Annotated in this window: 116 protein-coding genes, 1 tRNA gene, 1 other RNA gene, 2 pseudogenes and 1 other annotated feature (2 of these 121 cut by a window edge); of the genes and pseudogenes, 100 read left to right on the top strand and 20 right to left on the bottom strand. The window is 48.3% G+C overall.

The features are described from left to right. The 7 genes from ACN9MT_RS12885 to ACN9MT_RS12855 form a co-directional block, all read left to right on the top strand. Positions 1–213, top strand: partial view of a flagellar protein FlgN gene (locus ACN9MT_RS12885; protein WP_426272307.1) — the 3' portion only. It extends 195 nt beyond the left edge of the window; only the last 213 of its 408 coding nucleotides appear in the window; the start codon falls outside the window, past its left edge; the stop codon is at positions 211–213. 12 nt (positions 214–225) lie between these two features. Further along, positions 226–1752, top strand: a complete 1527-nt coding sequence (flgK, locus tag ACN9MT_RS12880; RefSeq protein WP_426272306.1) for a flagellar hook-associated protein FlgK — start codon at positions 226–228, stop codon at positions 1750–1752. Positions 1753–1759: 7 nt separating this feature from the next. Next, entirely contained in the window at positions 1760–2698 is a 939-nt protein-coding gene (gene flgL / locus ACN9MT_RS12875) for a flagellar hook-associated protein FlgL (protein ID WP_426272305.1), read from the top strand. Between the two features lie 13 nt (positions 2699–2711). Next, a complete protein-coding gene (locus tag ACN9MT_RS12870; protein WP_426272304.1) occupies positions 2712–3290 on the top strand; it encodes a DUF6470 family protein in 579 nt (192 codons plus the stop codon). Continuing rightward, the gene (fliW, locus tag ACN9MT_RS12865; RefSeq protein ID WP_426272303.1) at positions 3277–3735 is read left to right on the top strand and encodes a flagellar assembly protein FliW; all 459 of its coding nucleotides are present in this window, start codon (positions 3277–3279) and stop codon (positions 3733–3735) included. Before ACN9MT_RS12870 ends, fliW begins: the two co-directional genes overlap by 14 nt. Next, positions 3735–3959: a carbon storage regulator CsrA gene (gene csrA, locus ACN9MT_RS12860; protein ID WP_035410102.1), complete on the top strand. Its 225-nt coding sequence runs from the start codon at positions 3735–3737 to the stop codon at positions 3957–3959. Before fliW ends, csrA begins: the two co-directional genes overlap by 1 nt. 194 nt (positions 3960–4153) lie before the next feature. Next, entirely contained in the window at positions 4154–4978 is an 825-nt protein-coding gene (locus tag ACN9MT_RS12855) for a squalene/phytoene synthase family protein (protein ID WP_035410098.1), read from the top strand. Positions 4979–5029: 51 nt separating this feature from the next. On the opposite strand, the gene ACN9MT_RS12850 is transcribed toward ACN9MT_RS12855, so the two are convergent. The 5 genes from ACN9MT_RS12850 to ACN9MT_RS12830 form a co-directional block, all read right to left on the bottom strand. Further along, on the bottom strand, positions 5030–5197 hold the full coding sequence (locus ACN9MT_RS12850; protein WP_426272302.1) for a hypothetical protein: 168 nt from the start codon (positions 5195–5197) through the stop codon (positions 5030–5032). A 15-nt stretch (positions 5198–5212) separates the two neighbouring features. Next, positions 5213–6109 (bottom strand): alpha/beta hydrolase, encoded by an 897-nt coding sequence (locus tag ACN9MT_RS12845; protein WP_308101923.1) that lies wholly within the window; start codon positions 6107–6109, stop codon positions 5213–5215. 23 nt (positions 6110–6132) lie between these two features. Next, positions 6133–7014: a YitT family protein gene (locus ACN9MT_RS12840; protein ID WP_035410093.1), complete on the bottom strand. Its 882-nt coding sequence runs from the start codon at positions 7012–7014 to the stop codon at positions 6133–6135. Positions 7015–7100: 86 nt separating this feature from the next. Continuing rightward, on the bottom strand, positions 7101–9926 hold the full coding sequence (locus ACN9MT_RS12835) for a sensor domain-containing protein (RefSeq protein WP_426272301.1): 2826 nt from the start codon (positions 9924–9926) through the stop codon (positions 7101–7103). 197 nt (positions 9927–10123) lie between these two features. Next, positions 10124–11275: a hypothetical protein gene (locus ACN9MT_RS12830; RefSeq protein WP_426272300.1), complete on the bottom strand. Its 1152-nt coding sequence runs from the start codon at positions 11273–11275 to the stop codon at positions 10124–10126. Positions 11276–11405: 130 nt separating this feature from the next. Here ACN9MT_RS12830 and ACN9MT_RS12825 point away from each other — a divergent pair, with 130 nt between their 5' ends. Both ACN9MT_RS12825 and ACN9MT_RS12820 read left to right on the top strand, forming a co-directional pair. After that, positions 11406–12062, top strand: coding sequence for a response regulator transcription factor (locus ACN9MT_RS12825; RefSeq protein ID WP_426272299.1), 657 nt, complete (start codon positions 11406–11408; stop codon positions 12060–12062). Next, entirely contained in the window at positions 12059–13333 is a 1275-nt protein-coding gene (locus tag ACN9MT_RS12820; protein ID WP_426272298.1) for an ATP-binding protein, read from the top strand. The genes ACN9MT_RS12825 and ACN9MT_RS12820 overlap by 4 nt, the downstream gene beginning before the upstream one ends. 69 nt (positions 13334–13402) lie before the next feature. Here ACN9MT_RS12820 and ACN9MT_RS12815 read toward each other — a convergent pair whose 3' ends face one another. Beyond that, positions 13403–13906: a hypothetical protein gene (locus tag ACN9MT_RS12815; protein ID WP_035410079.1), complete on the bottom strand. Its 504-nt coding sequence runs from the start codon at positions 13904–13906 to the stop codon at positions 13403–13405. 137 nt (positions 13907–14043) lie between these two features. On the opposite strand from ACN9MT_RS12815, the gene ACN9MT_RS12810 reads away from it, so the two are divergent. The 11 genes from ACN9MT_RS12810 to ACN9MT_RS12760 all read left to right on the top strand — a co-directional run bounded on the left by ACN9MT_RS12810 (position 14044) and on the right by ACN9MT_RS12760 (position 24450). Then, positions 14044–14526, top strand: coding sequence for a hypothetical protein (locus ACN9MT_RS12810; protein ID WP_426272297.1), 483 nt, complete (start codon positions 14044–14046; stop codon positions 14524–14526). 63 nt (positions 14527–14589) lie between these two features. Next, positions 14590–15420 carry a GNAT family N-acetyltransferase gene (locus ACN9MT_RS12805; RefSeq protein WP_426272296.1) on the top strand — a complete coding sequence of 277 codons (831 nt, stop codon included), beginning with the start codon at positions 14590–14592 and terminating at the stop codon, positions 15418–15420. Positions 15421–15706: 286 nt separating this feature from the next. Beyond that, positions 15707–16099: a hypothetical protein gene (locus ACN9MT_RS12800; RefSeq protein WP_035410070.1), complete on the top strand. Its 393-nt coding sequence runs from the start codon at positions 15707–15709 to the stop codon at positions 16097–16099. Positions 16100–16161: 62 nt separating this feature from the next. Next, positions 16162–16399 (top strand) — a binding site (T-box leader). Between the two features lie 95 nt (positions 16400–16494). After that, positions 16495–18003: a peptide ABC transporter substrate-binding protein gene (locus ACN9MT_RS12795; protein WP_426272295.1), complete on the top strand. Its 1509-nt coding sequence runs from the start codon at positions 16495–16497 to the stop codon at positions 18001–18003. Between the two features lie 168 nt (positions 18004–18171). Next, positions 18172–19455: a methyl-accepting chemotaxis protein gene (locus tag ACN9MT_RS12790; protein WP_426272294.1), complete on the top strand. Its 1284-nt coding sequence runs from the start codon at positions 18172–18174 to the stop codon at positions 19453–19455. Between the two features lie 214 nt (positions 19456–19669). Beyond that, positions 19670–21061: a flagellin gene (locus ACN9MT_RS12785; RefSeq protein ID WP_426272293.1), complete on the top strand. Its 1392-nt coding sequence runs from the start codon at positions 19670–19672 to the stop codon at positions 21059–21061. 505 nt (positions 21062–21566) lie between these two features. Then, positions 21567–21923: a flagellar protein FlaG gene (locus ACN9MT_RS12780; RefSeq protein WP_426272292.1), complete on the top strand. Its 357-nt coding sequence runs from the start codon at positions 21567–21569 to the stop codon at positions 21921–21923. A gap of 17 nt (positions 21924–21940) precedes the next feature. Beyond that, a complete protein-coding gene (gene fliD / locus ACN9MT_RS12775) occupies positions 21941–23512 on the top strand; it encodes a flagellar filament capping protein FliD (protein ID WP_426272291.1) in 1572 nt (523 codons plus the stop codon). A gap of 15 nt (positions 23513–23527) precedes the next feature. Beyond that, positions 23528–23896 carry a flagellar export chaperone FliS gene (fliS, locus tag ACN9MT_RS12770; RefSeq protein ID WP_035410054.1) on the top strand — a complete coding sequence of 123 codons (369 nt, stop codon included), beginning with the start codon at positions 23528–23530 and terminating at the stop codon, positions 23894–23896. Then, positions 23860–24246, top strand: coding sequence for a hypothetical protein (locus tag ACN9MT_RS12765; RefSeq protein WP_426272290.1), 387 nt, complete (start codon positions 23860–23862; stop codon positions 24244–24246). The genes fliS (ACN9MT_RS12770) and ACN9MT_RS12765 overlap by 37 nt, the downstream gene beginning before the upstream one ends. A 27-nt stretch (positions 24247–24273) precedes the next feature. Further along, the gene (locus tag ACN9MT_RS12760) at positions 24274–24450 is read left to right on the top strand and encodes a hypothetical protein (protein WP_169738097.1); all 177 of its coding nucleotides are present in this window, start codon (positions 24274–24276) and stop codon (positions 24448–24450) included. A 78-nt stretch (positions 24451–24528) separates the two neighbouring features. Here ACN9MT_RS12760 and ACN9MT_RS12755 read toward each other — a convergent pair whose 3' ends face one another. The 7 genes from ACN9MT_RS12755 to ACN9MT_RS12725 all read right to left on the bottom strand — a co-directional run bounded on the left by ACN9MT_RS12755 (position 24529) and on the right by ACN9MT_RS12725 (position 29720). After that, positions 24529–25191, bottom strand: a complete 663-nt coding sequence (locus ACN9MT_RS12755; RefSeq protein WP_426272289.1) for a DUF2225 domain-containing protein — start codon at positions 25189–25191, stop codon at positions 24529–24531. Between the two features lie 25 nt (positions 25192–25216). Beyond that, positions 25217–25657: a YaaR family protein gene (locus ACN9MT_RS12750; RefSeq protein WP_290757444.1), complete on the bottom strand. Its 441-nt coding sequence runs from the start codon at positions 25655–25657 to the stop codon at positions 25217–25219. Positions 25658–25670: 13 nt separating this feature from the next. Then, the gene (locus tag ACN9MT_RS12745; protein WP_426272288.1) at positions 25671–26561 is read right to left on the bottom strand and encodes a flagellin; all 891 of its coding nucleotides are present in this window, start codon (positions 26559–26561) and stop codon (positions 25671–25673) included. Beyond that, positions 26558–26950: a flagellar export chaperone FliS gene (gene fliS, locus ACN9MT_RS12740; protein ID WP_426272287.1), complete on the bottom strand. Its 393-nt coding sequence runs from the start codon at positions 26948–26950 to the stop codon at positions 26558–26560. Before fliS (ACN9MT_RS12740) ends, ACN9MT_RS12745 begins: the two co-directional genes overlap by 4 nt. Further along, positions 26947–27237 carry an EscU/YscU/HrcU family type III secretion system export apparatus switch protein gene (locus ACN9MT_RS12735; RefSeq protein WP_290783356.1) on the bottom strand — a complete coding sequence of 97 codons (291 nt, stop codon included), beginning with the start codon at positions 27235–27237 and terminating at the stop codon, positions 26947–26949. Before ACN9MT_RS12735 ends, fliS (ACN9MT_RS12740) begins: the two co-directional genes overlap by 4 nt. 14 nt (positions 27238–27251) lie before the next feature. After that, positions 27252–29105 carry a hypothetical protein gene (locus ACN9MT_RS12730; RefSeq protein WP_426272286.1) on the bottom strand — a complete coding sequence of 618 codons (1854 nt, stop codon included), beginning with the start codon at positions 29103–29105 and terminating at the stop codon, positions 27252–27254. Between the two features lie 108 nt (positions 29106–29213). Beyond that, the gene (locus ACN9MT_RS12725) at positions 29214–29720 is read right to left on the bottom strand and encodes a competence protein ComK (protein WP_029342501.1); all 507 of its coding nucleotides are present in this window, start codon (positions 29718–29720) and stop codon (positions 29214–29216) included. Between the two features lie 251 nt (positions 29721–29971). Here ACN9MT_RS12725 and ACN9MT_RS12720 point away from each other — a divergent pair, with 251 nt between their 5' ends. The 16 genes from ACN9MT_RS12720 (at position 29972) to ACN9MT_RS12645 (ending at position 49214) form a co-directional block, all read left to right on the top strand. Beyond that, positions 29972–30172, top strand: coding sequence for a cold shock domain-containing protein (locus ACN9MT_RS12720; RefSeq protein WP_035410038.1), 201 nt, complete (start codon positions 29972–29974; stop codon positions 30170–30172). Positions 30173–30451: 279 nt separating this feature from the next. Continuing rightward, entirely contained in the window at positions 30452–31015 is a 564-nt protein-coding gene (hpf, locus tag ACN9MT_RS12715; protein ID WP_035410035.1) for a ribosome hibernation-promoting factor, HPF/YfiA family, read from the top strand. Positions 31016–31231: 216 nt separating this feature from the next. Then, positions 31232–33751, top strand: coding sequence for a preprotein translocase subunit SecA (secA, locus tag ACN9MT_RS12710; RefSeq protein ID WP_035410032.1), 2520 nt, complete (start codon positions 31232–31234; stop codon positions 33749–33751). A 68-nt stretch (positions 33752–33819) separates the two neighbouring features. Then, entirely contained in the window at positions 33820–34920 is a 1101-nt protein-coding gene (gene prfB, locus ACN9MT_RS12705; protein WP_023469245.1) for a peptide chain release factor 2, read from the top strand. 60 nt (positions 34921–34980) lie between these two features. Continuing rightward, positions 34981–35136, top strand: coding sequence for a hypothetical protein (locus tag ACN9MT_RS12700; RefSeq protein WP_290752403.1), 156 nt, complete (start codon positions 34981–34983; stop codon positions 35134–35136). Beyond that, a complete protein-coding gene (locus ACN9MT_RS12695; RefSeq protein ID WP_426272285.1) occupies positions 35123–35626 on the top strand; it encodes a GNAT family N-acetyltransferase in 504 nt (167 codons plus the stop codon). Before ACN9MT_RS12700 ends, ACN9MT_RS12695 begins: the two co-directional genes overlap by 14 nt. 97 nt (positions 35627–35723) lie before the next feature. After that, positions 35724–36593, top strand: a complete 870-nt coding sequence (locus tag ACN9MT_RS12690; RefSeq protein ID WP_023469242.1) for a YitT family protein — start codon at positions 35724–35726, stop codon at positions 36591–36593. A 115-nt stretch (positions 36594–36708) separates the two neighbouring features. Next, complete coding sequence (cccB, locus tag ACN9MT_RS12685; RefSeq protein WP_056062994.1) at positions 36709–37083, top strand: cytochrome c551; 375 nt, start codon at positions 36709–36711, stop codon at positions 37081–37083. Between the two features lie 194 nt (positions 37084–37277). Then, positions 37278–37964, top strand: a complete 687-nt coding sequence (ftsE, locus tag ACN9MT_RS12680) for a cell division ATP-binding protein FtsE (RefSeq protein WP_035410018.1) — start codon at positions 37278–37280, stop codon at positions 37962–37964. Continuing rightward, on the top strand, positions 37954–38853 hold the full coding sequence (gene ftsX, locus ACN9MT_RS12675; protein ID WP_426272284.1) for a permease-like cell division protein FtsX: 900 nt from the start codon (positions 37954–37956) through the stop codon (positions 38851–38853). The genes ftsE and ftsX overlap by 11 nt, the downstream gene beginning before the upstream one ends. A gap of 40 nt (positions 38854–38893) precedes the next feature. Continuing rightward, positions 38894–40270, top strand: coding sequence for a murein hydrolase activator EnvC family protein (locus tag ACN9MT_RS12670; protein ID WP_426272283.1), 1377 nt, complete (start codon positions 38894–38896; stop codon positions 40268–40270). Between the two features lie 93 nt (positions 40271–40363). After that, entirely contained in the window at positions 40364–41788 is a 1425-nt protein-coding gene (locus ACN9MT_RS12665; protein ID WP_426272282.1) for a S41 family peptidase, read from the top strand. Between the two features lie 22 nt (positions 41789–41810). Continuing rightward, positions 41811–42974 (top strand): PDZ domain-containing protein, encoded by a 1164-nt coding sequence (locus tag ACN9MT_RS12660; RefSeq protein ID WP_426272281.1) that lies wholly within the window; start codon positions 41811–41813, stop codon positions 42972–42974. A 205-nt stretch (positions 42975–43179) separates the two neighbouring features. Then, the gene (gene uvrB, locus ACN9MT_RS12655; RefSeq protein ID WP_023469235.1) at positions 43180–45147 is read left to right on the top strand and encodes an excinuclease ABC subunit UvrB; all 1968 of its coding nucleotides are present in this window, start codon (positions 43180–43182) and stop codon (positions 45145–45147) included. Between the two features lies 1 nt (position 45148). Next, entirely contained in the window at positions 45149–48004 is a 2856-nt protein-coding gene (gene uvrA / locus ACN9MT_RS12650) for an excinuclease ABC subunit UvrA (protein WP_426272280.1), read from the top strand. A 100-nt stretch (positions 48005–48104) separates the two neighbouring features. Continuing rightward, positions 48105–49214 carry a DUF4097 family beta strand repeat-containing protein gene (locus ACN9MT_RS12645; protein WP_056062976.1) on the top strand — a complete coding sequence of 370 codons (1110 nt, stop codon included), beginning with the start codon at positions 48105–48107 and terminating at the stop codon, positions 49212–49214. Between the two features lie 246 nt (positions 49215–49460). On the opposite strand, the gene ACN9MT_RS12640 is transcribed toward ACN9MT_RS12645, so the two are convergent. Then, positions 49461–49847, bottom strand: coding sequence for a hypothetical protein (locus ACN9MT_RS12640; RefSeq protein ID WP_290773001.1), 387 nt, complete (start codon positions 49845–49847; stop codon positions 49461–49463). A gap of 123 nt (positions 49848–49970) precedes the next feature. Here ACN9MT_RS12640 and hprK point away from each other — a divergent pair, with 123 nt between their 5' ends. From hprK to ACN9MT_RS12585, 11 genes are all read left to right on the top strand, one after another. Beyond that, positions 49971–50906: an HPr(Ser) kinase/phosphatase gene (hprK, locus tag ACN9MT_RS12635; protein ID WP_035396292.1), complete on the top strand. Its 936-nt coding sequence runs from the start codon at positions 49971–49973 to the stop codon at positions 50904–50906. Further along, on the top strand, positions 50906–51736 hold the full coding sequence (gene lgt, locus ACN9MT_RS12630) for a prolipoprotein diacylglyceryl transferase (protein WP_035409997.1): 831 nt from the start codon (positions 50906–50908) through the stop codon (positions 51734–51736). Before hprK ends, lgt begins: the two co-directional genes overlap by 1 nt. Positions 51737–51739: 3 nt before the next feature. Continuing rightward, on the top strand, positions 51740–52396 hold the full coding sequence (ppaX, locus tag ACN9MT_RS12625) for a pyrophosphatase PpaX (RefSeq protein ID WP_426272279.1): 657 nt from the start codon (positions 51740–51742) through the stop codon (positions 52394–52396). Next, positions 52380–52862, top strand: a complete 483-nt coding sequence (locus tag ACN9MT_RS12620; RefSeq protein ID WP_290752368.1) for an acyltransferase — start codon at positions 52380–52382, stop codon at positions 52860–52862. Before ppaX ends, ACN9MT_RS12620 begins: the two co-directional genes overlap by 17 nt. 30 nt (positions 52863–52892) lie before the next feature. After that, positions 52893–53273, top strand: a complete 381-nt coding sequence (gene kapB, locus ACN9MT_RS12615; protein ID WP_426272278.1) for a sporulation phosphorelay system protein KapB — start codon at positions 52893–52895, stop codon at positions 53271–53273. A gap of 96 nt (positions 53274–53369) precedes the next feature. Beyond that, a complete protein-coding gene (locus tag ACN9MT_RS12610) occupies positions 53370–54854 on the top strand; it encodes a tetratricopeptide repeat protein (RefSeq protein WP_426272277.1) in 1485 nt (494 codons plus the stop codon). 61 nt (positions 54855–54915) lie between these two features. Then, positions 54916–55878: a thioredoxin-disulfide reductase gene (trxB, locus tag ACN9MT_RS12605; protein ID WP_023469225.1), complete on the top strand. Its 963-nt coding sequence runs from the start codon at positions 54916–54918 to the stop codon at positions 55876–55878. A gap of 112 nt (positions 55879–55990) precedes the next feature. Then, entirely contained in the window at positions 55991–56860 is an 870-nt protein-coding gene (gene rapZ / locus ACN9MT_RS12600) for an RNase adapter RapZ (RefSeq protein ID WP_035409987.1), read from the top strand. Beyond that, the gene (locus ACN9MT_RS12595; protein ID WP_035409984.1) at positions 56860–57858 is read left to right on the top strand and encodes a gluconeogenesis factor YvcK family protein; all 999 of its coding nucleotides are present in this window, start codon (positions 56860–56862) and stop codon (positions 57856–57858) included. Before rapZ ends, ACN9MT_RS12595 begins: the two co-directional genes overlap by 1 nt. After that, the gene (whiA, locus tag ACN9MT_RS12590) at positions 57855–58811 is read left to right on the top strand and encodes a DNA-binding protein WhiA (protein WP_035409981.1); all 957 of its coding nucleotides are present in this window, start codon (positions 57855–57857) and stop codon (positions 58809–58811) included. The genes ACN9MT_RS12595 and whiA overlap by 4 nt, the downstream gene beginning before the upstream one ends. Positions 58812–58893: 82 nt before the next feature. Next, entirely contained in the window at positions 58894–59130 is a 237-nt protein-coding gene (locus ACN9MT_RS12585) for a hypothetical protein (protein ID WP_035409978.1), read from the top strand. A 120-nt stretch (positions 59131–59250) separates the two neighbouring features. Here ACN9MT_RS12585 and clpP read toward each other — a convergent pair. Further along, a pseudogene (gene clpP / locus ACN9MT_RS12580) lies at positions 59251–59835 on the bottom strand (ATP-dependent Clp endopeptidase proteolytic subunit ClpP); the annotation flags it as partial. A 182-nt stretch (positions 59836–60017) separates the two neighbouring features. Beyond that, positions 60018–60093: transfer RNA gene (locus ACN9MT_RS12575), tRNA-Arg, on the bottom strand. 153 nt (positions 60094–60246) lie between these two features. Between ACN9MT_RS12575 and ACN9MT_RS12570 the strand changes: the two genes are divergently transcribed. The 10 genes from ACN9MT_RS12570 (at position 60247) to ACN9MT_RS12525 (ending at position 70271) form a co-directional block, all read left to right on the top strand. Continuing rightward, the gene (locus tag ACN9MT_RS12570) at positions 60247–61389 is read left to right on the top strand and encodes an RNA polymerase subunit sigma-54 (protein WP_426272276.1); all 1143 of its coding nucleotides are present in this window, start codon (positions 60247–60249) and stop codon (positions 61387–61389) included. Then, positions 61380–61640, top strand: coding sequence for a glutaredoxin family protein (locus ACN9MT_RS12565; protein WP_035409973.1), 261 nt, complete (start codon positions 61380–61382; stop codon positions 61638–61640). The genes ACN9MT_RS12570 and ACN9MT_RS12565 overlap by 10 nt, the downstream gene beginning before the upstream one ends. A gap of 118 nt (positions 61641–61758) precedes the next feature. Next, positions 61759–62784, top strand: a complete 1026-nt coding sequence (locus tag ACN9MT_RS12560) for a sugar-binding transcriptional regulator (RefSeq protein WP_426273518.1) — start codon at positions 61759–61761, stop codon at positions 62782–62784. A 53-nt stretch (positions 62785–62837) separates the two neighbouring features. Further along, the gene (gene gap, locus ACN9MT_RS12555; protein WP_035409970.1) at positions 62838–63845 is read left to right on the top strand and encodes a type I glyceraldehyde-3-phosphate dehydrogenase; all 1008 of its coding nucleotides are present in this window, start codon (positions 62838–62840) and stop codon (positions 63843–63845) included. Between the two features lie 121 nt (positions 63846–63966). Next, positions 63967–65151 (top strand): phosphoglycerate kinase, encoded by a 1185-nt coding sequence (locus ACN9MT_RS12550; protein ID WP_035396304.1) that lies wholly within the window; start codon positions 63967–63969, stop codon positions 65149–65151. A 27-nt stretch (positions 65152–65178) separates the two neighbouring features. Then, positions 65179–65931 (top strand): triose-phosphate isomerase, encoded by a 753-nt coding sequence (gene tpiA / locus ACN9MT_RS12545; RefSeq protein WP_035409967.1) that lies wholly within the window; start codon positions 65179–65181, stop codon positions 65929–65931. Further along, a complete protein-coding gene (gene gpmI / locus ACN9MT_RS12540; RefSeq protein WP_195864534.1) occupies positions 65932–67479 on the top strand; it encodes a 2,3-bisphosphoglycerate-independent phosphoglycerate mutase in 1548 nt (515 codons plus the stop codon). It abuts the gene before it with no gap. A gap of 59 nt (positions 67480–67538) precedes the next feature. Further along, positions 67539–68831, top strand: coding sequence for a phosphopyruvate hydratase (gene eno / locus ACN9MT_RS12535; protein WP_035409961.1), 1293 nt, complete (start codon positions 67539–67541; stop codon positions 68829–68831). Between the two features lie 265 nt (positions 68832–69096). After that, positions 69097–70020 (top strand): acyl-ACP desaturase, encoded by a 924-nt coding sequence (locus ACN9MT_RS12530; RefSeq protein ID WP_426272275.1) that lies wholly within the window; start codon positions 69097–69099, stop codon positions 70018–70020. Positions 70021–70022: 2 nt separating this feature from the next. Beyond that, a complete protein-coding gene (locus ACN9MT_RS12525; protein WP_230088506.1) occupies positions 70023–70271 on the top strand; it encodes a hypothetical protein in 249 nt (82 codons plus the stop codon). Positions 70272–70407: 136 nt separating this feature from the next. Here the strand turns inward: ACN9MT_RS12525 and ACN9MT_RS12520 are convergent, their stop codons facing one another. After that, on the bottom strand, positions 70408–70728 hold the full coding sequence (locus ACN9MT_RS12520; RefSeq protein ID WP_035409954.1) for a hypothetical protein: 321 nt from the start codon (positions 70726–70728) through the stop codon (positions 70408–70410). A 135-nt stretch (positions 70729–70863) separates the two neighbouring features. On the opposite strand from ACN9MT_RS12520, the gene ACN9MT_RS12515 reads away from it, so the two are divergent. The 16 genes from ACN9MT_RS12515 (at position 70864) to ACN9MT_RS12440 (ending at position 89487) form a co-directional block, all read left to right on the top strand. Next, complete coding sequence (locus ACN9MT_RS12515) at positions 70864–71217, top strand: hypothetical protein (protein ID WP_426272274.1); 354 nt, start codon at positions 70864–70866, stop codon at positions 71215–71217. A 624-nt stretch (positions 71218–71841) separates the two neighbouring features. Further along, positions 71842–72822 (top strand): LacI family DNA-binding transcriptional regulator, encoded by a 981-nt coding sequence (locus ACN9MT_RS12510; protein WP_290721027.1) that lies wholly within the window; start codon positions 71842–71844, stop codon positions 72820–72822. Continuing rightward, positions 72819–73697 carry a ribokinase gene (rbsK, locus tag ACN9MT_RS12505; protein WP_426272273.1) on the top strand — a complete coding sequence of 293 codons (879 nt, stop codon included), beginning with the start codon at positions 72819–72821 and terminating at the stop codon, positions 73695–73697. The genes ACN9MT_RS12510 and rbsK overlap by 4 nt, the downstream gene beginning before the upstream one ends. After that, complete coding sequence (gene rbsD, locus ACN9MT_RS12500; RefSeq protein ID WP_087681324.1) at positions 73694–74083, top strand: D-ribose pyranase; 390 nt, start codon at positions 73694–73696, stop codon at positions 74081–74083. Before rbsK ends, rbsD begins: the two co-directional genes overlap by 4 nt. A gap of 12 nt (positions 74084–74095) precedes the next feature. Then, entirely contained in the window at positions 74096–75574 is a 1479-nt protein-coding gene (locus tag ACN9MT_RS12495; RefSeq protein WP_426272272.1) for a sugar ABC transporter ATP-binding protein, read from the top strand. A gap of 1 nt (position 75575) precedes the next feature. After that, positions 75576–76544 (top strand): ribose ABC transporter permease, encoded by a 969-nt coding sequence (rbsC, locus tag ACN9MT_RS12490; RefSeq protein ID WP_052019102.1) that lies wholly within the window; start codon positions 75576–75578, stop codon positions 76542–76544. Between the two features lie 27 nt (positions 76545–76571). Beyond that, positions 76572–77489 (top strand): ribose ABC transporter substrate-binding protein RbsB, encoded by a 918-nt coding sequence (rbsB, locus tag ACN9MT_RS12485; protein WP_133207679.1) that lies wholly within the window; start codon positions 76572–76574, stop codon positions 77487–77489. Positions 77490–77626: 137 nt separating this feature from the next. Next, positions 77627–77860, top strand: coding sequence for a preprotein translocase subunit SecG (gene secG / locus ACN9MT_RS12480; RefSeq protein ID WP_023469201.1), 234 nt, complete (start codon positions 77627–77629; stop codon positions 77858–77860). Between the two features lie 101 nt (positions 77861–77961). After that, positions 77962–78702, top strand: coding sequence for an alpha/beta hydrolase (locus tag ACN9MT_RS12475; RefSeq protein WP_023469200.1), 741 nt, complete (start codon positions 77962–77964; stop codon positions 78700–78702). A 14-nt stretch (positions 78703–78716) separates the two neighbouring features. Next, on the top strand, positions 78717–81071 hold the full coding sequence (gene rnr, locus ACN9MT_RS12470; RefSeq protein WP_426272271.1) for a ribonuclease R: 2355 nt from the start codon (positions 78717–78719) through the stop codon (positions 81069–81071). 32 nt (positions 81072–81103) lie between these two features. Beyond that, complete coding sequence (smpB, locus tag ACN9MT_RS12465; protein WP_023469198.1) at positions 81104–81574, top strand: SsrA-binding protein SmpB; 471 nt, start codon at positions 81104–81106, stop codon at positions 81572–81574. Between the two features lie 58 nt (positions 81575–81632). Further along, positions 81633–81991: a transfer-messenger RNA gene (gene ssrA / locus ACN9MT_RS12460) on the top strand. 315 nt (positions 81992–82306) lie between these two features. After that, positions 82307–84412, top strand: coding sequence for a type I restriction-modification system subunit M (locus tag ACN9MT_RS12455; RefSeq protein ID WP_426272270.1), 2106 nt, complete (start codon positions 82307–82309; stop codon positions 84410–84412). A gap of 10 nt (positions 84413–84422) precedes the next feature. Then, entirely contained in the window at positions 84423–85583 is a 1161-nt protein-coding gene (locus ACN9MT_RS12450) for a restriction endonuclease subunit S (protein WP_426272269.1), read from the top strand. 31 nt (positions 85584–85614) lie between these two features. Further along, a complete protein-coding gene (locus tag ACN9MT_RS12445; protein WP_426272268.1) occupies positions 85615–88599 on the top strand; it encodes a type I restriction endonuclease subunit R in 2985 nt (994 codons plus the stop codon). 378 nt (positions 88600–88977) lie between these two features. Continuing rightward, entirely contained in the window at positions 88978–89487 is a 510-nt protein-coding gene (locus ACN9MT_RS12440) for a GNAT family N-acetyltransferase (RefSeq protein WP_426272267.1), read from the top strand. 56 nt (positions 89488–89543) lie between these two features. On the opposite strand, the gene ACN9MT_RS12435 is transcribed toward ACN9MT_RS12440, so the two are convergent. Continuing rightward, the gene (locus tag ACN9MT_RS12435; RefSeq protein ID WP_426272266.1) at positions 89544–89909 is read right to left on the bottom strand and encodes a winged helix-turn-helix transcriptional regulator; all 366 of its coding nucleotides are present in this window, start codon (positions 89907–89909) and stop codon (positions 89544–89546) included. A gap of 205 nt (positions 89910–90114) precedes the next feature. Between ACN9MT_RS12435 and hxlA the strand changes: the two genes are divergently transcribed. The 3 genes from hxlA to ACN9MT_RS12420 all read left to right on the top strand — a co-directional run bounded on the left by hxlA (position 90115) and on the right by ACN9MT_RS12420 (position 92256). Next, entirely contained in the window at positions 90115–90750 is a 636-nt protein-coding gene (gene hxlA / locus ACN9MT_RS12430) for a 3-hexulose-6-phosphate synthase (protein WP_023469194.1), read from the top strand. After that, positions 90751–91299, top strand: coding sequence for a 6-phospho-3-hexuloisomerase (hxlB, locus tag ACN9MT_RS12425; RefSeq protein ID WP_426272265.1), 549 nt, complete (start codon positions 90751–90753; stop codon positions 91297–91299). Between the two features lie 186 nt (positions 91300–91485). Continuing rightward, a complete protein-coding gene (locus ACN9MT_RS12420; RefSeq protein WP_426272264.1) occupies positions 91486–92256 on the top strand; it encodes a hypothetical protein in 771 nt (256 codons plus the stop codon). 38 nt (positions 92257–92294) lie between these two features. Here the strand turns inward: ACN9MT_RS12420 and hisJ are convergent, their stop codons facing one another. Beyond that, positions 92295–93089, bottom strand: a complete 795-nt coding sequence (hisJ, locus tag ACN9MT_RS12415) for a histidinol-phosphatase HisJ (protein WP_426272263.1) — start codon at positions 93087–93089, stop codon at positions 92295–92297. Positions 93090–93211: 122 nt separating this feature from the next. Between hisJ and ACN9MT_RS12410 the strand changes: the two genes are divergently transcribed. The 13 genes and pseudogenes from ACN9MT_RS12410 (at position 93212) to ACN9MT_RS12350 (ending at position 103429) form a co-directional block, all read left to right on the top strand. Beyond that, positions 93212–94033: an ATP phosphoribosyltransferase regulatory subunit gene (locus tag ACN9MT_RS12410; protein WP_214805352.1), complete on the top strand. Its 822-nt coding sequence runs from the start codon at positions 93212–93214 to the stop codon at positions 94031–94033. After that, complete coding sequence (hisG, locus tag ACN9MT_RS12405; protein ID WP_023469189.1) at positions 94034–94645, top strand: ATP phosphoribosyltransferase; 612 nt, start codon at positions 94034–94036, stop codon at positions 94643–94645. Continuing rightward, on the top strand, positions 94642–95859 hold the full coding sequence (gene hisD / locus ACN9MT_RS12400; protein ID WP_426272262.1) for a histidinol dehydrogenase: 1218 nt from the start codon (positions 94642–94644) through the stop codon (positions 95857–95859). The genes hisG and hisD overlap by 4 nt, the downstream gene beginning before the upstream one ends. Then, complete coding sequence (locus tag ACN9MT_RS12395) at positions 95859–96830, top strand: pyridoxal phosphate-dependent aminotransferase (protein ID WP_426272261.1); 972 nt, start codon at positions 95859–95861, stop codon at positions 96828–96830. The genes hisD and ACN9MT_RS12395 overlap by 1 nt, the downstream gene beginning before the upstream one ends. Continuing rightward, positions 96803–97384 carry an imidazoleglycerol-phosphate dehydratase HisB gene (hisB, locus tag ACN9MT_RS12390; RefSeq protein WP_035396348.1) on the top strand — a complete coding sequence of 194 codons (582 nt, stop codon included), beginning with the start codon at positions 96803–96805 and terminating at the stop codon, positions 97382–97384. The genes ACN9MT_RS12395 and hisB overlap by 28 nt, the downstream gene beginning before the upstream one ends. Then, complete coding sequence (gene hisH, locus ACN9MT_RS12385) at positions 97381–97968, top strand: imidazole glycerol phosphate synthase subunit HisH (RefSeq protein ID WP_215147262.1); 588 nt, start codon at positions 97381–97383, stop codon at positions 97966–97968. The genes hisB and hisH overlap by 4 nt, the downstream gene beginning before the upstream one ends. Beyond that, positions 97941–98645 carry a 1-(5-phosphoribosyl)-5-[(5-phosphoribosylamino)methylideneamino]imidazole-4-carboxamide isomerase gene (gene hisA, locus ACN9MT_RS12380; RefSeq protein ID WP_035396350.1) on the top strand — a complete coding sequence of 235 codons (705 nt, stop codon included), beginning with the start codon at positions 97941–97943 and terminating at the stop codon, positions 98643–98645. Before hisH ends, hisA begins: the two co-directional genes overlap by 28 nt. After that, a complete protein-coding gene (gene hisF / locus ACN9MT_RS12375; protein WP_426272260.1) occupies positions 98639–99388 on the top strand; it encodes an imidazole glycerol phosphate synthase subunit HisF in 750 nt (249 codons plus the stop codon). Before hisA ends, hisF begins: the two co-directional genes overlap by 7 nt. Then, a pseudogene (gene hisIE / locus ACN9MT_RS12370) lies at positions 99385–100000 on the top strand (bifunctional phosphoribosyl-AMP cyclohydrolase/phosphoribosyl-ATP diphosphatase HisIE). The gene hisF and the pseudogene hisIE overlap by 4 nt, the downstream one beginning before the upstream one ends. Positions 100001–100218: 218 nt before the next feature. Beyond that, on the top strand, positions 100219–100878 hold the full coding sequence (gene trhA, locus ACN9MT_RS12365) for a PAQR family membrane homeostasis protein TrhA (protein WP_035396436.1): 660 nt from the start codon (positions 100219–100221) through the stop codon (positions 100876–100878). Next, entirely contained in the window at positions 100875–101549 is a 675-nt protein-coding gene (locus ACN9MT_RS12360; RefSeq protein WP_290779020.1) for a TVP38/TMEM64 family protein, read from the top strand. Before trhA ends, ACN9MT_RS12360 begins: the two co-directional genes overlap by 4 nt. An 84-nt stretch (positions 101550–101633) precedes the next feature. Further along, on the top strand, positions 101634–102551 hold the full coding sequence (locus ACN9MT_RS12355) for a proline dehydrogenase family protein (RefSeq protein ID WP_087681312.1): 918 nt from the start codon (positions 101634–101636) through the stop codon (positions 102549–102551). A 59-nt stretch (positions 102552–102610) separates the two neighbouring features. Next, positions 102611–103429, top strand: coding sequence for a DUF2785 domain-containing protein (locus ACN9MT_RS12350; RefSeq protein WP_426272259.1), 819 nt, complete (start codon positions 102611–102613; stop codon positions 103427–103429). 687 nt (positions 103430–104116) lie between these two features. On the opposite strand, the gene ACN9MT_RS12345 is transcribed toward ACN9MT_RS12350, so the two are convergent. Beyond that, the gene (locus ACN9MT_RS12345; RefSeq protein ID WP_426272258.1) at positions 104117–104764 is read right to left on the bottom strand and encodes a class I SAM-dependent methyltransferase; all 648 of its coding nucleotides are present in this window, start codon (positions 104762–104764) and stop codon (positions 104117–104119) included. A 183-nt stretch (positions 104765–104947) separates the two neighbouring features. On the opposite strand from ACN9MT_RS12345, the gene ACN9MT_RS12340 reads away from it, so the two are divergent. The 11 genes from ACN9MT_RS12340 to ACN9MT_RS12290 all read left to right on the top strand — a co-directional run. Next, positions 104948–107365: a 3-hydroxyacyl-CoA dehydrogenase NAD-binding domain-containing protein gene (locus ACN9MT_RS12340; RefSeq protein ID WP_426272257.1), complete on the top strand. Its 2418-nt coding sequence runs from the start codon at positions 104948–104950 to the stop codon at positions 107363–107365. A gap of 17 nt (positions 107366–107382) precedes the next feature. After that, positions 107383–108573: an acetyl-CoA C-acetyltransferase gene (locus ACN9MT_RS12335; protein WP_290752265.1), complete on the top strand. Its 1191-nt coding sequence runs from the start codon at positions 107383–107385 to the stop codon at positions 108571–108573. Continuing rightward, complete coding sequence (locus ACN9MT_RS12330) at positions 108570–110354, top strand: acyl-CoA dehydrogenase family protein (protein ID WP_023469171.1); 1785 nt, start codon at positions 108570–108572, stop codon at positions 110352–110354. The genes ACN9MT_RS12335 and ACN9MT_RS12330 overlap by 4 nt, the downstream gene beginning before the upstream one ends. Positions 110355–110428: 74 nt before the next feature. After that, entirely contained in the window at positions 110429–110881 is a 453-nt protein-coding gene (locus ACN9MT_RS12325) for a DinB family protein (RefSeq protein WP_290752260.1), read from the top strand. Between the two features lie 34 nt (positions 110882–110915). After that, a complete protein-coding gene (locus ACN9MT_RS12320) occupies positions 110916–111278 on the top strand; it encodes an arsenate reductase family protein (RefSeq protein ID WP_290752257.1) in 363 nt (120 codons plus the stop codon). Between the two features lie 64 nt (positions 111279–111342). Next, positions 111343–111726 carry a glycine cleavage system protein GcvH gene (gene gcvH / locus ACN9MT_RS12315; protein WP_029342437.1) on the top strand — a complete coding sequence of 128 codons (384 nt, stop codon included), beginning with the start codon at positions 111343–111345 and terminating at the stop codon, positions 111724–111726. A 98-nt stretch (positions 111727–111824) separates the two neighbouring features. Continuing rightward, entirely contained in the window at positions 111825–112106 is a 282-nt protein-coding gene (locus ACN9MT_RS12310; RefSeq protein ID WP_023469167.1) for a thioredoxin family protein, read from the top strand. A 539-nt stretch (positions 112107–112645) separates the two neighbouring features. After that, positions 112646–113284 carry a class I SAM-dependent methyltransferase gene (locus ACN9MT_RS12305; protein ID WP_368914609.1) on the top strand — a complete coding sequence of 213 codons (639 nt, stop codon included), beginning with the start codon at positions 112646–112648 and terminating at the stop codon, positions 113282–113284. Positions 113285–113287: 3 nt separating this feature from the next. Then, positions 113288–113752: an S-ribosylhomocysteine lyase gene (locus ACN9MT_RS12300; protein WP_023469165.1), complete on the top strand. Its 465-nt coding sequence runs from the start codon at positions 113288–113290 to the stop codon at positions 113750–113752. Next, positions 113749–114672: a PLP-dependent cysteine synthase family protein gene (locus ACN9MT_RS12295; RefSeq protein ID WP_023469164.1), complete on the top strand. Its 924-nt coding sequence runs from the start codon at positions 113749–113751 to the stop codon at positions 114670–114672. The genes ACN9MT_RS12300 and ACN9MT_RS12295 overlap by 4 nt, the downstream gene beginning before the upstream one ends. Further along, on the top strand, positions 114665–115092 hold the 5' end (the start) of the coding sequence (locus ACN9MT_RS12290; protein ID WP_290752251.1) for a bifunctional cystathionine gamma-lyase/homocysteine desulfhydrase. The gene runs 739 nt beyond the window's last position; only the first 428 of its 1167 coding nucleotides appear in the window; its start codon is at positions 114665–114667; the stop codon falls past the right edge of the window. Before ACN9MT_RS12295 ends, ACN9MT_RS12290 begins: the two co-directional genes overlap by 8 nt.

Below are 115092 nucleotides of genomic sequence, written 5' to 3'. Positions count from 1 at the left end.
TGGATCGAGACGCATCCGGAAGATGTCGACTCACTCCGGACATTGTTGCAGACGATCGGTCAGTTGCGGCAGCTGAATGCACTGAACGCAGAGCTGCTCGAGCAATCGCTGCACTATTTGGATTGGCATCTGCAACTTTTAATTCCAGAAGCAGACGACTTCACATATGGGCAGTCCGCACTGAACCAGACACACTTTAACCGAAACGCGTAAGGAGGAATACGGATGGGATCGACTTTCATGGGGCTTGAGACAGGACGTCGGGCATTAACGACGAACCAGTGGGCCCTGCAATCGACTGGAAATAACATTGCGAACGCCGGTACGGAAGGATTCTCTCGCCAGCGTCTCGTCATGGGAACGACAGAACAACTCTCGATATCGCTTGGATCTGGGCGAAATGGTCAAGTCGGAACGGGTGTCCGCGGAGAAATGGTCGAGCGGATTCGGGACATCATGCTCGATAAGCAGTACCGGGATGAAGTGACGAAGGTTTCCTATTACGGCACGAAGGAAGCGGCGTTCGGACGGATGGAAGATATCATCAATGAACCGTCGGATACGGGTCTAGCGAAAGCATTTGACGGGTTCTGGGAATCACTTCAGACTTTGTCGACGAATCCGCAAGACTCGGGTGCGCGCAGTGTCGTCCGGCAAAAAGCAGAGACACTCGCACAGACCTTCAACTACATGTCGAAGGCAATCAATCAGGTCAAATCAGACTTAAAAAGTGAAATCGAGGTCTCGACGAAAAAAGTCAACGACCTCTTGCAAAAAATCAATAATATCAATATCGAGATTCATACGGTCGAACCACTCGGTGCTCTTCCGAATGCGCTTTACGATGAGCGTGACCGCTACTTAGACGAGCTCGCACAATATACCGACTTCGAGAAAGTAGCTGTCGACGCGCAGGACATCGGGAATGGCAAGATGGGGAATGCGTTACGCAACGCGGAAGGACGAATCGACATCGAGCTGAAGATGCCTGACGGGACGAAAATCAAAGCCGTTGACGCAAAAGCTTCATCAGCCGTGACGCTCCGATTTACCGAAAATGCCGACGGAATTTACAACGGTCTTGAAGTGAACGGAGTAGCACAAACGTTTGATACGACCAAGGGGTTTACGACGGGACGCTTATCCGGATTGCTCGAGATGTATGGTCAAGAACGAAACGGTCAAGCTGTCGGTGAATACGTCAAGATGGAGAGTCAACTCGATGAGATGGCGAAAACGTTCGCCGATGCGTTCAATGCCGCGCACGCGACGAACTTGAAAAAAGACGGGACGGCGGGATCGAACGCGTTCTTCACGGGAGCTGGTGGCGATATCACGGCAGCGACGATTTCCGTCGGTGTGGACATCAAAGCGAGTCTCGATAACATCGCGACGTCGACGGACGGGAACATCGGTGACAGCCAAGGAGCGCTGAAACTGGCGAAGATGAAGACGGCAAGCATTACGTTCACGAAGTCGAACACGACGACGACGATCGGCTCGTTCTATCAAAACGTCATCGGCAACATGGCAGTCTCGACCGAACAAGTCGCGCGCCTTGGGAAGAGTGCCGCTGTCTTGATGGAAAGTGCGGATCAACGCCGTATGTCGATGTCTGCCGTCTCGATCGATGAAGAGATGACGATGATGATTCAGTATCAACACGCTTATAATGCGGCAGCACGAAATATTACGACCGTCGATGAGATGCTTGATAAAATCATCAACGGTATGGGACTCGTAGGACGGTGATGAATAGATGAGAGTAACACAAACGATGTTGACGAAAACGAATATCGGGCACTTATCCTCAAGCTATCAGCGCTTGAGCACGCTTCAAGAGCAATTGATCAGCGGGAAGAAAATTCAGCGTCCATCCGATGATCCGGTCGTCGCGATGCAGGGCGTGCGTTACCGGACGGAAGTACGAGAAGTCGAACAGTTCAAGAAAAATGCCAGTGAAGCAACGGGCTGGATGGATTTGACGGATTCGGCCCTTAACGAAGTCACGTCGGCGATGAGCCGGATTCGTGAGTTGACGACACAGGCGGCGACGGATACGTATGATGCGACACAGCGTAAAGCGATCCAGAGCGAGGTCGGTCAATTGATTGAACACATTGGGACGCTCGCGAATACGAAATACAATGAAAAAGGCATCTTCAACGGAACGAAGACGGATACGGCATTCGTCTCGATGGACGGATTGCGTGATTACTTAGCGAGTACAACTGGTCCTGTTGACAGTGTCTTCACGGATGGTGATCCGACAGGTAAGGAGACGGAATCCATCAAATATGAAGTTTCTTCTGGTATCGAAGTCCAAGTTAACATTTCACCACTCAGCGTCTTTGGACCGGAAACGTTCCAAACGTTGAAAAAAGTCTATGATGCACTTGGAACGAACGCTGATAACAACGGGGCTACCTTATCCGGGATGTTGAAAGATATCGATGAGATGGTCAATGGAACGGTCGAGACACGTGCTGATCTCGGGGCACGGGTTAACCGGATGGATTTGAACACATCACGGCTCGAGGATCAGGAAATCATCGCAAAGACGGTCATGTCGGATAACGAAGACATCGAGGCGGAAAAAGTCATCATGGAACTGAAGTCGTACGAAACGTTACACCGAGCGGCTCTCAGCGCCGGAGCACGAATCATTCAACCGACGTTACTCGATTTTCTACGATAAAGGGTGAAGGCAGATGAATCTTCCACATCTTGAAATGCGTCAGACGGCAGCACGAATCGGGATGAATATCACACGTCCGCAAATCGAGCAGAAGCAGACACCTGCCTCCCTTTCGATCGAACAGCCCCGCGGGGAACTGTCGATTGAAACCGTCGCGGCACGTCTTGAGATCGATTCGACACAAGCCTGGATCGAGATGGGGCGTGTTCCTGCGCTCGAGTCCGTTCGGCAGTACGCTGCCTACGGTCAACAAAAGGGACAGGAAGCGGTCGCGCAGAGAGCATCGGAAGGGGATCAACTGATGCGGATCGAGCAAGGTGGGGGAACGGTCGCGCGGATTGCAAAAACTAACGACACACCGCCTGCCGAAGTGACGACACTCGGATTCATCCCGCGGAGTCTTGATCGGGTCAAGACGACTTTTACACCAGCGGAAGTCCGATTGAGCTACACCGCGAATCGTCCGAAGATCGATGTCGAAACACATCGACCGGAACTGACCGTGAAAGAAGGTCAGGTCGAGATTTATCTACAAGAACAAAATCAACTGAATATGTGGCCGGTTGGTGGCATATTCGATGGGGAAGGATAACGATATGCAGATCGAAACGGATTTTTTTGGAACCATTACGATTGACGAGACGGAAATCATCACCTTCGCGTCTGAATTACCAGGTTTTCCGGAAGCAAAACGCTTCATCTTGCTCCCGTTCAGAGAAGGCGTTCCGTTCTGGTCGTTTCAATCGATTGATCAGCCAGAGTGTGCCTTCGTCGTGACGAACCCATTCTGGATTGATCCGGAATATGTCTTCGAGTTACCGGAGGCAGCAAAAGAGCAACTCGGAATCGAGGATACGGCGCAAGTCGCTGTCTACACGACGGTCACATTACGGGATCCGTTCACGACGTCGACGACGAACTTACGAGCACCTTTCGTCATGGAGACGAAACAACGGCTCGCGAAACAAATCATCCTGGACGATACATACACGAATCGTCATCTGATCGGTAGTCTGACGGAAGTAGGTGGTCGCTGATGCTCGTACTGAAACGAAAGACGGGAGAAGCGATTCAAATCGGGGATGACATCGAACTGACGATTCTTGCAATCGAAGGCGATCAAATCAAGCTCGGTATCAAGGCACCGCGACAGGTCGACATCCACCGGAAGGAAGTCTACTTGTCGATCCAAGAAGAGAACACGGAAGCCTCCCGTAGTACTGGATTGATTGGACAACTCTTGAAACAACAGGAAAAATGATTCCATTTGAATGTCATCGGAACGTATCTTTTTAGCGAACGATGCGCTTCAAACGAGGACGAAAAGACTCCCTTTGCCCGAATGTGCTGCAAAGGGAGTCTTTCTTATCATGAAACAAATGCTGAAACGCGTTGAATCGTGTATAGTAATGAAGAGAAAAGAAACCTTTTGAGCCAAAGAGGGAGTTGTCAGGAATGAATGAGACGAAGCAGCTGAAAAAAGACGCGAACCGTGTATTAAAAGCGACGAGTCGCACCTTCTATATCCCGATTAGTCGACTATCGCAAGACTTACAGGAAGCGGTCGGTGCTGCTTATCTATGCATGCGTGCCATCGATGAGATTGAAGATCATGAAGACTTGGCGACGGACGTCAAGACGATGTTGCTCCGGGAGACGGCATTGTTGATGCGGGGCACATTTTCCGCTACCGCCTATCTTGAGTTGATTGCGCCGTATACGGCACACCTACCAGAAGTGACGCTCCGTTTACCGGAGTGGATCGCCTATTGTCCGGCTGCGATTCGTCCGAAAGTGCTCGATTCGACGGCCGAGATGGCAGAAGGCATGGCGGTCTGGGCTGAGCGTGACTGGACGGTCGAGACGGAAGCGGATCTTGATGAGTACACATACTATGTCGCGGGACTTGTCGGTGTTATGTTATCCGACATCTGGTACTGGAAGGCTGGTATCGTCACCGATAAACAGCAAGCGATCGGATTCGGTCGTGGTTTGCAAGCCGTCAACATCCTTCGTAACCAACAGGAAGATGCGGAGCGTGGTGTCGGCTACTTCCCACCTGGTTGGACGACGGATACGATGTTCGCCTATGCGCGTGAGAATCTTGCGGAAGCCGATGCGTACCTTGCGTCCATCCCGAAGGAGACGACGATTTATGAATTCTGTCACATTCCACTTGCACTCGCACATGGAACGCTGGATGCCCTTGCAAAAGGGAAAGAAAAACTCAGTCGTCCGGAAGTCTTGAAGATCGTCGGCGCTGCCGTACTAAAACGATAAGCACAAACGAACAGCCGCTCGTTTCCGTCAAGGAAGCGAGCGGCTGTTCGTTTAACGTAATAAGTAAAGGGCTAGTCCGATCAGGGCGGAACCCGTCCAAATCAAGGCGATCGTTCGTCCGTACGGTAAACGATAGCCGGCACGACGGGAGACGAGCAGTCCGATCGTCATGACTGTCAGTGCGACGGAAAAGGTCAGGAACAACGATAACTGTTGCATGTCAATCTCCTTTCATCAATGCAGATCTGACAAGTACGTCATGACTTTCTCTTCATACGCTTTTCGGTCGTGCGCATACGACTGGACGTGTCCACCATTTTCCGTCACATAGAGCTCCGAGCGCGGTGCCGCCTTTTGAATCTTCATGCTTTCCGTGACGGGAATTGCATCGTCGTCCTTCCCGTGGATCAACAGGATCGGATACTCGATCCGTCGAACCGCTTCAATCGGTTTCACCCGTTCTGGATTAAGACCTGTCAACGGTGGCGTGATCTCCAGGATGATCGGGGTGAACGGGAAGTTCGGTAATCCGCTCCAGACAGGCAGATTCGTTGCGAGATAGTTCTCGAGATCACTAAACGGACTGTCGGCGATGACACCGACGACGTCCGCCTTTGGAGCGGTCACGAGTGATGTCGAAGCGCCCATCGAGATACCATAGAGGACGACTGGTTTTGAAGACCGCGACTTCGCGTAGCGAACGGCCGTCAGCAAATCATCTTGTTCCTTTGCACCGACTGTGACACGTTTTCCGTCCGATTCACCCGATCCTCGGAAATCGAACGTCAAGACGTTGTATCCGGCATCGTGAAACTTCTTAAATAGCGGGAAGACAGGAACATCATCTTGTTCCCGGTTCTTGCCATAGCCGTGAGCGAAAACGATCGTCAACTTCGCATCTTCACTTGGCATCCACCAGCCAGACAAACGTGTCCGGTCTTTATAAGAACGGAAGGTGACATCTTCATAGTCAAGTCCTTCTGCTTTTTTGGGTGTCGTCGTCAAGGCTTCGCGTTCCGGTTGCGTCAACGATGATCCGACATAACCGGAAATCCCGATGACAACGATGACAGCGAGCGTCACGATGACGATCACGCCGCCGATGATTTTCTTACGATGTTTTTTCCACACCCGTGTTCCTTCCCTTCGTTCGGTTAATGGATATCTTTTTTCTTGAAGCGACCGCCATGGACATCATGGATGTTGCCGATCGCGATAAAGGCTTGTTCATCGAAGTCACGAACGATATCCTTCAGTTTAGATTCTTCGAGCCGGCTGATGACACAAAAAATGACTTTTTTGCCGTCACCGGTAAAGGCACCTTCCCCGTTTAAGTACGTCATGCTTCGACCAAGTCGGTCCATGATCGCAAGACCGATCTCTTCGTAATTCTCCGAAATGATCCAGACACTCTTCGATTGATCGAGTCCGTCGATGACGACGTCAATCGTCTTGAAGGCGACGAAATAGGTGATCAACGAGTACATCGCTCGATCCCAACCGAAAACAAATCCAGCAGCACCGAGAATGAAGACGTTGAAGAACATGACGATCTCACCGACTGAAAACGGTGTCGAGCGGCTGAAAGAGACAGCAAGAATCTCAGTTCCGTCGAGTGATCCACTCGAACGGATGACGATCCCGACGCCGATTCCGAGAATTAAGCCACCGAAAACGGTCGCGAGCAGATCAACGCTCGTCAAGGGACCGATGTGTTCGAGGAGTTTCGTTGCGATTGCCATGACGAAGATCGCATATAACGTCGACAGGGCAAACGTCTTTCCAATCTGCTTATAGCCGAAAAAGATGAACGGGATGTTCAAGAAGAACAGCCACAAAGCGAGCGTCGTATCCGTCACCTTTGAGCCGATGATCGAGATTCCGACGATCCCGCCATCGATGATGTTATTGGGAACAAGGAACCCTTTGAGTCCGAGTGCGAAGATGATGGCACCGATTGTCAGCATCAGTAATCGTCGAAAAAGCTGACCTTTCGTAGAGCGGCGATGATGTTTCGTAGGTAGTGGTGACTGCATGCCATTCCTCCCTTCTATAGTAAAACGCTTTAGGATTACTATAACAAAAAAGCACGAAGATGTGTGTGAACGTCTTCGTGGAGAGGTCAAGGGCGATAACGTAACGACTGGAAGAAACGCATGATCTGTTCTGCTTCTGCCGGATTCGTATATTCACCGATGTATTGATGATCTTGTTGTCCGGTGATAGTCACCGTACAGGAGACGAGTTGAACTCCTTCACTCAAGCGAATCTCAAACGTTGCGTCCGACAACGGTAACAACGTCTTTGACGAAAAATAGAGTGCCCGCGTACTCGTTTGATGCGCTTTAATGTCTGAGAAGGGCAGTTCGAACGACTGGGCATGATGTGTCAGCATGCGAACTTTCCCAGAGACGGAAAAACGGGGAATGGTATCGCTCGACAAGGAACAGGATTCGATTGGATACAAAATCTCCCGCAGGAGGAACGATACCATGACATCCGCTGGAACCGGGTGACTGAATAGATAGCCTTGGATACTCGGACAATTGAGCGTCCGAAACGTATCGAGCTGACGGAGCGTCTCGATGCCTTCTGCGACGACGGTCAGATTGAACTCACCTGCCATATAGAGAATGCTTTTGACGATCGCTTGGGCTTTGGCGTCATCCGTGATGTGGGTCGCGAACTGCCGATCAATCTTGATGACATCGATTGGATACCGTTGCAGGTAAACCATTGAAGAATAGCCTTTCCCGAAGTCGTCGAGTGCGATCCGAACACCGATCCGGCTGACGTATTCGAGCGTCCGACTCGTCATCGGATCATCCATGATTAAAGCCGCTTCCGTGATTTCAAGTTCAAGTAACTCAGGCGCAAGATCGTACGTCGACAGCATCCGCTCGATATGGTGTTCGAAGCCGGGGATCAAGAATCGTTTCGGTGAGACGTTGACGGAAATTGGAACAAGATCTGCTCCGGTCGCCTTCCAGTCTTGCATCGAACGGCACGCCGTCTCGACGACCCAGTCTCCGATCGCGATATGTAAAGCACTCTCTTCGGCAAGCGGAATGAAGTCGTTCGGTGGAATCCGTCCCCATTCCGGGTGTTGCCAGCGAATCAGTGCTTCGAGACCGACAATCTTTCCCGTCCAGCTGTCGACTTTTGGCTGATATTCGAGGAACAGTTGATTACGTTCGATCGCGTAATGTAAGTCCTGCTCGAGCCGGTAGCGCCGGTAATAATCGATATCGAGATTCGATGCGTAGTGGTGTATCGTACTGTGATTTTCACGACGCGATCGTCGTAAGGCGGTATAGGAATGCTTTAACAATTCGACGGCGTCCGTACTGTCTTCCGGATAGCGACTGACCCCAACGGAAATACGAGCGAACAAGGCGTATGGTTCGATCGAGATTGGTGTTTCCGATAGATCGAGTAGTGCCTCGGCGCATGCCGTCACGTCCTGTTTATAGCTTGTCGGTACGAGCAAGGCATACTCATCACCACCAAGATGTCCGAGAAACATTCCATCTGACTTTGTTTGCTGTAATAAGGCAGCCGTTCCTTTTAGCCACTGATCACCAGATCCGTGTCCGAAGGCATTATTGATCTCAGCAATCCGGTTAAAGGAGACGGTGAGGACGAAGAAGGGGTGGTCCTTCTGTTGCCACACATCGATCGTCTCAATCAGCGCTTGCCGGTTCGGCAGATGCGTCACAGCGTCACGTAAAGCGAGCTGCCGCAATCGTTCCTCGTACGCTTTTTGAAGCGTGATATCATGCATGATGCTGTTCGTATAAGCAATCGTACCGTCCAGTTGGAAGACGGGGATTTGTTGGTCCTCAATCCATTTGACGCGACCATCCGGGAAGTGAAGGCGGTACTGGATCGTATCAGCTTGACCGTCCACCAATCGTCCGATGAATTGTTTCATTGCAGCATGATCGCGCGCGTCTAATCGTTTGAACAACCACTCACGACTAAGGATTAAATTCTCTGGCAATTCTTCGAAGATATGGAGGAATCCTTGCGAATGAAACAGGATCCGACCCGAGAATAAGTCGATTTGTGAGATCGCGGCGTTGACGGCTTCATAGATTTCACGTGCCTGCGCTCGTTCCGTGACGAGTTGCCGGCGTGCCTCGTCGACTTCCGATAAGTCATAGAGAACGACCGATAGATGATCCGGATGATGGGGACGATGGAAGGCTTTCAAGCGCAACAGCTGATAGGTATCGTCAGCGGTCAGCAGGGAGACTTCCATTTCAAAACGTTCCTTTTCACCTGCAATCAAACGTTCCATCTCGAACCGGAGTGGATCGAAGTCGCGAGGATGAATCCGACTGAATAATTGTGCTTGATCGAGCGTCGTTGCATCGGTTTCCGACAACCCTAAAAAATGGAGGAGTGCGGGGGAGAACTCGATCGTTTGTGTGTGGATATCAAAGTGGAAGATGACGAGTTCCGGAATCTGTTCCGTCAGTTCAAGTTGAGAGCGAATGGACGAGACATCTTCTTCGAGTTGTTTCTCACGTGTGATATCACGTGCGATCCCGTAAACGCCGATGACTTGTTCGTCTTGTTCAACCGGCATGTTCGTAATTTTTAACGTAACCCGGTGTTGATCGGCATGGAGTCCTTGTGCCGTATAATGAACGGTCTCACCATGTAGCGCACGATTGAAAAAGGATGTCACCGCTTCGACTTGATCAGGTGGATTGAAGACGGCAAAGTGCTCATAGAGCGTCTCAGCGGAATAGCCGAGCATGTCCTGTAACTGTTCGTTGAAATAGATGATCGTTCCAGAGGCATCAAATAAAAAGATTGCATCTGTCTGTTGCTGAAAGAAGGCTTCCGCCGTTTCCGGACGGGATACTTCAAGTCCACCGATATAGAGTGGGGCTGTGTCGGATTGACGAATCCGATTCATCGCTTCATGAAAAGCCATCCACGTCACCTCCTTACGATACTAACGTTCTCTCTACTAGTATCGGGTGTAGGAAATGGAAATTGCAACATTCGTTCAAGGAATAGACTTATTTTTCAAAAAAGTGAACCAGTATATGAAATTCATGATTAAAAGACAATTGTCCTAACGTGAACAAAAAAAGCCGAAGCTCTGATGAAAGAGCCTCGGTTTAATCTTTAAATCGCTAAATCGACGGATGTAGCACTCGCATTCGGATCTGCATCCGATCCTTGATCCGGTGCGCCCGGCATGTCGCCGTCCGGACCAGGTCCGTGTCCTCGACCATGACCATCGCGCTCTGGTCCTTTTTTCAAATCAGCGTAGCTTGAAACCGCATCCGCTCGTGACTGGATGTGTTCCTTGATCTGCTTCGCTTGTTTTTTTGTTAGCTTGCCATCTTTGACTTGTTGATCAATCGCAGCGTTTTGCGCTGTTAGGATAGCTTTCTCGAAATCGGCATAAGCGATCTTGTTCGCTTCCGCAAATTCAGGCAAGGATTGATCCGCTTCCTTGAACTTTGTTTCATCGAGTCCGAGTGCTTTTAAAATTGCTGACGTCGAGTCACCGAAGACACCACCCGGTCCATGGTCACCACGCTTACCGTGTTCGCCGCGATCCAGAAGATCATCGTAGCTCTTCGCATCCTTATATTCCTCTGTCAGACGAGACTTGATTTCCGTTGCTTGTTTTTTCGTCATCTTCCCGTCTTTGACGAGCTGATTGAGTTCACTCGTCTGAGCTGCAAGCAACGCTTTTTTGTAGTCAGCGAACTTAATCGATTGTGCCTTCGCATAAGCAGCAAGCGATTGATTCGCTGCATCGAACTTCGACTGACTCAGTCCGAGTGCTTTCAGGACGTCAGCAATCAACGATTCGTTGAAGAAACCAGGTCCACCGTGACGACCGATCGGCATCTTCTCTTTTAACTCATCGTAGCTTTTGACGCCACTGAAGCGTTCCGTCTGGCGCTTCAACATGTCGTCTGCTTGCGTTTGTGTTAAGTCGCCTGATTTAACGAGACTAGCGAGCTGTTCCTTCGCTGCTGCGAGTTCTGCCTTTTTATAATCAGCGAACGAGATGCCTTTTGCTTTTGCGAGATCGGCGATTGATTGCCCTTTTTCCCGGGCAACATCTGCCTCAGCTTGTGTCAGGTTCAATTTTTTCAAGAGTAACGTCATGTCGTGTTTTTTCATACCTTCGAAGTGGTGCCCGTGTTTCGCTTGTTTTGTCGTGCTCGAGTCGTCGTTCGTCGCAGCGTATGCTGATGCGCCTCCGACGGTTAATGCGCTAATTGTCAATGCAGTGATCCATTGTTTTTTGAATGTCATGGGATGATCACTCCTTTCACCTTTTATGGTAGAGGGTCACGAAAGAGAAGTTGTGAGGAAGTTGCAAAGAAACTGCGAAGAAAGGAAAATCTGGATAAAAAGGCGCTACACTAGGAGTGGAGGGATGACCATGAATGTACTATTGATTGAGGATGAACAAAAATTAGCGCAGGTGACGGCGCGTTTCCTGCGTCACCATGCGTATGAGGTAACGATTGCCGGTTCGTTAGCAGAGGCGAAACAGTGCTTAACGACAGCGTTTGACGCTGTCTTAATCGACGTCCGCTTGCCGGACGGTGACGGTTGGTCGCTCGTGCCAAGTATCAAATCACAAGTCCAGCCGCCGGTCGTCTTCATGATGACCTCGCGTGGGGAGGCAGATGATCGTGTCTTCGGACTCGAACTCGGTGCCGATGATTATCTCGTCAAACCGGTCGTCCTGAAGGAATTGACGATCCGGCTCGAACGGGCATTAAAAGTCCGGCCGGTCGCCCGTCATGTGTTCGGTGACTTGACGATCGATGAGAAGGGACGCCAAGTCAAAGCGGGAGAACAGACAGTCAGTCTCGCAAAGATGGAATTCGAACTGTTGCTTTACTTCATCGAACATCTCGGGGAGGCACTCAGTCGGGATCAAATTCTCGACGACGTTTGGGGTTACGCATTCGGTGGCGATACCCGGACGGTCGACACGCACGTCAAGCAATTGCGGGATAAGCTACCCGTCATTAAACAACAATTGAAGACGGTGCACCGGGTCGGCTATCGATTGGAGGCGATCGAATGAAACGACGTCCCTTGATGCGGAAATTCTTATACGCTGTCGTCGGTCCGTTACTCGTGATGGGCGTTCTCAGTTTCGTCTTGACGGCATTCCTCGTTAATCGGTTTGCAGAAGGCGAACGATACGATCAACTCGCGCGGGAAGCGAACATCATCAAACAAGCGCTTGAAGCCGACACGCCAATTCCGCGTGATATCCAAGGGTTTTTGACGACCGATGGATTGACGCAACGGATCGGCGCACGTGGACCGGCAGGACGGTTACCACTTCTTGACGGTCTTAAGAAAGAAGACGTCATTGAAGTGCAAGACGAACGGTTGCTGACGTATCAGCTGACCGCTGACGGTACCCGGATCACGACGGTCCGGCAAGCACCGCTTGCGAGTAGCGCCCTCGACGGTGTTTACATCGCGATTGGACTCGCGTTACTTGTGACCCTGTTGCTGGCATCCTTACTCGCTTACTATATGGGACGGCACCTGACACGACCGATCGTGACGCTTCGATCCGTCGCTCAAAAGATTGGTGCTGGTGAAACGGATGTCGTCCTGCCAGCGCGACCGAAGGATGAAGTCGGAGAGTTAATTGACGCGGTCGATGAGATGCAGACACAACTGAAACAAAAGGATCATCTGCAAAAGACATTCATCGCCGGTATCACCCATGACTTGCGGACGCCACTCGCAATCATTCGCAATGAGACCGAGGCGCTCGCAGCAGGTGTCATTCCTGTTGCCGAACTACCCGACGTGACGACAAGTATCATCGAGGAGACGGATCGTCTCGGTCATCTGATTGACGAGACGTTACTCTATTCGAAGCTTGCTGGTGGCCGGATGCCGCTTGACATAACTGAGATAGCGGTCGATGAATTAGTGACAGCGACGGTTGAACGCCTGCGCAGTACGTTCACGCAAGCAGGACTGACACTGGCGACGGAGCTGCAACCGGTTAGGCAATCACTTGATCCACGGATGTTCGAACGTGTCCTAATCAACTTCTTGATGAACGCCCGTTTTGCTTCACCAGTCGGCGGAACGGTCACGGTTCGCTTAACGCATGACGAATTGACGGTCGAGGATGAAGGAGTGGGTGTCCGAGCAGAAGATCGGCCAACGATCTGGGACGTCTACGTTAAACAAGAAGGCAGTGCCGGACATGGACTTGGTCTTGCAATCAGTCGGATGATCCTCGATAGTCATCAATTCGAGTATGGTGTCCGTGACCGGAGTGGTGGAGGGGCAGTCTTTTACGTTCGTTTTTCATCTCACTAGATCAGGCATACAAAAAGAGAGGTCGGTTTTCGGAGCTAATCCGAAACTGACCTCTCTTGAATATAACGATCATTCGCCTTCGTTCGCATGAACGAGACTTGGTTTGACGAGAGTATAGAACTCATCGCTCATCCCGACACGGCTCCCCATCTGGCAAGCGAGTTCGAGTGTTTCTTTATAGAAATTCGCGACGAGATCGTGATTCTTGATGTGCTCATCTTGCATCGCCTTTTTGACCCCAAGGACGACTTTTTCGATTTGCTCATCGGCATCATTACGGACTGGGACAACGTTTTCCGGAAGATCGACTTCCTTATCGTGTCCGTTGAAGCGGAACGATGCACCGAATCCAAGGTGCTCGAGGAAGAAGTGCGGTAACAGTTTACTTGCGAAGAACTGATGCCATTCCGTCTCTTTCATTGCTTCCATATCACGCTTGAACGACGTCGTTGCGAGTGCATAACGATCGTGTGTATCCTTCATGAACTTCTCGAGGATCGGAACCTGCATTGCAAACGCATTCTTGAGCAAGTTATCGAGCTGTTCTTGCGTTAATTGTTCTTGTTCAGTCATCGCTTTAACCCCATTTCGTTTCGTTATCCTTATCGTAAGAAATTTAGACAATTCCGTCAAATCTTTTTCGAGAATAGAGTTTACCTATTTCACAAAAGGGAATTCATTACTATCGATCATTTTAAGGGGGAGTCAGCATGAAACGAATCGCAATGAAAGGAGTCTTACTCGGAGCATGTCTGACTCCGGTGACGGGCTTTGCTGCAAGCAACGTAACGTATAGCAAAGGAATCGTCGCGAACAAGACGTTCGGCTATACGGTCAAGACGACGGATGCGTTGAAAAAGGCAATCCAGCAAGACAAGGTCGAACTCGTCAAGAACAAGACGGTCAAATCAAAATACGGTGTCGTGACACGTAGTGGGACGTTCGCGTTGTACTATAAAGTCAAGGGAGCCGATCAACTACTCGTCAACTTGAACTACGAGCCGAAGAAGCTCTCAAAAAAGCAATTCGACCGTGAAATCGGATATGGTACATATCTCGGGACAAAAGGTAGTAAAACGTACTACTACGTCTTACCGACGGAAGCTGTCAAAGGCGCTGTCGGTAAGAAAGCGATCGAGAACTTGATCGTTAAGGACGTTCCGCAGATGATGAAGACATTCAAACTGCAATGAGCACTAGCTTTTGCTAGTGCTTCTTTTGTTCGTTCGGTATAGTTGAAAATGAGGTGAATGAATATGGAATGGAACGTCACAGACGTCAAACAGACTACAGATGTATTACAACTCGAAAAATGTGTTAACGATCACGACGGCATTGAATTAAAAGTCGCAGCCGATTGGGTCGGCGAGAACGATTTCGCCATCTATGACGGTGAGCAATTGATTGGATATTTGCAAGCATTCGCGTATTTACCGACGGAATGGGAATTGAATGTCTTCGTTGATCCCGATTACCGGAAACAGGGCATCTTCACGGCACTCGTTGAAGCGGCACGCGCGCGTGCCACAGAAGCAGGCGTTGAAGCGTTCACGTTCGTCATTGATGACGCCAGTGAATCAGGTCAAGCCGTCCTCGAACGGTTAGGTGCTGAGTACCGGATGACCGAGTACAACATGATCTTGAAAAAGGCGCAGTTGTTCTTAAAAGCAGATCCGGATTTCGAATTACGCGAAGCGACAGCAGACGACCGTCCGTTCATCGTCGAGACGCTCGGTAAATCGTTCGGGAACACGGACGAAGAAGCAGAATCGATCTATCAAGCGATTGAATCTGACGATCGGATCACGTTCATCGGCGTCGCTAATGGCAAACCGGTCGGTGTCATTCGTGCCTATCTTGCTTCCGATACACAAGCGAGCATTCATGCGTTCGCCGTTCGTCCGGAAGCCCAAGGCAATGGCTACGGGAAAAAGATGCTGAAACTGATGGTGCAAGCGTTGTTCCGGACTGGTCGGACACAGCTTGAACTCGACGTCGAAACGGATAACGACCGGGCACTCGATCTTTATAAAGAGGCAGGATTCGTCGTGCATCGTGGTTATCAGTTCCATGTGTTGGCGGTTTAAAATAATGAGCGATTGACGGAAATTCCAGTGCATGCTGGATGCTCAAGTTGCTCCACTCCTACAGGAAAAAGCGCAGTTGCGCTGTCAGAGACAAACAAGACCCGGCTCTTCGTCTAAAGCGAGAGAGTCGCGGCTTGTGTCTCGCCTGAGGAAAGGGAGCAAGACTTGAGTGCATTCGTCGATCGTTTTTTTGTTGATATTATTACAGAAACTAAACAAAAACGTTGGAACCTTTTCTGCAATCCGTCGTATACTAAACATATGGAAAAAAAGAGGAGGCGACGTCATGGAGAGTCGACAGGATTCATTGCGGACATTGAAGTGGGTATCAGGTGGAATGGAAGCGGTGCTCGGGATTCCGCTCTTAGGTGGTTCAATCGTCATTTTCTCAGGTTATAATGCCCTGTGGTTGATGCTCGCTTTCCACATCGTCGTTGTCGTATTGACGGCACGTGCTGGAAATGTTTCAAAAGGGAACATCGTCGGGATCGTCGCATCAACGGTCGGTGTCATTCCGGTCGTTGGGATGTTCTTACACATGGCAGCAGCGATCACGATTTTGGTCGATGCAGCACTCAGTAACCGCATCGTTACACGAACACATGTCAAACACGTCGAACCGATTCAACCACGACCGGTCCGTCGGGAACAAGAAAAACAAGAAGACCATCCGTTCTGAGTTTTTTTCGTTGACAGCGAAAAACAAGCCGTGTAAAGTAAACAACAAGTTAAGCCATATCAATTACATCGACGACGCGGAGTAAGTATCGTCAACACTGCCGACCAAGCGAGTCAGGAATGGTGAGAGCCTGACACGGTAAGCTGAACGAGAATGGACCGCTGAGAGCCTGTTGAACCTTCGAGTAGATAGGACGGTTGCCCCCGTTACCGGGCTAGCTGGTTGTTGGACCAGCGACAAGTGGAGACGATTTTTCGTCTCAATCAGAGGTGGCACCGCGCGGATACAGGCGTCCTCTATGCATTAGCTGTTAGCTATGCGTAGAGGGCGCCTTTTGTTGTACGTCAAATGCCGAATCATCCAACGCTCATCACATTTCTCAGGAGGCACTACACATGAAAAAGACATTGATCGCAGCGGCGAGCACGGCAGTTTTAATCGCAGGATGTGCAACGACAGAACCAGCAGAGGATAAAAAAGCAGATAAGAAGGTCTTGCATACGATGGAGAGCTACGATCTCCTGTCGGTCGATCCGGCAGACGCCATCACGTCAAACATCTTCAATCAAATCTACGAAGGACTCTATCGTTTTGATGAGAAAAACGAACTTGTTCCGGCAGCAGCAAAATCGCATAGCGTCTCAGAGGACGGGAAGGTCTATACGTTCAAGCTTGACCCGAATGCAAAATGGTCAGACGGAAAGCCCGTCACAGCGGAGAACTTCCGTTATGCATTTGAGCGCGTCATCAAAACGAACTCACCATTCGCTTACTTGCTCGAGCCGGTCGAAAAAACGACAGCGGTCGACGATGAGACACTTCGGATCGAATTGAAACGTCCGACACCATATTTCCTCAGCATGACGACGTTCGGCACGTACATGCCAGTCCGGGAAGATATCGTCAAAGCAGAAGGCGACCAGTTCGGAACGGATCCGAAGACGAACGTCTACAACGGACCGTTCACATTCAAGAAATATCAAGCGGAGCAAGGCTATACGCTCGCGAAGAATGCTGAGTACGCAGACCGGAAAAATGTCAAGATTGACGAAGTCGACGTTAAGATCATCAAGGACCCGATGCTTGCGATCAACTTGTTCGAGTCAGGCGATCTCGATGTTGCACCACTCAACTCGGAGAACGTCGTCACGTACAAAGGGAAAAAAGAGTACAACACGTTCAGCGATTCGCGGATGTTCTTTATCCGGATGAACGAAAAGACAGATACCTTGAAGGACAAACAGACACGCCAAGCGATCGACGCAGCATACGATAAAAAAGCACTGACAGAAACATTACTCGGAAACGGATCACTGCCAGCCGATTACATCGTACCGCAAGAACTCGATCCGAAATACGATAACGCGCGTCAAATCGAATCATCGTATGATGCAGCAGCGGCGAACAAAGTACTTGCGAAGCAAAACCTTGAGCTGACGATGTTGATTGAAGATGACGATGTCTCGAAAAAAATCGGTGAGTATATCCAAGGGGCGTTGAAGAAACAGAACGTCGACGTCAAACTGTTGTCACTCCCGAAGAAAGAACGTCTCGCCCGTGAAGGACGCGGGGACTACGATTTGTCACTTGCAAGTTGGGCGCCGGACTATCAGGATGCAACGACATACCTGAACTTGTTCACGACAGGTAACCCGTTCAACATGATGAACTACTCGAATAAACAGTATGACCGTCTCTTGAAGCAGGCTGAAAGTGAACTCGATCAAGACAAACGTCTCGCATTACTCAGTAAAGCGGAAAGTGTATTGCTCGACAATCAAGCGATCTCGCCTGTCTACCAACGGAAGAATGCTTTCTTGCAAAACACAGAAGTCACACATCTTGCCCGCCACAATGTCGGAACGGATATCTCATATAAGTATGTCGAGATTGAGCGGAAATAATAGTACGGTAACGAGTGATGGATGAAGCGATCCATCACTCTTTTTGATGTATTTTTGTCATATCGCTGGAAATCGCTTTTGAAAATCAGGTCAACTGACTTAAAACGGTTACAAAAGAAACCGATAGAGAGGACGGTGAAAGAAGATACAGGAAAGGAAGTTTCGGTTATGCGTAAATTACGAAGCAACTTGAAGGTACGGTTATTCTTTTGGGTCTTAGCCATCTCGGTCATCACGAGCGGTATTTCAGCCCAGCTTGTGCTTTATCTCCATCGTGGACTTGATGTCGCAGATACGAATGCGATCTGGATTGGAGCAGGGATTGGCTTATTGTTATCGTTGATTGGAACGTCGTTGATTCAGTTAATCTTGCGTCAACCAATTAAAGCAATTGAAAAGGCGACAGAAACGGCACGCGAAGTCGCGAACGGTAACTTCAACGTCGATTTCGAGGAAGCGAAGCGCGGCGATGAAGTCGACCAACTGATGCACGAGCTCGAAGTCATGGTCTTACATATCCGTAAACAGGCGACACAGATGGGAAGTTCAAGCGATAAGCTAACAGCGTCTGCACAAGAAATCGCAGCAGCAGTCCAGGAAGGTAACGCATCGGGTGAAAGTATTCGTTCAGCGATGGCAGAGTTGTCAGCGAAGATGAACGAGAACGTCGATCAAGCGTACTTATCGATGGATGCGCTCGGTGCCGTCAAACGGACGATGGATGAAGTCGCGAAAGAGATGAATGAAGCCTTGAAATCGGCGACAGTCATGCAGACGGAAGCACAAAACGGGAAGACACTCGCAACAGATTCCGTCGAAGCGATGCATATGATCTCGAAGAAGATGGAACAGTCGGCGACACTCAATGGTCGCCTGACAGATATGACAGGTGAGATCTCGCGGATTACCGATGTCATCAGTGATATTTCGGCACAAACGAACTTACTCAGTTTAAATGCATCGATTGAAGCAGCGCGAGCTGGTGAAGCAGGGCGTGGCTTTGCGGTCGTTGCAGCAGAAGTTAAAAAACTCGCGGAACAAACAGCGACATCCGCAAAAGAAATCACCGATTTGATTTCTGGTGTCAAACGTCTTGTTAATGATACAGCGAATGCAATGACCGATGTTCAAAGTGAAGTGGCAACTGGTGTTGGACTCGTCGAGCAAGCAGGATCGGCGTTCGAAGAAATTCATCATTCAACAGAGAACGTTTACTCACGTGTTAAATCGGTCGACCAGCTCGTCGTCAAATCGGATCAAGAGATCGATCAGGTTGGATTAACGACAGCGAATATCCTTGCAATGGTCGAGGAAGCATCGAAGCATGCTGAGCAAGTTTTACAAGCGTCTAGTCATCAAGCGGCATCGCTTGGTGAAGTCAATGGAGCAATGGAAGAGCTTGTAGCAGTAGCAGAACAATTACAGGAAGAGACTGGAGCGACACGTCTTTAGACTATAGGGAAATCGTACATCCAAACCAGATGTGCGATTTTTTTGTATTTTTTTGAAGAAAGTTGTTAAACATTTCGAGTGGACGACGATATATAAGGTGGAAGCAGTCATCGACTAATTCTACCGTGTCACCCTTGGGCCGGCCAGGGGACACATCTCGGAGAAGACGGATCTTCAAAGAGACAAAAAACTTATCCTATGGAGGGAAATTACAATGATTATCAATCACAACGTAACTGCGCTTAATACGCACAACAAATTGTCTGCAGCTTCTGCAGCACAAAGTAAATCAATGGAGAAACTCGCTTCAGGTCTTCGTATCAACAAAGCAGGAGACGATGCAGCTGGTCTTGCAATCTCTGAAAAAATGCGTGCTCAAGTCCGTGGACTTGATCAAGCTTCGCGTAACGCGCAAGATGGTATTTCCTTAACACAAACAGCCGAAGGTGCATTAAATGAAACGCACGATATTCTTCAACGGATGCGAGAACTATCTGTTCAAGCTTCTAATGACACGAATACAGGAGACGATCGTAACGAAATTCAAAAAGAAATCAATCAATTGAATTCAGAAGTAGACAGAATTTCTAATACAACAGAGTTCAATACTCAAAGTCTACTAAATGGTTCTTTAGGAGCTAAAGGTACTTCTAATAACACTGCAAATGTTGATGTAATTTCGACTAGTGGTTTAGCTAAAGGTACCTATGATGTAAAGGTGACTACCGAAGCTACAAAAGCTACTAAAGAAGCTACTACTAATGCAGATAACGCAGAAGTTGCTAAAGCTACCGGGAAAGATTTCATTATTAATGGAGTTAAAATTGATACTAATGGTATAAATACTATCGAAGGTTTAAAAGTCGCCGTAAATGCAGTAAAAGATAAAACAGGTGTTGAAATGACAGTCGGCGCTGAAGGTTCTAAATCTAAATTCGAATCTACTTCATTTGGTTCTACTGGTAAAATCGATTTTGCTGGAACAGATGCTCTTTGGTTAAAAGATAAAGTTTTAGGTACAGATGCAAATATAGAACCGACATCAACAGCAGGTGTTGATGCTAAAGCGGAAGTAAAAGATAATGCAACGAGTGTTACTAGTGCTATAACAGGAGTTGGACAAAAAATTGTTTATGGAAATGCTGAATTTTCAGCTAAAGGAGCGGCTTCTTCTACAGCTACTATTACAGTGAATAGTACGGGCGCTTCCATTCATATCGGAGCTAATAAAGATCAAAATATGCTAATCGATATCAATGAAATGTCTACAAAAACACTTGGAAACACTTCTGATAAAATTAAAGATGTTAACGTTACTACAACATCTGGTGCAGAAAAAGCAATAAAAACAGTAGATGATGCTATTAAACAAGTATCAGCTGAACGTTCAAAAATGGGTTCAGTTCAAAACCGCCTCGAGCACACAATCAACAACCTTAAAACATCTTCTGAAAACCTAACAGCGGCAGAATCACGCGTTCGTGACGTTGATATGGCGAAAGAAATGATGAACCAAACAAAGAACTCGATTCTTGCACAAGCTGCACAAGCAATGTTGGCTCAATCGAATCAAACACCGCAGGGCGTTCTCCAACTCCTTCGATGATTGATTTTACCGGGCGTCTAATTTGGTAACGGATTAGATTATGACTGGGTGAATTGCTGGAACTCCTGAGAGCCTTGATGTACGACAACGTGGCTGGAAACGGCGAGCGTAATCGTTTTGAAAAACATCAAGGATTGGACAATCAGCAGCCAAGCACCTGTAGGGAAACCTTGGTGAAGGTTCAACGACTAGGATAGACGACCTAATGGACTTGTCCGATGGTTATGAAATCCGTACTCCGTAAACGGCGGGGGAAGTGCCCAGCTCCTTGAACTTCAAGGATGAAGATATAGTCTTATCATTAGCGAAAGCTAATGCGCGTAGCAAGCGAACCAACAGCCGCAAGGCGTTCTCCAATTACTCCGTTAATCGTAATTGGCACATATCGATTATTCAGGTCACGGACTCGTTCCGTGACCTTTTTTGTTTTGTTCTATTCGAACTCTAACAAATTCAATGAATTGACCGATATACTACATAGAGAATAAATAAGGAGTGACCGACAATGAATTCCATCAATACGGAAATTCGCCTTCATCTGCCTTCGAACGTCCTACCGTACGAAGCGACACGTAATGTGTTTGTGGAAGCGAATCAGGAAACGTTAGCAGAAGACGGGGTCGTTGTCCTACCGACACCACAACATATTACGAAGCTCGAAACAGCGATGGAGCAGGCAAACATAAAGCTTGAACTGCAACGAACGGGATTAAAATTCGTCAAGCATGAACAACTGAACGAATATTACATTCAAGTCGTTGATACGAATAATAACGTCGTCCAAGAAATTCCGAGTAAAAAGGAACTCGATTTTTTTGCGGCTTTCATGGAATTTAATCAACTGATCGATAAACGGATTTAACAGAAAGGAATGATTGGATGGCAGGCATTCGACTGAGTGGTCTTGCAAGTGGAATTGATACCGAAACGATGATCAAACAATTGATGCAGGCGGAACGAGCGCCGGTCGATCGGTTATCGCAAAAGAAACAGACGCTGACGTGGCAACGCGATGCATACCGGGAGATGAACCGAGCATTACTTGATTTCAGAACAGCTGCAAGCGATATGCTGTTGTCAAAAAACTATCAATCAAAAACGGTTACGAGTTCTAATCCGACGGCATTGACGGTAACGGCAAGTCCAGCAGCATCAGCTGGCAGCGTAACGATTGATAGTATCGATCAACTAGCCAGTGCTGCATCAGTGACACTCGTCGCAGCAAGCGGAAAAAAGAGTGATGCGACACTCGAAGAAAGTGGACTGTTCACGAAGGACGCGGACGGAAAAATCAATGTGCAGATCAATACCTTCGATGCGACAGGTAAAGCGGTGACGGAGACGTTGAAGCTTGACGCAACACAAAAGATTTCTGACTTAACAGCAGCAATCAATGGTAAAACAAGTCTTGGGATGAACGCCGTGTTCAATGATTTGACGGGGAAACTTGTCTTAACGAAAACGAGTACCGGTAACTTAAATCCTGCAGGTGCCGACATCTCGATTGTTGATGCTTCAAATAATACTGCAAAGGTTAATTCAGAGGATGGAACCTTTGGTCGTGAAGGACAGAACGCTAAGTATACGATTGGTGGACAACAACTCGAACAGACGACAAATACATTCACGCAGAACGGTCTGACGATTACGTTGAATAATGTCTCAGAAACAGCAACGACAATCAATACGACACTCGATACGCAGAAAAACTTCGACTCGATCAAAAACTTCGTCGATAAATACAATGACGTCATCGATAAGATGAATAAAAAAGTTCGGGAAGAGAAGTATCGCGATTATCAGCCACTGACGGATGCCCAGCGTAAGGAACTCAGCGAGGATGAAGTCAAGAAGTGGGAAGAAAAAGCAATCAGTGGAGTTCTGAAGAACGATAGCTATCTACAGGACGGGCTGAATCAGTTCCGAAGCGCAATCTCGTCAAAAATCGATACCGGTTATTCTTACACGTCAGGTACGGATACGATTCAACTCCAGTACATGTCGCAAATCGGGATTACTTCAACAAGTGACTTCCGGGACGGTGGGAAGCTGAAAATCGATGAGACGAAATTGAAGAAGATGCTCGAAGAACAGCCAGAAGGTGTCTATAAGTTATTCACAGCTGATGCACCGGAACCACCAAAGGACGCACAAGGTAATCCGGTTCCAAGTCAAAACGGAATTGACGGTTTCGTCCGGCAAATTCAAGGGTTCGCAACGACGCTTCGCGATAAAATTTCTGGAGTCGCTGGTCGGGACGGAGCAGTTGCAACAACGTATCGACTCGGAAAATCACTGGCTGATCTCGATAAGAGCATGTTGTCGTGGGAAGACAAGCTAAAACGAAAAGAAGACAGTTACTATCGCCGATTCGCGGCGATGGAACAAGCAATGAACCAAGCGAACAGTCAGTCGGCGACACTTGCTGGTTATCTCGGACAAGGACAATAAAGAGGAGGAAACGCGATGAACCCTTATGCGACGTATCAGACGAACTCGGTAACGACAGCGTTACCTCAAGATTTAACACTGATGTTATACGAAGGATTAATCAAATTTTCGATGCTTGCGAAACGAGCGATCGAACAGAAGATGATCGAACAAAAAAATACAAACATCCAAAAAGCACAAGCAATCATTTCGGAGTTACAATTGACGCTCAATCAATCGATTGCGCTATCGAAAGACTTGAATAGCCTCTACGACTACATGCAAACACGCCTGATTGATGCCAACGTCAAAAATGACCTCGTTGCAATCGACGAAGTGATCGGCTTTGCGGAAGAATTCCGCGAGACGTGGAAAGAAGCGATGAAACTCGCACGGCAACGATGAGTCCGCTCGATCCGCTTCGCCTGAAGACAAAACGACTGATTGAACTACTTGATCAAACGCCGAATGAAGAGACATATGACGAGTGGATTGAGAAGATTCAAGGTCTGCTGAACAAACGCGAAGCGTTCATCGCTGCCCATTCGAATCTGCTGGCTGGAGCCAATCAAGCCATCATCCAGGAACTCGTCGCTGATAGTCGGAAAATCGACTTGAAATTATCAGCAGAAACGGCTAAATTAGGGGTACAAATCAGTCAGTTGCGTCAGACGCAAACGAGTCGTAAATCGTACGTTGATCCGTACGAGGAAGTCGATCATAGTTTTTCACCGTATTTTGATTCTCGTCAGTAACTTTCTTGTGTGAGGGAGGGATCTTTCGTGACCAAGCGGGAAGACAAGAAACGTCCCGTACCGCAGCCGTATTTCCAATCGGACGGCTCGTACGATCAGTTCATTGAACCGGACGTTGAATCGGAATCATGGGAAGAATTCGAACGCCCTGTCTCCGATGCACCAGATGCCTATGAAGAAGAAAAATATCGTCGTGAGTCGTAAGCGTACAACACAAATACCGGTCAGACCGTGGAGCAATTCCTCGTCTGATCGGTATTTGTGTTGTTTTTATAAAAAACATCACTCTTGTTCCTGGACCCATTCCCAGTGGGTCCGTGCGTCTTTTTTGATTTTATCGGTCGCCGTCTTACTTTGGAATAAGCGGCTGTACCATAGGCGAGCCTGCTCTTTATCTTTCATCACAGCATGCAGATCGGCGATCCTCAATAACAGGACGTCTTCCGGAAGCCCGCTCTCTTTGACGGACGTGTAGTTGTCGTAAAGCGAGATATATTTCTCGATCGCTCGGCTCGCCCAAAGTTGTTCTTCCGCTGATTGACCGGTCAAGCGATGCAACCAGGACAGACGAACACCGAGCATTGCTTGGATGGCTGGTTTTTGCTCCGTCACTTGAGCCGTATAGAGACAGAGTTTATAGAGCTGGATCGCCTGCTCGATCGTCCGCTCCGTCCTAGCGAACGGCAAGACAGGGAGCGTCGGCAGGATATGATCTTGTAAGGTCGCCCGAACGTCCGGCGACAACTTTCCGAACGACTCGTGGAAGAAGAACCGACAATGGCTACACTGGACCGGTTCATAGAGATAGACGTTGACGCCTTGATGACGGATGAAGCCATCAAAGTCGGTCGAGGCGACACGGATATGTCGCGACAGGACACGTTTCGTCTCTGTCGTTTTCAAGCAGTAGGGGCAGGTGCATTTTTTTAGATATAAGTCTGGCATGTAGGGGAACTCCTCTAATTCTAGATTACACGAAGACGTTGACGAGCATTCCTTTGATCTCGCCGACTTGGTCGAGGATATCGAGCCGGCGCGATTCGCCAGAGATGACCGTGTTTGTCAACTGAAGGAGTTTCGCATCGACTTGCTCGACGACTTTATAGATCTTCGTCCGACCACGGCGGTTGAAGCCGCGCTTCTCTTCGAGTTGTTGTGATTGGTCGAGGGCATCTTTTAGGAAGTCCTTGATCTTTTCTTTATAGCTTTCGAGGTGCTCGATCGTCTGACTCTCAGCGAGCAGTTGCCCGTGTTCTTCGACGAGGGCGAGCTTTTGTTGCAAACGCTCGTAGCCTTTATGGTCGCGTTTCTCCTGCATCAAGGCAGAGAAGGTCGTCGATGCCTCGACTTCACGCGGACCACCTTTTAAGGACTGGAGTCGTTGCGTTTCTTGGATGCGGCGGATATCCATCGGGTCTGCCTCCTTAGTTGAGTAATTGTAAGACGCCTTGCGGCAAGGCATTCGCTTGAGCAATCATTGCCATCCCCGACTGGTTAAGGATGTTGTATTTCGCATATTCCATCATCTCACGCGCCATATCGGTGTCGCGAATCCGCGACTCTGAAGCCGTCAAGTTCTCGACGCTGACGCTGAGGACGGATGACGTCGCTTCAAACCGGTTCTGGATTGCCCCGAGTTGTGCCCGTTGCTGGGAGATCGTATCAATTGCTTTCGTATAATGGCTGATCGCATCATTCGCATCCGTTGCCGTCATGACGCTGAGGGCGTATTCCGGTGCGTCACTGCTCGAGAAATCAAGTGGACGAATCGAGGGATCAGCTTGTGTCGTTGAACTGACGCCGATCGCAAGGGCTTGCATATCGTTAATCGTGATCGAGATCCCTTCGTTTGCCCCAGCATTCGTTTGGATGAACAGGGCACTGTCGGCATCGTTGAACTTGCCGCTCAACAACTCTTTGCCGTTGAACTGGGTCGTCTTTGCAATCCGTGAGACCTCGTTTGTTAGCTGATTGATTTCTTCCTGGATTGCTGTCCGGTCTTCGGTCGCGAGTGTTCCGTTCCCAGCTTGGACGGCGAGTTCGCGCATCCGTTGCAAGAGGTTATGTGTCTCACTCAAACCACCTTCAGCCGTTTGAATCATCGAGACACCATCGAGGACGTTCTGTTCCGCTTTATCGAGCGCCTTCAAACGGTTACGCATCTTCTCCGAGATCGCGAGACCAGCTGCATCATCCGCACCCCGGTTAATCTTCTGACCGCTCGATAGTTTATCCATCGTCGTCTTGACGTTCGTCTGATTGATGCTGAGATTGCGATAAGCCTTCAAGGCTTGGACGTTGTTCGTGATTCTCATTCGTATTCCATCCCTTCGTATCGTTGATGATGTGCGGCGCGCACGAGTGGTCGATCGACGGTCTGTGCCGCTTGCCAAGTGACGCGTAAGTCTTCTGCCAGTTCGAGTAGCTCGTCGAGAACGGCTGGTGTCGTATAGACCTGTAACGTTTGCTCAGCAAGATAGTGGTAGAGCGCGTCCAGTTGTGCCGTGATGATACCACCGTCGTCATGTAATCCTGCCTGCAACTTATCGAGTAACTGATAGGCTTTTTGTAAGCGTTCGTTGACCTCGTCAAAACGGTTCGTATCACGTGCGAGAATGGCGCGATCGTATTGAAGGACGAGTCCCGTCAACATCACTTCCGTCAGCTGTTGCGGGGTCATCGCGTAGAGTTCTTGTTCTGTCATATCTGCCGTCCTTTCGCGTTGTCGAGTTCTTCGATTAGTAAAAGCAGTTCTGCCATCACGTCGTACAGTTGCGGTGGGATCGCCGTCCCAAGGTCGAGATCAAGCAAGTGACCGAGCAGGGACGTATCGTGTTCGATCGCGACCCCGTTCGCCCGTGCTTCTTGCAGGATGCGATCGGCGGCTTGACCGCTTGCCCGAGCGACGACGACCGGTGCTTGACCGGATGCTTCATCGTAGCGGAGGACAGCAGCAGTCTTGCGTCCGGTTAAGTCGATTTTCTGATACATATCGGTCTCTCCTTTTAGATACGGTAGTCGTAGCCACGTGGTGTCTCGTCTTGTTTGACGGTTTCTGTGACTTGCTCGTGCGTGAACGGACGGAACTGGATCCGGACGTCTTGGTAGCCAGTTGCTTGCAAGGCGTCCGTCGTCCGGTCGAGGAACGGTGTTGCCAGTTGTTCAAGGACCGGATGATCGTTTTCGATTGTGATCTGCATCTTTCGGTTGACGGTCTCGACCCGGACACCAATCTCACCAAGGCGTGGCGTATTGAGCTGGACGTACAACGTGTTGTTTTCCCAGTCGATCACTTCGTCCGGCCGTTTATTTTGCAAATGGACGTGGAGTCCTGCCGTCGCTTCAATAAGTTGGACCGGTAAGGCGAGTAAAATCTGGTTCAACTGTTGCTGACTGTCCGGTTTATTAACTTGCTGTTGTGCTGCAAGGAACGTCTGCAATTTGACAGCTTCCGGATTTGCTGCCGGCGTACTCAGTTTCAGTTCCGCCGTCTGGAGCTGAAGCGTCTTTTGGACGGTCTCCTGCAAAAGACGTGGACTGTTCTGTTGCGGCTCATATGGAACGGCTTTTTGTGCCGTTTGTGACGAAGGAAACGGCGCTTGTGGCAGTAGTCCCTGCATCTCCGGTAAGTAAGTCGGACGAACGTTTGCTGGCGCATAGCGGAAGGCTTCAAACGCAACCCGGACTTCTTGTAAGACGGCTTTTGACTCTGTTCCACGCCCGAGTAACGCCAGTTCCGCACCCCGTTCGAGTTTCGATAAAAAGTGGACTAGCTGTTTTTCATCCTTCATCGAGGTATGTAACAAAGCATCCGTTTGCTGGAAGACTTGCTTTAAGCGTTGCGCCGTACTCTCGATGACAGCGACCATCTGGACCGGACGTGTCTCGACGAGTGGTTCGATCTGGCGAAGTTGGGATACGATCGTTCGCTGTTGGCTCTTGAAATCGTTCGTGATCTCAGCAAGTCGTGGCGTCACTTCGCGAACAAGCGTCAAGGCAGAGCGGACCGGTGCCGTTTGCCTCGTTACTGGTGCCGTTTGACTTGCCCGTGCCGTCAGACCGATCAGTTGCTCACGAACGCTCGTCTTCGGCTCAAGCGGTGTTTGCGGGAAATAGGGCGCCAGTTGTTTGCGGACCGTCTCGATCTCGCCTTGTTCGAGAGTTGCGACGATTGCCGGGCGTTTCTCTGCTGGTACGTGTTCAATGTATTGCCGGATATGCAGAGATGACGCTGTCTCGATATCGCGTTGCGTCGGTAGCGTCACACGAGCGACGTCAAGGGCGACGGCTTTTTCAAACGTCGGTTGCTCCGTTAAGGCGTCGTGCTCCGGAAGGACGTCTCGATAGTCTTCCGTTGTCGCAAGGAGACTTGCGATCAAGACGTCGGCGTCAACTGGCAGTGCAGTATCCGGTCGCGACACGAGTTCGAGTGCTAAGTCCTTGTACGTTCCTTGCAGTGCCGTCACAAGCTGGGCGACGATTTCCGGTGTCTGCGGCAATTGACCGCTTGCGAGTAACTTCGCGACGGCTTGCTTTAGTTCTGCAGGTACACCTTCAAGCAAAGAGGGATCGACATTTGACGGAACAGACAGGACAGGTGGCATTTCCGCATCTGGTGTCGCTGGTGTTAGTTGTTCAATCAGGTAACCTTCTGCTGTCTGTCCTTTGACCTTGAACTGGAAATCACCTGTCGGGACGTCGCCCGTGAAGGTCATCTCGATCTTATCCCGACCGACCTGGACGAGAGCCGTATGCGGACCGGTCTGCTCAAGGACCGTCCCTTTATAGGTCTTTGTGTCCAAAAGCGGCGTCTGACCAGGGGATTGCGCCGGACGTGCCGGGTTCAATTGGATGTTCATCGAGAAGCCTCCTTGTTTTTTAAAACTGTCATCTCATTATATATCGGCAGAAACCAAAAAGGATTGAGCGAATTCATCGCCCAACCCTGATTTTTTTACGGGTACTCTTTAAGATTTGATTGCATTAAAGCGTTCCTCTAATGTCATCGCGTTCAATTGTTGATAACGAGCCATCAGCTCGCCAGTTGCTTTCATTTGGTTGCGGACGATGTAAGGAGAGGCGTTTACGGGAAGGATCATGCCATTACGAGTCTTGAGCTTCGTCTGTCCGTCTTCCTCGATGACTTCAGACATGTGGCTCCAAGCATACCACTCGCAATCATCACGTTTCGGTGATTTTGTTGGGAAAAACACGAGGCCGAGTGTCGGTTCAATGACGACTGGTACTTTTCCTTTTACAGATGCGACACGTTTTGCTGTCACGATGCGTTCCTCAATGGAACTGTTGTATTGCCTGCAGGAAAGCTGCAGAAGTTGATACGGCCGAAGCGGGGTCATGATGGTCGAGCCATCCTCGAGTACGATGATGGATTGCTTCATCATGTCGTAGCACGGGAGAATCGCCACCGTCCGTTTCGTGATTCGATACTTTTCGTCATTATGGAATGGTCGCATTCGACTACATCCTCCTTAAGATAGGACAATGGATAAAATAGGTAATTACTAACGATATAATACAATAGTACAACTGTAATGACAATGTAATTTTTTAAAATATAAAGCAATAAGTAGGGAATATTATTCATTTTTCAGATTGAATTCAAATTAATCAGAATTTTTAATTGTCAATAATTCCTTCTTTTGATAGACTAAGCCGTAGAGAGCTTGCTCTCGAACTCTGGTTTGCGAAGGGAACGTGAATTCGAATGGAACAAGGTAAAGTAAAATGGTTTAATGCTGAAAAGGGTTATGGATTCATCGAAACGTCTGATGCGAAAGACGTATTCGTACACTTCTCAGCAATTCAAGCTGATGGTTACAAATCACTTGAAGAAGGCGAAGAAGTGGAATTTGAAATCGTTGAAGGCGATCGTGGTCCACAAGCTGCGAACGTTTCAAAGATCTAATCCAATAGCAGCCGCCACCGTTTTTAGGCTAGTCGCCTAAAAGCGGTTTTTGTTTTGAGTTCGGATAGAACGGGTATATACGTTAACATCAACATGCTTCAATATTATCGTACGCTAAGAACAGTAGTGAACGTTCATGAGAATGTCATTGTTCTCATGGTCTTCCTTCACTTATCGTGCTATAATAAAAACGAACCAAAGAATTTCGAATATTCAGAAGGAAACGACTGGAGCATCTCGAATTCATAGGTTCAACCGGTTACTTAAGGAGGAGTTTACATGATCTACAACATTCGCGGTGAAAACTTGGACGTCACAGATGCTCTCAAGGATTACGTCGAGAAAAAGCTTGAAAAGTTAACTCGTTATTTTACAACTCCTACGGAAGCGCAAACGGCTTATGTCAATCTCAAAGTCAATAATGAGAAACAAAAAGTCGAAGTGACGATTCCAATGCCAAACCTCTTGCTCCGTGCTGAGGATGTCAATGGCGATATGTATGCAGCAATCGACCTCGTCGTCGATAAGCTCGAACGTCAGATCCGGAAACACAAAACGAAATTGAACCGGAGAGGGCGCGCTAAAGAAGGCGGCATCGGAGAGTACTTCAAAACGCTCGAAGGACCGGAAGCGGAAGCGCCAGTCTATGAAGAGGACGAGGCAGAACTCGAACTCGTTCGGACGAAGCGTTTCACACTCAAACCAATGGACACGGAAGAAGCGATTCTTCAGATGGACATGCTCGGACACGCATTCTTCGTCTTCTCAGACGCAGAAACGGGCAACACGAACGTCGTCTACCGTCGTAAGGATGGTCGTTACGGTTTGATTGAACCAGAATAATGAATGCAACAGGGACTCGCTCTTACGGGCGAGTCCCTTTTTGATATGATGGAAAACTATTTCTAAACAAGGTACGTTTGCTTTACGACAAAAGACCGAGACCGCTGCTCGGTCCGCTTGTTGAAATTTGACGTCGTATTCGGTACACTGAATAAAGGAAAAATCTCGGAATTCTGTTCGTTCAAAGAATCGTTCGAAGTAAGGGGACTGTAAGGCATGGCTAATTTTCTAAAAGAATTATTTGCACCAACGAAACGTGTCCTGAAGAAAGCCGAAAAAGCAGCAGACGCTGTGGAAGCGCTCGAGACACAAATCGGTGCGTTATCGGATCAAGAACTGGAAGGGAAAGTCGTTGAATTCCGTGAGCGTCTCGCTAACGGAGAAGACTTAGATGATATTTTACCGGAAGCCTTCGCGGTTTGTCGCGAAGTGTCAACACGCGTTCTCGGCATGCGCCACTACCGCGTTCAGTTGATTGGTGGATATGTCCTGCACAATGGGGATATCGCCGAAATGAAGACCGGGGAAGGTAAGACGCTCGTCGCAACACTCCCTGTCTATTTGAATGCTCTCGCTGGCAACGGCGTCCACGTCGTTACCGTCAACGAATATCTCGCAAAACGTGACCGTGACATCATGGAGCCGCTTTATGCAGCACTTGGTCTCTCGGTCGGCTTGAACCTCTCTAGCATGTCGCGTCAAGAAAAACAAGCAGCATACAGCTGTGACATCACGTACGGAACGAACAACGAGTTCGGTTTCGATTACTTGCGTGACAACATGGTCCTCTATAAAGAAGACCGCGTTCAACGTCCACTCAGTTATGCCGTCGTCGATGAAGTCGACTCGATTCTCGTCGATGAAGCGCGGACTCCGCTCATCATCTCAGGATCGGCCGAAAAATCGACAGCGCTCTATTCGCAAGCCGATGCGTTCGCGAAAATCATGAAGGCAGATGAAGACTACACGGTCGACATCAAGACGAAGAGTGTCCTGTTGACGGAGCAAGGAATCGACCGTGCTGAAAAATACTTCGGCATTGATAACTTGTTTGGTCTCGAACACGTCGCGCTCAACCATCACTTAAGCCTCGCACTGCGGGCGAACGCCGTCATGCATCGCGACGTCGACTATATGGTTCGAGAAGACGAAGTCATGATCATCGACCAATTCACGGGTCGTGTCATGGAAGGTCGTCGTTATTCGGAAGGTCTGCACCAAGCGATCGAAGCGAAGGAAGGCGTCGAGATTCAACGCGAATCTATGACCCTTGCGACGATCACGTACCAAAACTTCTTCCGGATGTATACGAAGCTTGCCGGAATGACCGGTACAGCAAAGACGGAGGAAGAAGAGTTCCGTAACATCTACAACATGCACGTCGTACCGGTGCCGACGAACAAACCGGTCGTCCGAAACGATATGCCGGACTTGATCTTTAAAACGATGAACGGGAAGTTTGCTGCTGTCGCAGACGAAATCGAACGTGCCCACCGTGAAGGACAACCAGTCCTCGTCGGTACGGTTGCCGTCGAGACGTCGGAGTTGCTCAGTAACATTCTCAAAAAACGTGGCATCCGTCACGAAGTCTTGAACGCGAAGAACCACGCACGTGAAGCGGAAATCATCGAGAACGCGGGTCAAGCGAACTCGGTCACGATCGCAACGAACATGGCCGGTCGTGGTACCGACATCAAGCTCGGTCAAGGCGTCTTAGAAAAAGGTGGTCTCTACATCCTCGGGACAGAACGTCACGAATCACGCCGGATCGATAACCAGCTCCGTGGTCGTGCCGGTCGTCAAGGGGATCCAGGTGCATCACAATTCTATCTCTCACTTGAAGATGAATTGATGCGTCGCTTTGGTTCTGATTCGCTGCAGTCGATGATGGACCGTCTCGGAATGGATGATTCGCAACCGATCGAGAGTCGGATGGTGTCTCGTGCCGTTGAATCGGCTCAAAAACGCGTCGAAGGAAATAACTTTGATGCGCGGAAACAAGTCCTCGGCTACGATAACGTCATGGCGGACCAACGGAAAGTCATGTACGCGGACCGGGCAGCAATTCTCGATGCCGGTTCCGTGTCAGATATCGTCCGTCCGATGATTGAGCAAACGATCGAAGCAGGCGTCCATCAGTACACGCCGGTCGAGTTCGTACCGGAAGAATGGAGCATTGGTGCGCTTGCGGAGTGGGCGAACCAGACGCTTGCGATCGAAGAGAAGGTCACGGAAAGCGATCTCTTCGGAAAAGAACGCGAAGAGATCATCGAGTTGCTCAAAGAGCGCACGTTCGCGCACTACGAGCACAAACGGTCAGAAGTCCCAGCAGAAGCATTCGATGAGTTCGAAAAAGTCATCGTTCTGCGTGCCGTTGACCAACACTGGATGAACCACATCGATCAGATGGATCAACTCCGTGAAGGGATTCACCTCCGGGCATACGGTCAAAACGACCCGCTCCGTGAATACCAATCAGAAGGTTCGATGATGTTTGATGCGATGAACGCTGCGATCGCAGAAGAAGTGACACAATTCGTCCTTCGTGCGGATCTCGACCCGAACCTCAAACGCGAAAAAGTCGTCCAAGACGAAGTCGCGGTTTCTGGTAAGGAAGACAAAGCGGTCAAGAAAAAACCGGTCCGGAAAAATCCAAACGACCAAATCGGACGCAACGATCCGTGCTGGTGTGGATCCGGTAAGAAATATAAGAACTGTCACGGCCGTCAGGCATAAGTGATGAATCGACTGAAAGAGAGGCAGGAGATTCCTGCCTCTTTTCACGGAAAGAGAAGGTGGATTACATGGAATTAGCAGAAATTCGCAACACCGCCGAGTGGATGGAAAAGAAACTCGACGAATATAAGGCATCACTCGACCTTGAGTCGAAGATTGCTCGGATTGAAGAACTCGAAAACGAGATGACGTACCCGGACTTCTGGAACAACCAGGAATCGGCACAAAAAGTCATCGATGAGTCGAACGGCTTAAAAGCGATGGTCGACAAGTATAAAGAACTCGAAGCAGGTCACGAGAACGTCGCCTTGACGTACGAATTGATCAAGGAAGAGCCGGATGCAGATCTTCAAGAAGAGCTCGAGTCAGAACTCGGCGACCTCAAGAAGAAGTTCGAAGACTTCGAATTACAAATCCTCTTGAACGGCGAGTATGACGCGAACAACGCGATTCTTGAGTTACACCCAGGTGCGGGTGGTACCGAGTCGCAAGACTGGGCATCGATGTTACTGCGTATGTACCAACGTTTCTGCGATAAGCAGGGCTGGAAAGTCGAAACGATGGATTACCAACCAGGTGATGAAGCCGGTGTCAAATCGGTCACGCTTCGTATTCAAGGGCACAATGCCTATGGGTACTTGAAAGCCGAAAAAGGGATCCATCGTCTTGTCCGGATCTCACCGTTTGACTCGTCAGGCCGTCGTCATACATCATTCGTCTCGTGTGACGTCATGCCGGAATTCAACGATGACATCGATATCGAAGTCCGCACGGAAGACTTGCGGATCGATACGTACCGTGCTTCTGGTGCCGGTGGTCAGCACATCAATACGACGGACTCCGCTGTCCGGATCACCCACGTTCCGACAGGCGTCGTCGTCTCTTGTCAACAAGAACGGTCGCAGATCAAGAACCGTGAAGCGGCGATGAAGATGTTGAAAGCGAAACTCTATCAACGCGAAATCGAAGAGCAACAAAAGAAACTCGACGAAATCCGTGGTGAAAAATCGGATATCGCGTGGGGTAGCCAAATCCGTTCGTACGTCTTCCACCCATACAGCATGGTCAAGGATCACCGGACGAACTATGAAGTCGGGAACACGCAAGGGGCAATGGATGGTGACATCATGGGCTTCATCGATGCGTACCTCCGTCTCATGAATATGTAAGACAACCAACCAGTCGGACGATGTTCGACTGGTTTTTTGACCGTCAAAGGGGGAAGCGTGATGAAGAAGCAAAGTCGGGTCAACAAACAGGCGTGGGAATACCGAGCATATGAATTTTGGGAGAAACGCGATGGAACGGTGAGAACATCCCGACCGAGTTCACGCTTCTCGCAACCAAACCACTTGAAGGGAGCAATAACTAATGATCATCCGTAAAGAAGGCTTCAAGGACGCTACGGGAATTCGGCTCGTCCATGAAGCGGCATTCGAACAACCAAACGAAGCGAATCTCGTTGATGCGTTACGCGAGGAAGAAGCCGCGCAACCAGTCTTCGGTCGCGTCGCCGTGACTGATAAAGGAGAAATCGTTGGTCATGTCCTCTTGAGCCGGATCCATATCGATGACATCCCGTCGCTTGCCTTAGCGCCGGTCGGTGTCCTGCCCGCTTGGCAACGAAAGGGTATCGGCTCTGAATTGATCCGTCAAGTGATTGAGGATGCGCGGGACGCCGGTGAATCTCACATTGTCGTCCTCGGTCACGACAGCTATTATCCGCAGTTCGGCTTTGAACGGGCGATTGACTACGGTATCAAGCCGCCGTTCCCCATTCCGCCGGAGGTCTTTCTCGTTCTTGCACTCGAACGGAGTGGGTTACGTGGTGTCAGCGGCATCGTCCGTTACAGTCCACCCTTTAGTGCGGTATAAAGGGAACACTGTGAGTTGTTCCGCCTGTCTAGTCGTTGTCTGACTTTTCCGCTAAAATGAAACACGAGAATCAATTGATAAGGGGAAATGGAATGTCATGACATCGACACGTCAGGAAGTCGTGCGCGATTATGCGTATTTGTTAATCGGGTCCTTGTTCGTCGCAAGTGCCTTTAGTTTATTTTTAGCACCGAACCAACTCGCCTCGGGAGGGGTCAGTGGCTTATCGATCGTCTTGAACGATTTGTTCGGAATTTCGCCAGGATTGTTCCAACTCGTCGCGAACGTCGTCTTGCTTGCGATCGGTTGGATGATCCTCGGGATGGGCTTTGGGGTCAAATCACTCGTCGGGTCGATCTTCTTACCGGTCGTCATCCTCGTATATGAGCGGTTCGATGTTCCGGCTGCGACAATGAATCCGATGCTTGCTGCAATCTTCGGTGGTGCCGGGGTCGGGATTGGACTCGGTCTGATCTTCCGGGGGCGAGCGTCGACCGGAGGAATGGATTTGATTGCGCAAATCCTGCATCGTTTCACGAAATTGCCACTTCATCTGTGTATCGCCTTGCTTGACGGCACGATCGTCATCAGTGCGGCGACGATCTTCTCGCTGGAGATTGGGCTGTATGCACTCGTCGCTTTGTTCATCACGATCAAGATGATCGACGTCGTCCAGCTCGGAATCACGAACGACAAACTTGCCTACATCATCTCCGATCAACGGGAAGCGTTAGTGAAGGAAATCTTCGAGACGCTCGATCGCGGGGCGACGGAGATCGAGGCAGCGGGAGCGTTCACGCGGACACGCAAACCAATGCTAATGGTCGTCGTTCGTCAAGGAGAAATCACGACGCTCAAAGAAATCGTCAAACACATCGATCCATCGGCATTCCTCGTCGTCAGTGAAGCCCATGAGGTGCTCGGACTCGGGTTTACAGACGATAAACGCTACCGTAATGTGCCGTAATCGTTCTTAAAACGTGAAGTTTTTGTGAAATCACGCTTAACTCATCCGGATAACGGTTATACTCTAACTAGGTCAGTAGCGTTTATGTAGATACTTACAAGAGGGGGATATCCGGATGAAGCTGAAAAACTTGTTACTCGCGTTAGGCTTAGGAACGACACTTGCGCTCGCGGCATGTGGTGGTAGTGACGATTCGAGTTCTGATGATTCATCGTCAGGCACGAAGGATGAGTCAACGATGAACGATGATTCGTCGAAGACACAATCCGGTGTAGATGCTGAGAAAATCTTCGCCAACAACTGTGCAACGTGTCATGGTAAAAACCTTGAAGGAAACGTCGGACCGAACTTGACGAAGGTTGGCTCGAAATATTCTTCAGAAGAGATTCAAAAAATCATCAAGAACGGGAAAGGGCAAATGCCTGCTGGTATCCTGAAAGATGATAAAGAAATCATGGCTGTTGCCGACTGGCTCGCTGCTAAAAAATGATTATGGGATATGATGGGGTACGAGATGACACACACGACATGTGTTCGTCATTCGTGCCTCTTTTTTATGGTATAATCGCCTGAAATGACATTTGATTGTAATGTGCGTTCAATTTTGTCCCTGTTATAATGGTGGTCGGTAGGTTTTTGGACCTATTCATTCAGCATCAGTAAATAAGTAAGGATGTGAAGTACGTGATCAAGATGCAACGAATCAGTAAGATTTATCCGAACGGCGTCACGGCACTCCGTGAGGTCGATTTGACGATCAATCAAGGCGAATTCGTCTATATCGTCGGTCCGTCGGGTGCGGGTAAATCAACATTCATGAAAATGATGTACCGCGAAGAGAAACCAACGAGCGGTTCATTTTTGTTTAAAGGAATCGAAGTCGGTAAGTTGAAGAACCGTCAAATCCCCGAACTTCGTCGCCAAATCGGCGTCATCTTCCAAGATTTTAAATTACTCCCGTCACTGACGGTTTATGAAAATGTCGCCTTTGCGCTAGAAGTCGTAGGGGAAGACAAAGCACAAATCCGGAAGAAAGTACTCGAAGTACTCGATCTCGTTAAGCTCAAGCATAAAGAGCGCAACTATCCGGACGAATTATCTGGGGGCGAACAACAACGGATCTCGATCGCGAGAGCCATCGTCAACCGTCCGTCACTCGTCATCGCCGATGAGCCGACTGGAAACCTGGACCCGGATACAGCATGGGAGATCATGGAAGTATTCGAAGAGATTTATCGCCGTGGGACAACGGTCGTAATGGCGACACACAACCGGGACATCGTTAACAAGATGCGTCATCGTGTCTTAGCGATCGATGGAGGAAAAATCGTCCGAGACGAAGAGAAAGGAATGTACGGCTATGAAGTTTAATGGATTCCGTCATTTACGGGAAGGGGCAAAAGGTCTCGTCCGGAACGGCTGGATGACATTCGCTTCTGTCAGTGCCGTTACCGTCACGTTACTTCTCGTAGGAATATTCGCGATGCTCATGTTCAACGTCAACAAGATTTCCGATAACGTCGAAAAAGACGTTGAAATCCAAGTATTCGTCGAACGAGAAGCAGACCAGTCGAAGATCGATTCAGTAGGTGATTCCCTCAAGCAGATGCCGGGCGTCAACACTGTTCGTTACAGTTCGAAAGAAGAAGAACTAGACCGCTTCAAGAAGCAACTTGGCGAAGGTTCCCAAGCCTATCAGTCGGTTGAAAAAGACAATCCGCTTCACGACCGATATATCGTCAAAGCTACCTCACCAAAAGAGACAGAAACACTTGCAAATTCCATCAAAAAAATGGAAAATGTAGATAGTGTCGAATACGGTAAGGACTATGTTAAAAAGATGTTTAACTTCCTTGAAGGAGTTCGGATCGGTGGAATCATCCTGATCGTCGGATTGACGTTCATGGCGATGTTCCTCATTTCGAACACGATTAAAGTCACGATCTTCTCCCGTCGCCGGGAAATCGAGATCATGCGCCTCGTCGGAGCGAAAAACGGATTCATCCGTGCACCGTTCTTCGTCGAAGGATTATTGATGGGCATATTAGGTGCCATCATCCCGATCATCGTCGTCTACTTCGGTTACGAAGTCTCCTACAATGCGATCCAACCCCAACTGACCACTGTGAATGCGGGAATATTCTCGCTGATTCCACCAGGTGAATTGTCGGCACAAGTCGTCTTAATCCTGCTCGGACTCGGTGCATTCATCGGTGTATGGGGATCAACGACATCACTCGGTCGTTTCTTGAAGATTTAAATCAGTTACCCAAAAATAAAATAGAGGAGAGATGCTTCTCATGAAAGTCCGATTCTATTCTGCCGTCCTGAGCTTAGCTTTGATTGGAACTAGTGTGTCCGTTGATGCCACGTCGAAAGAAGATTTGCTGAAGGAACAACAGGAGGTCGAAAGCCGTCTGAAAGAGACGGAACGATCACAGAATCAGACATCAGAGAAGTTGATCTTGACGAAACAGGAGCGTAAGGAAGCCCGTGCGCAACTGAATGAAGTCAACAGCCGTTTGGATGATTTAGCGCTTAAGATAGCCGATCAACAAGCGGCTGTTGCTGCATCTAAAGAACAATTGCGTCTGACGGAAGCAGCGATTTCCGAGACGCTCAAGGAACTGCATCAACAAGAAGAGTTGCTTGGAAGCCGATTGCGTGCCGTCCAACAAAAAGGAGACGTCAAATACATCGAGGTCTTGCTCGACGCAAAAGACTTTGGTGATTTGATTTCGCGCTTCAGTACGGTCAGTGAGATCATTAAACAAGATGATCATGTCTTACAAGCTTACAAGGGGAACGTCAAACAACTGAGCGAACAACGGTCGGAACAAGCACTATTGCTTGAAAGCATGAAACGGGAACAACGGAAGTTGCTCGTACTCCAGACACGAATCATTGCGGAATCTGAGCTCAAGCGAAAGCTTGTCGTCCAGTTGAACACGAAGGTCAAGGAACTGCAACAAGAGCAGTTCTCTAAAGCCGAGGAAGCAGAAATTCTCGCGGATCAGCGCCGTCTGATTCAAAACGAATTGATTGCCCTGCAAGAAGCGGAACGGAAAGCAAAAGAAGAAGCGAAACGGAAAGCGGCAGAAGCGGCGCGGGTAGCAGAAGCAAAACGTCAAGCGGAAGCGGCAGAAGCGGCACGTGCGGCAGAGGCAAAAAAGAAAAAATCCGATGCTCCAAGTGCGGAACCGACCATTCCTGAAGTCGAGTCACCGACTGCAACGCCGGAGCAACCGGCAGATGCCGTGACGAGTCGTCCGTTCCATTTACCGGTTCAAGGATATGTCTCGTCGCCGTTCGGTCCCCGAAACAATCCGTTGACAGGGAAGCCGGAGATTCATAAAGGGATTGATCTCGTAAATGCAAAAGGAACACCGATTCATGCAGCGGCAGGTGGTATCGTTCTACGTGCCGGTAGTGCAACAGGTTACGGGAACGTCGTCATGGTGACGCATTTGATTGATGGACAGGTCTACACGACCGTCTATGCACATCTCGATTCGATCAGCGTCTCCGCCGGTCAAACAGTCATGCCGGGTAAGACGGTCGGCACATTAGGTACAACGGGCTGGTCGACAGGTCCGCATTTGCATTTCGAATTGCATAAGGGAGAGTGGGCAGTCGGACAACCGAATGCAGTTGACCCAGCACCGTACATCTTTTGACATCCCACAGAATACTGAAAAGATAGGGTAACCTATCTTTTTTTGCTATACTGAAAAAAATAATGCGTTTTTAATGGAAGTGGGGAATCAAGCGTGAAAAAATCTACAACAGCAGTGATTGCGGTCAGTACCTTCGGGCTTGGTTTAGGGGCAGGTGCCGTCGGTATGTTAGCGGCTGGCGGAACAGATTCCGTTGCAACGCAGTCATCATCTTCGAATGCGACTGGTGATTGGAAAAAAATCGACCAGGTCCGGCAGATGATCGAACAAAATTATCTAAAAGACGTGACAGATAAAGAGTTACTCGATGGTGCGTTATCTGGCATGACAGAAGTGCTTAACGATCCATATTCCGTTTATATGGATGAGTCGGAAACGACCTCATTCAACACGAATCTGTCGTCTTCGTTTGAAGGGATCGGTGCGACGCTTGAACAAAAAGGTGAGTCGATCGTCATCGTCTCGCCGATCAAAGGATCACCTGCTGAAAAAGCTGGTATCAAACCAGGCGACGTCATCCTAGAAATCGATGGTAAGTCGACAAAAGGTCAAAAGACGGATCAAGCCGTTAAAAAAATTCGCGGTGAAAAAGGAACGAATGTCGTCCTGACGATTCAGCGTAGCGGACAAGACGCGATGGAGATCACGATTAAACGCGATACGATTCCAATCGAGACGGTCTATACGTCAACGGAGAATGTCAACGGCAAGAAGATCGGTGTCTTACAAGTAACACAGTTCTCGGAACCGACAGCAGAAGAGTTCGAGAAGGGGTTGACGAAACTCGAGAGTCAGAACATTGATGGACTCGTCATCGATGTACGCGGAAATCCGGGTGGTCTTTTGACGGCTGTCTCGAAAATGATCGCTCCGTTCATTCCGAAAGACGTGCCGATTTATCAAGTCGAGAACAATAAAGGCGAGCGCCAGCAGGAATTCGGGAAGGCAGACGAGAAGAAACCATATAACATCGTCGTCTTAGAAGACGGCGGATCGGCCTCAGCGTCCGAGATCCTTGCAGCCGGACTGAAGGAAGGAGCTGGCGCCGAAGTCGTCGGTATGAAGTCGTTCGGGAAAGGGATCGTCCAAAGTGCGTATGATTTGAAGGACGGTAGCGACCTGAAGTTAACGACGAACAAATGGCTGACACCAGACGGAAACTGGATCCACAAAAAAGGGGTCAAGCCGACGGTCGAAGTCAAACAACCGGCGTACTTCAACGTCACGAAGATTTTGACTGATCAAAAGTCACTCGCTGTCGGCGATTACGGAAAATCAGTCGAGAATGCCCACCTCGTCCTCGAAGCGATCGGTTATGAGCCAAAAGGACAGGACGGCTATTTCGGTGACACGATGAAACAAGCTGTCGAGGCTTTGCAAAAGGATGCGAAACTTGACGTCACTGGAAAAATCGATCAGCAGACAGCGGGTGAGATGGAGACGCGTCTCCTGAAGAAACTCCAGGACGATAAGAATGACGTCCAGCGGAAAAAAGCACTCGAGGTCGCTGCTCAATAATAAGGAATGGAAAGAGGTCTGAATGCGCGTGGAATTACTCGATGAAATTGGTTGGACCGCGATTAGTCTCATCGCCAGTCCGACCTTGTGGTTAGCACTCCTTGTCAGTTGGGTCATCGGCATCCGGCGTGTCAAACGGGAACGCGGACTGTTTCGCTCCCGGACACACGGTAAACGAAGCGATGTCCTCGAAACACTTTTACCAGGTCTACTCGTCGGTCTCGTCTTGTCCATCGTCAGCGGATGGCTCGGATTGACGCTGACGCCGCAATACGCTCTGTTGTTACTCGGACTCTCGAGCGTCCTGTTGTTGGTCGGGATCGTTCGCTTGAACGTACCACTCTGGCCGATCGTCTTGCTTGGACTTGCCGGCTGGTTCTTAATGGATTCACGTCTTGATCCGGTTCGCACGGTTGAGCCGAAAATGATTTTATTGCTTGCGACGTTAACGCTCGTCGCGGAATGTCTCCTCGTCTGGTGGCGCGGGCAACGGCGTCTGTCACCGTCACTCGTCGTCTCAAAGCGCGGTCGCTTCATCGGTGGGCTGTCAGCGAATAAACTTTGGCTATTGCCTTTGCTCGTCTTTGTTCCGGGCGACGTGCTTGAAGCCTGGTGGCCACGTTACAGCTTCCCGGAACTCGTTCCGGTCGTTCTCTGGTTACCGATCGGTTTCAGTTTCCTCTTTACAGGTAAGCTGCCGAAAGAATTGATGCGTCCGCTCGTTCAAGGACGTTTGATTACGAGTCTTGTTGCAGTTTTATTGACGGTTCTTGCGTACGTCACCGGACAAGCTGAATGGCTGTACGGGATCGTCTTGTTGCTCGTTCTGCATATCCTATTGCATCAGCGGGTCAAACGCTTGAACCGGGCACAGACCCCATTGTTCCTCAATGGAACGCGTGGTGCCGTCATACTCGGAACGCTACCTGATAAACCAGCTGCCGAGATGGGCTTGATTCCGGGCGAAGCGATTTATAAAGTCAATGGTGAGAAGGTCGATTCGGAAACATCGTTCTACGAAGCCATCCAAAAACACAAACCGTATCTGCGTCTTGAAGTCATGAACCATAACGGCGACATCCGGTTTGCGCAACGTGCTTTCTATGAACAAGATCATCATGAACTTGGTATTCTGTTCGTCAACGAGCCGGTCCATGGTCGCACTAAAGTGCGGTCCTTGCATTAACGAGTACATCCCTGTCACGGAACAGCCGTGACGGGGATTTTTTTGTCGGCAGAAAAATCGAGGATCAACACTCGAAGCAAAAAGAAACTTTTGCATTTTCGAAAAAAAGGGTAACTTCCTAAAAGGAGCACTTCATAATCGAATGTTTGTTCGTAAAGTGGTACAATAAAAATAGATTTTTTACGTGATGAGGGGGAAGCAAACGATGGATTTTGAACTCGTTTCACCATTTGAGCCAGGCGGTGATCAGCCGACGGCAATCGAAAAATTGGTGACTGGGCTAAAACAAGGCGAACGACATCAGACGTTGCTTGGGGCGACCGGTACCGGGAAGACGTTCACGGTCTCGAACGTCATCAAGGAAATCAAGAAACCGACGCTCGTCCTTGCCCATAACAAAACACTAGCGGGACAACTCTACTCGGAGTTCAAGGAATTCTTCCCAAACAACGCGGTCGAATACTTCGTTAGTTTTTATGATTATTACCAACCGGAAGCGTATGTCCCATCGACGGATACGTTCATTGAGAAAGACTCTTCGATCAACGACGAGATTGATAAACTACGTCACTCGGCGACGTCCGCCCTGTTCGAACGGGAGGACGTCTTGATCGTTGCGTCTGTCTCGTGTATCTATGGTCTCGGTAACCCGGAAGAGTACAACAACCACGTCTTGTCCCTGCGTGTTGGCAATGAGATGGGGCGAAACGAGATGCTCCGTCGTCTAATCGACATTCAGTATGAGCGTAACGACATCGACTTCCAGCGCGGACGGTTCCGCGTCCGCGGAGACGTCGTCGAAATCTTCCCGGCGTCACGCGACGAACAGTGTGTCCGGGTTGAGTTCTTCGGTGACGAGATCGAACGGATCCGTGACATGGATCCGCTGACAGGTGAGATCGTCGCGGACCGCGAGCACATTTCGATCTTCCCGGCGTCCCACTTCGTGACGGGGGATACCCGTCTACAGAAAGCGATTGCGAACATCGAGAAGGAACTTGAAGTGCAGCTTGCGAAGTTACGTGAAGACAATCAGTTGCTTGAAGCGCAACGGCTCGAACAACGGACGAACTACGATCTTGAGATGATGCGTGAGATGGGCTATTGTTCCGGAATCGAGAACTACTCGCGTCACTTGAACTTGATGCCGGAAGGGGCAACACCGTATACATTGCTCGATTACTTCCCGAAGGACTTCTTACTCGTTGCCGATGAGTCACACGTCACGCTTCCGCAAATTCGCGGGATGTATAACGGGGACCAGGCACGGAAACAAGTTCTCGTCGATCACGGTTTCCGTTTACCATCAGCAAAAGACAACCGTCCGTTACGGTTCGAGGAGTTCGAAGAAAAGGTCAGTCAGGCAATTTATATCTCGGCGACACCAGGACCGTATGAACTCGAACATTCGAAAGAGATGGTCGAGCAAATCATCCGTCCGACCGGTCTCGTTGATCCAACGATCGAGATTCATCCGATCACAGGACAAATCGATTACTTGATGGATAACATCCGTGACCGGGTCGCGAAGAACGAACGTGTTCTCGTCACGACACTGACGAAGAAGATGGCAGAAGATTTGACCGATTACTTGAAAGAGAATGGCGTCAAGGTCAACTACATGCACTCGGAGATCAAGACCCTGGAACGGATTGAAATCATACGTGACTTGAGGCTCGGAAAATACGATGTCCTTGTCGGGATCAACTTGTTACGAGAAGGACTCGATATTCCGGAAGTCTCACTCGTGACGATTCTTGATGCCGATAAGGAGGGGTTCCTCCGGTCGGACCGTTCGCTGATTCAAACGATTGGTCGGGCGGCTCGGAACTCGGAAGGACACGTCATCTTGTTTGCTGATAAAGTCACCGATTCGATGCAACGCGCAATCGATGAGACGGAACGCCGTCGCGCAATCCAGATGGCGTTCAACGAAGAACATGGCATCACGCCGCAGACGATCAAAAAGGATGTCCGTGGTGTCATCAGTACGACGATCGAGAGCGACGACACCGTCGAAAAACTCGAGAAGTTCAACAAACTCAAAAAACCGGAGCGCGAAACGTTGCTTGAGCAGCTCGACCAAGAGATGCGTCAAGCGGCGAAAGACATGCAGTTCGAACGAGCTGCTGAGCTCCGCGACCTCATATTAGAATTGAAAGCAGGTGCCTAAGTTGGGAGAAAAGAAGAATCAGATTATCATCAAAGGCGCTCGCGTCAATAATCTACAAAACATCGATGTCGAAATCCCCCGCGATCAGCTCGTCGTCTTGACGGGCTTGTCTGGGTCAGGGAAATCGTCGCTTGCCTTCGACACGATTTACGCGGAAGGACAACGACGTTATGTCGAAAGTTTATCAGCCTATGCCCGTCAGTTCCTCGGACAGATGGATAAACCGGATGTCGACACGATCGAAGGACTGAGTCCAGCAATTTCAATCGACCAGAAGACGACGAGTAAAAACCCACGTTCGACGGTCGGAACGGTCACAGAAATCTATGATTATTTGCGTCTATTGTACGCACGAATTGGTAAACCGATTTGTCCGAATCACGGAATCGAGATTTCGAGCCAGACGATTAGTCAGATGGTCGACCAAGTGATGGAGTTACCGGAGCGGACGCGTCTGCAAATCCTCGCGCCAATCGTTTCCGGACGAAAAGGAACGCACGTCAAGGTGCTCGACGATTTGAAGAAGGAAGGCTTCGTCCGCGTCCGTGTCAACGGAGAGACGATGGATCTCGCTGAAGAGATCACGCTTGAGAAAAACAAGAAACACTCGATCGAAGTCGTCGTCGACCGTGTCGTCGTGCGACCAGACGTCGAAGCCCGTCTTGCGGACTCACTTGAGACTGCACTTCGCCTCGCGGATGGTCGGGTCATCGTCGATACAATGGACGGCAACGAATTGTTGTTCAGTGAACATCATGCTTGTCCAATTTGTGGCTTCTCAATCGGTGAACTCGAACCACGGATGTTCTCGTTCAACTCACCGTTTGGTGCTTGTACGTCATGTGATGGTCTCGGAACGAAGCTTGAGGTCGATGTTGATCTCGTCGTGCCGCATCCCGATAAGTCATTGAACGAAGGGGCAATCGTGGCGTGGGAACCAACGAGCTCGCAGTATTATCCACAATTGCTCAAAGCGGTCTGTGACCACTTTAAAATCGATATGGATACACCGTTCGAACAATTGTCAGAAGAACATCGCGAAACGATCTTGAACGGAAACACGAAGGAAGAGATTCACTTCCGTTATGAGAATGACTTCGGGATGGTCCGAAATACGAACCTCTACTTCGAAGGAGTTCTCAATAACTTACAACGTCGCTTCAAGGAGACGTCGTCTGATTATATCCGGGAACAGATGGAAGGCTACATGGCGAAGAAGGCGTGTCCGACGTGTAAAGGACATCGCTTGAAACGGGAATCGCTCGCCGTCAAAGTATCCGATCACCATATCGGTGAAGTGACGAAGATGTCTGTTAAACAAGCGGTTATGTTCTTCGACGAACTACCGGAGAAATTAAGTGAGAAGGATCAGACGATTTCGCGGATGATCGTCCGTGAGATTCATGAACGGGCGTCGTTCCTTGAGAACGTCGGTCTCGATTACCTGACGATCTCACGCGCAGCGGGGACATTATCCGGTGGGGAAGCGCAACGGATTCGTCTTGCGACACAAATCGGTTCGCGTCTGACGGGCGTCCTCTACGTTCTGGATGAACCATCGATCGGCTTACACCAACGCGATAATGATCGTCTGATCAACACGCTGAAGGCGATGCGTGATCTCGGCAATACGCTGATCGTCGTCGAACACGATGAAGATACGATGATGGCAGCTGACTACTTGATCGATATCGGACCAGGTGCCGGGGATCATGGTGGATTCGTCACAGCAGCCGGAAAACCGGAAGAGTTGATGCAGGATGCGAACTCGTTGACTGGTCAATACTTGTCCGGGAAGAAGTTCATTCCTGTTCCGTCGACACGCAAAGAGCCAGACGGTCGGATGCTCCATATCCACAAAGCATCGGAAAACAATCTGAAAAACGTCGATGTCGACATTCCGCTTGGTCTGTTCGTCGCTGTCACTGGTGTCTCGGGATCCGGGAAATCGACGTTGATCAATGAAATTCTTTATAAGACGATTGCGCACGAGATGAACCGGGCGAAAGAAAAACCGGGTACCCATAAAGGGATCACCGGTCTGGATCAAATCGATAAGGTCATCGATATCGATCAGTCACCAATCGGTCGGACACCGCGTTCGAACCCTGCAACGTATACGGGTGTCTTCGATGATATTCGGGACGTCTTTGCTTCGACGAACGAAGCGAAACTCCGTGGTTACAAAAAAGGACGTTTCAGTTTCAACATCAAGGGTGGGCGCTGTGAAGCGTGTCGTGGCGACGGGATCATCAAGATTGAGATGCACTTCTTACCGGACGTCTATGTTCCGTGTGAAGTCTGTCACGGTAAACGTTATAACCGCGAAACACTCGAAGTGAAATATAAAGGCAAAACGATTGCCGACGTGCTTGAGATGACGGTTGAAGATGCACTCGCCTTCTTCGAGAACATTCCGAAAATCACGAGGAAACTGCAGACGATCGCTGACGTCGGTCTGACGTACATGCGTCTCGGTCAACCCGCGACGGAACTGTCTGGTGGGGAAGCGCAGCGCGTTAAACTGGCATCCGAGCTGCATAAACGCTCGACTGGGAAGACGATCTATATTCTCGATGAGCCGACGACGGGACTCCACGTCCATGATATCGCGCGTCTGTTGAAAGTCTTACAACGTCTCGTCGACAATGGTGATACGGTGCTCGTCATCGAACACAACTTGGATGTCATCAAGACGGCCGACTACTTGATTGATCTCGGACCTGAAGGGGGCGACGGTGGCGGAACGATTGTTGCTGCCGGTACACCGGAACACATCGCTGAAGTTGAAGCATCCTACACGGGACGATACCTCGCACCTGTCCTTGAACGCGATGCGGCACGAATTGAATCGTGAAACTTTTGTGGATGAGGATTCGTAGGAAGGAACTAAGGGAACTTAAACGAAAGTATCATGTAACACACGTTTGAGGTTCAAGAATAGGAGGGAACGGTTCATGAAGCAAGATATGCGTCAATTGATATTGGAGCAAGTCAAAGAAGGAAAGTTAACGATTGATGAGGCACTCGATAAACTCGAGCGGCTCGAAGCGATCGACGAACGTGCAACTTCTGCCAGTGAACATAAGTACGTCGATGAACCAGAACAATATGATCGGGTCGACCAGTATTCTGTCGATTCACTGACGACGAAAGTCATGTCAGCGTTCGATAATCTCGTCAGCCGGATCAAGGACAGTGATCTTTCGCTTAATCAGGCGTCCGGTCCGAACGTCACCTACGTCAAACAATTCCCGTTCAGCGGTGAGACGGTTCACGTCGATCTGTTCAATGCGAACTTGGTCGTCGAACCGAGTGATCTTGAAGAATGCGAATTGACGGTGACAGGACGTCCGCTCCGCCGCCAACAGGTGACGGAAGAACAGGCGCTTGAGCAACTTCAAGCCGCTGTGCAACACGCGGTATCGGCGAATACACTCTCAATTCGTTTGAAGGATAAGAGTGTTCGAGCGACGGTCCACCTGAAAGTACCACGCCGTCATTACGAGTCATTCGTCTTACAGACGTTGAACGGTGAGATTTCGTTATCGTCACTCGATACGACGTCCGCTCAACTGATGACGGCGAACGGTCGGGTCAACGTCCGTGACCTCTTCAGTGAAGATGTCAAAGTATCGACAGCGAACGGCTCGATCGAAATCGAAGAGTCGGAGTTGAAAGTCTTAAAAGCGAAGACAGCCAACGGTCAAATCATCACGACTGGTGTCTTCGAACGTTCAGAATTGAAAACAGCGAACGGAAACGTACGTTGCGAGCTGAAGACAGCGCAAAATGCGAAAGTCAAAGCCTCGTCACTTGCTGGAAGCATCGCCTTGATGTTGCCGCATGGCGCTGAAGTGTATGGGGAGCTTGAGACGAACTTTGGTGGTCTCAACTGCAACCTCGATGACATGGAATTAATCCGGGATCAAAAAGAGATCGTCAACCGGAAACTCCATTTCGTATCAGGACGCGGCCGTTCACCAAAAATCGAGGTCGAAGCGGATACGAAGACAGGTACGATTTCAGTCACGCACGGCGTTCACCTCAGTCCACAAGCGTTATAAGCATACTCGGCGCAACTTCTTGAAAAAGAGGTTGCGCTTTTCTAATGACGTCGCATCCGCTGTGCGTGCTTTCCTCAGATGAGACACGAGCCGCGGCTACGTCGTTCTAGGAACGAGTAGCTGGGTCTCGTTTGTCTCTGACAGCGCGGATGACCGCGCTTTTTCCTGTAGGAGTCACAGATGCGGAACGACTTCGTCTGCACATGTAAAAACACCCATCCTCATAAGAAGATGGGTGTAGTTACATCAATAATCGTAATCCTGGTCCATCATCGGTTCATCGAAGTTCATGTTCTCGATATTATTCATATCGTAACCGAACGAGAGTAAGGCGATGACACCGATAATCGCGAGGAAAATCGACACGAGGATCAGACCGATGCCGAGCCAACTCTTTCCGCGTGCCCGATTCCAATAGAAGATGATCGCGAGGACGTAAGAGATGAAAGACCCACTGATGAAGATCCCGATAATGGAAATAATGAAAAATAAAAGGGCTGTTTGATCTTGATTCCGGGAGTAGGCCTTCCACATATCGATCAGCGAAATCACGAGATATACGAAACCAGCGATTGCGAGGACCCCAAATAAAATAAGCACTAAAACGAACCAAATGCCGCCACCTGACATCATGGCAAAACCTCCTTCAAAATATTAACTCTTTATTCCATTCCCAAGAAATCATGCTTCTAATCCAATTCCATGAACCGAATAAAAATATGGTACAATACTTCAAGTGAAAGGGGCTGACGAAGCGTGCAACCAAAAGTGCGAACAGCTGAAATCGTAAAACAATTCAATCTCCACATCGTCACGGGAGAAGAAGGCTTACATCGCCCGATTCTAACGGCTGATTTGTGCCGACCTGGCCTTGTGCTTGCCGGTTATTATGCTTATTACCCGGCAGAACGTCTTCAAATTCTCGGAAAAACAGAATTGACGTTCTTCAATAATTTAACGTACGAGGAACAACGTGAACGAGCGAACGTCCTCTGTACAGATGAAACACCTGGTATTTTGATCACACGTGGATTTGAAGTGCCGGAAGCGATCATCCAAGCTGCGGACGAGACGAACGTGCCACTGTTAACGACAAAAGGGCATACGACATCGGTCGAGTCACAAATCACGAACTTCCTCGAAGCGGAACTCGCGCCAACGACGGCGATGCATGGTGTCCTTGTCGATATCTATGGTGTCGGCGTCTTCATTAAAGGAGCAAGTGGTGTCGGTAAATCAGAAACAGCACTCGAACTCGTCAAGCGGGGTCATCGTCTGGTCGCAGATGACTCGGTCGAGATTCGTCAAACGGGTGACGGGATTCTCGTCGGAACGGCACCGAAGTTGATTCAACATCTGCTTGAGATTCGTGGAATCGGGATCATCGACGTGATGACGTTGTTCGGTGCAGGTGCTGTTCGCTCGCACAAGAAGATCAGCCTCGTCTGTAACCTCGAGATTTGGGATCAATCGAAAGTCTATGACCGCGTTGGTCTGGATCAAGAGACGCTTCAAATCATCGATACGGAAATCCCGTTCTTGACGATTCCGGTTCGTCCCGGACGAAACCTCGCCGTCATTATTGAGGTGGCAGCGATGAACTATCGCCTGAAAAACATGGGCATTAATACAGCAGAAGAATTCGCGGGACGTCTCGCGCAAGCAATTGAAGATGGGAATGGTGGTCTTTGATGGGAACTCTAGCCTCTGTACAACCAACGTTTGATCGCGTCGCAATCAATCTCGGACCGGTACCGATTTACTGGTACGGGATCGTCATCGCACTCGGTGCGGTCGTCGGCCTGTTGATCGCGATCTTCGAATCGAAGCGGATCGGCTTCAATGAAGAGTATGCGGTCGATGTCGTCATCTGGTCGATTCCGATCAGTATCATCTGTGCCCGGATTTACTACGTCGCGTTCGAGTGGGACTACTACAGTCAGCATCTCGATCAAATCATCAACATCCGCCAAGGTGGGATCGCGATCCATGGCGCGATCATCGGCGCGATTTTGACGGTCATCATCTATACGCGGAAGAAAAAGATCTCGTTCTGGCAGATCGCTGATATCCTGGCACCGTCGCTCTTGTTCGGTCAAGCCGTCGGACGCTGGGGCAACTTCTTCAACCAAGAAGCACACGGCGGCGAGACGACGTGGTCGTACTTACAAGATACGTTGCACTTACCAAACTGGATCGTCAATCAGATGTACATCGACGGGACGTACTACTTACCGACATTCCTCTATGAAAGCATCTGGAACATCATTGGTGTCATTCTATTAATCGTCTGGCGGATGAAGTTCAACCCACGTCGTGGATATGTCTTCCTCGGTTATTTGATTTGGTATTCGATCGGACGCTACTTTATCGAAGGACTCCGGACGGATAGTCTGATGGCTGACGGACTGCGGACGGCGCAAGTCGTCTCGATCTGTTTAGTCATCTTCGGTGTGATCATGCTCGTCATTCGTCGCAATGCCGTTCGTTACTTGGACGGTTCAAAAAAGGAGGCGAAGTAATCGATGATTCGCACACTTTTGTTTGACTTAGATGGAACGTTGATTGATACGAATCCATTGATCTTAAAAAGCTTTGAGCATACGCTCAGTTACTATTACCCCGACCGGACGTTCACGGAAGCGGAGCTGCTTCCGTTCATCGGTCCGACGCTTGAAAAGTCATTCTCAGCAATGAACGCGGAACAGTGGAAAGAGATGGTCGCTTTTTACCGAAGCTACAACATCGCCATGCATGACGCGCTTGTACTCGAGTATCCAGGTGTGCTTGACGGATTACGCCGTTTGCATGAAGCAGGCTATAAGATGGCGGTCGTGACGTCGAAGAGTCGTCGTGTCGCTCTCCGCGGCATCGAGTTATTCGGATTGACGTCACTGTTTGACGCTGTCATCGCAACGGATGACGTAACGGAAGAAAAACCAGCCGTCGAGCCGTTTGAGAAAGCGATGCAGTTACTTGGATCAACACCAGACGAGACGATCATGGTCGGTGACAACGATACGGACATCCTTGGGGGCAAGAACGCAGGAGTGAAGACGGTCGCGGTTGGTTGGGCGATCAAAGGACGTGCGTACTTAGAAGCTCTCGAACCGGATGTCATCATTGATTCGATGGATCATCTCGCAGCTTGGCTGGAGGAACAAAATGGCACGGCGAACTGATCGGTTTCAGGTCGGAACGACGAATCCACTCTGGCATATGTACCGGACGGTGTCGTTCTTTAAAGTGATGTGGTGCTTTACGATCGTCACGATTGGTCGGTTTGCCCCGTCGTTACGCTTCAAGAACACGCTCTACCGGACTTGTCTTCGGATGAAAATCGGGGAGAAGACGGCACTTGCCTTGATGGTGATGCCAGACACGATGTTCCCGGAGCGGATCACGATTGGTGACAATACGATCATCGGCTTCAATACGACGATCCTTTGTCATGAATATTTGACGACGGAGTATCGTTTAGGTGACGTCGTCATCGGAAGTAACGTCTTGATCGGTGCGAACGTGACGATCCTACCGGGCGTGACGATTGGAGATGGTGCCGTCGTTGGTGCCGGATCGGTCGTTCATCGGGACATCGCTCCGAACGAACGCGTCTCGAGTCAGCCGCTTCGCCGGCACGAAATGTGACAAAACTGTGAGAAGGAAGAAGGAAAAAAGATGACGCACATCCGCTTTACGTATAAGACAGGAAAGTATTTCGGAAGATTATTCGCCGAACGTCCACAAGGTCTCGTCGTGGAGGTGCTGGCTGTCGAAAAGCATCCGATTCAAGGAGATCTTCATCAACCGAACCAAGTCGATGTCCCGCTGTTTCATATCCGGACCGCCTTGCATAAGCACGAAAAGATCACGGTTTCGCCCGCAGTCGTTTATGCGTATGACGGAGAGATTCCCGATTATGCGACGAGCTTACGGCAGGCATATGACAAGGACGTGGCACGTCTTGAAGGACTGAATCCAGAGACGGATGCTTTTGTACGAAAATGCTTAGAGAATTACAAAGAACTAGAATCGATTTATGCGAAACGCTGGGGATGAACTCCGGCGTTTTTTTCTGTTGCATGCCTTCTAGAGATAGGGTATTCTTGTGTCTGCAACTACGAAACCAGTTTACTATTTATGGGGGCTTGAATCATGATGGAATTAACCAAATACAAAGCAGACCCCTTTGCGATAACAGCGCGCCAAGCGGAACTTTTTTATTTCCGCGGACGGAAGGCGCACCGGGAAGGGCGACTGGATGAAGCCGTCTATCATTTAGATGAGGCGACGACACTTCAGCCAGCGGACATCCGTTATTTGCTCCGTTATGCCCGTGTCTTATTCGAGACAGGAGAAATCAATCATGCGAATGATGTCTTGAAACAAGTACGCGCACTCGACGTATCAAATACGGAAGCACTCTTTTATTTAGCGAATAACTACGCACACGTCTCACTTTATGAAGAAGCGCGACAGCATGCGATGGAATATTTAGAGCAAGCACCAAACGGTAAACACGCGGAGGCATCGGCCGCACTCGTGGAACTGATTGATCTCGAACAAGAGATGGAAGACGACGAAGAGGACGAATTGATTCGTCTGCACGGTCAAGCACAACGCCAGATCGATAAAGGGATGCTGTTCGCGGCACAGGAGACGTTGACTGGACTGATTGCCCAGTACCCGACGTTCTGGCCTGCCTACAACAACCTCGCGATCGTCGAGTTTTATTTAGGAGAGAATGATCAGGCATTCGCTTCCCTCGAACGGGTCCTTGAAGGAAACCCGGGGAATTTGCATGCCCTCTGTAACACGCTCGTCTTGCTACACGAGATGGGACAGGATGAAGAGGCGCATCGTCTCTCTCGTCAGCTCGAACACGTCCGTTCCGTGCATCTTGAGACACGTTATAAGGTCGCATCAACACTTGCGATCATCGGACGGTACGATATCGCCTATGAAGAGTTGAAATTACTCGAGCGTCGCGGGTACCGAGGAGATCCCCTCTTTGGGCACTGGTTATCGATCTCTGCTTATAAGACAGGACATGTCGAAGAGGCAGCCGCTTTCTTAAAGTCAGACGAAGCACAAGCGTTAAAGGAAGAAACGGATACGTATGACATCCGCCACAACCTACAGTTTCGCTCGGCACTCATCCAAGCGTTGAAGACGGAAGATGACGTCTCGCGAATCTTCACGGCACTTCTTCTTGGCAAGCTGAACGATGCCGAAGCACGGCTTGCATTGTCGATGATGCCAGAAGTAACGGACCGAGAAGACGTCCTGTTACTGACGGAACAGATTGTCATCGAGATGGAAGGACGGACCGATGTCGTGGATGAACGCATTCATCGGGCATTGCAGACGATCCGTCTTGCAGAACGATTCGTTTCAGACGAAGAACGGATGAGTCTTGAAGGGGACTTTTATGAGCGCTTCGCACAGCTCGTCTTAAGTGGGGAGTCGTTCGATTCGATTGAAGCATCTGCGGCATCACTGCTTTACCTGTTCCATGATTTACGAGACGGAATGTTGATCGAGGAATGCGCATCGCTCGTCGATTGTTCGTTCGATCATGTCGCGTCAATGATCCGGACACATGAACGGATGCTGGCACCGCTGCAAGCAAAGTGTTAGACGTTTAGGGGATTCTCACCTATACTCAAACTACAACGATTACGATAAATGGGGTGGAATCATGGCGGAAACAGAACAAAAAATTTATGACGTCATCATCATCGGGGCAGGTCCTGCTGGGATGACAGCCGCACTTTATGCATCACGTGCGAACCTTTCGACATTGATGATCGAACGCGGGATTCCGGGCGGTCAGATGGCGAACACAGAAGATATCGAGAACTACCCAGGATACGATAGCATCCTCGGACCAGATCTCTCACAAAAAATGTTCGACCACTCGAAAGCATTCGGCGCAGAATATGCGTACGGAGATGTTCGAAGCATCGAAGACGGTAAAGCATACAAAACGATTCATGCACACAACAAAGATTACTACGCACGGGCAATCATTATCGCGTCTGGGGCACAATATAAAAAAATCGGTGTACCGGGAGAAGAAGAGCTCGGCGGTCGTGGTGTCTCGTATTGTGCGGTCTGTGATGGGGCGTTCTTCAAAGAAAAAGAACTCTTCGTCATCGGTGGCGGGGACTCTGCGGTAGAAGAAGGTGTCTACTTGACACGTTTCGCGAAAAAAGTCACGATCGTTCACCGTCGTGATGAGCTCCGCGCTCAAAAAATCCTTCAAAAACGTGCGTTCGACAACCCGAAAATCGACTTCATCTGGAACCATACGGTTAAACAGATCAACGAACAAGACGGGAAAGTCGGCGGTATCGAGCTGATCAATACAAAAACAGCTGACGTGACGACGCATCCGATTGATGGTGTCTTCATCTACATCGGAATGAACCCAATCACAGGTTACGTCCAAGATCTCGGTATTTTGAACGACCAAGGTTACGTCGTGACTAACGAAGCGATGGAAACGAACATCAAAGGTATCTTTGCTGCTGGTGACGTTCGTGAAAAAACATTGCGCCAAGTCGTTACAGCAACGAACGATGGTTCGATCGCAGCGCAAAATGCACAGCATTTCATTGAAGCGTTGCTTGAAGAATTACAAGAATCCTCACACGCATAATATCGAACCAGTTTCATTGAAGGAGACTTCAGTGAAGCTGGCTCTTTTTTTATGATATACTGAAAAAGAAGCGAAAAAATACACACGGAACTGTTGTCTGGAGGGCGAAAAGATGGAACAGAATCAACCGCAACTTGTCATCATCACGGGTATGAGTGGGGCTGGGAAGACTGTCGCAATGAACAGCTTTGAGGACTTAGGCTATTTTTGTGTCGACAATCTACCCCCGACGTTACTGCCGCATCTCATCGAAGTCATTGGACAAGTGCGTCCTAAAATCGCCGTTGCCATCGATACCCGCGCGCGTGATTTCATCGACAGCTTTTTTGTCGTCTATGAGGATTTAAAGAAAACGGACTTACAAATCCGGATGCTGTACCTTGATGCACGAAACGATGTCCTTGTCCGCCGTTACAAGGAATCGCGTCGTTCGCATCCACTTGCACCGACGGATTCACCATTGATTGGAATCGAACGAGAACGGACGTTGCTCGAAGGATTCCGCGATAAAGCACAGATGCTGATTGATACGAGTGACATCAAGCCGCTTGCACTGAAAGAACGTCTCTTAAAGGAGTTCACGGAAGGCACACGGATTCCGTTCACGGTCAACGTCATGTCGTTCGGCTTTAAACATGGCTTACCGCTTGATGCGGATCTTGTCTTTGACCTGCGCTTCTTACCGAACCCGTTCTACATTCCAGAGTTGCGTCCAAAAACTGGACTTGACGAGGAAGTGGCATCGTACGTCATGCAATGGCCGGAAGCAAAGCTGTTCTATAAAAAACTCGTCGACCTGCTCGAATTCCTGATTCCGCAATACGAGCGGGAAGGGAAGTCGCAACTCGTCATCGCCCTCGGTTGTACAGGTGGGAAACATCGCTCAATCACGTTTGCAGAAGCGATCAGTAAAGAATTTGCGACGCAGTATCATATTGAGACGAATCACCGGGATTATGTGTATGCGAAGGGGGAGAAGTGATGAAATGGGAACGTAAAGTCGTCGCTGTCGGTGGTGGAACAGGACTCTCGACGCTTCTTCGTGGACTGAAACATTACCCGCTTGACATCACAGCCATCGTCACCGTTGCTGATGACGGGGGCAGTTCTGGTCGTTTGCGGACGGAATTTAATATGTTGCCGCCGGGCGATATCCGAAACGTCATCGTCTCCTTATCGAAGTCAGAGACATTGATGGACCGGATCATGCAGTACCGGTTCGAGACCGGGGAAGGACTGCATGGTCATTCACTCGGAAATCTGATGTTGACGGCAGCAACCCAACTTTGTAACGGTTCGTTCGTTGAAGCAATCGGTGTCATGGGGCAACTGTTGAACGCGGAAGGAAAAGTCTATCCGGCGACGGAACGGACGATCACGCTTTGTGCCGAGTTTGAGGACGGGACGATCGTCAAAGGCGAGTCGTTGATTCCGAAGGTCGGTAAGAAGATTGAACGGATATTCCTTGAAGAACAAGATGTCCGTCCAGTACCGGAAGCGATTCAGGCGATTCTTGATGCCGATGTCATCGTCCTTGGTCCGGGCAGTCTCTATACGAGTATCATCCCGAACGTTCTGATCGACGAAATCCGGGAAGCAATCCAGCAATCGCTAGCTCCAGTCGTCTACATCTGTAACGTCATGACGCAGCCCGGTGAGACGACGGCGTTCACAGCCAATGAACATTTAGCGGCACTCGAACGCTTCCTCGGACAAGGAGTCGTCGATACAATCATCGTTAATAATGAATCGATCGATGCGAGTTACCTGAAGAAATACCAAAAGGATCACGCTGACATCGTCACCTATAATGAAAAACAATTCGAGTTAGCAGGCGTTGAAGTGCTAGCAGACGATATCGTCGATTACAATCATCACTTCATCCGTCATGACTCAGATGCCGTCGCAAGCCTCGTCATGCGAAAAGTGTTGTCGATTCGACGGATGCGTCAACTCGAAGGAAAGGAGGAGCTGACATGAGCTTTGCCTCAGAAGTCAAAAAAGAATTAACGCAGATTCCGATTACTGATCACGAGATGAAGGCGGAACTCGCGGCGCTTGCCCGGATGAACGGTGCGATCTCGTTCGGTCTCGGACGTGGTCTGACACTCGATATCTCGACCGAGAATGCCTCGATTGCCCGTCGGATCTATTCGCTTTTGAAAAAAGCATACGGGGTTCATCTCGATCTGCTCGTTCGGAAGAAAATGCGTCTGAAAAAGAATAATGTCTACATCGTCCGCGTCAAACAACAGGCGGATAAGATTTTACAAGACCTCGGAATCCTCGGAGAGGGGTTCACGATGATTCGTTCCATCAGTGACACGATCTTAAACGATGAACGAAAAGCACGCGCGTATTTACGAGGGGCGTTCCTCGCCGGGGGTTCGCTCAACAATCCGGCGACGTCGTCGTACCACTTGGAAATCTTCAGCTTATATGAAGAACACAATGCGGCGCTCCGCGGTCTATCAAACGTCTTTGATTTGAACGCAAAGGCAATCGAACGGAAAAAAGGACATATCCTTTATATCAAGGAGAGCGAGAAGATTTCCGATTTCCTTAAGCTTGTCGATGCGACACAATCGATGCTACGGTTCGAGGACGTGCGGATCTTAAAAGATATGCGTAACTCGGTCAACCGTCTCGTCAACTGTGAGACGGCGAACCTTAACAAGACGGTTGGCGCAGCATTACGCCAAGTCGAAAATATTAAGTTCCTCGAGCGAACGGTCGGACTCGATGTCTTACCGGATAAATTGAAAGAGATCGCGATCTTGCGCGTGACACATCAAGACGTCACGTTGCAAGAGCTTGGTGAGATGGTCGAAAGCGGCTCCATCTCAAAATCAGGGATCAATCACCGGTTGCGGAAGATTGATCAAATCGCTGAAAAAGTACGAAATGGCGAGTCGATGACAGGGGCCATATAAGAGGGTCGCTTGCGGGATGAACCATAGTCTACTATAATATATAGTCGATGCAACTAAATGTTCGAATTAAGGAGTTTTTGAAATGGCTAACGAAAAGAAACGTATTTCGCTGACAGTCGATGCGAAGTTTGATGAAGTGTTAACAAAAAAAGCAAAAGCAATCGGTGTACCGAAAAGCACACTCGTTGCGTTCGCAACATCTTTATTCCTGAAACAATTACAAGCAGAAGAAGAGCTTTCGCCACATGCGAACGCGATCTACTCGCTGATTCGTGAAAACCACGATATCGTTTCAGACATCACAGACTTGATCGACTGATCATCGCCCTCTCGTTCTATACGGAACGGGAGGTTTTTTTGTATGTAACGATAACCGACAGAGCTTTGCTTTTCTATGAATACAAAAAAAGTGCCTCCCGAAGGAGACACTCTGGATGACTTATGCACGTTCCATGACGCGGTCGATGAGACCGTAATCAGCAGCAGCTTGTGCTGACATGAAGTTGTCACGCTCTGTATCGCGTTCGATGACTTCAAGTGGTTGTCCTGTGTTTTCAGCCATGATTTTGTTGAGGTGCTCACGCATTTTGATGATACGCTCCGCATGGATTTTGATATCCGATGCTTGACCTTGTGTACCACCGAGTGGTTGGTGGATCATGATTTCAGCGTTTGGTAACGCGAAACGTTTTCCTTTTGCGCCTGCTTGTAGCAAGAACGCACCCATCGATGCTGCCATACCGATACAAATTGTTGAAACTTGTGGCTTGATGAAGTTCATTGTATCGTAAATCGCCATACCGGCAGTGATCGAACCACCTGGGCTGTTGATGTAAAGCGAGATTTCTTTATCTGGATCTTCTGCTGCTAAGAACAGAAGTTGGGCAACGACTGAGTTGGCGACGTTGTCGTCAATCGCGCTCCCGAGAAGAATGATGCGGTCTTTTAGCAAACGTGAGTAGATATCGTAAGCACGTTCCCCGCGGTTTGTTTGTTCGATGACTGTTGGAATTAACATAGTCTTTGCCTCCTTATAGTTGGTATGTAGCTTCCTATTCGACTTATCCTTATCATAATCCTTTGGTCAATATTGGTCAAAAGATACGATGCAACTTTTAGGTATTTTTCCATTACAAGGGCAAATGAAACATATCAATATAGAAAAAAGGCAACGCCATTGCTGGCATTGCCTTGTAGTTGAATAAATGGTACACCCGGAGAGATTCGAACTCCCGACACCTGGTACCGGAAACCAGTGCTCTATCCCCTGAGCTACGGGTGCATCTGATGTACTGAACAATTAATAGTATAGCGACATTTTTTCAGAAAAGCAATAGGGAAGGATGACTTTTCTTTTCTCTAGCGACTCAAAAGGGGTTCAGAGCATGTTTTTCAAAACGTTTCTTCTATAATAAGAAGTGAGGGAGGGGAATCGATGGATCAACGCCAGGAACAAACGCAACAGATGACGTTATCGGCGTCACAACAGTATCAGTTACATGTACTTGAGCAACCAGCGGCAGAACTCGAGGAGGAATGGCGGCGGTTGAAACGACGATTGCACCGCCATTACCCGAATCAGATTTCGCTAGAAGTCGAGCAAGTAACGGGAAACATGGCGTCCTATGAAGACGAGCTTCTTGCACAAATACGTTTAGAATCAGTCAGACAGGAAATAGGATATATGGCGGAACAACTCATCGTGTATTTAGAAGCGGACGGTTTATTGCGGACATCGGACGAGGAGCTCGCTGCATCCTTCTCGACCGATGTCGCAACGATTACAGAAGCACGGACACTCTTACAACAATGTGAACCAGTCGGCATTGCTGCCCGCTCGGAGCGCGAGTGCCAATGGTTACAGGCGATCGAGCTAGACGACGCAGAATTGATCGGACTGACGGATCGGTTACGACATGAACCGGCGAGTCAAGTGTTCGCGCAGTTCAGTGAACAGGATCGAGCACGGTTGCGAAAACGATTGACGCGCCTGAGCCGGACACCGGATCTTCCTAAAGAAGAACGACCGGTCATGGCAGAAGCACGGATTCACCTGTTAAATGGAAAACTTCAGATCGACTGGATGACACTCGACATGGATCAGAAGTGGCTCGGATTAAAAGAGGCAAAGCCTTTTTTGCGCGCGTACGAACGACGTCGCGTTACGATGCATGCCATCCTCTCGGTCTTGCTTGAGCGACAAGAACGCTGGTTCAAGGGAGAACTGCATCTTGAGCCACTGACGAAAAAACAAGTCGCTGAGGCGACGGGGCATCATCCGTCAACGATTGGTCGAGCGATTGCTGCGAAGTATGTCGAGACGGTTCATGGTCTCGTTGCTTTAGAAGACTTGTTCGTCTCACGGACGACAACCGGAGATTCGAGTTTTTTAATTAAACGGCGGATCGCCGAATACATTCAACATAGCGATCGTCCGATAAGTGATCAGCAATTGACGGATCGTCTGCAAGCAGACGGTCTGACAGTCGCGCGACGGACGGTTGCGAAATATCGGGCAGCACTTGGTTTAACGAAAAAAACGATGCAGCAAAGGAAGGCGCAATCAGAATGGGATTAAAACGACACAGACACTTAACACTCTATTCACGTCCGGGATGTACGCTATGTGAAGAAGCCGCCATCTTACTCGACTTCGTACTCGATGAGTTTCCGGAATGGACATTCGAGGAAGTCAACATCGATCAGGATGAAGCGCTCAGTCTACGGTTCTTATATGAAATTCCGGTCGTCATGCATGATGAGGAAATTTGGAGTTATGGCAAATTTGATACGGAAACGATAAGAAACCGCTTACTTCAAAAAACTTGAGAAACGAGACTTGCAAGGCGAGAAATGGACTGTTATGATAACGGTGTACCAAGTGGGACACGTTATGACATGCGGGACAAAAAGCGTCCAGCTACTTGAGAGGAGAGGGAAATACATGATTCGGCAGTTAGTCCAGATCCAAAAACGAATCGTGCCTGATCTGATCGAAGAAATGCAGACACGCTACGACATCCTTCATTATGTTCGACTGATGCAACCGATCGGACGACGTACGCTTGCGACAAGCCTTGGCTTGACGGAACGCGTCTTACGGCGAGAAGTCGATTTTTTGAAGCAGCAAGACCTCCTAGAGGTCGCAACGCAAGGGATGTCCTTGACGGATGAAGGACGAAACGTTCTTCGCAGTATGCATAGCATCATGGGAGAACTCGCTGGGATCTCGGACATGGCGAAAGCCTTGAAAGAGAGACTTGGAGTACGGGACGTTGTCATCGTACCGGGTGATTCCGATGAGACCTTCTGGGTACAACGAGACATGGGACGGGCGACCGTCGCACGACTCAAACGAGAGCTTTCTTCAGACCATCACAATACGATCGCTGTCACAGGCGGTACGACGATGGCTTCCGTCGCGGCGATGATGTCGCCAGACAAGGAACACCGTCCGATGACGTTCGTTCCGGCGCGCGGAGGACTGGGAGAAACGCTTGAACTCCAAGCGAACACAGTATGCTCACGGATGGCGTCACGCGCTCAAAGTGATTATCATCTGCTTCACATCCCGGACATGGTCAGTACAGAGACGTTCGTCAAGATGATTGAAGAGCCGAGCATAAAAAATGTGCTTCAAATGATTAAAGGTGCTTCAATCGTGGTACATGGAATTGGTGAGGCGAAAACGATGGCAAAACGTCGTCGCGCGTCTGAGGATCTCCTGACCCGACTGGAACACGAACAGGCAGTAGCGGAAGCATTCGGATATTACTTCGACCGAGACGGGAACATCGTGCACCGGGTCAAGACGGTTGGTCTCCAACTGGATGACTTGAAGCAAGTCGATCACGTCATTGTCGTCGCAGGTGGTCATTCGAAGGCAGAAGCGATCAACGCCTATGTCAAACAGTCGCCAGACATCATCCTGATTACGGATGAAGGCGCAGCCGCTTCGATTTTGAAAGGGTAACCCCCTTTTGAATAATAGATAACTCGCTTTACATTAAAAGGAGGAAAATTATCATGGCAGTAAAAGTTGGTATTAACGGATTTGGACGTATCGGACGTTTGGCACTTCGTCAAATTCTTCAATTCGACGGAATCGAAGTAGTCGCGATCAACGACCTTACAGACACTAAAATGCTTGCACACCTTCTCAAATATGATACGACTCAAGGTCGTTTCGACGGCGAAGTTGAAGTACACGACGGTTACTTCCTCGTCAACGGTAAAGAAATCAAAACACTTGCTAACCGCAACCCAGAAGAACTCCCATGGGGCGAGCTCGGTGTTGACATCGTTCTCGAATGTACTGGTTTCTTCACAGACAAAGAAAAAGCTGAGCTTCACTTGAAAGCTGGCGCTAAAAAAGTCGTTATCTCTGCACCTGCAACTGGCGACATGAAAACAGTCGTCTTCAACACGAACCACGAAATCCTTGACGGAACTGAAACAGTTATCTCTGGTGCTTCTTGTACTACTAACTGTCTCGCGCCAATGGCTAAAGTTCTCCAAGATCAGTTCGGAATCGTTGAAGGTCTCATGACTACGATCCATGCTTACACTGGTGACCAAAACACACTCGACGCTCCACACCCTAAAGGTGACTTCCGTCGTGCACGTGCGGCAGCAGCAAACATCGTTCCTAACTCAACTGGTGCTGCAAAAGCAATTGGTCTCGTTCTTCCAGAACTTCAAGGTAAACTTGACGGATCTGCACAACGTGTACCAGTCGCTACAGGTTCACTCACTGAGCTCGTAACTGTACTCGACAAAAAAGTTTCTGTAGAAGAAATCAACGCAGCAATGAAAGCAGCTGCTAACGAGTCTTACGGTTACACTGAAGACGAAATCGTTTCTTCTGACATCGTTGGTATCTCTTACGGATCACTCTTCGATGCAACACAAACTAAAGTCATGACAGTCGGCGACAAACAACTTGTTAAAACAGTTGCTTGGTATGACAACGAAATGTCTTACACTAGCCAACTCGTTCGTACACTCAAACACTTCGCAGAAATCGCTAAGTAATTCGAGCAATTAAATAGCAATTGAATAAGAGCGGAAACGATATTAGTCTCCGCTCTTATTGCGGAAAAAAGCGGGAGGGGCATTCGCCCCTCACTATACGTAAGAGACGGAGGACGAATGTATGAATAAGAAATCGATTCGCGACATCGATGTACAAGGAAAACGCGTATTCACACGCGTGGATTTCAACGTACCGTTGGAAGACGGTAAAATCACGGATGACACACGGATCCGTGCTGCACTCCCAACGATCAAACACTTGATCGACGGCGGAGCAAAAGTCATTCTCGCTAGCCACATGGGTCGTCCAAAAGGCGAAAAGAACCCTGAGTTCTCACTTGCACCAGTCGTAGCACGCCTCAGCGAATTGCTTGGTAAAGACATCAAGCTCGTTGAAGAAGCATACGGTCCAGTTGCAGAAGAAGCAGTCAGCAAACTTGAAAACGGCGATGTCGTCGTCTTAGAGAACGTTCGCTTCTACCCTGGTGAAACGAAAAATGACGAAGAGCTCGCTAAAGGATTCGCGAAACTCGCTGACGTCTTCGTCAACGACGCGTTCGGCGCAGCACACCGTGCACACGCATCGACAGAAGGTATCGCACACCATGTCGACACTGCAGTTGCCGGTCTTCTCATCGAAAAAGAACTTCAAGTTCTCGGTAAAGCTCTTTCTAACCCAGATCGCCCGTTCACGGCAATCATCGGTGGTTCGAAAGTAGCGGATAAAATCGGTGTCATCGATCACTTACTCGACATCGTCGACACGTTGATCATCGGTGGCGGCTTATCGTACACGTTCCTCACAGCTCGTGGTATCGAAGTCGGTACTTCACTTCTTGAGGTCGACAAAATCGACCAAGCGAAGGAATTCATGAAGAAAGCAGAAGAAAAAGGCGTTAAGTTCCTCATGCCAATCGACTGCGTCATCACGAAGGAATTCGGAGAAGAAACATATGTCGGACCACGTGACATCACAGAGATCCCAGCAGATCACATGTCACTTGATATCGGTCCAAAAACGGTTGAACTCTATGCAGAGGCAATCAAGAACTCGAAACTCGTCGTCTGGAACGGACCGATGGGCGTATTCGAACTCGATAAATACGCAAACGGTACAAAAGGTGTCGCGCAAGCTCTTGCGGACAGCGATGCGTACTCAATCATCGGCGGTGGCGACTCAGCTGCTGCGGCAGAGAAATTCGGTCTTGCTGACAAAATGAGCCACATTTCTACAGGTGGTGGAGCAAGTCTCGAATTCATGGAAGGGAAAGCTCTTCCTGGTGTCGAAGCGCTAAACGACAAGTAATCTAAGTTCACAAGGGAGTGTTTCTCAATGCGTAAACCAATTATCGCAGGTAACTGGAAGATGAATCTGACGCTCAAGGATGCAGTTGCATTCGCTGAGGAAGTCAAAGGAGCTGTACCTGCTTCGACAACAGTCGACGCAGCTGTCTGTGCGCCAGCAGTATTCTTGGCACACTTGACAGAAGCAGCAGCTGGTACGGATCTTAAAATCGGTGCTCAAAATATGTACGACAAAGAGAGCGGTGCCTTCACTGGTGAAATCAGCCCGCTCATGCTCAAAGAACTCGACGTGACATACGTCATCCTCGGTCACTCTGAGCGTCGTGAGTACTTCGGCGAAACAGATGCGTTCATCAACAGCAAAGCGAAAAAAGCGTTCGAGCACGGTCTCGTTCCAATCGTTTGTGTAGGTGAAACACTGGAAGAGCGTGAAGGCGGCAAGTTCGAAGACGTCATCCGCGAACAGACAGCAAACAGCCTTAAAGGTCTTACTGTCGACCAAGTGAAAAATCTCGTCGTCGCTTATGAGCCTGTCTGGGCAATCGGAACAGGTAAATCAGCGACAGAACAAGATGCACAAGATTCTTGTAAATTCGTCCGTGACGTCGTTGCAGCTGAATTTGGTGCTGAAGCAGCAGAAGCTGTCCGCATCCAATACGGTGGTAGCGTCAAACCGGAAAACATCAAAGAATATATGGCTCAACCAGACATCGACGGCGCGCTCGTCGGCGGTGCAAGTCTTGAGACAGGATCGTTCCTCAAACTGTTGGAGGCGATTTAAATGAAAAAACGTCCAGTCGCACTGATCATCCTTGATGGTTTTGGTATGCGTGACGAGGAGTTCGGAAATGCCGTTACGGCGGCGAACAAACCGAACTTCGACCGTTACTGGGGTCAATACCCGCATACGTTGTTGAATGCGAAAGGCGAATACGTCGGTTTGCCTGAAGGTCAAATGGGGAACTCAGAAGTGGGTCACCTCAACATCGGTGCAGGTCGCGTCGTCTATCAATCGCTATCCCGAATCAACAACGCGGTCAAGGATCGCTCGTTCTTCTCGCGTCAAGCGATGAACGATGCGGCAGGTCACGTGAAGAAATACGGTTCAGCGCTTCATATCTTCGGTTTGGTCTCTGACGGTGGAATCCACAGTCACATCAACCACTTATATGCGGTGCTCGAATTCGCAAAACTTCACGAAATCGAAAAAGTCTACCTCCATGCTTTCACGGACGGTCGTGACTGCGACCCACAATCGGGCGCTGGTTTCCTCCGTGACGCGCAAGCGAAGATGGATGAATTGAATGTTGGACAATTCGCGAGTATCTCTGGTCGCTACTATGCGATGGACCGCGATAACCGTTGGGAACGCGTCAAGAAAGTCTATGACGCCATCACGTTCGGTGAAGGTCCAACGACGAAGGATCCAATCGGCATGGTTGAAGCTTCGTACAAACAAGACGTAACGGATGAGTTCATCGAACCAACTGTTGTCGTGCAGGAAGACGGTACGCCAGTCGCACCGATCCACGATAACGATGCGATCGTGTTCTTCAACTATCGTCCTGACCGTGCGATTCAGCTTTCGAAAGTCTACAAAGAAAAGGGTGGCTTCGACGGATTCGAAATTCCGGACAACGCACCGAAGAACCTGCTACTCGTCTCAATGACGAAGTACTCGGATGCGATTGATACGGACATCGTCTTCCCGCCTGAAGACATCAAGAACACGCTGGGTGAGACATTGTCAAAACAAGGTCTCAAACAGCTACGCATCGCGGAAACGGAAAAGTATCCGCACGTCACGTTCTTCTTCAACGGACAACGTGAAGAACCATACGAAGGGGAAGATCGGATCTTGATCCCTTCACCAAAAGTCGCGACATACGACTTGAAACCGGAGATGAGCGTCTATGAAGTCACAGACGCGCTCGTCGACGCAATCAACTCGGACAAACACGACGCGATCATCCTCAACTTCGCAAACCCGGATATGGTCGGTCACTCGGGTATGCTCGAGCCGACGAAAAAGGCGATCGAAGCTGTCGATGAGTGTCTTGGGAAAGTCGTTGACTTGATTCTCAGCAAAGGCGGCGCGGCAGTCATCACGGCTGACCACGGAAATGCGGATAAAGTCCTCAATGCAGACGGCAGTAAAATGACGGCGCATACGACAGAACCCGTTCCATGTATCGTGACAGTCGAGGACGTTGAACTCCTTGAACCACTCACAGGTGCACTCGCTGACCTCGCACCAACGGTCCTTGATCTCCTCGGAGCGGACCAACCAGCAGAGATGACTGGTAAATCGATCGTATTGAAGAAATAATCCCGTCGATCGAAGTAGTTACACCACATATTTCTTACACACAAAAGGAGCGAATTTAAATGTCAATGATTACAGAGATTTACGCACGCGAGATTCTTGATTCACGCGGTAACCCAACAGTAGAAGTAGAAGTTTATACAGAAGATGGCGGTTTCGGTCGCGCACTCGTACCATCAGGTGCATCAACTGGTGAGCACGAAGCAGTCGAACTCCGTGATGGCGACAAAGCACGTTACCTCGGAAAAGGTGTTTTGAAAGCTGTTGACAACGTCAACGAAAAAATCGCACCAGAAATCATCGGTTACGATGTCTTCGACCAAACTGGAATCGACAAAAAAATGATCGATCTCGACGGTACGAAAAACAAAGGTAACTTCGGCGCTAACGCAATCCTTGGTGTTTCTATGGCTGCTGCACGTGCTGCTGCAGATGAGCTTGGTCTTCCACTTTACACATACCTCGGTGGATTCAACGCGAAAACATTACCAACACCAATGATGAACATCATCAACGGTGGATCACACGCAGACAACAACGTGGACTTCCAAGAGTTCATGATCATGCCTGTCGGTGCTCCAACATTCAAAGAAGCACTTCGTATGGGTGCTGAAATCTTCCACGCGTTGAAATCAGTTCTTAGCGGAATGGGTCTTAACACAGCAGTTGGTGACGAGGGTGGATTCGCTCCAAACTTGAAATCAAACGAAGAAGCAATCACAGTTATCCTTGAAGCAATCGAAAAAGCTGGCTACAAAGCAGGCGAAGATGTTTACCTTGCAATGGACGTCGCTTCTTCTGAGTTCTACGATAAAGCAGCTGGCAAATACAACCTCGCTGGCGAAGGCAAAGTCCTTTCAACAGAAGAGCTTGTTGAATTCTACGCACAACTCGTTGACAAATACCCAATCATCTCAATCGAAGATGGCTGTGACGAAAACGACTGGGATGGTCACAAACTCCTTACAGATCGTATCGGACACAAAGTTCAACTCGTTGGGGATGACTTGTTCGTAACAAACACTGAGAAACTTGCTGAAGGTATCGAAAAAGGCATCGCGAACTCGATCCTCATCAAAGTTAACCAAATCGGTACGTTGACTGAAACATTCGACGCAATCGAAATGGCTAAAAAAGCTGGTTACACAGCTGTCGTTTCTCACCGTTCTGGTGAAACAGAAGATTCAACGATCGCTGACATCGCTGTTGCGACAAACGCTGGTCAAATCAAAACTGGTTCACTTTCACGTACAGACCGTATCGCGAAATACAACCAACTTCTCCGCATCGAAGACATGCTTTCAGACGTTGCTGTCTACGACGGAATCAAATCATTCTACAACCTCAAGAAGTAATTTCAGGTTGATCGTTTGAATAAGCTATAAGCAAAACCTCCTATTCGTGTGATACGTACACACGGATAGGAGGTTTTTATATCAAGCAATGTCAAACATGAAAATCGCTTTTGTCATCAAAACTATGATGAACTGTCAAAAAATTGATTCATCTGAGTAGATGACTAAAATGTTATACTCATAAATAAGTGCAAATTAAATAGTTATAGGGATTAATTACATCTTGCTCGATGCAGATGAAAATACGTCTAAAGGAGACAGGATCATGTTAAATTCAGATTTAGATATCCGTTTAGAACCACGCATTCAAGAGTTATATCGACTACACAAGGAGCGTTCAGCCAATATTGACTGGAGCTATCACGAGTTCATTCCGTGGGATAAGGCGATGTCATTCAAACGTGTTCCTTGGGACGAAAGCCAAGTCACGCTTCCAGAAGGCGTCATCGTAGCGATTGAGACGGCATTACTGACAGAGGTCAACTTACCGTGGTACACGTCGCATTTAGATTACACGTTCAAGAACTCGATGGAAGTCATCAATGATTTCGTCCGGACGTGGACAGCAGAAGAAGATCAGCACTCGAACTTACTCGAGACGTATTTACTCGTCACACGAAACGTCAATCCAACGCGCCTTCATCAATTAAGAAGACGTGTCGTTGAGAACGGCTGGTTCCCAGACTTCACGAACCCACTAGCGACAATGGCGTATACGTCACTGCAAGAGTTAGCGACACTCGTCTTCTATAACAACGTTGCGAAAATCGCAGGGGCACACGACAAAGACTTAGCAACGCTACTCCGTCGTCTAGCGAAGGACGAAGCGCTCCATTATGCGTTCTACCGTGACACGGTCAAAGCACACCTAGAGCTTGACCCGAACTTCATCGTCTTCTTCGAAGACGTCATCATCAACTTCTCGATGCCAGGTGCTGTCATGCCGGACTTCACGGAACGGATGAAGACGATTGCTGTTGATACGAACTATGGACCACTCCAATACTTCGACCAAGTATTAGACGTCGTCGTCAAATTCTGGGGCATCGCCGATTTAGAACCGACAACTGACGAAGCGAAACAATCTCAAGCGAACATCATGAAGTATCACGGACGTTTGAAGCGTATCAAGGAACGTCAAGAACGCCAACTCGAAAAAGCGAAAATCGACGTCTCAGGAGGCAAGTGAACATGAAGTGTGAAATCTGTGGAACTGAAACGAACAACCAAGTCAGTTACTTGGAACTCGACACGTGGGAATTCAATTCTCTGAATAAAGAAGCCAAAGACTTCTATCCGATCTGCTTTGATTGCTTCGACAAGCATACGAACCAGTTCATCGATCAGGAGATGGATCTCGAATTACGTAAAAAACGTTCGCAAATGGTCAACAAAGAAGTAGAAGCTGAAATCGAAGCGATTCTTGAGGTTGAGAATTAAGTCTTCTTTACCATACGTGAAGGGAAGTAAAACCGGTAGTGCTTTGGCGCTATCGGTTTTTGCATAAAGATAGCGCGTTCTTTCTTCACGTCATCACGTGATCAAAGAACGCGCTATTTTCATCATAAGAGCAGAATCAATCTTCAATGAATGTAACGAGATAATGATGGGCAGAATGAAGCGGTGCACGGGTCACGAAAAAGTCCGGGAGATCGACATCGATTCCTAATTCGCGTAACGTATCGGGATCCAAACATTCCTGAATCAAACGTTTGATGTCTTGTAACAGTTCATCGTGCAAATTCGCTTCTTTTGGAAAGGCACGTTTCGCGTCATCGCGCAACAATAGCACGATCGGTGGTAGACCTCGTAAGAGATCGACCTGAAGGGGTTGCTGATGACGTTCGAAATAATCATTCAAACAACTGACGACCTTCATCGAGTGTTCTTCTTTCATCCGATCCCAACTCTCTGTATGTGACTGTAACTCTCTAGCTATTCCCTAATTGAAGCGAGGATATGCAGGGAAACTGGAAATCTAGCATTACGAGGACCCGGTTCGGGGTAGAACTAGAGGGAAGGGGGAATCGACATGCTATTTCGGTTTTTGTTTTTAGGGCTTGATACGTCGATTGGTGACATCCCGTTGCGCCTCATCTATTTTACGGAACTCATACTATTCATCGGTTTGTATCAAATCACGAGCCGGTTTTCACGTCAGAGTTTGATTTTGGGAACGGCACTCGGAATTGGTGGACTGATTGCCATCTTACCCGGTGCGCTCTATATCATCCGTTATAATCCGGAGGATGCCGTCATTGATGTCACGTTCCTGTTGATTTATTTGTTTGAGCCGCTGGTAATCGTTGCGTTCGTTGTTGCTTTGATCCGTCGCCTGTATACAGAGAAGAAAAGTAAAAAGAAGCGGAGTAGAGATGTTCATTGATTTCCGTCCTAAGCTGATAAATCTTAAACCGTGAGGTGATGTAACACTGCCTCATGGTTTATTTGCGTCCGCATCAAAATGTTTTCTTTCGATAATGTAAGGAAGGATTTCTGGAAGAATATTCTATAATGGAGAAAGAACGAAATTAAATCTTAATTGATTTCATATGATCTTAATAATTATAGGAGTGGCTAATGTGCAGAAAATCTTATTTGGTTTGTCCGTCTTAAACAGTGTTTACATTACGAATAACTTTTTTACATACTCGGATAGTTTTCTCAATGCGCCACTAGGCGTAACAACAGTAATCGCTATCACATTAATGTTTCTAAACGATAGTGTTAAAAAAGATACACCATCGTTATACACAAAAGCGACGGATGGGTTAGGATTCATTAATATTTTGACGGGTCTGTCGCTGATCGTCTTTATTTGAGGATGATTCAGAACGTTCAAGATATGAAATTATCGTAAGTCTGATGCGGTGTCAGGCTTCTTTTTTATGGGGCAATCTACGCGTTTGAAAAAAATAAAATATATTTTAAATAAAAAAGATTGATGTGTAACCGGTTACACAATATGATGATTCTTGTAAGCGTTATCAAAAGAAAGAGGTGGCGAAACATGTCGACCATCCGGGAAGTAGCGAAAGCGGCACATGTCTCTGTCGCGACGGTCTCACGCGTCATGAACGAAAAGGGTTATGTCAGTGAGAAATCGCGTAAGGCGGTGCTTCAGGCAATCAAACAATTGGATTATCGACCGAACCGGGTCGCGCGATCGTTGTTCCAAAAACGGTCCGGACTGATCGGATTGATCGTTCCAGACATCACGAACCCGTTCTTCCCACAACTCGCACGGGCTGTGGAAGATATGGCACATCAACATGGTTTTCAGGTCATTTTGTGTAACACAGACGAACAGTTTCAGAAAGAACGCGAATATATCAAGTCACTCGAGGCAATGCATGTCGACGGATTGATCATCACGACGAACTACTCGAACAATCCGAACTATGAAGAACTCGAAGTGCCGGTCGTAGCGTTAGACCGTGTGTTACAAGGAGCGATTCCGACGGTGACGTCAAACGGATACGAGGGCGGGAAGAAGGCGGCTTCGCTTTTACTGGAAGCAGGTGCAACTGAACTAGCCGTCATCAGTGGTCCCTCAAAACTCCCGACGATCAAGAAACGGCGGGACGGTTTCGAGGAAGTCGCCGGAACGAATCTCGTCGCAAGCATCGAGTCACCGTTCCACTTTCAAGGAGCGCTCGATGCCGCGAACTATCTCTTTGATCACTATCACTGCAACGGCATTTTTGCCGCGAGCGATGTCATCGCTGCAGCAACGGTGCAAGTCGCTGCGGAACGCGGGATCACGATTCCGGACGAGCTACAAGTGATCGGCTATGACGGCATCGAACTCGGACAAATGATTTCACCACCGTTGACGACGATTGCGCAGCCGATCTATCAAATGGGAGAACTGGCGGCGAAACTTTTGATTCAGCGGATTGAAGGCACACCGATTGCCGCCGTTCATCATGAGTTGACAGTTGAGATCATCGAACGGGAAACGACGAAACGGAAGGATGAGGAAGCATGAAACAAATCAGTGTCATCGGCAGTATCTCGATGGATCTCGTCGTCGAAAGTAAACGCCGCCCAGGCGCAGGCGAAACGGTCATCGGGGATGCCTTTCATACCGTACCGGGCGGAAAAGGGGCGAACCAAGCAGTGGCGGTCGCGCGTCTCGGCAGTACCGTCGAAATGATTGGTTGCGTCGGCAGTGACGCAAACGGTGAAGCGATTCGCGAAAACTTCAAAACGCAAGGAGTACAGACGGCACACTTGCAAACGATTGAAGGCGAACGGACGGGAACGGCACATATCACGCTCGCTGAAGGCGATAACTCGATCGTCGTCGTTCAGTCTGCTAATCAACATGTGAAATTTGCGGATGATACACTCGCGCCGATTCTCGCAGACAGTGAAATCATCTTACTCCAGCTCGAGATTCCAATCGAAACGGTCGAGACAGTTGCTCGCGAAGCACATGCAGCCGGCATTCCAGTCGTCTTGAATCCAGCACCGGCGATGTCACTCAGTCCGGAATTGATTGAACACGTCACATACTTAACGCCAAACGAACATGAATGTGGCTTAATCTTCGGACAAGACCAGCCAATCGAACATTGGTTGATGGAATATCCGAATAAATTGATCGTGACCGAAGGCAGTCGCGGGGCACGCTTCTACGACGGTGAGTCGATCGTGACGATTCCAGCGATCGAGACGACCGTCGTTGATACGACAGGAGCAGGGGATACGTTCAACGGTGCCTTAGCCGTTGCGTTAACGGAAGGACAACCGCTCGTCGAGGCAATTCGTTTCGCGAACCGGGCAGCCGGCTTATCGATCCGCGCGCTTGGCGCTCAAGGCGGCATGCCGACACGGGAACAGATGGAGGGAGACGCATGAAGAAACACGGTATCTTAAACAGTCATATCAGCAAGGTCCTGACCGATCTCGGTCATACCGATACGATCGTCATCGCCGATTGCGGCTTACCGATTCCAGACGGGGTCGCGCGAATCGATTTAGCACTTGAACTCGGCACACCGTCATTCCTCGACGTCGTCCGTGTCGTCGCCGGTGACATGGCGATTGAACAATTGACACTGGCAACAGAGATCAAGGAAGCGAATCCGGATGTCCTCGAGCAACTCGAAGCTATGCAAATCGAAACGACGTTCGTCACGCATGAAGAGTTCAAAAAACAGACACAGCAGGCGAAGGTCATCATCCGGACCGGAGAAGCGACACCGTACGCAAATGTCATCTTCCATTCCGGCGTAATCTTTTAAGGGGGTCATGCGATGCGTATCGAGATGACAGGTATCAAAAAAGCATTCGGTCCCGTCCCTGTCCTGAAGGGTGTCGACTTCGACCTCGCTGCGGGTGAGATCCACGCCTTGATGGGAGAGAACGGTGCCGGGAAATCGACATTGATGAAGATTTTGACCGGCGTCCATAGAGCGGACGCAGGGACGATTCGGGTCGATGGACAGGACGTCGAGTATAAGAATCCGAAACTTGCCGAAGAGGCGGGGATTGCCTTCATCCACCAGGAACTGAACATCCTCCCGGATTTAACGGTGACGGAAAACTTGTTCCTCGGACGGGAGTTAAAGTCACGCTTCGGGATTCTCAAGCAAGGAGAGATGAAACGGCAGGCAGAACGTGAACTCGCCGAATTGAATGTCTTCATGGACGTCGATCAACTCGCTCGGACGTTGTCGGTCGGGCAACAACAGATGATTGAGATCGCAAAAGCTTTAATGACGGACGCGAAGGTCATCATCATGGATGAACCGACAGCCGCACTGACAGAGCGGGAAATTCGTGCCCTGTTCAGCGTCGCGACGGCACTACGCAACCAAGGTGTCTCGATCGTCTATATCTCACACCGGATGGAGGAAATCTTCGAGCTCTGCGACCGGATCACCGTCTTACGGGACGGGATCTCCGTCTCGACACACGCGATTCCTGAGACATCGTTCGAACAGATCGTCCGAGAGATGGTCGGTCGTGAGATGGGCGAACGGTATCCGGATCGTGACGTGTCAATCGGTGCAACTGTCCTTGAGGTCAAACAGGCGAGCGGGAAACGATTCGACGATGTCTCGTTCTCCGTCAAGGCGGGTGAAATCATCGGCTTCTCGGGTTTGATGGGTGCTGGGCGGACGGAAGTCATGCGGGGATTGTTCGGGGTCGATCGCCTGAAAGAAGGAACAATCGAACTGAACGGACAGTCGCTGAAAATCAAGACACCGTACGACGCAATCCGTCAGGGCATCGGCTTTTTGACCGAAGACCGCAAAGGCGAAGGCTTGTTCCTCGACTTTTCACTGCGTGAGAACATCTCGCTGCCGACGATTCGTTCGTTATCCCGCTCCGGTGTCATCAAGGATCAGGCAGAGCGTGATTTCGCAGAAGGATACTTGAAGTCGCTCTCGGTCCGGCACAGCTCGATGGACCAGCCGGCAAAGTCACTGTCCGGGGGTAACCAACAGAAGGTCGTTCTTGCGAAGTGGCTCGGAACACAACCGAAAGTCTTGATCCTCGACGAACCGACACGTGGTGTCGACGTCGGGGCGAAGAAAGAGATTTACCTCATCATGAACGAACTCGCTGCGGCGGGTGTCGCGATCATCATGGTCAGCTCGGACCTCCCGGAGATTCTCGGGATGAGCGACCGGGTCTACGTCATGCGTGAAGGCAAGATGAGCGGCATGTTGACACGACAGGAAGCGACGCAAGAAAGCATCATGACACTTGCGACAGGAGGACAATGATATGGAATTGATGCAAGGCAAGGTAACGGAAGCAAAACCGAGACGTCTTGGGATCGGACAAAAGCTTGGACCACTCGCGGGACTATTCGCAATCGTCCTCGTCGTCTCGATCATGGAACCGGACTTTTTAACACTGAATAATTTATTTAATATCTTACGACAAGTCTCGATCAATGCCTTGATTGCCTTCGGAATGACGTTCGTCATTCTGACGGGTGGGATTGATTTATCGGTCGGTTCGATTCTCGCCCTCTCGTCCGCCTTCGTCGCGGGTCTGATGACGGATGGAACGTCAGCGTTGATTGCTGTTCTGGCTGGATTGATCGTCGGAGCTGTCATGGGTGCGTTGAACGGGATGGTCATCTCGCTCGGGAAAGTCGCACCGTTCATCGCGACACTTGCGACGATGACAATCTTCCGCGGATTGACGCTCGTCTATACGGACGGGAAACCGATCACTGGACTTAGCCAAGGTGGCTGGTTCGAACTGTTCGGACGCGGCTACTTCTGGATCTTCCCAGTACCGGTTTTAACAATGTTGCTTGCCTTCGCGGTCCTCTACTTCATCTTGAAGAAGACGACGTTCGGTCGCTATACGTATGCGATTGGTGGTAACGAAGAAGCAGCAAAATTGATGGGGATTCAAGTCAATAAAGTCAAAATCATGATTTACTCACTCTCAGGATTGATGGCGGCACTTGCCGGAATCATCCTGACGTCTCGTCTGAACTCGGCACAGCCGACGGCGGGGACATCGTACGAACTCGACGCCATCGCAGCGGTCGTCCTTGGTGGGACGAGCCTCTCAGGTGGTCGTGGCTGGATTGTCGGTACCTTGATCGGTGCCTTGATCATCGGAACACTGAACAATGGACTTAACTTGCTTGGTGTCTCCTCATTCTTCCAACTTGTCGTCAAAGGTTTAGTCATTTTGTTCGCGGTACTCGCGGACCGGAAACAAGCAGCGTAACCCACACTCAAAAAGGAGGATTTACAGATGAAAAAACTACTTGCAGTCGTCATGATGGCATTAATGGTCTTCGCAGCAGCCTGTTCGACGGAACAGCCGGGCAGCAGCAACGGTGATACGAAGAAGAAGACAAAGGACTTCAAGATTGGTCTTTCGATTTCAACCCTCAACAATCCATTCTTCGTCTCGTTAAAAGAAGGGGCAGAACAAGAAGCAAAAGCACAAGGCGCAACACTTCAAGTCGCGGATGCACAAGATGACGCAGCAAAACAAGCAAGCGACATCGAAGACATGGTTCAAAAGAAAGTTGATCTCATTTTGATCAACCCAACGGATTCAGCAGCAGTCGGTGCAGCCGTCCAAACAGCGAACGATGCGAACATCCCCGTCATCACAGTTGACCGGAATGCAGAAGCAGGCGACGTCGTCGCACACATCGCGTCAGATAACGTCGCGGGTGGGAAACAAGCAGGTGAGTTCATGATCGAACTCGTCGGCGACAAAGCAAAAGTCGTGGAGCTCGAAGGGATTCCAGGAGCATCCGCAACACGTGACCGTGGTAAAGGATTCCATGAAGCAGTCGACGGTAAACTTGACGTCGTCGCAAAACAAGCAGCGAACTTCGACCGAGCAAAAGGTTTGTCGGTCATGGAGAACATCCTCCAAAACAACAAAGACATCAAAGCTGTCTTCGCGCACAATGATGAAATGGCACTCGGTGCGGTTGAAGCGTTAAAAGCAGCGGGTCTCAACGATGTGAAAGTCATCGGCTTCGATGCAACGGATGATGCCGTCAAAGCCGTCAAAGACGGAAAAATGGCAGGAACGATTGCTCAAAAACCGACTGAGATCGGGAAGATGGGTGTCGAGACAGCCATCAAGCATTTAAAAGGTGACAAAGTCGAGAAGAACATCCCAGTTGATCTCGAATTGATCAAACAATAAGGAGATAAGACACCTGAGTCGACGATTCGGGTGTCTCTTTTCGTCAGGCAGGAAAAAGTTCCTAAATCTATTCCTTGTTCCCGTACTTGTTTTTCTCTATAATGAAAGAAGCGTATATTACTGAAGGAGGATCATCGATGATCATTCATAACGTGGCTCTTGTCGGCCTCATCGTCGTTTCCGTTCTTCTCATCATCGTCGTTCTATTGATGTCGGGTCGTACGACCGGACTCGGAGCATTGACGGGTGGAGCAGAACAATTATTTGGTCGCCAAAAAGCTCGTGGCTTGGATGCGGTCCTAAATCGTGTGGCGTCTATTTTAGGAGCATTACTCTTCATCTTGGCGTTACTCGTCGCTTTTTATAAGTGAGCATTGAAACGACAGCCGTATGATCGCGCTGTCGTTTTTTGTATTTCTCGATATTCATTTTTTCCGGATATGGGGTATAGAGTTAGAGGGGGAATCATTTTATGAAAATCACTTTACCAAAACCATTCTTTTTCGAAGCCGGCCCACGTGCCGTTTTACTACTACATGGATTCACGGGATCGAGCGCGGATGTCCGCATCCTCGGTCGCTATTTGCAAAAACAGGGCTATACGTCCCTCGCACCACAATATAAAGGGCACGCTGCCCCACCCGAAGAGCTGACGAAGACCGGGCCAGCCGACTGGTGGCAGGATGTCCTTGCCGGATATCAGGAACTCGTCGATAAAGGCTATGACGAAATCGCCGTTTGCGGACTGTCGCTCGGTGGCGTCATGTCGCTGAAGTTATCGATGAACCGTCCGGTCAAAGCGGTCATCCCGATGTGTGCACCCGCCTACATCAAAAGTGAAGAAGTCATGTATGCAGGAGTCACCGAGTACGCACGAGAATTCAAGAAGCGAGAAGGCAAATCACAAGAAGAGATCGACCACGAGATGGCGTCCTTCGAACCGATGCCGACCTTGAAAGACTTACAGGAACTGCTGCGCGAGACACGCGATTCGCTCGAGGACGTCTACGCACCGACGCTCGTCGTCCAAGCACGCAATGATCACATGATCAACACCGACTCCGCGAACATCATCCATGATGGAGTCAGTGCCTTCCAAAAAGAGCTGATCTGGTATGAGAACTCAGGTCACGTCATTACGCTCGACAAAGAAAAAGACCAGCTCCATTCTGACATCTTGGACTTCCTGGAGTCATTGAACTGGAGCAAGTAACTGGAGGTGTCACGTTGGAATTACGTGAACGAATACTAACGGTCATCACGACGGAAGAACGTCCGTTGTCGATTGATCAATTAACGAAAAAACTAGAACTAGCGGATACGGACGCATTCAAGGAATTGATCCGGACGCTAAACGCAATGGAAGACGAAGCGTTGATCGCCCGGACACGCTCGAACAAGTACGGAACACTTGCGCAGATCGGTCAAGTCGCAGGGAAGATTTCCGTTCACCAGCGCGGATTCGGCTTCGTCTCACCGGAAGACGGCTCAGAAGGCGACATCTTCTTGCCGGCACCGGAACTGAAGAACGTCTATAACGGCGACCGTGTCCTCGTCAAAGTGTTTGCCGAGTCAAACGGCGGCGACCGTCGTGAAGGGAAACTGCTCAAGATTCTCTCACGCGGACCAGCCGATTTCGTCGGCACGTTCGTCAGTCCAAAAGGACGGATCGAATCAATCGCCTACATCGAACCGGATGATACGAAGCTGACGTTCTTACCGGTCGTCGCGAACGACGATACACTCGGTGCCGTCGATGGGCATAAAGTCCTCGCCCGGATCACGAAGTATCCGGATGGTCGTTACGCCGGAACGGCGAAAGTCTTGAAAATCATCGGTCACAAAAATGACCCAGGCGTCGACATCTTGTCGATCGTCCATAAGCACGGCATCAACGTCGACTTCTCACCGGAAGCGATCGCTGAGGCGAACGCTGTACCGGATCAGATCGATGAGAAGGACTTAGTCGGACGCGTTGATCTACGGAACGAATTGACGGTGACGATCGACGGGGCGGACGCAAAAGACCTCGATGATGCGGTTCACGTTAAAAAATTAGCGAACGGCAACTTCGAGCTTGGTGTCCACATCGCCGACGTCTCGCATTACGTCAAAGAAGATTCAGCCCTCGACGAAGAAGCGCGTGAGCGTGGAACGAGTGTCTATCTCGTCGACCGCGTCATCCCGATGATTCCGCACCGTCTATCGAACGGGATTTGCTCACTCAACCCGCACGTCGATCGTCTGACGCTCAGCTGTATCATGGAAATCGATGCGAACGGTGCTGTCGTCAACCATGAAATCTTCCAGAGCATCATCAAGACGACGGAACGGATGACGTACACGGATGTCCGGAAAATCATCGAACGCGAAGACGAAGAAGTGATCGCGAAGTATCAGGATCTCGTCGAGTACTTCGACAAGATGGCGGAACTCGCAGCAATCCTCCGCGAACGTCGCTCACGTCGTGGGGCGATCAACTTCGACTTCCCAGAAGCGAAGGTCCTCGTCAACGAAGAAGGCAAGACAAGTGAAATCATCCTCCGGGAACGGTCAGTCGCCGAGAAGTTGATCGAAGAGTTCATGCTCGCAGCGAACGAAACGGTCGCCGAGCACATCCAGCGTCAAAAACTGCCGTTCATGTACCGGATCCACGATGAGCCAAAAGCTGAACGTCTCGATACGTTCTTCAAGTTCATCGGTAACTTCGGGATCAACGTCGAACGCAAGGGTGAGTCAGTCGCACCGAAGACGTTGCAATCGATCCTGAACGCCGTCGAAGGTGAGCCGGAAGAAGCGGTCGTCAGTACGGTCATGCTCCGTTCGCTCCAACAAGCGAAATACGACATCGAACCGATCGGTCACTTTGGTCTGTCGACGGACTACTACACGCACTTCACGTCACCGATTCGTCGGTATCCGGACTTAATGGTTCACCGTCTATTGCGTGAATATGTCATCTACAACGACAAGTCACAGAAGACGCAAGACCGTTACTCGGAAATCTTACCAGAAATCGCTGATCACTCGTCAAAACGCGAGCGTCGTGCCGTTGATGCCGAGCGGGAAACGAACGCCTTGAAGAAAGCTGAATATATGGAGCAACACATCGGTGAGACGTTCGAAGGTGTCGTCAGTGGTGTCACGAACTTCGGGATGTTCGTCGAACTGCCGAACACGATCGAAGGACTCGTCCACATCCAAGCGATGACGGATGACTTCTACCGCTACGATGAAGCGAACTATCAGCTGATCGGTGAGCGGACGAAGCAACAGTTCCGGATTGGCGATGTCGTTGAGATCAAGGTCACGAACGTCAACATCGATGAACGGACGATCGACTTCAGCGTCGTCGGGATGCCAGAACGGCAGCCGAAGAAACGGTTCGAGTCGAAGACGATCCGTTCAAGCGGTGGACGTCCGGGACAAAAACGCGATGACAAGAAGAAGGACGATCGTCGTGGCAAGAAACGGTCGGGTAAGAGCGACCAAAGCAAAGGAAAAGGATTCTCGTTAAAGAATAAGAAAGATAAACCGCCATTCCATAAGGCGGTCTCGAATAAGAAACGGAAGCGCAAATAAGCGCTTCCGCATCGGAAATGTGGTGAACGAACATGCCAAAGGGAACAGATTCGAAAGTCTTAGCGAACAACAAACGGGCCTCGTTCGATTATGCAATCGAGGATACGATTGAAGCCGGTCTCGTCTTGACGGGAACGGAAATCAAATCGGTCCGTAAAGGAAAGATCAGTATCGGGGACGCGTTCGTCCGGTTCGACGGGGGAGAGGCGATTCTCTGGAACTCGAACATCGCCCATTTCGAACAGGGGAACCGCTATAACCATGAACAGCTCCGCCCGCGGAAGTTATTGCTGCACAAGAAACAGATCGCAAACTTGATTGGAGCGGTCTCACGGGACGGTTATACGATCGTACCGCTCAAAGTCTATATCAAGAATGGGTACGCGAAATGCTTGATTGGACTCGGACGCGGGAAGAAGAAATTCGATAAACGCGACGACCTGAAGAAGAAGGATGCGAAGCGTGATATCGAGCGAGCACTACGCGATAAGCAAAAGTATTGAAGCCGTAACACTTTTCTGCTAGAATGTTAGTATTCGGAAAGCCCCAATTTTATATCTTGGGGACGTTACGGATTCGACGGGGGTAGTTCGGTCTTCTGTGGCGTGTCGAGGGGTCGGCCTCGTTAAAACGCACCAGCCATAACTGGCAAAACTAACACACAACTCGCAGCAGCGTAATAGCAACTGCGGATCCTAGCAGCTGTCGCCTGGTCGGCTGATTTCTAGGGTCTCACTTTAAACAGGCTACGCTTGGACCCTTCCGTCTGGAGGGAAAGAGAAGAGATGGAATCAGACTGGTCAGACGGACGCCTGTCAATTGGCAGCCTGACGACGAGATCCCAATAAATTGACTACACACGTAGAAGCTTAAGTATACGATACCTTCGGACGTGGGTTCGACTCCCACCGTCTCCATACGACGAAATCAGTGGATTTCAAAAAGTCAAAACCCTTTGCAAATGAGGGTTTTGACTTTTTTTTACTCATAGAACATCATCGAATGTCATATATCATTAATTAATAAATTAGTTTATTCGTTGTGTCTTGATAATTACTCGTGCCATTTCTTTCTGTTGTTAAAATAAATCTGTATACATTGGCGTCTCATAGAATAAGAACTTCTTTTTAGCAATCAATCTTACAAGCACAACTAACACAAACCTTCGAAGTTATTAAATGTTATAATTAATTATTTGGAATTTATTTTAAACGAAACTTATAAGGAGTTTTTTTATGAATGAATCTTTAGAGGTATTATATGAAAATACGGAAATTAATGTTACAAAAGAAACAAATTTAGTACTGTCGATAGCAAATAAGTTAAGAGGAACCTATAAGGCAGAAGATTATCAAGACGTAATTATACCAATGGTAATTATTCGTCGTTTTGAGTGTGCCTTAGAAGAGACAAAGTATGAAGTAGTCAAAACTTATGAAACAAACCCAAAGATTGCTCCTAAAGTATTAGAACGAAAAGCTGGTCATAGTTTTTATAACATTAGTCGATTTAATTTAAATAATTTACAAGATCAAGCTGATAATGTTAAAGATAATTTTAAAGAATATATCAATGGTTTTTCAATAAATATTAAAACAATTATTGAAGATTTAGGTTTTAAGAAACAAATCGACAAACTAGATAAAGCAAATAAATTATTATTGGTTATTAAAGCTTTTGCGAATTTTGATTTATCACCTAAAACAGTCGATAACATGCGTATGGGGTATCTTTTTGAAGATCTGTTAAGACGTTATTCAGAGAACGTGAATGCTGGTGATCATTATTCGCCCCGTGAAGTTATTCGTTGCTTAGCCAATTTATTATTGGCTGAAGGTAGTGATGATATTTACCAAGAAGGAAAAATCATTAAAATTGGAGATTTCGCTTGTGGTACTGGCGGTATGTTATCTACAGCAAATGATTTTATTTTGCGCAAAAATTCATCAGCAAAGATTCATATGTTCGGGCAAGAAATCTTAGATAGTTCTTATGCTATCTGCCTAGCAGACATGCTGATTAAAGGACAAGATGCAAGTCATATCCAATTGAAAAATACTTTAAAAGAAGATGCTTTTCCAGATGATGAATTTCGTTTTGTAATTATGAATCCTCCTTTTGGTACACCATGGAGTGGCGATAAAGCCGAAAATGGAACAAAAGAAGCCGTTGAAGCCAGCGATCGTTTTAAACATCGGATAGGAATTGATGGACCAGAAATTACAATGACGCCAGCAAGTGGAGATGCACAACTTTTGTTTATGCAACATGCGTTAAAAAAATTAAATAAAGAAAATGGTCGTGCAGCCATTATTACTAACGGTTCACCACTATTTTCAGGTGGAACAGGTTCGGGAGAAAGTCAAATTCGCCGTTGGATGTTAGAAAATGATTTAATTGAAGCTATTATTGGATTTCCTGACCAATTATTTTATAATACGGGAATTTCAATTTATGCATTTATCTTGAGCAATAATAAAAGAGCTGAGCGCAAAGGGAAAGTTCAATTGATTGATGCAACGAATTTTTATAAAAAAATGCGTAAATCAATGGGAAATAAAAGAAATGAATTATCAAATGAACATATCCAAAAAATCACTCATCTATATGCCGAGTTTAAAGAAAATAAGTACTGTAAAATTTTTGATAATGAGGAATTCTTGTATAAAGAATTTGCCGTTTATCAACCAATGCAACGGAATTATCAGATAACTGAAGAACGTATTCAAGCAATGATTGATAACAATGATTTAAAAAACTTTTATGATCAAGAAAAAATGGAAGAATATCAATTGATGGATCCACTACCTACAAAAGAAAAAAATACTTTAGAGAAGTTTTTAAAAAATAGACCGACCTTTGATGAAATCATTAAACGATTAAGAGAAAAAGAAATTGGGACATACAAAGAACCAAAAGAGTTTACGAAAAAAGTGAAGGATCTTTTTTATGATTTAGAAATTCCAACGGGGATACTTAATAATATCGTTAGATCAATGAGTCGTATGGATAAAACGGCTGAAATTCAAAAAGATAATAAAGGAAGGATTATTCCCGATAAAGATACGAAAGATATTGAATTGATTCCATATAAACAATCCGTAAAACAATATATGCAAAAAGAAGTTTTACCTCATGTACCTGATGCCATGGAATTCTTTGAGGAAGACTTGAATAAAAAAACAAAAGGAAAGTCAACTCCATCTATAAAAATTGGAGCAGAAATTCCATTTACACGTTACTTTTATAAATACCAAGAACCAAAGACTTCAGAAGAATTATTGAATGAATTCAAAGAACTTGAAGCAGAATTAAAAAGTTTATTAACAGAGTTAGGGTAGGTGATTGTATATGAAAGAAACTGGTATTGAGTGGAGTGGTAAAATTCCGAATGAATGGAAACTTTATCGTTTAAAAGAAGTAGTTTCGATAAAGAACGGAAAAGAAGTTGAATTAGAGCTTGATGAAGGAATACCAGTCTATGGATCTGGAGGAGTATTTAAATATACCGATCGTTATCTTCATGATGGGAAAAGTGTTTTATTAGGTCGTAAAGGTACGATAGATAAACCTCAGTACGTTGAAGGGAAATTTTGGACGGTAGATACGTCATATTACACTATTGTGAATGAAGAGAAATTTTCGACAAAACTTTTTTACTATATGAGTCAATGTTTTGACTATAAATATTTTCAATCTGGTAGTACATTACCAAGTATGACACAATTAGATTTAGGATTGATTAAATTACCTATTGCTGATAATTTTGAGCAAAAATTAATCGTCGAGTTTCTTGATAATAAAGTCGGAGAGATTGATAAAGCAATTAAATTACTAAAACAAGAAATTGAAAAACTTGAAGAGTATAAGAAAAATATTATTAGTGAGTATTTAAATGATGTAAAGAGAAAAACTAAGTTGAAATATATAGTGCAAATAAAAGATGGAACTCATGACACGCCAGATTATCTTATGAATAAAGATAAAGGATATCCCTTAATTACATCGAGATATGTTGATTCTGAACATAATTTGATTGATTTTGAGAATGCTCCTAGAATTAGTGAGAAAGATATGAAAGATATCAATAGACGCTCAAACGTTGAGTTTGGAGATATTATTATGCCAATGATTGGATCTATTGGAAATCCAGTTATCGTAAATTCTCGAGATGTTTTTTCTATTAAAAATTTAGCGCTATTTAAAACCTCCAAAAAGCCGACTTTATCTAAGTTTATCTACTACCAGTTTTATTCTCACGATATACTTCAACAATTTGAACAGGTTACTAGAGGTGGAGTTCAATCATTTGTTTCGTTGTATATTCTAGGAAATCTAACTTTCAGAATAACTGATGATTTTGAAATGAAGTATATAGTTGGAAAAATTGAAAATAAAATTCAGCTAAGTGATAAGATAAAAAAAATTAAAGATAGACAGTTGTGTAGTTTAAAAGATTATAGAAAGTCCTTAATTTTTGAGTATGTAACTGGAAAAAAAAGAGTTATTTAATAAAATAAAGATAGATCGGAGATAGTAAAAAGTGTTAAAAAATCCAATTCAGGAGCGTTCTGATTATCAACGTTTTATTATTGATTACTTAGTTGAAAATAATGGGTATGCAGAACGTAAATATTCAAAATCCACCTATGACCAAAATAAAGCAATGAATCAAGAAGAATTAATATTGTTCCTTAAAGATACTCAACCCGATGAATATCAAGAACTTTATGATTATTACGGTGAGAATACAGATAATGTAATTATTAGTACAATCTTAAAACAAATTGATTCGAAGAATGGTATGTTATTAACGGTTTTAAAATATGGTGTAGATATTGATAATACTCATTTTGAATTGATGTACCGTAAACCAGGCAATGATTTTAATCGAACATGGCAAGAAAAATATGAGAAAAATCGTTTTACTGTGATGGAAGAGGTATATCATAAAGTAGGTGAAAGGATAGATTTAGTTTTATTCTTAAATGGGTTACCGGTTATCACCATAGAATTAAAAGCCAATACTTCGGGTCAATCCTATAAGCATGCGATTTGGCAATATCGAAAAGAGCGAGATTACAGAACACGGTTACTACGATTTAAAAAAGGTGCTTTAGTTCATTTTGCAATGGATTTCAAAGAAGCTTATATGTGTACAGAATTAAAAGGAGAAACAAGCTACTTTTTACCTTTTAATCGTGGATACAATGATGGAGCAGGCAATAAATCAAACAAAGATGGGTTCGGAGTAGCTTATATCTGGGAAGAAATTTTTACAAAAGATATGCTTTTATCTTTGATATCTAAGTTTATTTTTTTAGAAAGAAAAGAAGATAAGATTAAGAAAAAGGTTGAAGAACATTTGATTTTCCCTCGTTTCCATCAACAAAGAGCAGTGCAGCGAGTAATTGAAAAAATGCGTACGCACGGAACAAATCAAAACTATTTGATTCAACATTCAGCTGGTAGTGGAAAGACCAATACAATTGCATGGTTATCTCATCAATTGTCACAGTTAATCGATGAGGATGGAAAAGCGGTAGTAGATAGCACAATCATAATTACTGACCGTGTGGTTGTTGATCGTCAACTACAACGAGCAATTCAACAAATTGAGCATAAAGCTGGTTTAGTTAGAGTAATGGATAATGATGCGACAAGCCAAGATTTAGCAGATGCGTTAAATGGTAGTTACAAGATTATCGTTTCAACGATTCATAAATTTAACTATATTGTCGACAATGTTCGAGAGTTAGAAGATAAAAAATTTGCCGTTATTATTGATGAAGCACATTCTTCAACGAGTGGACGAATGATGGATGGGGTAACCGAAGTACTTAGTAAAAAGGTACAACAGATTTCCAATGAAAATGGTGAAGAACTTGATGATCAAGAATTAGTTGCAGCCAAGATTGAATCAGATATTGAAGCACATGGGAAGCAAAAAAATGTATCGATGATTGCTTTTACTGCTACACCTAAACCAAAGACTTTGAAAATTTTCGGTGAAAAGGGTCCAGATGGTCATGAAAAAGAATTTGACTTGTACTCAATGAAACAAGCAATTGAAGAAAAATTTATTTTAGATGTTTTAGAAAATTATACAACCTTTTCAACATATTACAAGGTGATTAGTAAAGCCATAGATGATCCTTCTCTAGAAATTTCGCAGGCGAAGAGAGCCATTACGCGTTTTATTTCTTTGCATGATGTAAATATTACACAGAAAGTAGAAATAATTGTAGAACATTTTAGGGAAAATATTCAGAATATGCTTGGTGGACAGGCTAAGGCTATGATTGTAACGAGTTCACGAGAAGCAGCCGTTAAATACTATTATGCATTCGATAACTACGTTAAAAAACGCGATTACAATAACATTACTCCCTTAGTAGCATTTAGTGGGAAGTTTCCATTAAGTGACGATAAAAAGGTAACTGAATCATCAATTAATGGTTTCTCTGAAGAGGAATTACCAAAAAAGTTTGATACAGATGCATATCAAGTGTTACTTGTAGCTAATAAGTACCAAACAGGATTTGATCAACCAAAATTATGTGCCATGTACGTTGATAAAAAATTATCTGGGGTTACGGCTGTTCAAACACTATCCCGTTTAAATCGTACTTATCCGAATAAGTATACATTTGTACTAGACTTCGCTAACTCGTATGAAGATATAAAAAAAGCATTTTCTAAATACTATACTGGAACATATCTCGGAAACGAAGTTAATCCACATGATATTTTTGTGATAGAAGAAAAAATAGAGTTAAGAAATATATTAGATTATGATGACATTAATAACTTCAATAACTTAATGTATTTAAATAAACGACTAAAAAATGATCGTCAAAAAGTAGAATATTATCTAGATAGATCTGTTAAGCGTTTTAATGAATTGCAAAAAGAAGATAAGGAAGAAGCTATTTTAGAACTTAAACACTTTATAAGCTTTTATAATTTTTTAATCCAAGTAACAAGCTTCAAAAATATAGATTTGCATAAAAAATATAATTTTATCCGTTTTTTATTGAAAGAAATTGATTTGTTAGGGGCGAATACCGGTGTTGATTTAAATGGAAAGATAGATGTTGAATTTGAAAAACCAAGGATGACTGATGAAGTCACTGACAGTTATATTAGAGAAAGTCAAGGCGAATTAAAACTCCCTGGGGCGGATATACCAAAACCGTATGAACCAATTATCAAAAAATTGTCTGAAATTATTGAAGAATTCAATTTAATGCATGGTACAAATTTCAGTAGTAATATTGAGATTGAATCTGTAATGCATGTGAAAGAGATTTTGGTAAAAGATGAAGATTTACAAAGGTCAGCCAAAGTTAATAGTAAAAATGATTTCAAATTAGAATATAATCGAAGAATTGACGATGCTTTGATTGAAGGTATGGAAAGAAATCAAAACTTTAATAATACTTTATTATCCAATGACGAGCTAAAACACTCAATATTTGATTTGTTCATGGATGAAATATATAAGCGTTTGAATGATTTTAAGTAACTTAATATAAACTTTATATTTTATATTAGTATAAGGCGGAAATAGTATACTAAAAGAATATTTGGTTTTCATACATGAATTCAAGTACTTTTTATATAACAATTTATGTGACTTAAAGAAGTTAATGATTGACAAAATTTTGATAAGTATTAAACGTATATAGTTTATACAAAAAAATTGAAATCGCATCAGACATTTTCAGTTCGTTTTTGATTTTGTCATTAGCAGTTGAAATTGTTACGAATAGTAGTGCTAATGGATTGAGTAAGGATTGAGTAAGTGGAAGAATAACAAACCTAAATTAAAGAGTTTTACTTTTTATAAAATCGGTATGCAGTAAAATTAGGCTGTGATATTGCAAGAAACGGAGCTGAACCTATGATCCGACGTGCCACGTTAATAGATGGAAAAGCCTTATCGGACTTAATGCGACGAATTGATCGAGAAACGAAATATATGTTGTATGAGCCGGAAGAACGCGTTCTGTCAACGGAACAGGCGGAGGCGTTCATCGAGAAGTTCGGTCAGGCTGCGAACTCGGACATCTTTGTCGTGGACGTTGATGAACAACTTGTCGGGTATGTGCTCGTCGTTGGTGGTGAACCGAGTCGGATTCGTCACCGGGCGAATCTTGTCATCGGCTTGCTCGATGCTTATACGGGTCGTGGACTTGGTGCGGGTCTACTTGAAGCGGTTGATACCTTTGCGATTGAAGCAGGACTCATCCGACTCGAGTTGACGGTTCGCAAGGATAACTTGCGGGCCATCGAGCTCTATCATAAATTTGGCTTCAACATCGAAGGAACACGCATCGCATCACTCTTCATCGATGGCGAATACGTCGATGAACTGGCGATGTCGAAGATTTATACGGCGGAAGAATCCTAAAAAAGATGCTCTGTGGACTTATCTCTGAAAAGAGACGAGACCGCGAGCATCTTTTTTTATTGCGATATTTTATGTTGTTCGAAATCGATTTCCAGAACATTTTTCGCATAATCCTTACCCCAAGCATACATCGCGTCTAAAATCGGCATTAAGCTATGTCCGTGCGGTGTCAACGAGTATTCGACCTTCGGTGGTACAACCGGATAGACTTCCCGGTGAATGATGTGGTGGTCTTCGAGTTCCCGCAGTTGATTGACAAGCATCCGTTGCGTGATGCCGGGCATCAGACTTTTCAGTTCCCCGAATCGTTTTGTGCCTTCCTTGCCTAAGTGCCAAAGAATGAGCATCTTCCATTTGCCCCCGATGATCGAGAGGGTCAATTCCTTCTCACAGTTAAACTGACGATCTTCAAAATGTGGCATCGATTCCACCTCCAGCTCCAGTATAGTCTTTCTTCCGGTCGACAGTATACTTTTCCGCACTATGTATGAAAAACCGCACTATGTAAATTAAAAGTGCGTACTTCCCAAGTTCGTCTATCAGGATTATATTTAGTCCTGTTCCTTCTTGAACGTCTGAAGGAAGTGTCAGGTACGACAATACAGAGAAGAATGGGAGAGATACAAAATGAAATTACAACTCGCAATTGATTTAGTCGATACAGCAGGTGCGATTGCTTTAGTCAAAGAAATCGGGGAAGACAATTTAGATATCGTCGAGATCGGCACACCGGTCGTCATTAACGAAGGGCTCCGCGCCGTCAAAGAAATGAAGGCAGCGTTCCCGAACTTAACGGTCCTCGCTGACTTGAAGATCATGGATGCTGCCGGTTACGAAGTCAGCCAAGCTGTCGCACACGGTGCCGATATCGTGACGATCCTTGGTGCAGCGGAAGACATGTCAATCAAAGGGGCAGTCGAAGAAGCGAAAAAATCAGGCAAACAGATTCTCGTCGACATGATTGCTGTCAAAGATATCGCAACACGGGCGAAAGAACTGGATGCGTTAGGCGTCGACTACATCTGTGTCCACACAGGTTACGATTTGCAAGCAGTCGGTCAAAACTCATTTGAGGATCTTGCGACAATCAAGTCGGTTGTGACAAACGCAAAAACAGCTGTTGCAGGTGGCATTAAGATGGAGACACTACCGGAAGTCATCGCTGCACGTCCTGATTTGATCATCGTCGGTGGCGGGATCACGGGACAAGATGATAAACAAGAGACAGCGTCAACGATGCACCGGATGCTGCAAGAGGCGTAAATGACACACATTCAAACGATTATCGAAGAGCTGACTTCGACGGTCGAAGCAATCGATGCGACCGAGACAAAAGAACTGGCAGACGCTGTGCTGCAAGCGAACCGGATTTTTCTCGCAGGAGCTGGTCGCTCCGGCTTGATGGGGAAAGCGTTCGTCATGCGGCTGATGCACATGGGACTCGATGCTTATGTTGTCGGCGAGACGGTCACGGCGAACTTACGTGAGGGTGACGTGTTAATCGTTGGTTCCGGATCAGGTGAGACGAAAACGTTGATTCCAATCGTCGAGAAAGCACAGCAACTCGGTGGAACGGTGGCCGTTGTCACAATCAATCCGACATCGACGTTAGCACGATTAGCCAACGTGATCGTCCAACTGCCCGGGGTTCCGAAAGAACAAACGGCATCAGCGGACGAGACGGTGCAACCGATGGGATCATTGTTCGAACAGACGATGTTGTTGTTCTATGATGCCTTGATTCTGCAGATCATGGAAGAGAAGCAACTCGATTCGCAAACGATGTACGGGAAACATGCCAACTTAGAGTGAAACATATGAAACAGAGTAGTTCTCTTCAATAGAAGAGGGCTAGTCTGTTTTTGTCTGTAGATCTTTCATGTATGAATGCGTATTTATCAGAAATTCTCCTTTCCCTCTTTTCGTAACTTTCTTAAAGACTTAGTCTCGCAACGTGAGATACTCAAAGAAAGGAAAAAAGAGGAAAAGGAGATTGTCATGCGATTTCAACGAATTGGTGTAATCAGTGCCTTACTCACTGCAAGTATCTTGACCGGTTGTGCAGAACCGGACCAAATTCCGCCTTTGAATCAGCTTAGGTCACACTGGATCGAGGATAATACTGCTGAAGATGTAAATAATCCCGATGCCATCGTGCAACGCATTAAAGCGAAGGACTTTTCAGAACAGGATTCGTTTGAAGCGGATTTCCGTCGTCACGTGACGTTTTACTTTAAAGATGGAACAAAAGCGCACCCGACTGAAGGTGATATCTGGAGCAGTATCGTTGTCGGAAATCATGCTTACGTGACGCTGCATTATCCAAAAGGAGCAGATCGTCTTGCTGTACTAGAGTATACCAAGCAAGAGACGAACTGGATGTTAGGAGGCGTCTCATATGACGACGTTCAAAACATTAAGAAGAGTAGTTCTGCTCGCGGTTTGAATTTACCGTTCTCAACATTCCAAGCGATTGCCAGTAGTTCAAGTCCTAATGGGGATGATAGCATCTGGTTCTTCCATACGAAGTCCCAAATGATTCTGCTAACCGTCGTTCCGAAGCAAGACGTTCAAGGCAAGGACTGGAAGGAAACGACGCTTGCGAACGGACAGACAGCTTATTTCCAGCAGAAACAAAAGAGAACGAACCTCTATTACGTCGAGGACAATCAAATCGTCCTCCTGTCCGGTAACGTGTCGCTAGCACAATTAAAAAAATTAGCAAGATCGATTGCTCCTGTCGACGCTGCTGATTTTCCGTATTCTTAAACAAAAAAATCCGGACGCTGCGGCATCCGGATTTTTATTTACCATTTGAAATCGAAGTCAGCACCGACATCTTTTGCGAGGTGGGCATCTGATCCATAAACGAGCGGAATCGATAACGACTGCGTGACTTGCAGGAGTTCCGGGTAAGGATAGGAAAGACCACATAATGGTTTCCGGAGTCCTGCTGTGTTGACGTCGAGTGTGAAGTTCGCCTGACGGATTTTCCGTAACGTGTCGTCGAGGTTCGTTGGGTTCGACTCAAGTGGATAGGCTTGGATGAACTTCGTCGGTAACGTTAAGTGACCGAGGCGCTTCGGCTGGTGTGCACCGAAGTCCGTCATGACGAGGGCTTGGATGCCTTCATAATAGCGTTCGTGTACCGCCGTGACGCTTCCGAGTTTCGTGACGATCTCACCGAAGCTTTCCTTGCTGAAGTCGACGCCGTAATATTGCTCATCGATGTATAAGTAATGCAGTGAGAGAATGCCGTCGGTTAAGACGTCAGCGTAGCGGGCAATGATGTCACGAGTACCGTCGACATGCCCTTCCCAGTAGTCGAACTCCATCCCGATCCGGATATCAATCTGATTCTTGTATGTCTCGCGGAGTTGCGTCAATTCCTTCAGGTAGGCATCGGCTGTCGCGAACGACATTCCGGAATCGTTATCTGGCGCAGGATCCGTCACACCTTCAGGTAAAGGGGCATGTTCCGTGAAGCTGATCCGTTCTAAGCCTTGCTCTAAGGCACGCTCGATGTAGGCTTCAAGTGGATCCTTCGTACCGTGTGGACAATATGGACTGTGGACGTGACCGTCCCATTTCAATAATTGCATGAGTAACCCTCCGATTTTTTAGAATTGGCAAGCAAAGCGATTGACAATGTGCCCCAAACGCGGTATCTTATCGTTAAATAATTTAGCGTGGTACAGTGATAATAAGATAAAGGAGTGGGAGTATGCAATCATTTTCTACGATTCGACTCAAGGATGGAGCGACGGACTATGTCGGTGCCTCGGCAACGCGGCTCCAGCAGGTCATCCGTCAGCTCGAAGATGGACTCGAACAATCTAACTATACCCGATTAATCACCCCCTTAATTGAGGAAATCGGTGGACGGGAACAGATTCGGATGGATTTTACGACTAGTGTCGCACGTGCACTCAGCGAACGCGGTCGCGAACAATATAAACGTGTCTTCTACAGTGGCTCCGTCTTTCAACCGGAAGAGAAGTTCCAGGTCGGATTCGAGGAACGGGGACAAATCGCAGAAGTCGAAGCAATCCAACTCGCGGTCCGACTCGTCGAGGAACTGACAGGAAAAGAAGTCACCCTCTCAATTGGTGATGCTGGTCTAATCGAGCATTTGATCGAGACACGTGTCGGTGATCATCACTTACGCGACCAAGTGACGCAGATGCTCCGTTTACGTAACGTCATCGAACTGAAGCGGATCGCGGGTCAACTGGATGATGCTTTACTCGCGAAACTTCCTTTATTATTCGGACGCGAAGGAGCAGAGACGATCTTACCGTACGTTGACGAAACACGACTCAATGCTGTGCTTGATCTCGCGGAAGCCGTCAATGCCGATCTCGACTTCGGTCAAATGGGCTTACAGACGTACTACGACGGGATCACGGTCCACGGTTTCATCGAAGGCGTGACGGAACCCGTCCTCGTCGGTGGACGCTACGACCGGCTCTATGAACAATTCGGACAAGAACAACAGGCGTTCGGTATCGGATTCTCGGTCGAACGGTTGGCGGAGGTGCTCTAAATGCGAATCGGAATTACGAAAGGACGGCTGTCGAAAGCGACAGAACGTTATCTGAAAGAAGCTGGCGTCGAGACATGGGGAGCCATTGAACGCGAACTAATCGTCAAACGGGGCGAGCACGAATTCGTCTTCATGAAAGGATCGGATTTGATCCCGTATGTTGCCCAAGGCGTTCTCGATGTCGCGATCACCGGCAGTGATATCCTACTGGAATCAGATCAAGAACTATCGGAACTCGCGGAATTACCGTTCGGTGTCTGCCGGATGTCCGTCTGTGCAAAGGAACCGTTGCAATTCGAAGGCGGACGCCGCGTCCGGATCGCGACGAAGTATCCGGTCATCGCAAAACGCTACTTCAGCGAACTCGGTGTCGACGTCGACATCGTACCGTTGAACGGATCCGTTGAACTAGCACCGTTACTTGGTCTTGCTGACGCAATCGTCGATATCGTCGAGACAGGTGAGACGTTACGGGCGAACGGACTAAATGAATACGAAAAAATCATCGATATCAGCGCTCGATTCTTTACGAGCGAATGGACGTTAAAACGGAAGCGGGTTGAAGTCATCCGCTTGCTCGAGCAATTGACAGAAGGAGTGACACGATCATGACACCGACAAAACCATTCAGCATCGATCGCGACACGGAGCTCGCGGTCCGCGCGATTCTCGAACGCGTCGCAACAGACGGTGACGCTGCTGTCCGCGATTACACGAACCAATTCGATCAGGTCGATCTCGAAAATTTCCGTCTCAGTGAAACACGGATCACACAAGCCTTCGAACAGGCAGACGCCAACTTGATTGACTCGTTGAAGTTGATGGCGACACGACTCGTCGAGTGGCACGAACAAGAACTACCGTCTGACATCGAACTCGTCGAAGCAGACGTGACACGACGCCAACGCTTCGTTCCCGTTGATTCAGTCGGGATCTACGTACCGGGTGGTGCAGCAAGTTATCCATCGACCGTCTTGATGAACGCGATTCCAGCGAAAGTTGCCGGAGTCGAACGCGTCGTCATGGTGACTCCGATGACGAACTTAAGTGATGAGGTTCTCGTTGCGGCTCGGATCGCTGGTGTGACAGAAATCTATACGATTGGTGGAGCACAAGCGGTCGCCGCGCTGACATTTGGAACAGAAAGCATCCAAGCCGTTGACTTGATCGTCGGACCCGGAAACCGCTTCGTTGCTGAAGCAAAACGCCAAGTCTACGGGATTGTTGGCATCGACTCGGTTGCCGGTCCATCGGAAGTCGTCGTCATCGCGGACGAGACGGCGCATCCAGACCGGATCGCAGCCGACCTCCTTGCGCAAGCCGAACACGACCGTGACGCTGTCGCGATCGCCTTCGTGCCGACCGAAGAGATGAAACAAGCGGTGGATACAGAAATCGAGCGACGCTTACAACAATTGCCGCGTCAAGAGATTGCCCGCCGTGCGATGGAAAACGGTGGCGTCTTCGTCGCTCCACTTGAGAAAGCGATCGAAGAAGCGAACCGTCTCGCAGCGGAACACTTGGAACTTGCCGTTGCCAATCCGCAAGAGGTCGTCAAATCGATCCGTCACGCTGGGATGATCTTTCTCGGTCACGAGACACCGGAAACGCTCGGCGATTACGTCGCTGGAACGAACCACGTCTTACCGACATCCGGAACAGCTCGTTTTGCGTCTGGATTATCAGCGCGGACGTTCCTGCGTCACCAGACGATGCTCGAAGCCACACGCGCAGGCGTACAACGTCTCGCGAACGCAGCGAAAACCGTTGCCCGGGTCGAAGGACTCGAAGCACACGCACAAGCCATCGAAGTGAGGGAAGACTAATGCGATTACACCAAAACGAACGATTCACGACCCACAGTCCAGTCGGGATCGAAGCGATCCAGAAATTGATCGCGACGTTCCCTTTAAATGAATATCCTGTCGAGATCATCGATCAAGTCAAGGCGTCGTACGCGACGTATGCCGGTGTCCGTCCGACGCAACTCGTCGCCGGGAACGGCTCGGACGAGTTGATCGGCTACTTATGTGCCCGCTACGGTGGACCCGGCATGCCGGTCATCGCCTCGGAACCTGACTTCGTCATGTACCAGTTCTACGCTGACCGGGCACGAGCACCGTTTGAACGGGTACCGCTACTTGACGAGATGACGCTTGACGTCGAGGGATTGATCGCAGCACCGGGGGAGATCATCTTCTTGAGTCACCCGCACAATCCGTCCGGTGTCCTCCGCAAGGAAGCAGACATCCGTCGCTTGCTCGACAGTGGCAAATACGTCGTCATTGATGAGGCGTATATCGACTTCGCGCTCGAACAGTCGATGCTTCACTTACTCGAGGAATATCCGAAAGCGATCATCTTACGGACGCTCTCGAAAGCGTTCGGACTCGCATCGCTCCGACTTGGTTTTGTCATCGCGAGCGAACAAATCATCGAAGAAATCGAACAGATTAAATCACCGTACAACGTCTCTGGTCTATCAGCAGCTGTCGGCATCGCCATCATGGCAGAACCGGAACTCGATCGAGTCTTAGAGGAAACGTATGCGAGCCGCGAGGCGATCGAACGGATTCTCGCGCCAATCGGCAAGACGTATCCAAGTGCAGCGAACTTCGTCTACGTCGAGTATCCGGAAGCCGAACGCTTTACGCAACGTTGTGCTGACGCCGGATTACGGATCCGTTTGTTTAACCAAGCATTCCGTGTCAGTTGTGGATCACCAGAAGCAATGCAAGTATTAGAAACGTGTGTAGAGGAGGAATTACGATGCGGCGTGGCGCAAGCGAACGAGTAAGTGCAGAGTCAGACATCAAGGTCGAGGTCGATCTCGCAGGAGGTCCGGTTGAGATTAAGACGGGTGTCGGGTTCTTTGATCATATGTTGACGTTATTTGCCTTTCAGGCCAGGATCGGTCTGAAGGTGACAGCAAAAGGTGATACGTGGATCGATGCGCACCACACGGTCGAAGATACAGCGATCGTCCTCGGGGCAGCGTTGACGGAAGCGCTCGGCGATAAAGCCGGGATTGAACGCTACGGCGAATCGCGTGTACCGATGGATGAGACACTCGCGTCGGTCGTGCTCGATTTCAGCGGTCGTCCGTTCACGGTCTTCCGTGCTAGTTTCAAGAATCCGAAGCTCGGTGACTTTGATACGGAACTCGCAGAAGAGTTCTTCCAAGGCTTATCACGGAGTGCCCGGATGACGATTCATGCCGAAGTCTTATATGGCTCGAACACACACCACATGATCGAAGGGTTGTTCAAAGCACTCGGTCGAGCCGTCCGTCAGGCAGTCGCCGTGACGAGCGAAGGGGTACCGTCTACGAAAGGGTTGATTGATCAATGATAGCAATCGTCGATTATGGCGTCGGGAATATCGCGAATGTCGAGCGGGCGTTAAAGGAGCTCGGCGAAGCAGTCATCGTCACGAGTGACACGGAGTTGCTCGACCAAGCGGAAGCACTCGTCTTACCGGGTGTCGGTGCTTATGCACCGGCAATGGAGCGCCTGAAGGAAACGGGACTCGTCGACTTCTTAAAAGAACAAGCGGAAAAGAAACCGTTTCTTGGGATTTGCCTCGGGATGCAACTGCTCTTTGAATCAAGTGACGAAGATGGACTGACGGAAGGTCTCGGGATCTTACCGGGAACGATCGAAAAACTACCGAATGACGTCCGCTTACCACACATGGGTTGGCACCAGCTGACGAACCACGGCGAAGCGGTCTATTTCGTCCACTCGTACGGCGCTGTTTGTAACCCAGAATGGATCGTCGACGCGGTTGAATACGGACGTCTTGTTCCAGCGATCGTTCAAAAAGGACAAGTCACCGGGATGCAGTTCCACCCGGAGAAGAGTGGCGAAGTCGGACTGAAACTACTGAAGGAATGGAGAGAGACGACATGCAACTCTACCCAGCAATCGATTTAATGAGCGGACAGGCCGTACGCCTGAAGCAAGGAGATTTTGACCAACAGACATTCTTTGGTGATGCGTTGACGATTGCGAAGCGCTTCAAGGAAGATGGGGCGACAGCGATCCACTTGATCGATCTTGATGGCGCGAAAGCTGGCGAACCGTTGCACTTGAGCTTGATTGCCGACATCAAAAAGGAGACCGGTTTGTTCGTCGAAGCTGGTGGTGGTGTCCGTAACATCGAAACCGTCGAAGCATACGTCGGTGCCGGAATCGACCGGATTCTCGTCGGCACGGTCGCCCTAGAAGACGAAGCGTTACTCGAGCAGATGATTGCTCTCGCTGGTGATAAACTGGCTGTTGCGTTAGATGCAAAAGAAGGTATCGTTCAAACACGCGGCTGGCTCGAAGCGAGCGGTTGGACGCTTGAAGAGGCAATGACACACTTGATCGGTAAAGGCATCAAGACGTTCCTTTATACAGACATTTCGCGTGACGGAATGATGATGGGACCGGACGTTGATGGACTCGATCGTTTAAAACGGGAAGGGGTCGAATTGATTGCTTCCGGTGGTGTGACGACAGTCGATGACGTCGCGCGCCTCAAAGAAATCGGGATGGACGGAGCGGTCGTCGGTCGGGCGTTACTCGACGGATCACTCGCCTTAAAAGAGGTGTTACGCGTATGTTGATGAAGCGGATCATTCCCTGTCTTGACGTCAAGGAAGGACGTGTCGTCAAAGGGGTCAAATTCCAAAACTTACGTGATCTTGGTGACCCGGTCGCCGTCGCGAAATACTATTACGATCAAGGAGCGGACGAACTCGTCCTGCTCGATATCTCAGCGACACAAGAAGGACGCGAGACGATGCTCGATATCGTCGAACGCGTCGCAGAAGTCATCTATATGCCGTTTACGGTTGGTGGCGGAATCAAGACGATCGAAGATGCGAAACGCTTGATTCGTGCCGGTGCTGACAAAGTCTCACTCAATTCATCAGCGCTCCAAAACCCACAACTGATTCAAGAAGTCAGCCGCCTGTTCGGCGTCCAAGCGACAGTCGTCGCAATCGATGCGAAGCAGACGGGCGACTCGTGGGGTGTCTTCTCACACGGGGGAACACAACCCGTCGGACGTGACGCGATCGAATGGGCACAGGAAGCCGTTGCTCTCGGTGCCGGGGAGTTACTCGTCACGTCGATGGACGCTGACGGAACAAAAGACGGCTATGATCTCGCCTTGATTCGTCGTCTGCGTGAAGTCGTCAACGTGCCGATCATTGCTTCCGGTGGGGTCGGAACGCTCGATCACTTAGCGGAAGGGCTAGAGGCAGGAGCTGACGCAGCCTTAGCTGCTTCGATTTTCCATGAAGCGACGTACACGATGCCAGAAACAAAAGCTTACCTCAAAGAACGGGGAGTCGAAGTCCGATGACGACATTGAATTTTTCAAAAGGACTCGTCGCTGCCGTCGTCGTCGACGAGCAGACGAACGATGTCTTGATGGTCGGGTTCATGGACCAAGCGGCGTATGATAAGACGCTTGCGACCGGTCTCGTCACCTTCTTCTCGCGGACGAAGAATCGTCTTTGGACGAAAGGCGAGACGAGCGGGAACACGCTTGAACTCAAACGGATGTGGATCGATTGTGATCAAGATAGTCTCTTGATCACGGTCAAAGCGAACGGTCCAACATGCCATACCGGAAATCGCAGTTGTTTCTATACGGAAGTGGAGGTGCCCGATGTTATACGAACTGGAACAGACCGTCAAAGCGAAGATTGATGCGAAGGAAGCAGAATCCTATACGAACTATTTGATTGCTTCTGGATATGAGAAGATCGCGAAGAAGTTCGGCGAAGAGGCATTTGAAGTCGTTCTCGCTGGTAACGATACGTTAGCAGAAGAGACAGCAGACTTGTTGTATCACTTAACGGTCTTGCTCGCTGAGCGCGGTGTCTCATTCAAAGAAGTCGAAGCCGTCCTTAACGAACGTCACGGTACAAAATCGACGTTCAAGGATCGCCCGGATATTGAACAATGGTAAACGACATCCACATCGCAAAGGCGGTGTGGATTTTTGTATAAGCGGGAAAAGACAAACAGATGACGGTTGTCATCAAATCGACAGAATCTTTCGATAGGCACGCTGTCGCTTCAGAGCGTATAATCAAAGTGTTAGTCTTGTGTCATTAGAAAGTAGGTGTTCGGTTGGTTACCAAAAAAGAACTTAAGCAAACGATCAAGCAACAATCGAAAGAAACGATCGAAGAGCTACTCGCAAAAGGTGACTCCTTGAAAGAGGAGATCGCCAGTGCCATTACACACGGATTGGGTGTCATTTTCAGTATCGTCGCGCTCGTGATGTTGATCCTGCAGGCGACGAAATCCGGCAGCGCTTGGAACGTCACTGCTGTCAGTATCTTCGGGGCAACGATGATTCTCCTTTATCTGTTCTCGACCTTGATGCATTCGCTGATGCATACGAAAGCAAACAAGGTTCTACAAATTTTAGATCATGCTGGCATCTATCTGTTGATTGCCGGTAGTTATACACCGTTCGCTTTAATCACACTCCGTGGTCCGCTTGGCTGGACATTGCTCGGAATCGTCTGGGGTGTCGGAACGCTCGGCATCATCTGGAAGCTTTATTCGACCGGTAAATATGTCTGGATCTCGAATGCGTCTTATCTGATCCTCGGCTGGTGTTGTCTGTTTGCGATCAAGCCGATCTATGAAGCACTTGGATTACAAGGATTCTTACTGCTCCTCGGTGGTGGACTTGCGTACTCCCTCGGCGTCATCTTTTACGTCTGGGCACGCTTGCCGTATAACCACGCGATTTGGCATCTGTTCGTCCTTGCTGGTAGTGTGTTGATCTTCCTGTCGATTTTCTATTACGTTGCTCCAGCGACGATGTCATGAAGAAACTACGGCTCCGGGACTGGCTCCCGATCACGCTGTATTTTATGTTTGGACTTGGATTGCTCCTGTATTTCCGGATGTCGGGAATGTTGGAGCAATTCGACATTCAAGCATTATCGGATTGGGTACGGAATCAAGGTCTGACAGGGATGTTGCTCTATGTGCTCGCTTATACCGTCCGACCACTCGTTTTTTTTCCGGCGAGTCTTTTGACCGTCTTTGGCGGCTATACGTACGGTCCGTGGCTCGGGACATTACTTGATGTTATTGGTGCCGGTACGGGTGGATTACTCAGCTTTTGGATCGCCCGGTTGCTCGGTCGCCGTGGCGTCGAGAAGTTGATCGGGAAAGGGAAGCTGAACGTACTCGACGAACGGATTGCAACGAACGGCTTTCTCGTCGTCTTGATCGTCCGGTTGATTCCGCTATTTCCGTTTGACGCGATCAGCTACGCGTCCGGATTATCAAAAATCCGCTTTAAACAGTTCGCCATCGCGAACTATATCGGGATCATTCCCGGTGCGTTCGTTTACAACAATATCGGCTCAAGCCTTCGTGATCCGTTCTCGTGGCAGTTCTTCCTCGCAATCGGTCTGTATGTCTTATTCTTTGCCGTGGGACTTGTCGCACAACAGATTCTCAAAAATAAACAAAAGAAAGAGCGTATGTAAGCGCTTTATGTCATAATATAAAGGCAGAGATGTGAACCGATACGGTAAAACAGCCTAGCATTTATTTAGGGGGAATCATGAGTGATGGAAAAAGTACTACGGGATGGTTTTATCTTCTTATCGCAAAACAAGACATTGAACGGTCTCGCCAAGCGATACGGGCTTAAATTCGGAGCAAGTCGCTTCGTGGCAGGGGATTCATTGGAAGCATCAAAACGGGCGATCCAGGAATTGAACGCAAAAGGATTATGCGTCACGATGGACCATTTAGGGGAGTTCATCTCGACGGTAGCGGAAGCAGAGATGATGACACAAGAATGTATTCGTGCGGTTGAGATGATTGCGGAAGAAAAATTAGACTCGCAACTCTCGTTGAAACTTACATCACTCGGACTTGATATCTCGGGCGACTTGATTCGTTCGAACATGGAACGGATTTTAACACGGGCAAAAGAACTCGGTGTCTTCGTCACGATCGACATGGAAGATGAGCCACGTTGTGAAAAGACGATTCAATTGTTTGAAGAATTGCGCCAATCTTTCGATAACATCGGAACAGTCATCCAGTCATACCTCTACCGGTCGGAAGATGACATCAAACGTGTCGGACGCTTCGAGACGAATCTCCGGATCGTCAAAGGGGCATATAAAGAGCCGGCAACGGTAGCGTTCCCAGAAAAAGAAGACGTCGATCACAACTACATCAAGCTCGTGAAGTTACAATTATCACTCGGAAACTATGCTGCCGTCGCAACACATGACGATGCGATGATCGAGCAAGTCATCCGTCACGCTAAAGAAAACGGGATTGAAAAAGACCAGTTCGAATTCCAGATGTTATTCGGCATCCGGGTCGAGCGTCAACTCGAACTCGTCAAACAAGGCTATAAAGTCCGTGTCTACGTTCCTTATGGCCGTGACTGGTACGGTTACTTCATGCGCCGCTTAGCAGAACGACCGGCAAACGTTGCCTTCGTTCTCAAAGGAATGGTCAAAGGATAAGTAAAGAAGACGATGCAGCGTTGCATCGTCTTTTTTGAATTTAGAAGGGAGAGAACAAAATGGCTCGAACGGAACAACAGCTAAAAGAACTGCTACAACAAGACGCGAGTGTAACACCTGCGTTACTCGATGAGTTGCTTCTACATATCGGTTCGACGGATTCTGAGTTACGAGATGGATTGATCTATCCGCAGTTAGCGACCTACATCGCATCAGAGTCATTTACGATAGAAGACACCAATCGAATTTTCGATTTTATTTTAAGTGGGCATGGATTGATGTATAGAATGGGAACAGCGGACACAACAGCTGTCCTGACGCGATCATTTTCAGCATTAGCACTCGCTGAATTGTTAGTGATGGACAAAACCCGACACTTATTGACGCAAAGTCAGCTGAATCGGCTGTCGACTTACTTACAAACCTATTTGGAGCAAGAAAAGGATGTCCGTGGATTCATTGACGGAATGGGGTGGGCACACAGCATGGCACATATCGCAGATGTCTATGCGGTTTGGTTTACGCACCCAGCGAGTCGCCCAGAGGAGGAGCTCGGAGCGATTGATGCGATGATTCGTCAGTTGACGCGGTCCGATTATCTCTATATTGATGAAGAAGCGGATCGGATGGTAACGGCATGGTTGCAAGCTTGTCGTCATGGACTGTCAGAAGATATCTTATTGCAACGAATCGAACAGAAGGTGAAGACGTGGCTTGAGAGTGATGTGACATGGGGAGATGCGGAGTGGACGACGTATCGTAACGTCAAACAATTGCTACAGACACTCTATTTCCGACTGAAATGGGAAGAACAATCGGATCTCGTCTTAATTGAAGAGTGGTTGCGACAGGTACATCAGCGAACGCATGGAGGATGAAGCATAGTATACCGGACGTCCCTAGCATCTTCGCTTTCCTCAGGCGGGAAGTAAGCCGCGGCATCTCACATTCCATGTGATTTGCCGGGTCTTCCTATTCCCTGACGGAAGCATGGCTCATGCTTCCTTTTCCTGTAGGAGTCGAAGATGCCTAGTTTCGTCCTATATGAACTCACATCAAAAGCGATCGATTTCCGTCAATGGAATCGATCGCTTTTGAGTTCTTTGGATAACAAATGAGTGCGTCCTCCTCACATGTCTTCACCCGACTCCTACAGGAAAAAGCGCGACGTTTCATCTCGCGCTGTCAGAGACAAACAAGACCCGGATTCGTCATCCGAAAGGTGAAGAAGACTGGCTTGTGTCTCGCCTGAGGAAAGCGGGTGAGAAGACAGTGAGGTTATTTATGATAGAGTTTCATCGATCATTACGGCAAAATGATATTTCCTAAAAACAGCATGCCTGCAAATATTAGAATGACAAGGAAGATAGAGGTCTGCGGATGGAAACGTTTTTCTTGATAGCGTCGAAAAATGCGTCTTCCGAGTTCAGGTATACCCATTAGAAAAACCATATACAATAAAAAGTATTGCCATCGTTCTAAAACATCAAGTGAATCGATATAAAATAAGAGATTGATACCTAACGCAATCAAAATAAATGTATAAAAGGTTGTATATGAAATAGTTATCTCTCCCTCACAGCCGTCGTCTGAAAAGCAAACAAACACGAGAAAGCATGGGCTTGATCCAGTAACTGGTGCCCCGTCATGACGGCACCTTCTTTTTGAATGACCGCTTCATCAAGTAACGTCCAACCTCGTTCTTTTGCCAGCTGCAACAATTCCCACGGCATCATCGTATTCCCCATCGCGACTTCCTCACCGTACAGACGACGGTAAGCAAGTTGACGCGGAGCGGCTGTCGGACCAAGTAGACTGATGACGACAAGTGGGGCAACCCGTTCGATTTCTTGCAGTACTTGAACGGGACGTGTCGACCATTCGAGTGAGTTGACGGCAAGAACGACATCAAACGCATGATCGGCGAACGGTAACGCTTCACCTGTTCCGACGATGAACGTCTGCTCGGGTGATTTCTCACGCGCGATTCGGATCATCGCATCTGAGACGTCGAGTCCGACTGTCTGAAAGTCCGGTGTCAGTAAGCGACAGGCTGCACCATCACCGCAACCGAGATCAAGCAAACGACCACCGGTGATCGTTTTTCGTAAGAACGGCAAAACGGTTTTCCGACTGCCGTTCGTCCACATATCATCAGCGCGCTCCGCCCAGTCAGCGGCTTTTTGATTCCATACGTGCTCGGTTTGACTCATTTTCAACCACTCCTTTTTATCAGTCTAACAGGAAAATTTGTCCATTGACTGATTTTTTATTGCTACTGAATCATTATTCATTTATGATGAAGATGTAGAAGAAGCAAACGAAAACCGATTGGCTTCTTTTTTTGTCAGTATAATGAATGGTTGTTCATTCAATTTAAACTCAGGGGGTATATCATGGCGAGTCAAATCGGTCAGCCGACCACAATCCAGTTGACGAAACACATCCAATTCGCCGTCATCATCGGTTCAGGGGTGATGGGTGCAGGCATCGCGGCACATCTTGCGAATGCTGGCATACGGACATTGATGCTTGATATCGTACCAAAAGAACTTACGGCACAAGAAGAGAAGCAGGGCTTGACGCTGAGTGATCCGCGCGTTCGTTCCCGCATCGCGCGCGATAATCGCGAAAAACTCTTGAAACAAAACCCAGCACCACTCGCATCGAAGAAATTGATCGATTTCATCGAGGTCGGAAACTTAGAAGACGACTTAGAGCGTCTGAAGGAAGCGGACTGGATCGTTGAAGTCGTCGTCGAACGACTCGATGTCAAACAGCAATTGTTCGCAACGATCGAACCGTTCATTCGGGAAGACGCAATCGTCAGTTCGAACACATCCGGCATCTCGATTGAAGCGATGCGCAAAGGGCGCTCGGAATTGTTCAACCGTCGTTTCCTCGGGACACACTTCTTTAACCCACCACGTTATCTGAAATTGCTTGAGTTGATTCCGACGTCAGACACGGATCCAAGTGTCGTCGACTTCATGAAACAATTCGCAGAAGAACGACTCGGGAAAGGTGTCGTCATTGCGAAGGACACACCGAACTTCATCGGCAACCGGATCGGGACATACGGTCTCCTCGTGACGATGGATGAGATGAAAAAAGGTGGCTATTCGATCGGGGAGGTCGATTCGGTCACAGGTCCATTACTCGGACGTCCAGGGTCAGCGACGTTCCGGACACTCGACGTCGTCGGCATCGACACGTTCGTTCACGTTGCAAACAACGTCTATGACTTGTTGCCGGAAGGCGAAGAGAAGGAGACGTTCGCGGTTCCGGCTGAAATGCGTCGTCTTGTCGAACAAGGGTCGCTCGGTGCAAAGACGGGGCAAGGATTCTATAAGAAAGTCGGAAAACAAATCCTTGAACTCGATCTTGAGACATTTGAGTACGTTGAAAAGAAAGCGCTTACCGAACCTTCGATCGGACAAGCAAAAGCACTTCCGGGCGCAAAAAATAAACTGAAAGCCGTCGTTTTCGCGCAAGATCGTGTCGGTGCCTTACTCTGGCCAATCCATGCGAAAACATTGCTCTACTCGGCTCAGCTGACGGGAGAAATCGCAGACGACATCAAAGCAATCGACGAAGCAATGAAATGGGGCTTCGGCTGGAAGATGGGACCGTTCGAGACATGGGACGCACTCGGCGTCGAGAAGACGGTCGCGAAGATGAAACAAGATGGTTACGAAGTACCGGCATGGGTCGATGAGATGCTCGAAGCAGGAAAAACGAGCTTCTATGATGCGTCCGGTCGCCACTATGACGTTGCAACGAAAGACTACGTCGGAGCAACGGTCAATCCGAAGGAGATCCGACTCCGCGACGTCCGGAAGTCAAACGGTGTTTTACTTGAGAACAACGGGGCACGCTTGCTTGATATCGGCGACGACGTCGCGGTGCTCGAGTTCACATCGAAGAGCAATGCAATCGGTGTCGACATCATGCAGATGATCGAACAGTCGGTCGATCTCGTCGAGAAAAATCACCGTGGTCTCGTCATCGCAAACGATGGCAAGAACTTCTGTGTCGGTGCGAACCTAGCGATGATGCTGATGGAAGCGGAAGATGAGAACTGGTTCGAGCTCGACTGGATCATCAACAAGTTCCAACAATCGATTCAAAAGATTCGTTACGCATCGCGTCCGATCGTCGCTGCACCACAAGGAATGACGCTTGGTGGCGGTACAGAGATCTCGCTTCCGGCAGCTCGTCTGCAAGCTGGTCTTGAAACGTACATGGGTCTCGTCGAAGTCGGTGTCGGTCTGATTCCGGGAGGTGGCGGAAACGTCAACACGTACCGTCGACTGCTAGAAAACACACCGGACGGACTCGTCAACATCGAGAAAGCAGCGCAAAAAACGTTCGAGAACGTCGCGATGGCAAAAGTCTCAAAATCAGCCTTTGAAGCACGCGAACTCGGATATGTCCGCTCCGTTGATCAGATCTCGATGAACCGGGATCACTTGACGTATGATGCGAAACAACTCGTCCTTGAACTGGACCGGACTGGCTACACGGCACCAGCGAAAGCGAAGATTCCAGTCGTCGGTCGTGCTGGGAAAGCGACGCTTGAACTCGCAACACGCGAAATGTTCTACGGCGGTTATATCTCGGAACACGATTTGAAAATCGCAAGTAAACTCGCACACGTCATCGCCGGCGGAAACGTCGCCTTCGGTAGCCACGTCGATGAACAATATATGCTCGACATCGAACGGGAAGCATTCTTGAGCCTAATCGGTGAGATGAAGACACAACAACGGATGCAGCACATGCTCGTCAAAGGCAAGCCGCTTCGTAACTGAGGACTGGGGGGATTCGGATGAAGGAAGCAGTAATCGTCGCCGGTGCACGGACACCGGTCGGAAAAGCAAAAAAGGGCGCATTCAAGTCGATGCGTTCGGATGAATTAGCAGGCATCGCCATCCAAGAAACATTGAAACGGTCTGGTTACACGGGAGCGGTCGATGACGTCATCCTCGGATGTGCCTTGCCGGAAGCGGAACAAGGCATGAACATCGCTCGTTACGCTTCAGTCCTTGGCGGATTATCCCACGAGGTACCGGCAATCACGATCAACCGGTATTGCTCAAGTGGTCTACAATCGATCGCTGACGCGGCGATGAAGATCATGACGGGGCAAGCAAGAGCCGTCGTCGCCGGTGGACTCGAATCGATGAGTCAAGTTCCGATGCCAGGTCACGTCGTCCGACCTAATCCGTCGATCGTCGACACGGCACCGGAGTACTACATGAGCATGGGGCATACAGCGGAGCAAGTTGCTGCGACCTACAATGTCTCACGAGAAGATCAAGATGCCTTTGCCCTGAAGAGTCACCAAAAGGCAGCAGCAGCAATCGCAGCTGGTAAGTTTGCTGACGAAATCGTCCCGGTAACGGTGACGGAACAATTCGTCAATGATGAACTGAAAATCGAAGAGAAGACATTCGTCGTCGAGCACGATGAAGGCGTTCGTCCGGATTCGTCACCGGAAGGTCTTGCAAAACTTCGCCCAGCGTTCCGCCTCGGCGGTAGCGTCACAGCAGGGAACTCTTCGCAGACGTCAGACGGTGCCGCTGCCGTCCTCGTCATGGAACGGGAAGAAGCAGAACGCCAAGGCTTACCGATTCTCGGCAAGTTCAAGTCGTTTGCGGTCGGTGGTGTCCGTCCGGAAGTCATGGGCATCGGACCGGTCGTCGCGATTCCAAAAGCACTTGAACTCGCAGGCATCACGCTTGAGGACGTCGGATTGATCGAGTTGAACGAAGCGTTCGCATCGCAGTCACTCGGTGTCATCCGCGAGCTTGGATTAAACGAAGACATCGTCAACGTCAACGGTGGAGCGATCGCCCTCGGTCACCCACTCGGTTGTACAGGAACAAAACTCACATTGACGCTCTTGCATGAAATGAAACGTCGGAATGTCCAGTATGGTGTCGTCTCGATGTGTATCGGTGGCGGAATGGGCGCAGCAGGTGTATTCGAACTAGTTGAAGGAGGAACAGGACAATGAGCCAAACGACAAACGAATTAATCAAAGGTGGCAGTTTCGTATTAGATGAGTTAGCACCAGAACGTCTTTTCACACCAGAGGATTTCTCGGAAGAACACAAAATGGTTGGTGACATGACAGCGAAGTTCGTCGAAGATCGTGTCGTTCCTGTTCTTGACCGAATCGAAAAACACGAGTTCGAATTATCAGTCGGTCTCCTCCGTGAAGCAGGCGAGCTGGGTCTACTCGGTGCAGACGTTCCGGAAGCATACGGCGGCTATCAAATGGATAAGATTTCGTCTTCAATCATTACGGAAAAGTTCGCACGTGGCCGTTCATTCGCCCTCAGCTACGGCGCACACGTCGGAATCGGTTCGTTGCCGATCGTCTTCTTCGGTAACGAAGAGCAAAAGCATAAATACTTGCCGAAACTCGCTTCAGGGGAGTGGATTGCTTCGTATGCATTGACGGAGCCAGGCTCTGGTTCGGATGCTCTTGGTGCCAAAACGACGGCTGTCTTGAACGAAGCTGGTACGCACTACATCTTGAATGGTGAAAAACAATGGATCACGAACGCAGGTTTCGCAAGCTTGTTCGTCGTCTACGCAAAAATCGACGGTGACAAGTTCACAGCCTTCCTCGTCGAAGGATCGTATCCAGGCGTCTCGACAGGCGTCGAGGAACAGAAGATGGGAATCAAAGGATCATCGACACGGACATTGATCTTACAAGATGCAGAAGTACCAGTCGATAACGTCCTTGGTGAAATCGGACGCGGTCACGTCATCGCCTTCAACATCTTGAACGTCGGTCGTTATAAATTAGCTGTTGGTGCTGTCGGTTCATCAAAACGAGCGATTGATCTCGCAGTCCAGTACTCGAACGAACGGAAACAGTTCAAGACACCGATCAGCTCGTTCCCATTGATTCAAGAAAAACTCGCGACGATGGCAGCACAGACGTATGCGATGGAAAGTTCGGTCTACCGGACAGGTGGTCTGTTCCAAGACAGCCTCGATCAGTTGTCAGAAGAAGAGAGCAAGGACGGTAAGAAAATCGCCGATGCGATCGCGGAGTACGCGATTGAATGCTCGATGAACAAAGTCTTTGCTTCGGAAACATTTGATTACGTCATTGATGAAGCGGTCCAGATCCACGGTGGTTACGGCTTCATGGCAGAATATGAAGTCGAGAACATGTACCGTGATTCACGGATCAACCGGATCTTCGAAGGAACGAACGAAATCAACCGTCTTCTCGTTCCAGGAACGTTGCTGAAGAAAGCGATGAAAGGCGAGTTGCCGTTGCTTGCGGAAGCACAGCGTCTGCAACAAGAAGTGATGAGCTTCATGCCGACAGAAATCGGAACAGCACCACTTGATCGCGAACGCCACTTACTCGCGATGATGAAGAAGATCTTCTTGTTGACTGCCGGAACAGCGGTCCAGAAATACCAGGACAAACTCCAAGGCGAGCAAGAGATTTTAGCGAATACAGCCGACATCATGAGTGCGATCTATGCGCTGGAGTCAGCAATCGTCCGGACGGACAAAGCGATTGCCGACAAAGGAATCGAGAAGAGCGAACTGAAAGTCCGTTACACGGAAGTCTTCGCACAACAAGCGTTCGAAGCTGTCGAGCGTGACGCGAAAGAGACTCTTTACGCGGCAGCAAGCGGCGACGAACTCCGGATGTTGCTCTCGGCACTCAAAAAATTCAGCCGTTATCAGCCGATCAACGTCATCGGTACGAAACGCGACATCGCAAAACGCCTCATCGAATCAAACAAATATACGGTCTAAGTCAGGTTTACCGCTTCGCCTTTGCAGGGAAAATCTCTGTAAAGGCGAAGTTTTTGGTTGAGGAGGAAAACGAGATGCGCCAAGAATTGGTTGAACTGCAATTTGCGATTGCCTACTATCAATCCCTTGAACGTTTGTCGCCGGAAGAATGGGATCTGTCGCTTGCGCTCAACAAGTGGACCGTCCTTGAGTGCGTCAGCCATCTATATTTATGGGACCGGTTTTATTACGATCATGCCATCTCGAAGTTACCGGATGAACCGTTGACGCTCGTCGAGACGGATTTTGATCAGTTCAATCGACTGGCGGTCGAATATGCGCATCATATCGATCCGCTTGCTTTGTTGAAAAAAGCGATCAGTGTCCGGCGTGATATCGTCGATCACCTCAATCGTCTGTCTGATGAGCAATTTGCGGCGACCTATGAGAATTTCCGACCGCAAGAATTCGTCGAGTCGTTCGTCGCCCATGACGCCCATCATCAAGATCAGATCGACGGGGCGCTCGCACGCTTGAAGCAGAAGTGATCCATCTGCTACTCTTGGAAGTGAGGTGATGAACATGACAACAACAGTCACGATGTACGGCTACCCGAAATGTAGTACGTGCGTCAAAGCAAAAAAAGCACTCGAACAGCACGGTGTCGAAGTCGATTACAAACATATCGTCGAGGAGACACCATCTGCTGCAACGATTCAGGAACTTCACCAAAAAAGTGGGGAGCCATTGAAGAAGTTCTTCAATACGAGCGGTCAATCGTATCGTTCGCAAGGCATCAAGGACAAACTCCCTGAGTTATCAGAAGACGAGCAATACAAGTTGCTCGCAAGTGACGGCATGTTGCTGAAGCGTCCGATCGTCACAGACGGGAAAGACGTCACGATCGGCTTCAAGGAAGAAATGTATCAAGGAAAATGGTATTAAGTTCAGAGTCGATTTTGGTATACTGAACACGTTAGTCCAAATTAGTCCACAGGGGGAATCGGAAATGAGTCAAGTAAAAGACAACTTACGCTATTCGGAAGAACATGAATGGGTCGAAGTATCAGGAAACAAGGCGCGCATCGGAATCACGGATTTCGCGCAACACGAACTCGGGGATATCGTCTTCGTCGAATTGCCTGAAGTCGGGGATACGATCTCAGCAAACGAGCCATTCGGTTCAGTCGAGTCGGTCAAGACAGTCTCGGAATTATACGCACCGATCTCTGGTAAAGTCGTTGCCATCAACGAAAACCTTTCGGATTCCCCAGAACTCGTCAACGAGTCACCATTCGAAGGCGCTTGGATGGTCGACATCGAAATCGAAGATGCTTCACAAGTCGAGGCATTGATGGACGCTGCGGCGTACAAATCGATGATCAACGAGTAATACTTAACGAAAAGAGAGTGAACGAGGCGCTTGCGTTTCGTCCGCTCTCTTTTTTTTGTATACTGACGACAGATGCCACGAAGAAAGGAGCGACCGTCATGCAAGAGGTCACGACCGTCCCGGAAAACGGGCTATTGTATGTCTATGCACCGATGTGCGGGACATGCGCCATTGCGGAACGTATGCTCGATATCGTCGAAGCGACGGAATCAGGTCAATCGATTCAAAAGGCGAACGGGAATTTCATTCCAGATTTCTTAGAAGAAGCCCGTGTCATGAGTGTTCCTGCGTTGTTGCGAATTGAAGAAAATCAAGTCGTAGAGCGACTTTATGCCTTCCAGTCCGTCCAAAACGTCTTTGCTTTCTGTCAAGAACGGTAAGAAAAGTCCAACTGGATTTTTCTTTTTGTTAAATTGTCGGAATATTTACAATAATCCGTTGACAACGCAGAAATATGAATGGTATATTCATAACAACTTCTAGAAATGCATTATAGGAAGTCTAGCAGAGATGATCGTTCAATACGATTCAAGTCCTGAACCCTTTCTCCCATCCTAAGCCGGTGTATTGTTTCCCCTTAAGTCGTCCCCCAAAGACGAAGCGGTGCAATGAACGGGTGGTGGATCGAAAGGACCGATCAGGAAGTGAACGTAAGCTGGCTATCATGTCGAACAGGCGCCGTCCTCCACGCGGAAGAGCGAACAATTCCGAATGGAGCTGGGTTTTCCTTCGTAGCATTTCTAACCACATTATTCGTGTTGTCGGTTCGCCGGCAACGCCTTTTTTTTGTTTTCTGGAAGTTTTTCGAGCCGGTCGCTTGCCAGGATAGAATCTCCTTGCTACAATGCGAATAAGGAAAATTACTTTAATTCATATCCGATTACTCGGAATTAACTGGTGAGATGGAGGACGACAAGGCATGACAGTACGTTTTATGGATGTTTTCACAGAATGGGCATCAACGTATGACGAGACAGTAACCGGACATGATCCGGAGTATAAAGAGGTTTTTCGTCGATACGATGAGATTTTGGATACAGTAGCGGATAAAGCGCAGTCGCCGGTCATTGAATTCGGAGCAGGCACAGGGAACCTGACACAACGTCTTCTGACACGTCACGACGCCGTACTCGCCGTCGAACCAAGTCCGGAGATGCGGGCAATCCTGACGGAAAAGATTCCGTCACTTGATGTACAAGACGGTCACTTCCTCTCGTTCGAGGCGAAGGAAGCACGCAGTTTTGTTTCGACGTATGCGTTTCATCATCTAACAGATGAGGAAAAGGGAGAAGCAATCGAACTGATGGCATCACATTTACCGGCAGACGGAAAAATCGTCTACGCGGATACGATGTTCGTCTCAGAAGAGGCACGCCTGCAAACGATCCGTGAAGCACGTGCTCAAGGGTTTGATGCGTTAGCGGAAGATCTCGAACGCGAGTTCTACCCGTTGATTCCAGTCATGGAAGAATTGTTTACAGCACGGGGATTCACTGTTAAATTTATACAATACAATCACTTCGTCTGGCTCGTAGAAGCCGAGAAAATGGGGGAATAAATCATGGCACTTCAAAAAATGAACGTCGAAAGCTTTAACCTGGATCATACGAAAGTCAAAGCACCTTATATCCGCGTCGCGGGTTATAAAGAAGGTAAAGTCGACCAAGTCGTCAAATACGATATCCGTTTCACGCAACCAAACGTTGAGCAAATGCCGATGCGTGCGATGCACACACTCGAGCACTTACTTGCTGAAAACATCCGTAACTACTCGGATGATGTCATCGATGTCTCGCCGATGGGATGCCAAACAGGTTTCTACATGGCGATGATGAACTTCGACTCGGTCGAAAAAATGAGCGAACTCGTTGAGAAGACGTTGAAAGACGTCCTCGCAGCAGAAGAGATTCCAGCGCAAAACGAAGTCCAATGTGGATTTGCGAGCGCACATGACCTCAAAGGAGCGAAGCACTATGCCGAGAAAATGCTTGCCGGTCGTGATGAATGGGACATCGTCTTCGGATGATCGCGAACAACGTCCGCGACCTCGTCGGAAACACACCACTCTACGAGATCACTTCATTCGATTTGCCTGCTGGTACGCGCATTTTGGCGAAGCTCGAATGGATGAACCCTGGGGGCAGCGTCAAAGACCGCCTTGGCATTCAACTCGTTGATGCAGCAATCGAAAACGGACATGTGACACCAGGCGGTACGATCATCGAGCCGACAGCCGGGAATACCGGCATCGGCTTGGCGCTCGCCGCTAAAAAATACGATCTCCAAGTCATCTGTGTCGTTCCGGAAAAATTCAGTCAGGAAAAGCAGACGTTGATGCGGGCACTCGGCGCAACCGTCGTCAACACGCCGACTGAACTCGATATGCAAGGGGCCATCGACCGGGCAAAAGAACTCGGTCAGGAAATTCCGAATAGTTACGTTCCGTTACAATTCGAAAACGAAGAGAACCCAGTCACGTATCAGCGGACACTCGGTCCTGAGCTGATTGCGGACTTACCGCATATCGACTGGTTCGTTGCCGGTTGTGGTTCAGGTGGTACGTTCGCCGGAACAGCGGACTTCTTAAAACAACGTCTCGGTACAAAAGCAGCAATCGTCGAACCGGAAGGCTCCGTCTTGAACGGTGGTCCAGCCGGTCCGCATAAGACAGAAGGTATCGGTACAGCGAAATGGCCAAGCCTCGTTCCGCGTGAACTCGTCGACGAGATTCATACGATTTCTGACCGTGATGCATTTGACGCGGTTCATACACTCGCTGCTCGCGAAGGATTACTCGTCGGTAGCTCAGCAGGGGCAGCGCTCGTTGCTGCGCTTGATATCGCAAAGCGTCACCCCGGCAGTACGATCGTCACCGTCTTCGCAGACAGTGCCGAACGTTATTTAAGCCAACAAATCTTTGAAAAGGTGGACGAAACTCATGCGTAAGAAGACAGCATTGATTCATGGAGGAACAGGTGTCGATCGGGCAACAGGAGCCGTCACACCTCCAATCTATCAAACAAGCACATACAAGCAAGATAAAATCGGTCAACTTAAGGACGGATACGAATACTCACGGACAGCGAACCCGACACGGACGAGCATCGAACGATTGATTGCGGATCTTGAAGGCGGCGCACGTGGTTTTGCGTTCGGTTCTGGGATGGCAGCGATTCATGCTGTCTTCCACTTGCTTGAGTCTGGCGACCACATCGTCATGACGGACGACGTCTACGGTGGTACGTTCCGTTTGATGCAACGCGTCTTACCGAAGTTCAACATCCAAGTAACGTTCGTCGATACGACGGATCTTGCGGCAACGGAAGCAGCGATCCAAGACAATACGAAGATCGTCTACGTCGAAAC

The sequence above is a fragment of the Exiguobacterium sp. R-17 genome (genome assembly GCF_049913315.1).
In the GTDB taxonomy this organism is placed as follows: domain Bacteria; phylum Bacillota; class Bacilli; order Exiguobacteriales; family Exiguobacteriaceae; genus Exiguobacterium_A.
Note: the sequence above shows the minus strand (reverse complement) of the source record. Positions and strands in the feature narration are given on the sequence as shown.

What these genes read in the sequence shown, in the direction of transcription:
- flgK (WP_426272306.1), top strand. Translation starts at nt 226, where the DNA reads ATGGGATCGACTTTCATGGGGCTTGAGACAGGACGTCGGGCATTAACG.
- flgL (WP_426272305.1), top strand. Translation starts at nt 1,760, where the DNA reads ATGAGAGTAACACAAACGATGTTGACGAAAACGAATATCGGGCACTTA.
- ACN9MT_RS12870 (WP_426272304.1), top strand. Translation starts at nt 2,712, where the DNA reads ATGAATCTTCCACATCTTGAAATGCGTCAGACGGCAGCACGAATCGGG.
- fliW (WP_426272303.1), top strand. Translation starts at nt 3,277, where the DNA reads ATGGGGAAGGATAACGATATGCAGATCGAAACGGATTTTTTTGGAACC.
- csrA (WP_035410102.1), top strand. Translation starts at nt 3,735, where the DNA reads ATGCTCGTACTGAAACGAAAGACGGGAGAAGCGATTCAAATCGGGGAT.
- ACN9MT_RS12855 (WP_035410098.1), top strand. Translation starts at nt 4,154, where the DNA reads ATGAATGAGACGAAGCAGCTGAAAAAAGACGCGAACCGTGTATTAAAA.
- ACN9MT_RS12850 (WP_426272302.1), bottom strand. Translation starts at nt 5,197, where the DNA reads ATGCAACAGTTATCGTTGTTCCTGACCTTTTCCGTCGCACTGACAGTC.
- ACN9MT_RS12840 (WP_035410093.1), bottom strand. Translation starts at nt 7,014, where the DNA reads ATGCAGTCACCACTACCTACGAAACATCATCGCCGCTCTACGAAAGGT.
- ACN9MT_RS12835 (WP_426272301.1), bottom strand. Translation starts at nt 9,926, where the DNA reads ATGGCTTTTCATGAAGCGATGAATCGGATTCGTCAATCCGACACAGCC.
- ACN9MT_RS12830 (WP_426272300.1), bottom strand. Translation starts at nt 11,275, where the DNA reads ATGACATTCAAAAAACAATGGATCACTGCATTGACAATTAGCGCATTA.
- ACN9MT_RS12825 (WP_426272299.1), top strand. Translation starts at nt 11,406, where the DNA reads ATGAATGTACTATTGATTGAGGATGAACAAAAATTAGCGCAGGTGACG.
- ACN9MT_RS12820 (WP_426272298.1), top strand. Translation starts at nt 12,059, where the DNA reads ATGAAACGACGTCCCTTGATGCGGAAATTCTTATACGCTGTCGTCGGT.
- ACN9MT_RS12815 (WP_035410079.1), bottom strand. Translation starts at nt 13,906, where the DNA reads ATGACTGAACAAGAACAATTAACGCAAGAACAGCTCGATAACTTGCTC.
- ACN9MT_RS12810 (WP_426272297.1), top strand. Translation starts at nt 14,044, where the DNA reads ATGAAACGAATCGCAATGAAAGGAGTCTTACTCGGAGCATGTCTGACT.
- ACN9MT_RS12805 (WP_426272296.1), top strand. Translation starts at nt 14,590, where the DNA reads ATGGAATGGAACGTCACAGACGTCAAACAGACTACAGATGTATTACAA.
- ACN9MT_RS12800 (WP_035410070.1), top strand. Translation starts at nt 15,707, where the DNA reads ATGGAGAGTCGACAGGATTCATTGCGGACATTGAAGTGGGTATCAGGT.
- ACN9MT_RS12795 (WP_426272295.1), top strand. Translation starts at nt 16,495, where the DNA reads ATGAAAAAGACATTGATCGCAGCGGCGAGCACGGCAGTTTTAATCGCA.
- ACN9MT_RS12790 (WP_426272294.1), top strand. Translation starts at nt 18,172, where the DNA reads ATGCGTAAATTACGAAGCAACTTGAAGGTACGGTTATTCTTTTGGGTC.
- ACN9MT_RS12785 (WP_426272293.1), top strand. Translation starts at nt 19,670, where the DNA reads ATGATTATCAATCACAACGTAACTGCGCTTAATACGCACAACAAATTG.
- ACN9MT_RS12780 (WP_426272292.1), top strand. Translation starts at nt 21,567, where the DNA reads ATGAATTCCATCAATACGGAAATTCGCCTTCATCTGCCTTCGAACGTC.
- fliD (WP_426272291.1), top strand. Translation starts at nt 21,941, where the DNA reads ATGGCAGGCATTCGACTGAGTGGTCTTGCAAGTGGAATTGATACCGAA.
- fliS (WP_035410054.1), top strand. Translation starts at nt 23,528, where the DNA reads ATGAACCCTTATGCGACGTATCAGACGAACTCGGTAACGACAGCGTTA.
- ACN9MT_RS12755 (WP_426272289.1), bottom strand. Translation starts at nt 25,191, where the DNA reads ATGCCAGACTTATATCTAAAAAAATGCACCTGCCCCTACTGCTTGAAA.
- ACN9MT_RS12750 (WP_290757444.1), bottom strand. Translation starts at nt 25,657, where the DNA reads ATGGATATCCGCCGCATCCAAGAAACGCAACGACTCCAGTCCTTAAAA.
- ACN9MT_RS12745 (WP_426272288.1), bottom strand. Translation starts at nt 26,561, where the DNA reads ATGAGAATCACGAACAACGTCCAAGCCTTGAAGGCTTATCGCAATCTC.
- fliS (WP_426272287.1), bottom strand. Translation starts at nt 26,950, where the DNA reads ATGACAGAACAAGAACTCTACGCGATGACCCCGCAACAGCTGACGGAA.
- ACN9MT_RS12735 (WP_290783356.1), bottom strand. Translation starts at nt 27,237, where the DNA reads ATGTATCAGAAAATCGACTTAACCGGACGCAAGACTGCTGCTGTCCTC.
- ACN9MT_RS12730 (WP_426272286.1), bottom strand. Translation starts at nt 29,105, where the DNA reads ATGAACATCCAATTGAACCCGGCACGTCCGGCGCAATCCCCTGGTCAG.
- ACN9MT_RS12725 (WP_029342501.1), bottom strand. Translation starts at nt 29,720, where the DNA reads ATGCGACCATTCCATAATGACGAAAAGTATCGAATCACGAAACGGACG.
- ACN9MT_RS12720 (WP_035410038.1), top strand. Translation starts at nt 29,972, where the DNA reads ATGGAACAAGGTAAAGTAAAATGGTTTAATGCTGAAAAGGGTTATGGA.
- hpf (WP_035410035.1), top strand. Translation starts at nt 30,452, where the DNA reads ATGATCTACAACATTCGCGGTGAAAACTTGGACGTCACAGATGCTCTC.
- secA (WP_035410032.1), top strand. Translation starts at nt 31,232, where the DNA reads ATGGCTAATTTTCTAAAAGAATTATTTGCACCAACGAAACGTGTCCTG.
- prfB (WP_023469245.1), top strand. Translation starts at nt 33,820, where the DNA reads ATGGAATTAGCAGAAATTCGCAACACCGCCGAGTGGATGGAAAAGAAA.
- ACN9MT_RS12700 (WP_290752403.1), top strand. Translation starts at nt 34,981, where the DNA reads ATGAAGAAGCAAAGTCGGGTCAACAAACAGGCGTGGGAATACCGAGCA.
- ACN9MT_RS12695 (WP_426272285.1), top strand. Translation starts at nt 35,123, where the DNA reads ATGATCATCCGTAAAGAAGGCTTCAAGGACGCTACGGGAATTCGGCTC.
- ACN9MT_RS12690 (WP_023469242.1), top strand. Translation starts at nt 35,724, where the DNA reads ATGACATCGACACGTCAGGAAGTCGTGCGCGATTATGCGTATTTGTTA.
- cccB (WP_056062994.1), top strand. Translation starts at nt 36,709, where the DNA reads ATGAAGCTGAAAAACTTGTTACTCGCGTTAGGCTTAGGAACGACACTT.
- ftsX (WP_426272284.1), top strand. Translation starts at nt 37,954, where the DNA reads ATGAAGTTTAATGGATTCCGTCATTTACGGGAAGGGGCAAAAGGTCTC.
- ACN9MT_RS12670 (WP_426272283.1), top strand. Translation starts at nt 38,894, where the DNA reads ATGAAAGTCCGATTCTATTCTGCCGTCCTGAGCTTAGCTTTGATTGGA.
- ACN9MT_RS12660 (WP_426272281.1), top strand. Translation starts at nt 41,811, where the DNA reads ATGCGCGTGGAATTACTCGATGAAATTGGTTGGACCGCGATTAGTCTC.
- uvrB (WP_023469235.1), top strand. Translation starts at nt 43,180, where the DNA reads ATGGATTTTGAACTCGTTTCACCATTTGAGCCAGGCGGTGATCAGCCG.
- ACN9MT_RS12645 (WP_056062976.1), top strand. Translation starts at nt 48,105, where the DNA reads ATGAAGCAAGATATGCGTCAATTGATATTGGAGCAAGTCAAAGAAGGA.
- ACN9MT_RS12640 (WP_290773001.1), bottom strand. Translation starts at nt 49,847, where the DNA reads ATGATGTCAGGTGGCGGCATTTGGTTCGTTTTAGTGCTTATTTTATTT.
- lgt (WP_035409997.1), top strand. Translation starts at nt 50,906, where the DNA reads ATGGGAACTCTAGCCTCTGTACAACCAACGTTTGATCGCGTCGCAATC.
- ppaX (WP_426272279.1), top strand. Translation starts at nt 51,740, where the DNA reads ATGATTCGCACACTTTTGTTTGACTTAGATGGAACGTTGATTGATACG.
- ACN9MT_RS12620 (WP_290752368.1), top strand. Translation starts at nt 52,380, where the DNA reads ATGGCACGGCGAACTGATCGGTTTCAGGTCGGAACGACGAATCCACTC.
- kapB (WP_426272278.1), top strand. Translation starts at nt 52,893, where the DNA reads ATGACGCACATCCGCTTTACGTATAAGACAGGAAAGTATTTCGGAAGA.
- ACN9MT_RS12610 (WP_426272277.1), top strand. Translation starts at nt 53,370, where the DNA reads ATGATGGAATTAACCAAATACAAAGCAGACCCCTTTGCGATAACAGCG.
- trxB (WP_023469225.1), top strand. Translation starts at nt 54,916, where the DNA reads ATGGCGGAAACAGAACAAAAAATTTATGACGTCATCATCATCGGGGCA.
- rapZ (WP_035409987.1), top strand. Translation starts at nt 55,991, where the DNA reads ATGGAACAGAATCAACCGCAACTTGTCATCATCACGGGTATGAGTGGG.
- ACN9MT_RS12595 (WP_035409984.1), top strand. Translation starts at nt 56,860, where the DNA reads ATGAAATGGGAACGTAAAGTCGTCGCTGTCGGTGGTGGAACAGGACTC.
- whiA (WP_035409981.1), top strand. Translation starts at nt 57,855, where the DNA reads ATGAGCTTTGCCTCAGAAGTCAAAAAAGAATTAACGCAGATTCCGATT.
- ACN9MT_RS12585 (WP_035409978.1), top strand. Translation starts at nt 58,894, where the DNA reads ATGGCTAACGAAAAGAAACGTATTTCGCTGACAGTCGATGCGAAGTTT.
- ACN9MT_RS12570 (WP_426272276.1), top strand. Translation starts at nt 60,247, where the DNA reads ATGGATCAACGCCAGGAACAAACGCAACAGATGACGTTATCGGCGTCA.
- ACN9MT_RS12565 (WP_035409973.1), top strand. Translation starts at nt 61,380, where the DNA reads ATGGGATTAAAACGACACAGACACTTAACACTCTATTCACGTCCGGGA.
- gap (WP_035409970.1), top strand. Translation starts at nt 62,838, where the DNA reads ATGGCAGTAAAAGTTGGTATTAACGGATTTGGACGTATCGGACGTTTG.
- ACN9MT_RS12550 (WP_035396304.1), top strand. Translation starts at nt 63,967, where the DNA reads ATGAATAAGAAATCGATTCGCGACATCGATGTACAAGGAAAACGCGTA.
- tpiA (WP_035409967.1), top strand. Translation starts at nt 65,179, where the DNA reads ATGCGTAAACCAATTATCGCAGGTAACTGGAAGATGAATCTGACGCTC.
- gpmI (WP_195864534.1), top strand. Translation starts at nt 65,932, where the DNA reads ATGAAAAAACGTCCAGTCGCACTGATCATCCTTGATGGTTTTGGTATG.
- eno (WP_035409961.1), top strand. Translation starts at nt 67,539, where the DNA reads ATGTCAATGATTACAGAGATTTACGCACGCGAGATTCTTGATTCACGC.
- ACN9MT_RS12530 (WP_426272275.1), top strand. Translation starts at nt 69,097, where the DNA reads ATGTTAAATTCAGATTTAGATATCCGTTTAGAACCACGCATTCAAGAG.
- ACN9MT_RS12525 (WP_230088506.1), top strand. Translation starts at nt 70,023, where the DNA reads ATGAAGTGTGAAATCTGTGGAACTGAAACGAACAACCAAGTCAGTTAC.
- ACN9MT_RS12520 (WP_035409954.1), bottom strand. Translation starts at nt 70,728, where the DNA reads ATGAAAGAAGAACACTCGATGAAGGTCGTCAGTTGTTTGAATGATTAT.
- ACN9MT_RS12515 (WP_426272274.1), top strand. Translation starts at nt 70,864, where the DNA reads ATGCTATTTCGGTTTTTGTTTTTAGGGCTTGATACGTCGATTGGTGAC.
- ACN9MT_RS12510 (WP_290721027.1), top strand. Translation starts at nt 71,842, where the DNA reads ATGTCGACCATCCGGGAAGTAGCGAAAGCGGCACATGTCTCTGTCGCG.
- rbsK (WP_426272273.1), top strand. Translation starts at nt 72,819, where the DNA reads ATGAAACAAATCAGTGTCATCGGCAGTATCTCGATGGATCTCGTCGTC.
- rbsD (WP_087681324.1), top strand. Translation starts at nt 73,694, where the DNA reads ATGAAGAAACACGGTATCTTAAACAGTCATATCAGCAAGGTCCTGACC.
- ACN9MT_RS12495 (WP_426272272.1), top strand. Translation starts at nt 74,096, where the DNA reads ATGCGTATCGAGATGACAGGTATCAAAAAAGCATTCGGTCCCGTCCCT.
- rbsC (WP_052019102.1), top strand. Translation starts at nt 75,576, where the DNA reads ATGGAATTGATGCAAGGCAAGGTAACGGAAGCAAAACCGAGACGTCTT.
- rbsB (WP_133207679.1), top strand. Translation starts at nt 76,572, where the DNA reads ATGAAAAAACTACTTGCAGTCGTCATGATGGCATTAATGGTCTTCGCA.
- secG (WP_023469201.1), top strand. Translation starts at nt 77,627, where the DNA reads ATGATCATTCATAACGTGGCTCTTGTCGGCCTCATCGTCGTTTCCGTT.
- ACN9MT_RS12475 (WP_023469200.1), top strand. Translation starts at nt 77,962, where the DNA reads ATGAAAATCACTTTACCAAAACCATTCTTTTTCGAAGCCGGCCCACGT.
- smpB (WP_023469198.1), top strand. Translation starts at nt 81,104, where the DNA reads ATGCCAAAGGGAACAGATTCGAAAGTCTTAGCGAACAACAAACGGGCC.
- ACN9MT_RS12455 (WP_426272270.1), top strand. Translation starts at nt 82,307, where the DNA reads ATGAATGAATCTTTAGAGGTATTATATGAAAATACGGAAATTAATGTT.
- ACN9MT_RS12450 (WP_426272269.1), top strand. Translation starts at nt 84,423, where the DNA reads ATGAAAGAAACTGGTATTGAGTGGAGTGGTAAAATTCCGAATGAATGG.
- ACN9MT_RS12440 (WP_426272267.1), top strand. Translation starts at nt 88,978, where the DNA reads ATGATCCGACGTGCCACGTTAATAGATGGAAAAGCCTTATCGGACTTA.
- ACN9MT_RS12435 (WP_426272266.1), bottom strand. Translation starts at nt 89,909, where the DNA reads ATGCCACATTTTGAAGATCGTCAGTTTAACTGTGAGAAGGAATTGACC.
- hxlA (WP_023469194.1), top strand. Translation starts at nt 90,115, where the DNA reads ATGAAATTACAACTCGCAATTGATTTAGTCGATACAGCAGGTGCGATT.
- hxlB (WP_426272265.1), top strand. Translation starts at nt 90,751, where the DNA reads ATGACACACATTCAAACGATTATCGAAGAGCTGACTTCGACGGTCGAA.
- ACN9MT_RS12420 (WP_426272264.1), top strand. Translation starts at nt 91,486, where the DNA reads ATGCGATTTCAACGAATTGGTGTAATCAGTGCCTTACTCACTGCAAGT.
- hisJ (WP_426272263.1), bottom strand. Translation starts at nt 93,089, where the DNA reads ATGCAATTATTGAAATGGGACGGTCACGTCCACAGTCCATATTGTCCA.
- ACN9MT_RS12410 (WP_214805352.1), top strand. Translation starts at nt 93,212, where the DNA reads ATGCAATCATTTTCTACGATTCGACTCAAGGATGGAGCGACGGACTAT.
- hisG (WP_023469189.1), top strand. Translation starts at nt 94,034, where the DNA reads ATGCGAATCGGAATTACGAAAGGACGGCTGTCGAAAGCGACAGAACGT.
- hisD (WP_426272262.1), top strand. Translation starts at nt 94,642, where the DNA reads ATGACACCGACAAAACCATTCAGCATCGATCGCGACACGGAGCTCGCG.
- ACN9MT_RS12395 (WP_426272261.1), top strand. Translation starts at nt 95,859, where the DNA reads ATGCGATTACACCAAAACGAACGATTCACGACCCACAGTCCAGTCGGG.
- hisB (WP_035396348.1), top strand. Translation starts at nt 96,803, where the DNA reads ATGCGGCGTGGCGCAAGCGAACGAGTAAGTGCAGAGTCAGACATCAAG.
- hisH (WP_215147262.1), top strand. Translation starts at nt 97,381, where the DNA reads ATGATAGCAATCGTCGATTATGGCGTCGGGAATATCGCGAATGTCGAG.
- hisA (WP_035396350.1), top strand. Translation starts at nt 97,941, where the DNA reads ATGCAACTCTACCCAGCAATCGATTTAATGAGCGGACAGGCCGTACGC.
- hisF (WP_426272260.1), top strand. Translation starts at nt 98,639, where the DNA reads ATGTTGATGAAGCGGATCATTCCCTGTCTTGACGTCAAGGAAGGACGT.
- ACN9MT_RS12360 (WP_290779020.1), top strand. Translation starts at nt 100,875, where the DNA reads ATGAAGAAACTACGGCTCCGGGACTGGCTCCCGATCACGCTGTATTTT.
- ACN9MT_RS12355 (WP_087681312.1), top strand. Translation starts at nt 101,634, where the DNA reads ATGGAAAAAGTACTACGGGATGGTTTTATCTTCTTATCGCAAAACAAG.
- ACN9MT_RS12350 (WP_426272259.1), top strand. Translation starts at nt 102,611, where the DNA reads ATGGCTCGAACGGAACAACAGCTAAAAGAACTGCTACAACAAGACGCG.
- ACN9MT_RS12345 (WP_426272258.1), bottom strand. Translation starts at nt 104,764, where the DNA reads ATGAGTCAAACCGAGCACGTATGGAATCAAAAAGCCGCTGACTGGGCG.
- ACN9MT_RS12340 (WP_426272257.1), top strand. Translation starts at nt 104,948, where the DNA reads ATGGCGAGTCAAATCGGTCAGCCGACCACAATCCAGTTGACGAAACAC.
- ACN9MT_RS12335 (WP_290752265.1), top strand. Translation starts at nt 107,383, where the DNA reads ATGAAGGAAGCAGTAATCGTCGCCGGTGCACGGACACCGGTCGGAAAA.
- ACN9MT_RS12330 (WP_023469171.1), top strand. Translation starts at nt 108,570, where the DNA reads ATGAGCCAAACGACAAACGAATTAATCAAAGGTGGCAGTTTCGTATTA.
- ACN9MT_RS12325 (WP_290752260.1), top strand. Translation starts at nt 110,429, where the DNA reads ATGCGCCAAGAATTGGTTGAACTGCAATTTGCGATTGCCTACTATCAA.
- ACN9MT_RS12320 (WP_290752257.1), top strand. Translation starts at nt 110,916, where the DNA reads ATGACAACAACAGTCACGATGTACGGCTACCCGAAATGTAGTACGTGC.
- gcvH (WP_029342437.1), top strand. Translation starts at nt 111,343, where the DNA reads ATGAGTCAAGTAAAAGACAACTTACGCTATTCGGAAGAACATGAATGG.
- ACN9MT_RS12310 (WP_023469167.1), top strand. Translation starts at nt 111,825, where the DNA reads ATGCAAGAGGTCACGACCGTCCCGGAAAACGGGCTATTGTATGTCTAT.
- ACN9MT_RS12305 (WP_368914609.1), top strand. Translation starts at nt 112,646, where the DNA reads ATGACAGTACGTTTTATGGATGTTTTCACAGAATGGGCATCAACGTAT.
- ACN9MT_RS12300 (WP_023469165.1), top strand. Translation starts at nt 113,288, where the DNA reads ATGGCACTTCAAAAAATGAACGTCGAAAGCTTTAACCTGGATCATACG.
- ACN9MT_RS12295 (WP_023469164.1), top strand. Translation starts at nt 113,749, where the DNA reads ATGATCGCGAACAACGTCCGCGACCTCGTCGGAAACACACCACTCTAC.